Below are 115,343 nucleotides of genomic sequence, written 5' to 3' on the forward strand. Positions count from 1 at the left end.
CCTTCTCGACCGACGGGATGAACTGCCGTGGCACCACCCCGCCGACGATCTTGTCCACGAACTCGAAGCCCTCACCCGAGGGGAGCGGCTCCACCTCGATGTGGCAGATGCCGTACTGGCCGTGCCCGCCGCTCTGCTTGACGTGCCGGCCGAGGCCGCCGGCCTTCCCGCCGAACGTCTCGCGCAGCGGGACGCGCAGGTCGACCCGTTCGACCTCGACGCCGTAGCGGGTCTTCAGCCGGTCGATCAGCACGTCGGCGTGGGCCTCGCCCATGCACCACAGCACCAGCTGGCGCGTCTCGGCGTTGTTCTCCAGCCGCAGCGTCGGGTCCTCGGCGACGAGCCGGGCCAGCGACTGGCTGAGCTTGTCCTCGTCGGCCTTGGACCTCGCCCGGATCGCCACCGGCAGCAGCGGGTCCGGCATCGACCAGGGCGCCATCACCATCGGCGAGCCGGGGTCGGACAGCGTGTCGCCCGTCTCGGCGCGGCTGAGCCTCGCCACCGCGCAGATGTCGCCCGCCATGCAGGACGACACGACCCGCTGCGTCTTGCCCAGGGGGGAGGTGAGCGCGCCGACCCGCTCGTCGACGTCGTGGTCCTCGTGCCCGCGCTCGGCCATGCCGTGCCCGGACACGTGCACCGTGGTGTCCGGGCGCAGCGTCCCGGAGAACACCCGGACCAGCGAGATCCGCCCGACATAGGGGTCGGACGTGGTCTTGACGACCTCGGCCACCAGCGGGCCCTCGGGGTCGCAGGTCAGCTCCTTCGGGGGACCGCCCTTCACCGGCGTGACCGGGGGAATGCCGTGTTCGAGGGGGGACGGGAACGCCTGGGTGATGACCTCCAGCAGCTCCGGCATGCCGATGACCGGGCCGGGGTGGTCGCCGTGCGGTACCGATGTCGCGAGGACAGGGTGGAAGCTGCCGCGCGCGACCGCGGTCTCCAGGTCCTCGATGAGCGCCTTGACGTCGATGTCCTCACCGGACAGGTACCTGTCCATGAGGGTCTCGTCCTCGCTCTCCTGGATGATCCCCTCGATCAGCGACGCGCGCTGCTCGGCGATCTGCTCCAGGTACCGGGGGTCGGGGTCGCATTCGGCGCGCCGGCCGGAGGAGTAGTCGATGCAGCGCTGCGACAGCAGCCCGATCAGGCCCTTCAGCCCGTCCTCGCCGGCGGCCGGGAAGTACAGCGGGGCGACGCCCTCGCCGAAGACCTCCTGGCAGGCCATGACCACGTCGTCGTAGTCGCCGCGCTGCTGGTCGATCTTGGTGATGACGACCGCGCGGGGCATCCGCACCGCCGCGCACTCCTCCCACAGCATGCGGGTGAGGCCGTCGATGCCGTCCACCGCCGAGATCACGAACAGCGCCGCGTCGGCGGCGCGGAGCCCGGCCCGCAGGTCGCCGACGAAGTCGGCGTAGCCGGGAGTGTCGATGAGATTGACCTTGACGTCCCCGTGCGTGAACGGTGCGAGCGCGAGGTTCACCGAGCGCTGCTGGCGCACCTCGACCTCGTCGAAGTCGCTGACCGTGGTGCCGTCCTCGACCCTGCCCGGCCGCTGCAGCGTGCCGGTCGCGGTGAGCAGCGCCTCGACGAGCGTGGTCTTGCCGGCGCCCGAATGGCCGACCAGCGCGACATTGCGCACCTTGTCGCACCCGCCGGCCTCCGGTGCCCTGCCGGGGCCTCCCGGGTGGCCTCCCTTGTCCGCCATGCCTACCTCCTCGGACGGGTCTCCGCGCGGAGGCCCGCGTGCGGCTGAGGCCCGGCCCGGCGGGCCCGGCCCTGACGTCCGAGTGCGGCGTCCGACCTCGTCCATGCGTGCGTGACCGACGTCACACCCGTATCACCACCCTTTCCCGTGATGGCCGGGATCACAAGGGGTGAACGGCAATCAACCGTGGTCTGTCCGGGCCGTGGGACTCCCAAACCCCGCCCGGGGCACGTCTCCGCCGGGTCCGCACTACGATGGGCGCGCCGCGGCGGCCCGCCCGGTCACCGGCGAAAGGGGCCCCGCACCCGTAGACCACGAGAACGGACGGCGATGCTCAACAGAATCAGGCCCGCGCTGGGGCGCGTCCTCACCCCCGTCGGACAGGCGGTCGCGCGGACCGGGATCTCGCCCAACGCCATCACCGTCATCGGCACGGTGGGCGTCGCCGCGGGCGCGCTCGCCCTGTTCCCGCGCGGGGAGTTCTTCTGGGGGACGGTGGTCATCACCGCGTTCGTGCTGTTCGACATGCTGGACGGCGCGGTCGCCCGGGTCACCGGGAAGATCTCCAAGTTCGGCGCGTTCCTGGACTCCACCATGGACCGGGTCGCCGACGCCGCGATCTTCGCCGGGCTGATGATCGGTCTTTACCGGGACGGGCAGGAGCCGCTCGCCGCGGTCGCGCTGTACTGCCTCGTCTCCGGCGTCGTGGTGTCCTACGCCAAGGCCCGCGCCGAAGGGCTCGGCTATACCTGCAACGTGGGCATCGCCGAGCGCGCGGAGCGCCTCATCGTCGCCCTGGTCGCCGCCGGGCTCGACGGCCTCGGCGTCCCCTACATCCTGACCGTCGCCCTGTGGGCGCTCGCCGCGCTCAGCACGGTCACCGTCGGGCAGCGGTTCGCCGCGGTCTACGTCCAGGCCAAGGACGGCGCGGACCCCGCGACCGGGCACGGAACGCGGAGCAACGCCGGGAACGGGGCCCAGAGGACACCGGAGCCGCGATCGTGACCACGCCGCGCCGCGGAGACGACGGCGCGTCCCTCCGCGATGAGGTGACCGGCGCCGTCTACGCCCTGGGCTGGACGGTCGTCCGCAAGATGCCGGAGAGCATGGCGCGGCTGGTCTTCGCCGCGCTCGCCGACCGCACCTGGCACCAGCACGGCCCCGGTGTGCGGCAGCTGGAGAAGAACCTGTGCCGCGTCCTCGGCAAGGACGCGGTCGACGACGAGGTCCGCATCCTCAGCAAGAAGGTGCTGCGCTCCTACCTGCGCTACTGGCTGGAGGTGTTCCGGCTGCCCGAGTACGACCGGGCGCGGATCCTCGGCCGGATGCGGATCACCGGCGAGAAGAAGATCTTCACCAACCTCGACTCCGGGCGCGGCGTCATCCTCGCGCTGCCGCACATGGGCAACTATGAGCACGCCGGCGCATGGCTCGTGCACTGCGGCTACCCGTTCACCACCGTCGCCGAGCGGCTCAAGCCCGAGTCGCTGTTCGACCGGTTCGTCGAGTTCCGCGAGAGCCTCGGCATGGAGGTCCTCCCGCACCGCGGCGCCGCCGCGTACGGGCGGCTGGCCCAGCGGCTCCGCGCGGGACGGCCGGTGTGCCTGGTCGTCGACCGCGACCTGACCGAGAACGGCATCGACGTCGAGTTCTTCGGTTCCACCGCCCGGATGCCCGCGGTGTCCGCCGCGCTCGCGATCCAGACCGGCGCCGCCCTCATTCCCGTGACACTCTGGTACGAGGGGGAATACTGGGCGGCGCGCGTCCACGAGGAGATCCCGGTCCCGGACGAGGGCGGCAGACAGGAGAAGATCCAGGCCATGACCCAGGAGCTCGCGCGCGTCTTCGAGGCGGGCATCGCCGCGCACCCGGAGGACTGGCACATGCTGCAGAAGGTCTGGGTGGACGACCTGGCCGGCGGCCGGGAATGAGAGCCGGCCGATGCGGATAGGAATCGTCTGCCCGTACACCTGGAACGTCCCAGGGGGCGTCCAGCAGCACATCGGCGACCTCGCCGAGGCGCTGATCGGGCTCGGCCACGACGTATCGGTGATCACCCCCGCGGACGACGACGCCGAGCTGCCGCCCTACGTGGTGTCGGCCGGCCGCGCCGTCCCCGTCCCCTACAACGGCTCGGTGGCCCGGCTGGCGTTCGGGTTCCTGTCGGCCGGGCGGGTGCGCCGCTGGATCCGCGAGGGCGGGTTCGACGTCCTGCACGTCCACGAGCCCGCCGCGCCCTCGCTCGGCCTGCTCGCGTGCTGGGCGGCGGACGGGCCCATCGTCGGCACCTTCCACGCGTCCTATGAGAAGTCGCGGGCGCTGTCGGTGACCGCGCCGATCCTGCAGAGCGCGCTGGAGAAGATCACCGGCCGGATCGCGGTGTCGGAGGCCGCCCGCACCACGCTCGTCGAGCACCTCGGCGGCGATGCCGTGCTGATCCCCAACGGCGTCGCGACCGAGCGGTACGCGATGGCCGAGCCGCTGCCCGGCTGGCGCGGGCGCGGCGAGTCGGCGTGCGGCGACGGGGGAACGCTCGGCTTCCTCGGCCGGATGGACGAGCCCCGCAAGGGCCTGCAGGTGCTGCTGCGCGCGTTCGAGATCCTCGGCCGCGGCCGGCCCGCGCTGCGGCTGCTGATCGCCGGGCCCGGCGACGCCGACGACGTACTCGCCCGGGTCCCGCCGGAGCTGCGCGACCGCGTCGTCGTCCTCGGCCTGGTCAGCGAGGAGGACAAGATCCGCGCCTACCACTCGGTGGACGTGTTCGTCGCGCCCAACCTCGGCGGCGAGAGCTTCGGCATCGTTCTCGCCGAGGCGATGTCGGCGGGCGCCCCCATTCTGGCCAGCGACATCGAGGCGTTCGACCGGGTCCTGTTCGGCGGTCGGGCCGGGGCGCTGTTCCCCACCGGCGACCATGAGGCGCTCGCGAGGGCGGCCGGCGAACTGCTGGACGACCCGGCGCGGCGCAAGCAGCTGTCGGTGGAGGCCCGCGCCGCGGTCCGCGCCTACGACTGGGCGTCGGTGGCCCGCGACGTGCTGCGGGTCTACGAGACCGTCACGGGCGGCGGCGCCGGCGTCGTCGAGTCCGGCGCCGGGGTCTAGGAGCGCACCGGATGTCCTACGACTGGATCATCGACGTCCTGTTCTGGATCGCCGTCGTCTTCCTGATCGGCGTGTACGTGTCGTGGCGCGCGACCCGGCTGGACCGGCTGCACGTCCGCGTCGAGACGGCCCGCGCGGCGCTGGACGCCGCGCTCGTCCGGCGGGCCGCCGCCGCGCTGGAGCTGGCCGCGTCCCGGCTGCTGGACCCGGCGGCCAGCCTGGTGCTGGCGACCGCCGCGCACGAGGCGCGCACCGCCGACGCCGAGCGCCGCGAGTTCGCCGAGAGCGACCTGTCCCGGGCGCTGCGCGCCGTCGTCGACCAGCCCGGGTTCGTCGGCACCCTCGCCGCCAAGGGCGCGGGCGACGGCTCCGAGGTGCTGGACGAGATGGCCTCCGCCGCCGCGAAGGTCGCCTACGCCCGCCGCTTCTACAACGACGCCGTCTCCCAGGCCCGGATCGCGCGCCGCAAGCTGCTCATCCGTGTCCTGCCGCTCGCCGGGCGCGCCCCGCTGCCGGACTTCTTCGAGATCGACGACGACCCGCCCGCCCGCCGCGAGATTGATCACATTTAGGACGCGGCTCTGTATCGCCGGACCGGCGGGCACGTCCGATCACGTTCGCTACCCTCTGGCAGACCGTCCAAGGGAGGTACATCGTGCGGTCCGCATGGGACACCACCGTCCGGGGCCGGGCGGCCGCGTGGCTCGGCGTCCTCGTCGTCGGGTCCGCCGTCCTGCCCGCCTGCTCGGACTCCGGCGCGAAGAGCGCGCCGCCGCCGAGCGGCACGGGGACGCCGCAGCCCAGTGAGACCCCCGGGCCGGCGACGCACCCGTTCAACGGCGGGACGAAGGGGCTGGACAATCCCGTCCTCGCGGTCAAGATCGAGAACACCCGGCCGGCGCTGCCGCAGAGCGGGGTGAAGTCCGCCGACATCGTCTATGTCGAGCAGGTCGAGGGCGGCGAGACCCGGCTGATGGCGATCTACTCGTCCCGGCTGCCGAAGCGGGTCGGGCCGGTCCGCAGCGCCCGCATCTCCGACCTGCACATCCTGCCGCAGTTCGGCCGCCCCGCCTTCGCGTTCTCCGGCGTCCAGAGCAAGATGAAGAAGTACATCCGCAAGGCGCCGCTGTACGACATCTCCCAGGAGAACGCGGGCGGTGCCTACGTCAGGTCCGGCGCCAGGCACATTCCCTACAACCTGTACGCCGACCCGAAGAACCTGCTCAAGCGGGCGCCGAAGGCCGCGAAGCCGCGCGACATCGGCTTCCGCTTCGGGGACGCCCCGGACGGCGGCACGCCCACCAGGTCCTTCACCGCCCGATGGCCGGCCGCGACCATGGGCTTCACCTGGTCGGCGAAGGAGAAGCGGTGGCTCGCCAGCTGGGGCGGGCGTCCCGACCTCGCCGCCGAGGGCGGGCGGCTCGGCGGGCGGACGGTCGTCGTCCAGTACGCCAAGACCACCCGCTCGAAGTTCCACGACTTCCTCGGCAGTTACACGCCGCTGATCCACACCACCGGAACCGGGCGGGCGCTCGTCCTGCGCGACGGGAAGTCCTACAAGGCCAGGTGGTCGCGGCCGTCCGAGGACAAGGGGACCGCCTTCACCACCGCCGACGGCAAGCCGATGACCTTCGCGCCGGGGCAGGTCTGGGTCCTGCTCGTCAACGACGGCAAGCCCTACACGCCCTGAGCGGCGCGTGCCGGACGAGCCGCAGGCGGCCACTTCGGCGGACCGGCGGTCACTCCGTAAGCGGCGGAGGCCGCGCGTTGACACTCTGCCGGGTCCAGAGGGCGCCCGAACAGGCAATATCATGGAAACGACTCTGTCGTCCGTCCACGTGAGGAATGCCCGTGTCCACTTCCACTCCCGCCACCGACAACCCTGCGCCGGAGACCGGGACCGCCCGTGTCAAGCGCGGCATGGCGGAGATGCTCAAGGGCGGCGTGATCATGGACGTCGTCACGCCCGAGCAGGCGAAGATCGCCGAAGACGCGGGCGCGGTCGCCGTCATGGCACTGGAGCGGGTGCCCGCCGACATCCGCGTCGAGGGCGGCATCTCCCGGATGAGCGACCCCGACATGATCGACGGGATCATCAACGCGGTCTCCATCCCGGTCATGGCCAAGGCCCGCATCGGCCACTTCGTCGAGGCGCAGGTGCTGCAGGCCCTCGGCGTCGACTACATCGACGAGTCCGAGGTGCTCACCCCGGCCGACTACGAGAACCACATCGACAAGTGGGCGTTCACCGTCCCGTTCGTGTGCGGCGCCACCAGCCTCGGCGAGGCGCTGCGCCGCATCACCGAGGGCGCGGCGATGATCCGCTCCAAGGGCGAGGCCGGCACCGGGGACGTGTCCAACGCCACCACCCACATGCGCAAGATCCGGCAGGAGATCCGCCGGCTCCAGTCGCTGCCCGAGGACGAGCTGTACGTCGCGGCCAAGGACCTGCAGGCCCCCTACGAGCTGGTCAAGGAGGTCGCGCAGGCCGGCAGGCTGCCCGTCGTGCTGTTCACCGCCGGCGGCATCGCCACCCCCGCCGACGCCGCCATGATGATGCAGCTCGGCGCCGAGGGCGTCTTCGTCGGCTCCGGCATCTTCAAGTCCGGCAACCCGGCCCAGCGCGCCGAGGCCATCGTGAAGGCCACCACCTTCCACGACGACCCCGACGTGATCGCCAAGGTGTCCCGCGGGCTCGGCGAGGCCATGGTCGGCATCAACGCCGCCTCCCTCGGCGAGGACCAGAAGTTCGCGGGCCGCGGCTGGTGAGCCGATCCGGGCCCCGGGCTCCACATGGCGCCCTGGCAGGGTTAACCTGGCGGCGCGGCCGGTGAACAAGGCGGTTCCCGAGGGGCTGGGGGCATCCCCCCAGAATGAGGCGATACCCGTGGGCGGTCCCCTTGGGCTGTGCCCGGCCGCGGGAGGGGAGAGCATGGCTTGGTCGGTCGCGCTGGCGTGCGCGAGCGCGGGTGAACCCACCGAGGTGTTCCGGCCGGGCCTGGTGCCCGATCCGGACGCCGCCGCGGCGATCGCGCGCGGCCTCTACCCCGCCGACACCCTGACCGAGACCGGGGACACGGTCCTGGACTTCGCGCTCTGGCCGTACGAGGACGAGTTGTTCGTCGGGGCGTTCGAGCGGGCGCTGCTGCTGTGCGACCGGCGGCTGTTCTGCCTGGACGACGACGCGCGCCGGATCGCCGACACCGCCGCGGCCGCGCTGCCGGACTCGCACTGCGGCGTGCTCGTCCTGCACACCGTGATCCGCGGCTGCTGGTTCCGCTGGTACGAGTCGGGCAGGCTGCTCCGCGACGTGTTCGTCACGGCCGAGGACGGCGTCGTCGTCGACCAGGGCGAGCGGCTGCCCGCCGAGCGGCCGTTCTGGCGCGCCATCGACGCGGGCGCGCCGGACGTCCCGCTGCCGTTCGACCCGGAGGAGTTCGGGCTCGCGCTCGCCGAGGCGCACATGTTCGGCCGCGGTATCGCCGACCGCGGCGAGGACGGCTTCCTGCCGCTGGAGCTTCCCCTCCGCCGCTTCAAACACGCCTGACCCGCCCGGGGACGGCACGGGGCGGCCCGGGAAGGTCGGCCACGTCGTGCGGCGTTGTAAGGACCGTCTAGGGTGGAGACGGCTCCCCGGATCCCCGGAAGGCGCATCCCTGGAAGGTTCCCACGTGACCACTGTGCCGACGATCGGTGTCCTTGCTCTGCAGGGCGACGTGCGTGAGCACGTCCGCGCCTTGGAGGCCGCGGGCGCGCGCACCCTGGCCGTGCGCCGTCCCGACGAGCTGGAACGCGTCGACGGGCTCGTCCTGCCCGGCGGGGAGTCCACCACGATGTGGCGGCTGGCGCGCTCCTTCGAGCTTCTCGATCCGCTGCGCAAGCGGATCGAGGCCGGCCTGCCCGCCTACGGCTCCTGCGCGGGCATGATCATGCTGGCGGACCGGATCCGGGGCGGCGTCGCGGGCCAGGAGACCGTCGGCGGGATCGACATGACCGTGCGGCGCAACGCGTTCGGCCGGCAGGTCGACTCCTTCGAGGCCGCGATCTCGCTGACCGATATGGGCGACACCCCGTATCACGCCGTTTTCATCCGCGCCCCCTGGGTGGAGTCCGTCGGCGACGCCGTCGAGATCCTCGGGCGCGCCGAGAGCGGCCCGAACGCCGGTAGGATCGTCGCCGTTCGTCAGGGACGTCTCATGGCGACCTCGTTCCATCCGGAGTTGACAGGCGATTTCCGCGTGCACCACTACTTCGCCGATCTGGTGCGCCGGACGACAGAGGAGGAGTGACAGATGTCCGGCCATTCCAAGTGGGCGACGACCAAGCACAAGAAGGCGGCCCTCGACGCCAAGCGGGGCAAGCTCTTCGCGAAGCTGATCAAGAACATCGAGGTGGCGGCCCGCACCGGCGGCGGCGACCCCGAAGCCAACCCCACCCTCTACGACGCCATCTACAAGGCGAAGAAGAACTCCGTCCCCAACGACAACATCGAGCGCGCCCGCAAGCGCGGCGCCGGTGAGGAGGCCGGGGGCGCCGACTGGCAGACCATCACCTACGAGGGCTACGCCCCCGGTGGTGTCGCCGTCCTCATCGAGTGCCTCACCGACAACCGCAACCGGGCCGCCTCGGAGGTCCGTGTCGCCCTCACCCGCAACGGCGGCTCTCTCGCCGACCCGGGCTCGGTCTCCTACATGTTCAACCGCAAGGGCGTCGTGATCGTCCCCAAGGCGGGCACCAGCGAGGACGACCTGATGATGGCCGTCCTGGACGCCGGCGCCGAGGAGGTCAACGACCTCGACGGCGACAACTTCGAGGTCGTCAGCGAGGCCGGCGACCTGGTCGCGGTCCGCACCGCCCTGGTGGACGCCGGAATCGACTACGAGTCGGCCGAGAGCAAGTTCCTGCCGAGCGTCACCGTCCCCCTGGACGAGGAGAACGCCAAAAAGGTCTTCCGCCTCCTGGACGCCCTGGAGGACTCCGACGACGTCCAGGAGGTCTACGCGAACTTCGATGTGCCTGACGAGGTCATGGCCGCCATCGACGCCTGAGCCGCCGCCGTCGCGTTGTCACCGCCGTGTCCCTCCGGGGCGCGGCGGTGTTCGTGTCACCGGCATGGAATACGGTCCTGACCATGGAGATCCGCGCGCTGGCACCCGAAGAGGCCGACACCGTCCGCGACATCCGGAGCCGTGCGTTCGGCCCGCTGCCGGACGAGCAGTGGCGGCGGCGCATCCAGATCGCCGGGTCGTCGTTCGACGCCGGGCGGCAGTTCGCCGGATTCGAGGACGGGGAGATCGTCGCCACGGGGGCGCTGCACGAGATGACGCAGTGGTGGCACGGGCGGGCCGTGTCCCTCGCGGGCGTCAGCGCGATCACGGTCGCGCCGGAGGAGCGCGGCCGGGGGCTCGGCCGCCGGCTGATGACCGACCTGCTGGAGCGGTGCGCCGCGTTCGGGCACCCGCTCGCCATGCTCTATCCCGCCACGACGCGGCTCTACCGTTCGCTCGGCTGGGAGCACGCGGGCGCACAGCACCACGTCGAGATCTCCGCCGAGGCGCTGCGCACCGTCGCGGCCGAGCGGGTCCCCGTCCGCAGGGCCGGGCCGCAGGACGCCGCCGAGGTCGCCGCCGTCATCGGCCGCGCGCACGCCTCCGGCCTCGACTGCGGGCCGGTCGGCTGGACGGAGCCGAGGTGGCGCGCGGTCCTCGCCGACCGCGACTACTACGTTCACCTGGCGGAGGACGGATTCCTCTCCTACCGGTGGGCGGACGGCAACAACGCCCTGGAGGTCACCCGGCTCGTCGCGTCCTCGGAGGCCACGCTGAGGGCGCTGTGGGCCATCGTCGGGTCCGGGTCCTCGGTCGCCGAGACCGTCCGGGCGTGCGTGTCGCCCATGGACCCGGTGCTGTGGATGCTCCGCGAGCGCGAACACGAGAATGTCGAGCGGCGCCAGTGGATGCTGCGGGTGGTGGACGCGCCCGCGGCGATCGCGGCGCGCGGCTACCCCGAGGGCGTGTCCGCCGGGGTGGCGCTGACGATCGACGATCCGCAGCGTCCCTCGAACTCGGGCCACTGGCGGCTGGAGATCGAGAACGGAGAGGGGCGGCTGGAGCCGTCCGCCGGGACCCCGGACGCCGTCCGCCTCGGGCCGCACGGCCTGGCCGCCCTCTACGCGGGCGTCCCCGTGCCCACGCTGCGCCGCTCCGGCCTCCTCCAGGGCGGGGACGCCGGCGCCCTGCCGGCCGCCTTCGCGGCGACACCGTTTTCGCTGGATTACTTCTAGAGGCCCCGATTACTTCCAGAGACACGGGGCCGCGCCCTCCACGCGGCGGCCCCGGATTGGTAGCGTTGACGGCCGAACAGATGATCGAAGGAGTGGCCGTGCGGGTGATGGGGGTGGACCCCGGGCTCACCCGGTGCGGGGTGGGAGTCGTCGAGGGCGCCCCCGGCAAGCGGCTCCACCTGGTGCACGTGTCGGTCGTGCGGACCGGCGCCGACGAGGACCACGCCCTGCGCCTGATGGGCATCGAGGCGGGCGTCGAGGCGCTGATGGACGAGTTCCGCCCGGACGCCGTCGCCGTCGAGCGCGTGTTCTCCCAGCACAACGTCCGCACCGTGATGGGGACCGCGCAGGCCGCCGGCATCGCGATGCTGGCGGCGGCCCGCCGCGGGCTGCCCGTCGCGCTGCACACCCCGAGCGAGGCCAAGGCGGCCGTCACCGGGAACGGACGCGCCGACAAGGCGCAGGTGACCCGGATGGTGACCCGGCTGCTGTCCCTGGAGACGGCCCCCAGCCCGGCGGACGCGGCCGACGCGCTCGCGCTGGCCATCTGCCACGTGTGGCGCGGGGGAGCGCAGCAGCGGCTCGCACAGGCGCAGCGGTCGCGCATCGAGGAGGCGGCCCGCGCCGAACGCGCGCGGCTCGCCGCCCGCAACAGAGGAGGAAGCAGCCAATGATCGCCTTCGTCAGCGGCCGGGTGGCCGCCGCCGGGCCGGACGGGGCGGTGATCGACGTGCACGGTGTCGGCCTCGCGGTGCAGTGCACGCCCGCCACCCTCGCCGGGCTGCGGGTCGGCGAGCAGGCGCACGTGCCGACCTCCCTCATCGTCCGCGAGGACTCCCTCACCCTGTTCGGGTTCGCCGACGACGACGAGCGCACGGTGTTCGAGCTGCTGCAGACCGCGAGCGGCATCGGGCCCCGGCTCGCACTGGCGATGCTGGCGGTCCACACGCCCGATGCACTGCGCCGCGCGGTGGCCGCCGAGGACGTCACCGCGCTCACCAGGGTCCCCGGCATCGGCAAGAAGGGCGCCCAGCGCATCGTCCTGGAGCTCAGGGACCGCCTCGGCGGCCCGATCGGCGACGGCGCCGGCGAGGTGCGCACGCCCGCCCGCGCCGAGGCGTGGCGGGAACAGGTGCAGATGGGCCTGATCAACCTCGGCTGGTCGGCCAAGGACGCCGACGCCGCCGTGGACGCCGTCGCCGCCGACCTCGACGGCGCCGAGACGCCCCCGGTCGCCGTCCTGCTGAAGTCCGCGCTCAAGAAACTCAGCAAATAATGAGCGGCGGCAACGGCGGCGATGAATTCGAGCGGCTCGTCTCGGCGGCTGCCGACGGGGCCGAGGAGCAGCGGATCGAGGCCGCGCTGCGGCCGAAGAAGCTGGACGACTTCGTCGGCCAGGAACGCGTGCGCGAGCAGCTCTCGCTGGTGCTGCACAGCGCGCTGCGGCGCGGCCGGACGCCCGACCACGTGCTGCTGTCGGGCGGGCCGGGCCTCGGCAAGACCACCCTCGCGATGATCATCGCGGCGGAGCTGGGGCAGCCGCTGCGGATCTCCTCCGGGCCCGCGATCGAGCGGGCGGGCGACCTCGCGGCGGTGCTGTCGACGCTCGCCGAGGGCGAGGTGCTGTTCCTGGACGAGATCCACCGCCTCGCGCGTCCCGCCGAGGAGATGCTCTACATGGCGATGGAGGACTTCCGCGTCGACGTCGTGGTGGGCAAGGGGCCGGGCGCGACCGCGATCCCGCTGGACATCGCGCCGTTCACCCTGGTCGGGGCGACCACCCGGGCGGGCATGCTGCCCGGCCCGCTGCGCGACCGGTTCGGTTTCGTCGCGCACATGGACTTCTACGAGCCCGCCGAACTGGAGGTCATCGTCCGGCGGTCGGCGCGGCTGCTGGACGTGGAGATCGCCGACGACGCCGCCGCCGAGGTCGCCCGGCGCTCCCGCGGCACGCCCCGCATCGCCAACCGGCTGCTGCGCCGCGTCCGCGACTACGCCGAGGTCCGCGCCGACGGGATCATCACGCAGGAATCGGCGCGGGCCGCCCTCGCGTTGTACGAGGTGGACGAACGGGGACTGGACCGGCTCGACCGATCCGTCCTGGAGTCGCTGATGCGCAAGTTCGGCGGCGGGCCCGTGGGCCTGTCCACCCTCGCCGTGTCGGTGGGGGAGGAGCCGGAGACCGTGGAGGTCGTCGCCGAGCCGTTCCTCGTCCGGCAGGGACTGCTGGCGCGGACGCCGCGCGGACGCGTCGCCACCGCCGCCGCGTGGGCGCACCTGGGGCTGCCTCAGCCGCCCACGGCGCCGATGGCGGGCACCCTGTTCGACGTGGACGAGGACGCCGCCCCGCCCGAATAGTGATCATCTGATAACGGGTTGGGAACTTCCCGGCGTCGCCGATCGTCGCGTCGTTGCCGGGGTCTCGCGTACTCTCTAGACTCCGGGACTTGGTTCACCGTCTCCAGCCGGCGGTCCCCGTGGACGTGACCGATCCGGTCACAGGCTGGTAATCGACATCGGAAGGATGCCCCGGTAATGGGCAGCGACATGATTCTTGCGGCGAGTTCAGGCGGTAGCGGGCCGTTCAACCTGCTCCTGCTGCTCGCCGTTCCTCTGGTCTTCTACTTCCTGCTCATCCGGCCGCAGAGCAAGCGCCGCAAAGAGCAGATGCAGATGCAGAACGACCTCCAGCCCGGTGTCCGCGTGGTGACGACCAGCGGTATCCGCGCCACCGTCGTGGAGGTCGACGACGACGGCGTTCTCCTGGAGATCGCCGACGGTGTCGAGGTGCGCTTCGTCAAGCAGGCCGTCATGCAGATCCTCAAGGACTCCGACTCCGAGGACCTCGACGAGGACCCCGGTGAGGGAGACGAGGACGGCACCGTCGACCTCACCAAGGACGGCTCCGAGGTCGACCTGTCCAAGGACGGCGACACCGAGGACGGCACGGAGACGAAGGACACCGCGGTGGACGAGGACGGGGGGCCCGCGTCCAAGCCGGAGGAGAAGACGAAGGTCAAGGCGGCGGACAAGCCGTCCGCATGACCTTCTGACACTCCCACGGCGCTGACCAAAGACGGGAAGTTAAGACGACAGTGGCTTCGCCCAACTACGCTCCCAAACCCGGGCGCACGCTCCTCGCACTGTTCGCGACGCTGGTCGTCCTCGCCGGCCTGGCGGTCTGGCAGGGCCAGACGACGCCCAAGCTCGGCCTGGACCTGGCCGGCGGGACGACCGTGACGCTCACGGCCAAGACCGCGAACGGCAAGAACCCTCCGCCCGAGCAGATGAACCAGGCCGTCAAGATCATGACCCAGCGGGTCAACGGCCTGGGGGTGTCCGACGCGGAGGTCGCCAAGCAGGGCAGCAACAACATCGTGGTGAACGTCCCGGGCGAGGGGCAGGGGCGCGTCGTCAACCTCATCGGGACCACGGCGAAGCTGCAGTTCCGCCAGGTGTTCGCGGCGGCGGACGGCAAGCCCAAGGGGGCCGTGCCGAACCCGATCCCCTCCATCAAGGACAAGGGCAAGAAGGACAAGGGCAAGAGCCCGTCGCCGTCGCCGTCCCCGTCCGGGTCGTCGGCGTCCCCGTCCGGGAGCGCCTCGCCGTCCACGTCGTCCACCCCGCGTGGCCGGGCCCTGTCGGGGGCGCTGACCGCCCCGACGCCGAAGCCGCCCGCCTCGGGGGACCCGCAGCCGCAGCCGACGCCGTCGTCGCCGCTGACGGTGCCGTCCGGGCAGCCGACGCCACCCGCGCAGGGCTACCCGGGCGTGACCGACAAGGCCGTCATCCAGCAGTTCGAGTCGCTCGACTGCTACAAGGGGGACCGGCACACCCCCGGTGCGAACGACCCGAACCGCAAGTTCGTCGCCGCCTGCGACCAGAACGAGGAGAACGGCCAGGTCTCCAAGTACATCCTCGGGCCCGTCCGGGTGCTCGGCGAGAACGTCGACGCGGCCACCGCGATGCCGCCGAACCCGCAGCAGGGCGAGCCCAGCTGGTCGGTGTCGCTGAAGTTCGACGGCAAGGGCGCCCGCCAGTTCGGCGAGATCACCACCGACGCCTCCCGCGCCTACCAGCAGGACCCCAACTCCCCGCAGGCGCAGGTCGCGATCGTCCTGGACGGGCAGGTCGTCTCGGCGCCCGGCATCCGGGAGGGCGCGATCACCGGCGGCACCGCCAGGATCGACGGGCCGCCCGAGAGCTTCACCCAGCAGTACGCCACCGACCTCGCCAACGTGCTCAAGTACGGGGCGCTGCCGCTGGAGTTCAAGCAGAGCTCCATCGACGAGGTGTCGTCCACGCTGGGCTCCGACCAGCTGGCCGGCGGCCTGACCGCCGGGGCGATCGGCCTCGGGCTGGTGGTCCTCTACTGCCTGTTCTACTACCGGGGCCTCGGCCTGGTGGCGGTGTCCAGCCTGGTCGTGGCGTCCGCCATCACCTACCTCGCGGTGGTGATCCTCGGTGAGGGGATGGGCTTCCGGCTCTCGCTGCCGCACATCATCGGCCTGATCGTCTCGATCGGCATCACCGCCGACTCGTTCATCGTCTACTTCGAGCGCCTGCGGGACGAGCTGAGAGCCGGCCGCAAGCTGCGCTCGTCGGTCGAGAACGCCTGGAAGCGGGCGCGGCGCACCATTCTCGTCGCCGACGCCGTCACCTTCCTGGCCGCGCTCGTGCTGTACTTCCTCGCGGTCGGCGGCGTCGCCGGGTTCGCGTTCGCGATGGGCCTCACGACGCTCATCGACATCGTGGTGGTGTTCTTCTTCACCAAGCCGATGGTCGCGCTGCTGTCGCGCACCAAGTTCTTCGGCCGCGGCCATCCGATGTCCGGGCTCGATCCAAGGCGGCTGCACCGCGCGGCGAGCAAGCCGTCCGCCACCACCGCCCCGTCGACCAGCCAGGAGGCCTGACCATGGGACTGCGCACGGTCACCTCGCGGATCTACCGGGGCGAGATCAGCGCCGACATCGTCGGCCGCCCGAAGATCTGGTACACGATCTCCGGGCTGCTGCTGGTGCTGTCGATCGCCGGCCTGCTCGTCCAGGGCCTGAACTTCGGCGTGGAGTTCAAGGGCGGTTCCGTCTTCACCTTCAAGGCGCCCAGCGCCTCGATCGAGCAGGTGCGCACCGCCGTCACCGGCGGCGGCGCCCACCAGGCGATCGTGCAGAAGGCGGGCGGCGACTGGCGGGTGACGACCGAGAGCATGTCGTCCTCGCACGTCACCGAGGTCAAGTCGAACATCGCCCAGGAACTGAAGGTCCCGGCGGGCAAGGTCAGCACCCAGGTCGTCGGCGCCTCGTGGGGCGGCGAGATCCAGAAGAAGGCCTGGCAGGCGCTGGCCGTCTTCATGATCCTGATCATCGGCTACCTGTCGGTGGCGTTCGAGTGGCGGATGGCCATGGCGGCGGTGGTCGCGCTGGTCCACGACCTCGTCATCACGGCGGGCGTCTACGCCTGGTCCGGCTTCGAGGTCACCCCGGCGACGCTGCTCGGCTTCCTGACCATCCTCGGATACTCGCTGTACGACGCGGTCGTCGTCTTCGACATGATCAAGGAGGTCACCAAACCGCTCGGCCCGACCTCCAAGACCACCTACAGCGAGGCCGCGAACCAGGCGCTCAGCAGCACGCTGGTCCGGTCGCTGAACACCTCGCTGGTCGCGATCCTGCCGGTCGGCGCGATCCTGTTCATCGGCACCACGCTGTTCGGCGCCGGGACGCTGAAGGACCTGTCGCTCGCCCTGTTCGTCGGCATGATCGTCGGGACGTACTCCTCGATCTGCGTGGCGACGCCGCTGCTCGTCCAGTTGAAGGAGCGCGAGCCGAAGTACCGGCAGATCCGGGAGAACATCGCCCGGCGGGAGCAGAGCGCGAAGCGGCAGACCAAGGCGCCCAAGGTCAAGGCCGGCGCGGGCGCGTCCGGCAAGCCCCCGGCCGACGACGGCGACGATGACGGCGAGGGCGCCCCGGCCACCGGTGAGCCCGCCGCCGACATCAGGAGCACCGTCACGGTGCGCAAGGTCGTGCAGACCGGGTCGCGCCAGCAGCCCAAGCGCGGGACGCGGCAGCAGCGGCGCGGCAATTAGGCGGGGGATCGTCGACCGTGGACCTCGGCAAGCTGATCCAGGAACGGATCCGCGACATCCCCGACTACCCCAAGCCCGGCGTGATGTTCAAGGACATCACGCCGCTGCTGGCCGACCATGTCGCGTTCGCCGGCGTGGTCGACTCGATCGTCAACCACCACGGCCGCGGCACCATCGACAAGATCGTCGGTATCGAGGCCCGCGGGTTCATCCTCGCCGCGCCCGTCGCCTACCACTTCGGCGCCGGCTTCGTCCCGGTGCGCAAGAAGGGGAAGCTGCCCGCGGCGACGCGCGAGGAGACCTATGACCTCGAATACGGGAACGAGACGATCGAGATCCATTCCGACGCTCTCGAAGCCGGCGAGCGCGTGCTGATCGTCGACGACGTCCTGGCCACCGGGGGCACGGCCAGGGCGGCCGCCGAACTCGTGCGGCGATGCGGCGGCGACGTCGTCGGGCTGTCGGTCCTCCTCGAACTGTCCTTCCTGCACGGACGCGACAAACTGGGGAATCTGGACGTCCATTCACTGGTTACGGTCTAGTGCGAAATGGGCGCCGGATACACTGGCGCCATCAGGGTCCGGTGGGAACGGGCGCGACCCGCGCGGCGTGCACGACGGGCCCGAACGGACTAGGGAGGCTGGGTGCCCGGTGAGGTGGTATCGACCGGCGCGGTGAACGACGCCGCGGCGCCCCAGGCCGGGAAACATCCGGTGCGGGAGACCGCGGGAGAGCGGGCCGTGCAGGCGGCCGGGGCGTCCACCGTGCCACCGCACCGCGCCGAACGGCGCGATCCGCCGCCCGCGCCGCCCGCCGAAGACCCGCCGCCGAAGGACCCCGCCGCCCGCGACCCCCGAGCCGAGACTCCCCCCGCCGAGCGCACCGGCCCCCCGGAGGACGCCGATGACGCGTCCGAGACCGACGCCCCGTCCAGGCCCACGCCGGCCACGATTCCACCGTCTGCCGCCCGGGTGCGCCGTAGGCTCGCCAGACTGGGCGCCCAGCGCGGCCCCGCTATGAACCCGGTACTGGAACCACTGATCAAGACGGTCCGCAACACGCACCCGAAGGCGGACCTGCGGCTCATCGAGCGCGCCTACGACGTCGCCGCGCACCACCACCGCGACCAGAAGCGCAAGAGCGGCGACCCGTACATCACGCACCCCCTCGCGGTCGCGACCATCCTCGCCGAACTCGGCATGAACACCGAGACGCTCTGCGCGGCGCTGCTGCACGACACCGTCGAGGACACCCCGTACACGCTCGACCAGCTGCGCGCCGAGTTCGGGGACGAGATCGCCGCCCTCGTCGACGGCGTCACCAAGCTCGACAAGGTCAAGTACGGGGAGGCCGCGGAGGCCGAGACCGTCCGCAAGATGGTCGTGGCGATGTCCCGCGACATCCGCGTCCTGGTGATCAAGCTCGGTGACCGGCTGCACAACATGCGCACGCTGCGCTACATGCCGCGGCACAAGCAGGAGAAGAAGGCCCGCGAGACCCTGGAGGTGTTCGCGCCGCTCGCGCACCGCCTCGGGATGAACACGCTGAAGTGGGAGCTGGAGGACCTCGCGTTCGCCACCCTGTACCCCAAGCGGTTCGACGAGATCGCCCGCCTGGTGTCCGAACGCGCCCCGCGCCGCGACGTCTACCTCCAGGAAGTGATCGAGAAGGTCTCCACGGACCTGCGCGAGGCCCGGATCAAGGCCACCGTCACCGGCCGGCCGAAGCACTACTACTCGATCTACCAGAAGATGATCGCGCGGGACGTCGGCTTCGACGACATCTACGACCTGGTCGGCATCCGGGTCCTCGTCGACAGCGTCCGCGACTGCTACGCCGCCCTCGGTTCGATCCACGCGCGATGGAATCCGGTCCCCGGCCGGTTCAAGGACTACATCGCGATGCCGAAGTTCAACATGTACCAGTCGCTGCACACGACGGTGATCGGCCCGGAGGGCAAGCCCGTCGAGTTGCAGATCCGCACCTGGGGCATGCACCGCCGCGCCGAGTACGGCGTCGCCGCGCACTGGAAGTACAAGGAGGAGACGGTCGGCGGCCGCAAGGCCGGCGACATGCAGTGGCTCCGCCAGCTTCTCGACTGGCAGAAGGAGACCGCCGACCCGGCCGAGTTCCTGGAGTCGCTCCGCTTCGACCTGTCGGTCTCCGAGGTGTTCGTGTTCACCCCGAAGGGCGACGTGATCGCGCTGCCGCAGGGCGCGACCCCCGTCGACTTCGCGTACGCGATCCACACCGAGGTCGGGCACCGATGTATCGGCGCCCGCGTCAACGGCCGTCTCGTCCCCCTCGAATCGACCCTCGACAACGGCGACACCGTCGAGGTGTTCACCTCCAAGTCGCCGGACGCGGGCCCGAGCCGCGACTGGCTCGGTTTCGTCAAGAGCGCCCGCGCCCGCAACAAGATCAAGCACTGGTTCTCCAAGGAGCGCCGCGACACCGCGATCGAGGCCGGCAAGGACGCCATCGCCCGCGCGATGCGCAAGCAGAACATGCCGCTGCAGCGGATGATGTCCGGTGAGGCCCTGCTCGCCCTCGCCCGCGACATGCGCTACCCGGACGTGTCGTCCCTGTACGCCGCCGTCGGCGAGAGCCACGTCTCCGCCCAGCACGTCGTCCAGCGTCTCGTGGACGCCCTCGGCGGCGTGGAGAGCGCCGAGGAGGACCTCGCCGAGATCGCCCTCCCGACGCGCCGCAAGCGGAGCCGCCCGGCCGGCGATCCCGGTGTCGTCGTCGCCGACGAGCCGGACGTGTGGGTCCGGCTGTCGCGCTGCTGCACCCCGGTCCCCGGCGACGACATCGTCGGGTTCGTCACCCGCGGTCACGGCGTCTCCGTCCACCGCGCCGACTGCGCCAACGTCGCCAGCCTGAGGTCGCAGCCCGACCGGCTCATCGACGTCAAATGGTCCCCGGGTGAAGACTCGGTCTTCCTCGTCGCCATCCAGGTCGAGGCCCTCGACCGCCCCCGCCTGCTGTCGGACGTGACCCGGGTCCTGTCCGACCAGCACGTCAACATCCTGTCGGCCTCGGTCACCACCACCCGGGACCGTGTCGCCGTCAGCCGCTTCACCTTCGAGATGGGCGACCCGAAACACCTGGGCCACGTCCTGAAGGCCGTCCGCTCCATCGACGGCGTCTACGACGTCTACCGGGTGACCAGCGGCGCCGCCCGCTGAGAACGCCCCAGCCCACCGCCTGAGCCCGAACGTGCGGAGGGGGCAGCCGCCACCCGGCGGCTGCCCCCTCCGCACGTCGGAAGTGCCAGGTCAGGAGGCGGCGGTCTCGTCCTCCGGGATGACGTCCACGCCGGCTTCCGCGCGCTGTTCGGGGGTGATCGGGGTCGGGGCGGCGGTCAGGGGGTCGTGGCCGGACGCGGCCTTCGGGAAGGCGATCACGTCGCGGATCGAGTCCTGGCGGGCCAGGAGCATGACCACGCGGTCCCAGCCGAAGGCGATGCCGCCGTGGGGCGGCGGGCCGAACTTGAACGCCTCCAGCAGGAAGCCGAACTTCGACTCGGCCTCCTGCTTGGAGAGGCCGAGGACGTCGAAGACGCGCTGCTGCATCTCGGCGCGGTGGATACGGATGGAGCCGCCGCCGATCTCGTTGCCGTTCAGGACGAGGTCGTAGGCGTCCGCGAGCGCGCTGCCCGGGTCCTCGTGGAAGGTGTCGGCGTACTCCGGCTTCGGGGCGGTGAACGGGTGGTGGACGGACGTCCAGCCGATCTGCTCGCCCTTGTCGTCCTCGACGGGCTCGAAGATGGGGGCGTCGACGATCCAGACGAACTTCCAGGCGGTCTCGTCGATCAGGCCGCGGCGGCGGCCGATCTCCAGGCGGGCGGCGCCGAGAAGCTCCTGGGTGGCGTGCCGCTTGCCGGCGCCGAAGAAGACCGCGTCGCCGGGGGCCGCGCCGGTCTCGGCGGCCAGGCCGTCCTTCTCGGCGTCGGAGAGGTTCTTGGCGACCGGGCCGCCGAGCGTGCCGTCCTCCTGGACGAGCACGTAGGCGAGGCCGCGGGCACCGCGGGCCTTCGCCCAGTCCTGCCAGCCGTCCAGCTCCCTGCGGGTCTGGGACGCGCCGCCCGGCATGACGACCGCGCCGACGTACGGGGCCTGGAACACGCGGAACGGCGTGCCGGCGAAGTACTCGGTCATGTCGGTCAGTTCCAGGCCGAAGCGCAGGTCGGGCTTGTCGGAGCCGTACCGGGCCATCGCGTCGGCGTAGGTGATGTGGGGGATCGGGCGGGGGATCTCGTGGCCGACGATGTCCCTCCAGAGGCGCGCCACGAGGTCCTCGCCGACCTTCAGGACGTCGTCCTGGTCGGCGAACGACATCTCGATGTCGATCTGGGTGAACTCGGGCTGCCGGTCGGCGCGGAAGTCCTCGTCGCGGTAGCAGCGGGCGATCTGGTAGTAGCGCTCCAGCCCGCCGACCATCAGGAGCTGCTTGAACAGCTGGGGCGACTGCGGCAGCGCGTACCAGTGGCCGGGCTTGAGCCGGACCGGGACGAGGAAGTCGCGGGCGCCCTCGGGCGTCGACCGGGTGAGGGTGGGCGTCTCGACGTTGACGAAGCCGTGCTCGCGCATCACCTCGTGCGTCAGGAACGCGGCCTCCGAGCGGATCTTCATGGCGCGGGCGACGGCGTCGCGGCGCAGGTCGAGGTACCGGTACTTGAGCCGGATCTCCTCGTGGACGTTGACGTCGCCCTCGATGGGGAACGGCAGCGGCGCGGCGTCCGACAGCACCTCGATGTCGGACGCGGCGACCTCGATGTCACCGGTGGGCAGGTCCGGGTTCTCGTTGCCCGCGGGACGGACGCGGACCTCGCCGACGATCTTGACGCAGAACTCCGAGCGCAGGTCGTGCGCGGCGTCCTCCTCGCGGAAGACGACCTGGGCGGTGCCGGACGCGTCGCGCAGGTCGATGAACGTGACACCGCCGTGGTCGCGGCGCCGGCCGACCCAGCCGGCCAGCGTGACCTGCTGCCCGGCGTGCTCCTTGCGGAGCGTCCCCGCCTCGTGGGTCCGGATCATTTCGAAAGCCTTTCCTTCAACGTCGTGGTGAGCTCGGTGAGCGGGACGGCGGTCTGCTCGCCCTCGGCCAGGTCCTTGACCTGGGCGACGCCGTCCGCGATATCTCGCTCCCCGAGGATCACGGCGTAGCGGGCGCCCGAGCGGTCGGCGTCCTTCATGGCGCCCTTCAGCCGTTTGCCGCCGAACGCCATGTCGGCGGCGATCCCGGCGCGGCGCAGCTCGTCGACGAGCGCGAACATGCGGCGTTCGGCGGTGTCGCCGAGCGCGACGCCGAACGCCTCGCAGCGCGGCTTGGCCGCGAACGCCGCGCCCCCGCCCTCCCGGGACTCGGCCTCAAGCGCCAGGATCGTGCGGTCCAGGCCGAGCCCGAACCCGATGCCGGGCAGCGGTGGGCCGCCGATGTCCTCCGACAGGCCGTCGTAGCGTCCGCCGCCGCCGATGCCGGACTGGGCGCCGAGCAGCGGGTGGTCGAACTCGTAGGTCGTGCGCGTGTAGTAGTCCAGGCCGCGGACGAGGGTGGGGGTGTCCTCCCAGGCGATGCCGAGGTCGGCGAGCAGCCCCCGGACCCGGTCGTGGTGGGCCTTGCAGGCCGGGCACAGGTGGTCGGCCATCAGCGGCGCGCCGGTGAGCTGCTCGCGCACCTTGGGACGCTTGTCGTCCAGCACCCGCAGCGGGTTGATCTCGACGCGGGCACGGGTGTCCTCGTCCAGGTCCAGGCCGCGCAGGAACTCCTGCAGCAGGGCCCGGTAGCCGGGACGGCACTCCTTGCAGCCGAGCGAGTTCAGCAGCAGCCGCACCCGCGTCAGCCCCAGGGACCGGTACCAGTTCGACGCGATCGCGATGGTCTCGGCGTCGACCTGCGGGTCCTCGCTGCCGATCGCCTCCAGGTCGAGCTGGTAGAACTGCCGGTAGCGGCCCTGCTGCGGACGCTCGGCGCGGAACGCGGCCCCCGTCGTCCACACCTTCACCGGCAGCGCGCCCTTGTGCAGGTTGTTCTCCAGGACGGACCGCAGCACCGACGCGGTGAACTCGGGACGCAGCGTCAGCGACCTGCCGCCCCGGTCCTCGAAGGTGTACATCTCCTTGGTCACCACGTCGGTGGACTCGCCGACGCCGCGCCGGAACAGGTTGGTGTCCTCGAAGACGGCCAGTTCCAGGTAGCCGTAGCCGGCCAGCCGCGCCTGCTCGGCGAACGCCTCCCGGATCGCGTAGAAGAGGTCCGCGCGCGGCGGGACGTATTCACTGACCCCCTTGGGGGCCCGGAAACTCGAACTCATGGTCTCTTAGGCTCAGAATCCCTTGTTGGGTCCGTCCGCCGGAGTCAACTCCGCGAGGAACGGGTTCGTCGCCCGCTCACGGCCGATTGTGGTCTGCTCGCCGTGGCCGGGGAGGACGGCCGTGTCGTCGGGCATGGTCAGGCACACCCGGGACAGGCTGGCGAGGATCTCCTCATACGATCCGCCCGGCAGGTCGGTACGCCCGATCGACCCCGCGAACAGCAGGTCGCCGGTGAACATCACGTCCGGGATCTGCGGGGTGCGCGGTGTCCGGAACGTCACCGACCCGGGCGTATGGCCCGGCGCGTGGTCGACGGTGAAGGTCAGCCCGGCCAGCTCCAGCGCCGCCCCGTCCGCGAGCTCCCGCACGTCGTCCGGCTCGGCCAGCTCCAGGCCGCCGAACAGCTGCTGCCCGGCGCCCAGGGACAGGCCCTTCGCCGGGTCGGTCAGCAGGTCGCGGTCGTCCGGGTGGATGTAGGCGGGGACGTCTTTGGCGCCGCACACCGGGGCCACCGACCAGACATGGTCGATATGACCGTGCGTCAGCAGCACCGCGACCGGCTTCAGCCGGTGCTCGCGCAGCAACTCCTCGATTCCGGCCTCGGCGTCCTGGCCGGGATCGATGATCACGCACTCCTCACCCGCGGCGGGCGCCACGACGTAGCAGTTCGCGGCGAATGATCCGGCGGGGAACCCGGCGACGAGCACGGTCGTCCTTTCCTGGAACCAACTCGGTGGGCGTGTCCGAGGGTACCGGCGCGGCCATGGCCACCGCGAACGAGATGGGCCGCGCCGTGTCGCGTCGCACCCGTCCCACCGCCGCGGGGAGCGCTTCCGGACGCGAAGGCGCGTTCACACCCGGGTACCGCTACTATGCGCTGCACGTTCACCTGATCACAGCGGAGGGGCGGGGCAGTGGCGGGGAAGGACCGCAAGAAGCATCTCGCGCGGCAACGCTACGAGCGCCAGCAGCAGCGGCGGGCGCAGGAGGCGGCGAAGGCGCGCCGGGTCAAGATCATCGGCTCGGTCGCCGCGGTTGCGGTCATCGCCGCCGGTGCCGCGGCGTTCATGGTGCTCAAGGAGGACAAGTCCGCGGCGGCCGGCCCGCAGTGCGTCTACAAGACGGACACGGACAGCGGCGAGGTCAAGGACGTCGGCACCCCGCCGGGCAAGCCCGCCCGCCCTGGCATCGTCCAGGCCACGGTCAAGACGAACCAAGGCGACGTGGAGATGCAGCTGTACGGCGACAAGGCGCCCTGCACGGTCAACTCCTTCGTGTTCCTGGCGCAGAAGAACTTCTATGACAAGAGCGAGTGCCACCGGCTGACGAGCGGCGGCCTCAACGTCCTGCAGTGCGGCGACCCGTCGGCGTCCGGCAGCGGCGGGCCCGGCTACGGGTACGCCAACGAGAACACCAGCGGCGCGACCTACACCGAGGGCACGCTCGCGATGGCGCACACGCAGGCGCCGGACTCCAACGGCAGCCAGTTCTTCATGGTCTACAAGGACTCGCAGCTCCAGCCGGACTACACCGTGTTCGGAAAGATCACGAAGGGGCTGGACGTGCTCAAGAAAATCGCCGAGGGTGGTTCGGACCCCAAGAGCGACGGAAAGCCCAAGAAGAAGGTCGAAATCCAGGACGTCACGATCGCCGGGAAATAGGCGAACGGGGTACTAAGGTGTGGAGGGTCCGGAAGGCGTGAGCCGTCCGGACCCGCGATTCAGGAGGCAAGGGTGTCCAGCGCGACCGATCCCTGGGGCCGGGTGGACGAGGACGGCACCGTCTATGTCAGGACGGCGGACGGCGAGCGGGTCGTCGGGTCCTGGCAGGCAGGCGCGCCCGAAGAGGCCCTGGCCTACTTCAAGCGCAAGTACGACGCGCTCGTCACCGAGATCGGCCTGCTCGAACAGCGGATCCGCACCACCGATCTGCAGCCCGCCCAGGCGCAGCACAGCATCGAGCGGCTCCGCGAGGCCGTCGCCGGCGCGCACGCCGTCGGCGACCTCGACGCGCTCGGCCGGCGCCTGGACGTTCTCACCGAGCAGGTCGGGCGGCGCCGCGAGGAGGTCAAGGCCCAGCGCGAGCAGCACCGCCACGAGGCCCGCGAGGTCAAGGAGCGGATCGTCGCCGAGGCCGAGCGCATCGCGGCCGAGGAGACGCACTGGAAGAACGGCGGGGAGCGGCTGCGGCAGCTGGTCGAGGAGTGGAAGGCCGCCGACCGCATCGACCGGCCCGCCGAGACCGCGCTGTGGAAGCGGCTGTCGGCCGCCCGCAACGCCTTCACCAAGCGTCGCAAGGCCTACTTCGCCACGCTCGACGACCAGCGCGAGGAGGCCCGCCGGGAGAAGGGGCGCCTGGTCGCCGAGGCCGAGGCGATGTCCGGCTCCACCGACTGGGGCGAGACGGCCGCCGCCTACCGCGACCTGATGCGCCGCTGGAAGATGGCCGGACGCGCCTCCCGGGACGTAGAAGACGACCTGTGGGCCCGCTTCAAGGGCGCCCAGGACACCTTCTTCCAGGCCCGCAGTGCCGCGTTCGCCGAGCGTGACGCCGAGTTCCGCGGGAACGCCGAGGAGAAGGAGAAGATCCTCGCCGAGGCGGAGCGGCTGCTGCCCGTGCGGGACGTCCGGCAGGCGCGGCAGGCGCTGCGCGCGGTCCAGGAGCGCTGGGAGGCCGCCGGCATGGTCCCGCGCGACCAGCGTGACCGTCTGGAGGGCCGGCTCCGCAAGATCGAGGACGCCGTCCGCGCCGCGGAGGAGAACGAGTGGCGCCGCACCAACCCCGAGGCCCGCGCCCGCGCCGAGGCTACGGTCGGCCAGTTGCGCAGCTCCATCGAGCAGTTGGAGAAGCGCCTCGGCAAGGCCCGCGAGGCCGGCCGGGAGAAGGACGTCAAGGAGGCCGAGGAGGCCCTCAACGCCCGTCGCGCGTGGCTGGAGGAGGCCGAGCGCACCCTCGCCGAATTCTCGTAGGCCGCCGGGGGCTCGTCCCACGCCCGCGGCCGGTGGCTCAGGCCGGCGGGACGGTGCGGCCCAGGAAGGCCAGGAGGCGTGTCTGCTCGTCGGCTCCCGGGGACGCCGTGAGCTGCGGGGCCAGGTGCCCGGCGGCGCGCAGGGGAGCGGCGACCATCTGGGCCGTCGCGAACGCGTGGTGGACGAGGTCGGGGTCCAGGCGGGACGGCTGGCCCGTCGCGCGCGCCAGGTCCCAGGCGTGCACCAGCGGTTCCAGGATGTAGCCGCCCAGGAAGTCGCCCAGCGGGAGCTCGCCGAGCCCCCCGAACGGGACGGGGCGTAGCAGCGCCTCCGGGGTGAGGGCCGCCGCGCACTCCTTGCGGGCCGCCCGCCAGCTCATCAGGACGTCGCCCTGGACGAACCGGGCCGGGTCCCGGTTGACGTCCGGCGGGGGTTCCCCGGTGGCCAGCGACCGGATCAGGGACTGCCCGCCGGTCACGTGACCTGCGACGTCCCGTGCGGTCCACCCCTCGCAGGGCGACGGCGCGTCCCACGCGTCGTGCGGGACGCCGGCGACCAGGCCCTCGAAGAGGTCGAGGGTCCGGTGGTAGCCGCTGAGGTTGTGCGCCATGGTGGTCAGTGACCCGCGATCCGGCCGCCATGTCAAGCGATATCCGCAAGGTGATCCATCAGGGTTCCCGGACGTCCGGGAGCACCCGCGCCGCGAGATAGTGTCGGAGCGTGACCAGCAGGGCGGAATCGGGCGAGCCGGAGGGCCTTTTCGACGCGCCGGAGCAGGGCCGTGCCGTACCGGAGCCCGCGCCCCCGGCCACGTCCGGCGCGCCCGTCGCGGCCGGGAGGGGCGGCGCGGAGCAGCCGCTCGCCGTCCGGATGCGTCCCCGCGCGCTGGACGAGGTCGTCGGGCAGGGCCATCTGCTCGGCCCCGGCACCCCGATCCGGCAGCTCGTCGACCGGGACGTGCCGATGTCGCTCGTCCTGTGGGGGCCGCCGGGCACGGGCAAGACCACCCTCGCCACCGTCGTGAGCCATGTCACGTCCCGCCGGTTCGTGGAGATCTCCGCGGTCAGCGACGGCGTCAAGCGGGTCCGCGCCGAGATCGGCCTGGCCCGCCGCGAGCTGGGCATGACCGGACGGCAGACCGTCCTGTTCGTCGACGAGGTCCACCGCTTCAACAAGGCCCAGCAGGACGCCCTGCTCCCCGCGGTGGAGAACCGGTGGGTGTCGTTCATCGGCGCGACGACCGAGAATCCGTTCTTCTCCGTCATCAGCCCGCTGCTGTCCCGCTCCCTGCTGCTGACGCTGGAGCCGCTCGGCGCGGACGACCTGCGCGAGGTGATCCGCCGGGCGCTCACCGAGGAACGCGGCCTGAACGGGGCGGTGACCCTCGACCCCGCCGCCGAGGACCACCTCGTCCGGCTCGCCGGCGGCGACGCCCGCCGCACCCTCACCTACCTGGAGGCCGCCTCCCTCGTCGTCGACGGCGGCGGCGTGATCGACGTCGGCGTCCTGGAGAGGGCCGTCGACCGGGCCGCCGTCCGCTACGACCGCGAGGGCGACCAGCATTACGACGTCGTCAGCGCGTTCATCAAGAGCATCCGCGGCAGCGACGTCGACGCGGCGCTGCACTACCTCGCCCGCATGATCGAGGCGGGGGAGGACCCGCGGTTCATCGCCCGGCGGCTGATCGTGCACGCCAGCGAGGACGTCGGGATGGCCGACCCGACCGCGCTGCAGACCGCGGTCGCGGCGGCGCAGGCGGTGGAGTTCGTCGGCCTGCCCGAGGCCAGGATCAACCTCGCCCAGGCGGTGATCCATCTCTCCCTCGCGCCCAAGTCCAACGCGGTCATCACGGCCGTGGACGGCGCGCTCGGCGACGTCCGCAAGGGCCTCGCCGGCCCCGTCCCCGGGCACCTGCGCGACTCCCACTACAAGGGCGCCGCGAAGGTCGGGCACGGGCAGGGCTACAAGTACGCCCACGACCATCCCGGCGGGGTGGTCCGGCAGCGGTACGCGCCCGACTCCGTGGACGGACGGGAGTACTATCGCCCGACCAGGCATGGCGCCGAGGCGCGGTTCACCGAGGTCCTCGCCCGGATCAGGTCCGTCCTGCGCGGCACCCCGGGGGAGGCGCGGGAACGGTAATGATCGATCTTGCCTGGCCGGTGCGACCGGCACACGGCCCGGCGGACCGGTAAGGTCTGTCAGGCCATGCCCGGCCCCGAGCCGAACTCTCGCGAACGGAAAGCCCTGATGCTTACTGGTGGACAGCTGGCAGGCCTCATCGTGGCCGTGTTCTGGGCGGTGCTCGTCTCGTTCATCGCGCTGACCCTGCTGAAGCTCTCCCGGCTGCTCGCCGAGGCGGGCAGGGTCGTGCGCGAGATCGGCGACCAGGCCGCCCCCCTGCTGGACGACATGACCGACACGGTGAAACGCGCCAACGAGCAGCTCGGCCGCACCGACGTCATCACCAAGCAGGTCGCCGGCGTCACCCAGAACGTCTCGGCCGTCACCACCGTCATGACGTCGGTGGTCGGCGGCCCGCTGGTGAAGGCCGCCGCCTTCTCCTACGGCGTCCGCAGGGCCCTCGGCAGCCGGGACGGCGACGGGCGCTCCCCGTCCGGCCGGCCGCAGCTTCAGGCCCGCTCCTCGGGGAAGGGACGCGGATGAGGCGGCTGTTCTGGCTCTCCGTCGGCGCCGGCGCCGGCGTCTACGTCACGCACCGTGTCAAGCGGCGCGTGGAGCGGGTCGCCCGCAGCCTGTCCCCCGAGGGGGTCACGGTGCGCGCGGTGGCGGCGGGGAAGGGCACCGGGGAGCGGTTGAGGCTCTTCGCCTCCGACGTCCGTACCGAGATGCGGGCCCGCGAGGAGGAACTGCGCGAGGCCGTCCGCATGGACCAGGCCCCGCCGGACGCCGAGGTTCCCGGATACCGGGGCTCCCCGCCCCGCCGGGTGCTCAAGGCGCGATACACGATCATCGACGACGACAAGGATGGCCACTGATCATGGAGTCGGCAGAGGTCGCACGCCGCTTCCTGAAGTTCTTCGAGGAGCGCGGGCACACGGTGGTGCCCTCGGCCAGCCTGGTCGCCGAGGACCCGACCCTGCTGCTGGTCAACGCCGGCATGGTCCCGTTCAAGCCGTACTTCCTCGGCCAGCGCACGCCGCCCTCGCCGCGGATGACCAGCGCGCAGAAGTGCGTGCGGACGCCCGACATCGAGGAGGTCGGCAAGACCACCCGGCATGCCACGTTCTTCCAGATGCTGGGCAACTTCTCCATCGGCGACTACTTCAAGGAGCAGGCGATCCCGTTCGCCTGGGAGCTGCTGACCGCCTCCCGCGCGGACGGCGGCTTCGGCTTCCCCGAGGACAAGCTGTGGGTCACCGTCTTCCACGACGACGACGAGGCCCAGAACATCTGGCACCACAAGGTGGGCGTCCCCCTCGACCGCATCCAGCGGCGCGGCATGGAGGACAACTTCTGGTCGATGGGCGTCCCCGGCCCGTGCGGGCCCTGCTCGGAGATCTACTACGACCGCGGCCCCGAGTACGGCCGCGAGGGCGGCCCGGTCGCCGACGAGGACCGCTACCTGGAGGTGTGGAACCTCGTCTTCATGCAGTACGAGCGGGGACCGGGGGAGAGCAAGACCGACTTCCCGATCCTCGGCGACCTGCCCGCCAAGAACATCGACACCGGCATGGGCCTGGAGCGCATGGCGGCGATCCTGCAGGGCGTCGACAACATCTACGAGACCGACACCCTGTGGCGGGTCCTCGACCGCGCCGCCGGGCTGACCGGCGCCAAGTACGGCCGCGACCACCGTGCGGACGTGTCGCTGCGCGTCGTCGCCGACCACGTCCGCAGCGGGACGATGATGGTCGCGGACGGCATCCGCCCCGGCAACGAGGGCCGCGGCTACGTGCTGCGCCGCATCCTGCGCCGCTCCATCCGCAACCTGCGCCTGCTCGGTGGCCAGGACGCCGGGCTCATGCACGAGCTGACCGCCGTCGCGATCAGCGCGATGGGCGAGCAGTACCCCGAGCTGGTGCGCACGGCGGCGAACATCCACACGGTCATCGACGCCGAGGAGGACTCCTTCCTGCAGACGCTCCGCACCGGCACCGCGATCTTCGACACGGCCGTGGCGGAGACCAGGCGGTCCGGCGGCGCGACACTGCCGGGCGAGCAGGCGTTCAAGCTGCACGACACCTACGGCTTCCCGATCGATCTCACCCTGGAGATGGCGTCCGAGCAGGGCCTGCGGGTGGACGAGGACGGCTTCCGCCGGCTCATGCAGGAGCAGCGGGACCGCGCGAAGAGGGACGCCCGCGACAAGAAGACCGGCAACCTCGACGTCTCCGTCCTGGACGAGCTGCTCACCGGCGCCGGCGGCAAGGTCGACTTCACCGGCTACGGCAGCCTGGCCGGTGACGCCCGCCTCGTCGGGCTGCTGGTCGGCGGTGCCAATGTGCCCGCCGCCGGCGAGGGCACCGATGTGGAGGTCGTCCTCGACCGCACCCCGTTCTACGCCGAGGGCGGCGGCCAGCTCGCCGACCACGGCGTGATCCGGCTCGGCAACGGCGCCGTCATCGAGGTGACGGACGTGCAGGCGCCCCTCGCCGGCCTCGTCGTGCACCGCGGGCGCGTCCGCAGCGGCGAGGCGCAGGCGGGCGACACCGCCTACGCCGAGGTCGACGTGGAGCGGCGCCGGGCGATCTCCCGCTCGCACACCGCGACCCACATGGTGCACGCCGGGTTCCGCCGCGCGCTCGGCGAGTCCGCCGCGCAGGCCGGTTCGGAGAACTCGCCCGGCCGGTTCCGGTTCGACTTCACCGCCTCCGGCGCCGTCCCCCCGAGCGTGCTGCGCGATGTCGAGGACGAGGTGAACGAGGTGCTGGTCGGCGACCTGGACGTCCGGGCGTTCCACACCTCGATCGACGAGGCCCGCGCGATGGGCGCGCTCGCGCTGTTCGGTGAGAAGTACGGCGATGAGGTCCGGGTGGTCGAGGTCGGCGACTACTCCCGCGAGCTGTGCGGCGGCACCCATGTCGCCCGCTCCGGGCAGCTCGGCCTGATCAAGGTGCTGGGCGAGTCGTCGATCGGCGCCGGCGTCCGCCGCGTCGAGGCGCTCGTCGGCATCGACGCGTTCCGCTTCCTGGCCCGGGAGAGCGTGCTCGTCGCGCAGCTCGCCGAGCAGATGAAGGCGCGCAAGGAGGAGCTGCCCGAGCGCGTCTCCGGCATCGTCACCCGGCTCCGGGACGCGGAGAAGGAACTGGAGAAGCTCCGCTCCCAGCAGGTCCTCGCGATCGCCGGATCGCTCGCCGACGGCGCGAAGGACGTGGGCGGCATCGCGTTCGTCGGGCACCGCGCCCCGGACGGCACCGGCGCCGACGACCTGCGCAAGCTCGCCGTCGACGTCCGCGGCCGGCTCCAGGCCCGGCCCGCCGTCGTGATGGTGACCGGTGTGCCGAAGGACCGTCCCGTCGTGGTCGTCGCCGTCACCCCGGGCGCCCGCGAGCGCGGCCTCAAGGCGGGCGCGCTCGTCGGCCTCGCCGCCAAGGCCCTCGGTGGAGGCGGCGGCGGCAAGGACGACCTGGCGCAGGGCGGCGGCGCGAACCCGGCGGCGATCGGCGACGCCCTCGCCGCCGTTGAACGAGCAGTAGGGGCCGCGTGAGCCCGGCGGGACGGGGGCAAGCACCGGGGCGGGCGATATGAGGAACGGCGTCCGGCTCGGGGTCGATGTGGGGAGCGTGCGCGTGGGGGTCGCCAAGTGCGACCCCGGCGGCATCCTCGCCTCCCCCCTGGAGACCGTGAAAAGCGGCAAGGGGGACATCGACCGGCTGGTGGAACTGGCCGCCGAGCACGAGGCGATCGAGGTCGTCGTCGGACTGCCAACGTCGCTGTCGGGCCGGGAGGGCCCGGCGGCGCAGGCGGCGCGCAAGTTCGCGGCCAGGCTCGCGGACCGTCTTCCTCCGGAGACGGTCCGACTGCACGACGAGCGGCTCACCACCGTCACCGCCGAGAGCGGGCTGCGGGCCGGGGGAGTCCATGGTCGGGCCAGGCGCAAGGTCGTCGATCAGGCCGCCGCGGCGGTCCTGCTCCAGGCGGCCCTCGACGCGGAACGGTTGACTGGGCGTCCCCCAGGAGAGATCGTCCGGGGGAGTTCATGAACGATTTGGACCTCTTCCCAGATCCGTACGGCGACGGGCGGCTGCCGGAGGAGCGGCTCGGCCGGCGTGACCAGCGGCGCGTCCGCAAACGGCAGAAGCGCCGCAAACGCAGCGGCCGGGCCGCGGCCCTGTTCGCGATGGCGTTCCTGGTGGCGGTGTTCGGCACGGGCGGCGTCCTCGGCTACGCGTGGCTCGACAACCAGTGGCACCCTCCGGACTACACGGGCCAGGGCTCCGGCAAGGTCACGATCCAGATCAAGGAGGGCGCCAGCGGCCTGGTCATCGGCGCGACGCTGGAACGGCATCGGGTGGTCAAGAGCGCCCGCGCGTTCGTGAAGACCTACAACAAGGAGACGCGCGCCTCCAGCGTCCAGCCGGGCTTCTACCAGATGCGGCTGAGGATGTCGTCGGCCGCGGCGATGGCGCTGCTGCTGGACCCGAAGTCGCGGGCCGGGAACCAGATCACGATCCCGGAGGGCCGGCGGGCCGTCGAGGTCTTCGAACTGCTGGCGAAGAAGACCGGGATCTCGGTCAAGGAGTTCCAGGCGGCGGCGAAACGGCCGCGGAACCTCGGGCTGCCGCCGTACGCGAAGGGCAAGGTGGAGGGCTACCTCCACCCGGGCCGCTACGACCTGGACCCGAACGGCTCGGCGGAGCAGATCCTCAAGCAGATGATCGAGCGGTTCAACCGGGAGGCCGCCTCGGTCGACCTGGTCGGCAAGGCGCGCAAGGCGCACATGAACCCGGCGACGGTGATCACGCTCGCCAGCCTCGTCCAGGCGGAGGGCGGCAAGCCCAGCGACCTGCCGAAGATCTCCCGGGTGATCTACAACCGGGTGGAGCGCGGCATGCCGCTGCAGTTCGACACGACGGTCCTGTACGCGCTCAACAGGCGCACGCTGACCGTGACGAACGAGGACCTCAAGGTCGACTCGCCGTACAACACCTACACGCACAAGGGGCTGCCGCCGGGGCCGATCAGCAACCCCGGACCGGACGCGATCGAGGCGGCGATCGCCCCCGAGGACGGGACGTGGCTGTACTTCATCGCCACCGACCCGACGAACAAGGTCACCAAGTTCGCGACGACGGAGCAGGAACGGCAGGCGATCGAGAAGGAGTTCCGGGAGTGGCAGCGCAAGCACCCGGGCCAGTGACGGGGGACCCGCCCGTCCGGCGCGCCGCGGTGCTGGGGTCGCCGATCGCGCATTCGCTGTCGCCGGTGCTGCACCGCGCGGCGTACGCCGCGATGGGCCTGGACACCTGGTCCTACGAGGCGATCGAGTGCGGCGAGGACGGCCTCGCCGCACTCCTCGCCGGTCTCGGCCCCGAATGGGCGGGCCTGTCGCTGACCATGCCGCTCAAGCGGGTCGCGCTGGGTCTGGTCGACTCGGTGTCCGACCTGGCAGTGCGGGTCGGCGGCGCGAACACGATCGTCCTGCGGGACGGGCGGCGGCACGGCGACAACACCGACGTGCACGGCATCGAGACGGCGCTGACGGAGGCGGGCGTCAAGGCGCCGCCGTCGGTGCTGGTGCTCGGCGGCGGGGCCACGGCGGCGTCCGCGCTGGCCGCGCTCGCCCGGCTCGGCGCCGCCGAAGCGGTGCTCGCGGTCCGGACACCCGAGCGCGCCGCCGGGGCCGCCGAGGTGGGGGAGCGGTTCGGGCTCACCGTCCGGGTCGTGCCGCTGGACCGGGTGCCCGCGCACCTTCCGGCCGAGCTGGTGGTGTCGACGCTGCCGGGACGGGTGGCCGACGCGTTCGCCGAACCGGTCGCCGCGTCGGGCGCGGCCCTGTTCGACGTGGTGTACGCGCCGTGGCCCACGGCGCTCGCGGCGGCGGTGCGGCGGGCCGGCGGGACGGTCGTGGGCGGTTTCCCGATGCTGCTGCACCAGGCCGTCCGGCAGGTGACGCTGATGACGGGCCGCGCGGACGTGCCGGTGGAGGCGATGCGCGCCGCCGGGGAGGCGGAGCTGGCGCGCCGCGCCTGACCGCCCCGGCCGGTCAGGGCGGCGCCGGCGGCGGGCCGCGCGGGGTGCGGCGGCGCTTCACCGACTCGTCGACGCCGGCGAGGACGATGGGCAGGATCACGCTCAGCCAGAAGTCCTTCCAGCCCCACATGCCCGCCGTGACGCCCAGCGCGCTGGCGCCGCACACGAGGCTCAGCAGGAACGCCGCCCAGTGCCGCCGCGTAAAGCCCACCGGGTCGATGACGCGGCGGTGCGGCAGGAGGTCGGCCAGGGGGCGTTCCCGGGCGTGGGACCGCTGCACGACGGTCGCGTCCGGCAGCCAGTGCAGGACGTCGGCGTTCCCGGCGAGCGGGAGGCGGCTGAGCGCGACGAGCGTCTCCAGCCGCCACCACAGCGTCCACAGCGAGGTGCGTCCGCTGCCGGGGTGGCCGTTCCAGCGCGGGTCGGCGACCTCGCCGCGCACCAGCGTCCGGAACGCGCGCGCGACGACCGGGCCGTGCGGGCCGCGCGGGTCGCGCAGCAGCGCGGTCAGCGCGATCGGCAGCCCGTAGTGCCAGAGCGCGAGCCGCCACACCGGGTCCGGCCCCTGCGGGTCCGCGCCGCGGTGCGGGGAGACACGGTGCGGGGAGACGTCGTAGGTCTCGATCCACGTGTGGTCGTCGTCGGGGTCGAGGTGCTCCAGCAGCCAGTCGTAGGCGTCCAGCAGCCGTTCGGTTCTCAGGCCGGGACGGGCCTCCGCCAGCGTGACCAGCGCGAACGCCGTGTGGGTGACGGTGGGCCCGGCCGCGGGGGTCGGCCCCCAGCCGGGACGGTGCGCGGTCCGGTCGGCGGTCAGCCACTCCACGCCCCGGTCGACCGCCGGGTCGTAGGGGTTGAGCTGGCTGAGCGCGCGGAGCGCCAGGCACGTCGGCCATACGCGGGACGGGCAGCCGTGCAGCGAGCCCCATCCGCCGTCGGTGTTCTGGTTGCGCAGCAGCCACCGGTAGGCGCGCCTGAGGTCGGGCGCGTCGTCGCGCAGGTCGCAGCGGGCGCGGGCGAGGAACCGCGCGATCCAGCCGGTCGCCTCCACCACCGGCATGCCGAGGCTGGTCTTGGTGGCCCAGCCGCCGTCCCGCAGCGGGTCGCCGGAGCGGGTCTGCCGCGCGGCGAGGAAGGCCAGGCCCTCGTCGAAGTACTCGAAGGAACGTCCGGCCTCCGCGAACGCCATCAGCCCGAGCGCCGTCGCGGTGGTGCCGGGCTCCGGCCGGGCCAGCTCGTGGTACCAGCCGCCGCCGGAGCCGCGCGCGGGCGTGTAGGTGTCGCGCAGGACGTCCAGCGACTCGTTCAGCCGCGTTTCGAGCACGGCCATGTCGATGACGGGGACGTCGGCGCCGCGGGGCCGGTGCCTTCCGGGCAGGGCGGCGGGACGGTCGGCGCCGGGGGCCGGTGCGGGGAGGGGAGGAGTCTGGTGCACGGTATCGCCTTCTGCTCCAGTTGTTCCCGTCCGGCCAGGCTTTGTACCCCGCGGGTTCCATGTCTGTGTCATGGCCGGACGGACCGCCGGGGCCGTGCGCCGGGCACGCTGGAAGGAGCCTGGAGAGGCATGGTCCCCCGTTCCGTGGTGCTGGAGGAGGCGTGGCCGAGCCGACGGCGTGGAGCGCGCCGGGTCATGAGTGCGTCCTGTGCCCGCCCCTGCGGTTCCGGTTCAACGGCATGGCCGATCTCCCCGGTGAGTCCGGTGTGATCGCCCGCGACCGTGACTTCCTGCTCATCCCGGACGTGGCACCGCTCGCCGAGGGACACGTCCTGCTGGTCACCCAGGAGCATCGCCAGTGCGCGGGAGAGTTCGGCCGGAAGATGTGGGAACGCGCGCTCCGGTGGCGCGACCGCGTCGCCCACCTCTACCGCGTCGCCTACGGGAGCGGTGAACTGCTGCTGTTCGAGCACGGACCGGCGACCTCGCAGGGCGGCGGCGCCTGCATCGACCACATGCACTGGCATCTCCTGCCCGGCACACCGGGCGTGCGCGCGGTGGTGGAGGCGCGCGGGCGCCCCGGAGCGCCCGCCGACCTCGTCGCCCTCCGGGCCTGCTTCCGCGCCGGCCGCTCTTATCTCCTGATCGAGGAGAACGAGGTCATGACCGTCCACCCGGGGGACGGCGTCGAGAGCCAGTTCCTGCGCTGGGCCGTGACGGCCGCCGGGCCGGATGTGACATGGCGCTGGCAGGAGACGTTCGGCCTGCCCGCCGGCAAGCGGCGCTTCCTGCGCACGCTCACCGCGCTGCGCGCGGCGCTGACCGCCCCGCCGGCCGGGGATCAGCCTCCCGACAGCCACCAGTAGAGTTCGCACGCGGCCAGCCGGTCCCCGAACCCGGCGCGCCGCACACCGTCCGCGTAGCCGGTGGAGTACTCCATGAGCAGGCACCCGCGCCGGTAGGCGAGGACGCGCTCCAGGGCCGTCGCGCCGAACCGCAGCAGCCACAGCGGACGGCCCGGCACGGCGCGGTCCAGCACCGGCGGCAGGCGGCGCACTTCGCCCCCGTCCGCCGGCGCCGGGTGCCCGAGGAGGCGCGCCAGCGTGGGCGCCTCGGCGAAGACCAGGTCCGCGCAGGCCAGCGCCGGCAGCACCGCGGACGCCGGGAGCCGCGCGTCGATGTCGTGCGGGACGAGGTCGAACGCGATCCGCGTCCCCGCCGCACGGGCGATGCGCGCCGCCTCCCGCAGCGCCTCCCGCGAGACCGGGGACAGCACCGAGTACCCGTCCATGACGAGCACGTCCGCGGCCCCGATCCCGGCCGCCTCCGCCCGGACCTCCGCCGCGGTGAGCCGCCGCCCCGGCGGCTCGTCCTGGACGACCAGGAGCCGGACGCCCGGCCCGTTCCCGCACGGACGGTCGCGCAGCATCACCGAGACGCCGTTCGGCACGCCCGCCTCGACGCGCAGCCGGCCGTCCGCGCCGATCCGCCGCAGTTCCCGGCGGATCACCGGCGTGTAGTCGTCCTCGCCGATCTTCGCCAGCACGCTCACCCGGCCGAAGTAGCGGGCCGCGTACCGGGCCAGGTTGACCGCCGTCCCCGCGACCACGGCCCGCGCCGGGGCGTAGGTGAGGCGGTCGGCGCCCAGTTCGGCGAACCGGATGTCCGGCAGGGACGCGCGGACCTCCACCCCGGCGTCCCCGATGACGAACAGCGAGAAACGGCGCTCGGCCACGCCGTCAAGACCCGGCCACTCGGCCGGCGAACGCGACGGGCCCATACGCGGCGATCAGACGGCGGGCGGCAGGAACGCCCGCATCACCGGACGCAGGCTCGGGATGAGTTCGTACCGGTCGATCTCGTCCAGCGGCACCCAGGCGCAGCCGTCCAGATGGTCGCTCGTGTCCTGGTTCTCCAGGGTGGCGTCCAGCGTCACCGGCCGGCAGTGGCGCGCCGCCGCGACGACGCGTATCCGCCCGCCCTGCGGTCTGCGGCGGTCGGGCATGAACCACTGCCACAGATGGAACGGCGGCCCCGGATCGATCTTGAGGCCGACCTCCTCCCAGACCTCCCGGCGGATGTGGTCGTCGAGGTCCAGGTCGGTGTCCGGCTCCAGCCGCCCGCCGGGCACCTCCCAGCGGCCCGGATGGAACGGGTCGGACGCGGACTTGCGGACCAGCAGCAGCCGTCCGGCGGACACGATGAACGCCTTCTGCGCGAACTGCAGGCCGATCGTCGACAAGGCGGTGAGGGGGCCGGCGGCGCCGGCCTCGACCGAGGGCATCGCGGGAACAACCTCCCTGGTGCCGGGCCCACCGGGCCGTCTGCGCTCTACCGTAACAATCCCGTGCCCGCGTGCCGAGACGCCGGACGGGCCAGAAGAGCGTCACCGTCCCGGTCCCGGGAATGGGGGGCCGCCCGAGGCTGTTGACACAGGTGGCGTACCTCACGAAGGCGGCCGCGTCCACCGCGGGCCACGGTTTCGCGGTGGCGCGGCGGGTCCCGCCGGGTGGTATTCTTGGTGGCCGACCGGCCCTGTGCGCGCGATCCGAGTGGTGGCGTGTGCCGGGCGCTCAAGCGGAGGCCACCTCCCACCTGACCGGCTGGAAGGCCGGTGGGTTTCGGTCCGGCGAACGGGCTTGAACGTCCGTCTCGCCGTCGTCCCCGGACGGGTGTCCGTCCAGGGAGACCGAAGGTGGCCCCGTACGTGAGTCGTGCGGGGCTTTTCTCGTGGAAGCCTCGGGGTACGACCGGTCCAACGAACTTGAGAACGGCCCCAAGGAGGTCCCATCAGCGCCGAACCGCGTATCAACGACCGCATTCGCGTGCCCGAGGTCCGGCTCGTCGGCCCGAACGGCGAACAGGTGGGCATCGTGCCCATCGCCAAGGCCCTTGAACTCGCACGTGAGGCGGACCTCGACCTCGTCGAGGTGGCGCCCACCGCGCGTCCGCCCGTCGCGAAGCTCATGGACTACGGCAAGTTCAAGTACGAGTCCGCGATGAAGGCGCGTGAGGCGCGGAAGAACCAGGCGCACACGGTCATCAAGGAGATCAAGCTCCGCCCGAAGATCGATCCGCACGACTACGAGACCAAGAAGGGTCACGTGGTGCGGTTCCTGAAGGCCGGGGACAAGGTGAAGGTCACGATCATGTTCCGTGGTCGTGAGCAGTCCCGTCCCGAGCTGGGGTACCGGCTGCTGCAGCGGCTCGCCGACGACGTCGAGGAGCTCGGCTTCGTCGAGTCGCGGCCCAAGCAGGACGGCCGGAACATGATCATGGTGATCGGTCCGCACAAGAAGAAGGTGGCCCGCGGGCAGGAGACCGAGACCGCCTGACGGCCGCCCGGGATCGGCCTCGCGGCGGCCCCGACTCCGCGACCTCGCGGCTGAGCGGGGTCGCGGCGCACGTACATTGAAGCCTGACCTGGCGCGTCCACGGGAGCCGTGTGATGCGCCGATCAGGCGCGCCCCCGTGCGGACCGCGCGGGGGCCGGAATGAGGGAGACGACGGCGACCATGCCGAAGACCAAGACCCACAGCGGTGCCAAGAAGCGCTTCAAGCTGACCGGCTCCGGCAAGGTGATGCGCCGCCGCGCCAACAAGAACCACCTGCTCGAGCACAAGCCGACCAAGCGGACGCGCCGGCTGTCCGGCCCGGCCGTGGTGGCCGACGCCGATGCCAAGAACATCAAGAAGCTGCTGCGCAAGTAGCACTCGACCAGGTACATCAGCGACCGGCCGAGGCCCGTGCGGCCCGGCCCCCACGAAGGAGTTCAGCACGTGGCACGCGTGAAGAGGGGCGTCAACGCCGCCAAGAAGCGCCGGGTCGTCCTGGAGCGGTCGAGCGGCTACCGCGGGCAGCGTTCCCGCCTGTACCGCAAGGCCAAGGAGCAGCAGCTCCACTCGATGACCTACGCCTTCCGGGACCGCAAGGACCGCAAGGGCCAGTTCCGCCGGCTGTGGATCCAGCGGATCAACGCCGCGGCCCGCGCCAACGGCATCACCTACAACCGGTTCATCCAGGGTCTGAAGGCCGCGGAGGTCGAGGTCGACCGCCGCATGCTCGCCGAGCTGGCCGTGAACGACGCCGCGGCGTTCGCCACGCTCGTCAAGGTGGCCAAGGACGCGCTCCCGACCGAGGGTTCGGAGGCGGCCTGAGCCGGGCGACCGGCATACGGGCGATCACAGCGACATGGCGGGCCGCGAGCTGACCTCTCTCCGATCACCACGGGTGAAGGCCGCTCGGCGGCTCGCCAAACGCGCCTTCCGGCGCCGCGAGAACCGGTTCCTCGCCGAGGGGCCGCAGGCGGTGCGGGAGGCGCTGCAGATCCCCGGCGGGCTCGCCGAGCTGTTCACCACCGCCGAGGCGGAGACCCGCCATCCCGAGCTGGTGCTCGCCGCCGAGCGCGCGGGCGCACCGGTGCTGCGCGTCAGCGGCGAGGTCATGGCGGAGCTGGCGCAGACCGTCACCCCGCAGGGGCTGCTGGCGGTGTGCGAGTTCGTCGACGTCCCGCTCGCCAAGGCGCTGGAGACCGGTCCCCGGCTGGTGACCGTGCTCGCGCACGTCCGCGACCCCGGGAACGCGGGCACCGTGCTGCGCACCGCCGACGCCGCCGGCTCGGAGGCGGTCGTGTTCACCGACGCGTCCGTCGACCCCTACAACGGCAAATGCGTGCGCGCTTCGGCGGGCAGCCTGTTCCACCTGCCGGTCGTCACCGGCCCGCGGTTCGATGCGCTGATCCCCGAGCTGAAGGGCGCGGGCCTCACCGTGCTCGCCGCCGACGGCGCGGGTGACCGCACCCTCGACGAGGCGATCGACGGGGGACTGCTCGCGCGGCCCACCGCCTGGGTGTTCGGGAACGAGGCGTGGGGTCTGCCCGACGAGATACTCCGGCACGTGGACGAGGTCGTGCGCGTGCCCATCTACGGACGCGCCGAGAGCCTGAACCTGGCGACGGCCGCGGCCGTATGCCTGTACGCCTCGGCGCGTGCCCAGCGCGGGACGTGACGGCGGGGCCCGGTAAGCCGATCGTCCGCGCTGGTAAGGCCGCCCTCCGGGGGGCGGCAGCCCGTCCGGAAGGCTACAGATGCCTTTCCGCCGGGCGGTTTCCGGGTCCCGCAAGGTGCCCGACTCCGGCTAGAGTCTCTTTTCGACAGGCCGCGTTCCCGTCGGTGTTCTGGAGGCCGCTGTGGGCGGAGAGGAGTCCCCTCTCATGGCCGCGCGCGTACCCGAGCGAGGGTTCGGGCCTGGCCCTGAGCGGGGCGCGGCGGACGACCTGCCCGACGGGCTGCTGGTCGCCGACCGGAACGCCCGCGTGGTGGTGTTCAACGCCGCCGCCTCGCGGATCACCGGGATCGCCGCCGCGTCCGCCGTCGGCCGCGACTTCCGCGACGTCCTGCTGCTGCACGATGCCGAGGGCCGCGACTGGTGGAAGTGCCTGGCCCCCTATGACGGCCTGAACACCCGCACCCGCCACCCCGAGCGCGCGCTGTTCCTTCCCGGCGGCACCGAGGTGCTGGTGACCGCCGCCTACCGGCGCGATGACCGGGGCCGGGTAGAACGGTTCACGGTGTGCCTGCGCGACGCCGTGCACCGCGCCCGCCAGGAACGCGACCGCGCCGACCTCGTCTCCACCGTCGCCCATGAGCTGCGCTCCCCGCTGACCAGCGTGAAGGGCTTCACCGCGACGCTGCTGGCCAAGTGGCACCGCTTCAACGACGACCAGAAGCGCGTCATGCTGGAGACCGTCAACGCCGACGCCGACCGCGTCACCCGGCTGATCACCGAGCTGCTGGACGTGTCCCGCATCGAGGCGGGCCGGCTGGAGATGCACCGCCAGGTCGTCGACCTGCCCGAGGAGGTCCGCAAGGTCATCGCGGGCCGGGTCGCGGCCGGCGATCCCGAGGACCGGTTCCACTTCGAGGCGCGCGGTGAACTGCCCGAGATGTGGCTCGATCCCGACAAGATGGACCAGATCCTCGGTAACCTCCTGGAAAACGCGGTGCGGCACGGGGCGGGTACTGTCACCATTGTGGTGGAGCCGGACGCGCATAAGGAGGGAGCGGCCGTGTCGGTGCGCGACGAGGGCGAGGGCATTCCGCCCGAGGCCGTCCAGCGCGTCTTCCGGCAGTTCTGGCGCGGCCCCGGCGGCAACCGCCGCGGCGGCACCGGCCTCGGGCTCTACATCGTCAAGGGCCTGGTCGAGGCGCACGGCGGCATGATCACCGTGCGGCGGGCACCCGGTGGCGGCGCCGAGTTCCGATTTACCGTGCCCGCAGGGGCCCCCGACCACGCCGGCTGAGCGCGCCGCACGCCGCCGGCACGGCACGGTCACCGGGCCCCTGGACGGGCCAGCGCGTCACGCGCACGCTTTCCGGATTCCCACCGCCCGCGCACTAGACTGCGGGCGTCCCACGCCGACCGGAGTCGATCACACCACCATGTCTGCACCCAACAAGTCCTATGACCCCGTCGAGGTGTCCGCGCTGCAGCCCGAGGAGCTGGAGCGGGCTCGTGGCGAGGCGCTCGCGGCGATCGCCGCGGCCGCCGACCTCGACACGCTGAAGCAGGTCCGCCTGGCGCACGCCGGAGACCGCTCCCCGCTGGCCCTCGCCAACCGGGAGATCGGCGCGCTGCCGCCTGCGGCCCGCGCCGACGCCGGCAAGCGCATCGGCGCCGCCCGCGGCGCCGTCTCCAAGGCGCTGAAGGAGCGCCAGGCCGAACTGGAGGAGGAACGCGACCGGCGCGTCCTCGTGGAGGAGACGGTCGACGTCACCCTCCCGTGGGACCGGGCGCCGCGCGGCGCCCGCCACCCGCTGACCACGATGCAGGAGCGGATGGCCGACGTCTTCGTCTCCCTGGGCTTCGAGATCGCCGAGGGTCCCGAGGTCGAGGCGGAGTGGTTCAACTTCGACGCGCTCAACTTCAAGCCCGACCACCCGGCCCGCACGATGCAGGACACGTTCTTCGTCGGATCGGAGGAGACCGGCCTGGTGATGCGCACGCACACCTCGCCGGTGCAGATCCGGGCGCTGCTGTCGCACGAGCCGCCCGTCTACGTGGTGGTCCCGGGCCGGACGTTCCGCACCGACGAGCTGGACGCCACGCACAGCCCCGTCTTCCACCAGCTGGAGGGCCTCGCGATCGACGAGGGACTGACGATGGCCGACCTGCGCGGCGGCATCGACGCGTTCGTCACCGGCATGTTCGGCGAGGGGCTGAAGACGCGGTTCCGGCCGTCGTACTTCCCGTTCACCGAGCCGTCCGCCGAGGTGGACATGCAGTGCTTCGTGTGCCGGGGCGCGTCCGCCGAGCCGGGCGCCGACCCGTGCCGGACCTGCAGCTCGGAGGGCTGGATCGAACTGGGCGGCTGCGGCATGGTCAACCCGCGGGTGCTGGTGGCCTGCGGCGTCGACCCCGGCCGCTACAGCGGCTGGGCGTTCGGGCTGGGCGTCGAGCGGACGCTGATGTTCCGGCACGGCGTGGAGGACATGTACGACATGGTGGAGGGCGACGTCCGGTTCACCCTCCCGTTCGGGATGGAGATCTGATGCGGGCCCCGCTTTCCTGGCTGCGCGAGTACGTCGAGCTGCCGGCCGGTGTCACGGGCCGCGCGCTGGCCGAAAGGCTGATCGCGGCGGGCCTGGAGGTCGAGACCGTCGAGCGGGCCGGCGCCGACCTCGCCGGCCCGCTCGTCGTCGGCGAGGTCCTGGCGATCGAGGAGCTGACCGGCTTCAAGAAGCCGATCCGCTACTGCCAGGTGAACGTCGGCGACGCCAACGGCACCGGCGAGCCGCAGAACATCGTGTGCGGCGCCACCAATTTCGCGGTCGGTGACCGCGTCGTCGTCATCCTGCCCGGCGGCGTGCTGCCCGGCGGTTTCCAGATCGGTGCCCGCAAGACCTACGGTCATCTGTCCGAGGGCATGATCTGCTCGGTCCGCGAGCTCGGCATCGGCGAGGATCACGACGGCATCCTCGTCCTGCCGCCGGACACGGCGGTCGGCGCGGACGCGATCGAGCTGCTCGGGCTGCGCGACGACGTCCTCGACATCGCCGTCACGCCCGACCGCGGCTACGCCCTGTCGATCCGCGGCATCGCCCGCGAGGCCGCCACCGCGTACGGGGTGCCGTTCAAGGACCCGGCGGACGTGGAACTGCCCCCAGAGGACGGGGCGAGCGGAGCGTATCCGGCGAGCATCGGGGATCCGACCGCGTGCGACCGGTTCGTCCTGCGGGAGGTGCGCGGTTTCGACCCGGACGCGAGGACCCCGCTGTGGATGCAGGTCCGCCTGCACCGCGCCGGGATGCGCCCGGTGTCGCTCGCCGTGGACATCACCAACTACCTGATGCTCGAACTCGGCCAGCCGCTGCACGCGTTCGACCGGGGCAGGCTCACCGGCCCGATCGTGGTGCGGCGTGCCGCGCCGGGCGAGAAGCTGGAGACGCTCGACCACGTCAAGCGGACCCTCGACCCCGAGGACATCCTCATCACCGACGAGTCGGGGCCGATCTCCATGGCCGGCACGATGGGCGGCCTCGCCACCGAGATCGGCGAGCGCTCGTCCGACATGGTCATCGAGGCCGCGCACTTCGACGCCATCGGCACCGCCCGGATGAGCCGCAGGCACCGGCTGCACAGCGAGGCGTCCTACCGGTTCGAGCGGGGCGTCGACCGCGAACTGCCGCTCCACGCCTCCTACCGGGCGGCTCAGATGCTCGCCGGGCTGGGCGGCGCGGAGATCGTGCCGGGCGTCACCCATGCCGAGGCGCCGGCCGGGCGGGTCACGGTCACGATGCCCGCCGATCACCCCGACCGGGTCGCGGGCGTCACCTACGGGCGGGACGCGGTCGTCCGCCGCCTGGAGCAGGTCGGCTGCACGGTGACCGGCGACGGCCTCCTGACGGTGGCGCCGCCGTCCTGGCGTCCGGACCTGACCGACCCGAACGACCTCGCCGAAGAGGTGATCCGCCTCGAAGGGTACGAGGACATCCCGGCACGGGCCCCGCGCCCGGTCGCCGGCAGGGGCCTGACCCCGCGGCAGCGGCTGCGCCGCCGCATCGGCCGCGTCCTCGCCGGCGCCGGCTACGTCGAGGCGCTCGCGTTCCCGTTCGTCGCCGAGAAGGACCTGGACGGCCTTCAGCTTCCCGCCGACGACGAACGCCGCCGGACGCTGCGCCTGGCGAACCCGATGTCGGAGCAGGAGCCGCTGCTGCGCACCACGCTGCTGCCGGGCCTGCTCAAGGTCCTCGCGCTGAACGTGGGACGCGGCTTCGGCGACGTCGCCCTGTTCGAGGTGGGCGTGGTGTTCCGTCCGCGTCCGGACGGGCCGGCCGTCGCGCCGCGCCTGCCCGTGGACCGCGGTCCGACGGCCGAGGAGATCGCCTCGCTGGAGGCCGCGCTGCCCGACCAGCCGCACCGGGTGGCGGTCGTGCTGTCCGGCGACCGCGAGCCGTCGGGCTGGTGGGGCGAGGGACGCCCGGCGCTGTGGGCGGACGCGATCGAGGCCGCCCGCACGGTGGCCCGCGAGGTCGGCGTCGAGCTGACGGTCAAGGCCGACCAGCACGCCCCGTGGCACCCGGGCCGGTGCGCCGCGCTCTACGTGGGCGACACCCTGGTCGGTCACGCCGGCGAGCTGCACCCGCGCGTCACCAAGGCGTACGGGCTGCCGGCCCGGTCGTGCGCGATGGAGCTGGAGCTGCGCCGCCTCGGCGACCCGGTCCCGGTCCGCGCGCCGCACGTGTCGTCCTACCCGGTCGCCACCCAGGACGTCGCGCTGATCGTCGACTCCGCGGTGCCCGCCGCCGAGGTGGAGGCGGCGCTGCGCGACGGCGCGGGCGACCTGCTGGAGGCGATCCGGCTGTTCGACGTCTACACCGGCGAGCAGGCGGGGGAGGGCCGCAAGTCCCTGGCCTACTCGCTGCGCTTCCGCGCCCCGGACCGCACCCTGACCGCCGAGGAGGCGTCGCAGGCCCGTGACGCCGCCGTCACGGCGGCGTCCGACCGCACGGGAGCCGTCCTGCGCGGCGCCTGACGAACACCGCGGCGCCTGACGAACACCGACGTGCCCCGGACCCGTGACGGGTCCGGGGCACGTCCCCGTCTCACCCCGCGTAGCCGAGGGTCCCGTCGCGGCGCCCCACGGCGACCAGCCGGTCCATCGACAGCGCCGCCACCGCGTACCAGCCCGCCCCGACCAGCGCCTCGGTCCCGAGCAGGCTCATGATGTGGCCGGTGGACGCGCCGCCGAGGATGCCGCGCACCGCCTCCAGCCCGTGCACGACGGGAAGCGCCTGCGCCGCGACCCGCAGCGGCCCGGGCCAGACCCCGACCGGGACGTTCACACCTCCGAACGTCATGATGATTCCGTAGGCGAAGTTCAGCACCAGCCATTCGACGCCCCGCAGCCGCAAGGCGACACCCGCCAGCGCGCAGCCGTACCCGTAGCTGCTGACGAGGATGAGCACGATGACCGGCATCGCGTATCCGGCCCGCGGCCACGGCAGCGGCACGCCCAGCAGCGGCGGCAGGACGAGCCACGCGACCGATGCGCTGGTCAGCCCGGTCACCGTCCACTGCAGCCCGCGCCCCAGGTACACCGGCAGGTGCCCGGAGGGGGCGATGGCCAGCAGCGGCAGCGTCCCCGTGCGCCGCTCACCGGCCAGCGAGATCACCACGATCGTGGACTCCAGGCAGGCCAGCACCACGATGTTGCCGACCAGCACGTACCGCATGGTGGCCTCGTCGCCGACGTAGCGGCCCAGCAGGGCGTAGAAGGTGGCCTGGCAGAGCAGCCGCATCAGCCACCCGAACGTCCACGTCCGCCAGGTGTAGACGGCGCCCATCTCGGCGAACCCGAGGATCAGCGACTCCCGGACGATCCTGAGCACGTGCCTCATGCGAACCCCACCGTCCCCTCCCGGCGCGCCCGGTTCACATAGCGCCGCGTCAGCCACAGCCCCGCCGCCATCGCCGCCGCGCCCAGCCCCAGGATCGCCGCGACCGACCAGGGCCAGCCGCGGGCGTCTCCGCGCACCGAGCCGCGCAGCAGTTCCGCGCTCCACGACAGGAACACCACGCGGCTGAGGGGATGCAGCCAGCCGGGCAGCACCGTGACCGGGACGAGGATCCCGCCGAGGATGTAGAACGGGTAGCCGAGGGAGTTCTGGAGGACGTCCCGCGCCCGCGACACCACGAGCACCGCCGACAGCAGCGTCGCGGTCCCGACCGTGGCCAGGCAGGTGACCGCCACCGCGAGCGCGAACAGCGCGGGGTCGGCGACCGCCAGGACCCGGCCGAACCCGAGGGCCGCCACCAGCCACGACTCCGCGAACGCCGCCGCGCCGACCAGCACCACCATCGCGACCCGGCCGGCCACCACCGGGCCGAGCGGGACGGGCGTCGCGATCATCGGGGAGAACCGCCCGGCCCAGCGGTCCTCGGGGACGATGCGCCCGGCGTAGTCGAGCGCGGCGACCCAGAGCCCGATCAGCCCCGGCGCCAGGACGGCGTTCGCCACGACGTCCGGGCGGTGCGCCGTCACGGTCAACGCCAGCATCGTCGTGGTCTGCATGGGCGCGATGAGCAGGATGAGCGTGTGCTCGGGATCGCGCCGCGACAGCGCGAGCTGCAGCAGGACCGCATGCCACATCACCCGGAGCATGCTCATACGCGCATCCCGCGGTCGCCGACCGTGCGCAGGTAGACCTCTTCGAGGGTCGGTTCGCCGCGCCGGGCGGTGAGCACGTCGCGCTCCAGCAGCCAGGCGAGGACGCGGCGGGTCCCGTCCCGGCCGGCCGTGTGGACGCGCCAGCCGGTCCCGTCCCGCCGCTCGACGTCGCTCACGTCGGGCAGCAGGGCCAGGGCCTCGGTGAGGGCCGGGTCGGAGTGGGTGAAGTCGACGCACTCGCGGTCACCGAGGAACCGCCCGACCCGCGCGGGGTCCCCGGTCAGCAGCATCCGGCCGCGGTCGATCAGCGTCACCCGGTCGCACAGCGCCGCCGCCTCGTCCATGTCGTGGGTGGCGAGCAGGAACGTGCGGCCCTCCGCGCGCAGTTCGAGGACGAGCCGCCGGAAGGCCCCGGCCGCGACCGGGTCGAGCCCGGACGTCGGCTCGTCCAGGAACAGCACGCGCGGCTCGTGCAGCAGCCCGCGCGCCAGGTGCAGCCGCTGCCGCATCCCGCGCGAGAACGTCTCCACCCGGTCGTCCGCCCGGCCGGCGAGCCCGACCCGCTCCAGCAGCGCGTCGGCGCGCCTGCGGGCGCTCCGGGTGTCGAGCTTGTGGAGCGCACCCCAGAACCGCAGGTTGCGGCGGGCGGTCAGCCGGTCGTAGAGGCCCCGGTCGCCGCCGAGGACGAGCCCCACCAGCGATCGGACGGCACGCGTGTCGGCCACGACGTCGTGGCCGAGGACCCGCGCCGTCCCGGCCGACGGCAGCAGCACGGTGGAGAGGATCTGGACGAGGGTGGTCTTGCCCGCCCCGTTCGGCCCGAGCAGCCCGTGGATCTCGTTCTGCCCGATGGTCATGGTCAGGTCGTCGAGAGCGACGACGGGGTCCCGGTGCCTGCGCGAGTAGGTGCGGCGCAGCCCGGAGGTGTGCACGGCGGCTTCCATGTCCTCGACCGTCGCCCTAAGACGTGTGCCCGGACCATAAGCCCGCGCCTCAGATCGCCCGCCGGGCGGCTAAGCCAGGCCGCGGTCGCGGGCGGTGGCGGCGGCCTCGGCGCGGGAGGAGGCACCGAGTTTGGCGAGGATGTTGGAGATGTGGACGCTGGCGGTCTTGGGGGAGATGACCAGTTCCTCGGCGATCTCCCGGTTGGTGCGTCCGCGTGCCAGCAGGCGGATCACCTCCGATTCGCGGGCGGTCAGCGGCCCCCCGGACGGTCCGGCGAGGCCGGCGCGGCGGGCGCGTTCGCGGACGCGGCGGGCCAGGGGCGCGGCGCCGAGGCGGGCGGCGATCCCGGCGCCGCGGTCGAGACGGGCGGCGGCGGACGCGCGGTCTCCGGCCGCCAGGTCGGCGCAGGCCGCGTCGAAGAGCGCCCCCGCGAGCGGGTACGGCCGGTCCAGTTCCTCCCAGGTTCGGATCACGGTGTCCCAGGCGGCGGGGCCGCCGGTCAGGGCGGTCACGGCGGCCTTGTGCGCCGCCGCCACGGGCGTCGCGGCGGGCAGCCGCGCCGCGAGCTCCGCGATCTCGGGGAGGCGCGGGCCGCCGGCGTGAGCGGCGGTCTCCAGCAGCGGCCACAGATGGCAGGGCTGGACGGTCAGGCGGGGATGGCGCAGGACGGCGTCCACGGCGGCGCGGGCCGCCGGGCGGTCCTCCTCCGCCAGCCGCCACTCGATGATCATCTGGGCGAGCGGCAGCGCGGTCTGCGGGAACCCGCCGTCGAGGGGGACGGTGAGCGCCTCCGGATCGGGCCGCGGGCCGGTGCCCCTGGCCGCCAGCAGGGCGATCCGCCAGATCATCAGCTGGAGGCGGAAGGCGGGCCCGTGGTGGCGGTCGAGCCGCCGCGCGAGTGTCCCGGCGGCCTCGTCCCAGCGGCCGAGCAGGTACAGCGCCTCGACCTGGTTGACGGCCGGCGCGAGTCCCGCGCTGTGCGTGAGCCCGGCGTTCTCCGCGATGGTGAGCGCCTCGGCGGCGAGGGACAGCGCCTCGGCGGCGCGGCCCGTGTTCAGCGCGCAGTGGGCCAGCTGGTTGATCGTCCGGGCGAGGTCCCACGGGGGGAGGCCGTCGTGCCTGAGCCGCCGCAGCGCCGTCAGGTCGCCGTCACCGTCCGATGCCGCCGCGGCCGCCACGATCGACTCCAGGGTTCCGGTCGGCAGGCCGAGGGCGCGGGCCAGGCCGAGCCCCTCCCGGGCGCGCCGTTCCCCCTCGTCCATCTCGCCGTAGACCAGCAGCCGGGCGCTCATCACGGCGAGCACCCGGACGCGGGCCGGGATGGGCGCGGCGGCGAGCCGCTCGGCCTCCCGGAGGTCGTCCAGTTCGTCATCCCGGCCCTGGAACCCGCGCAACGACGCGCGGAGGATCAGCAGCAGGGCCGCCCGGCCGGGGTCGCGGCCGCGGTCCGTCTCGTCCAGGGCCCGCTGGACGAGGGGCAGCCCGTGCCGTGGGTCGCCGGCCGCCTCGGCGGCCTCCGCGGCGGCCTGCAGGACCCGGGGCCGGGACAGGCCGGTCAGGGATGCGGCGTCCGGTACCCGGTCCCACAGGTCCAGGACGCGTTCCAGCATGGCCAGCGTCTCGGCGTAGGCGGTGGCCGTGCGCCGTTCCCAGGCGGCCCGCCACGCGGCGGCCAGCGCGTGGGCATGGTCGCCGCAGCCCCGCCAGTGAACGGCCAGTGCGCTCGCCGGCGCGTCGCTGAGGTCCGGGACGCGTTCGATCGTCTCGGCGTACCGGCGGTGAAGGGCGGCGCGTTCGCCCGGCAGGAGGTCCTCGTGGACGGCCTCGCGGATGAGCGCGTGCCGGAACGCGTATCCGTCGCCGTCCGCGACCAGCAGGCCGTGGTCGGCGGCCGGGCGCAGCGCCTCGCTCAGCCGGGGATCGGGCAGGCCGGTCACCGCCGCCAGCAGGCCGTGCCCCACCCGGTCGCCGGAGGCGCTCGCGGCGCGCAGGGCCGCGCGGGTCCGCTCGGGGAGCCGGTGGACGCGGGCGAGCAGCAGATCGCGCAGGGACCCGGGAACCGTCTCGCCGGGGCCGGTGACCAGCGCCTCCACGAACAGCGGATTGCCGGCGGCTCGCGCGTGGGCGTCCCGCACCAGGTCCGGGTCGGCGTGGCCGAGGATGCCGCGCACCTGGTCGCCGACCTCGGCCGGGGTGAGGGGCGGCAGGTCCAGCCGGGTCACGTGGGGGAGGCGGGCCAGCTCCGCGAACAGCGGCCGGGTGCCGGGCTCCTCGGGACGGAAGGTGACCACCGGCAGCACGGGACCGCGCGGCGGGTTGCGGAACAGGAAGGACAGCAGGTCGCGCGTGGAACGGTCGGCCCAGTGCGCGTCCTCCACCACCACGGTGACCGGCTCGCTTCCGGCGAGCCGTTCGAGCAGCGTCAGGACGTGCTCGAACAGCCGCAGCCGCCCGGTGCCGTCGTCGGGCGGCGGCGCGGCGGCGGTCAGCGCGGGCATCAGGCGGGCCAGTTCCGGCAGGGCCGCCGCCGACATCAGCGAGGTGACCGTGTCCCGGCCGGCCTGGCGGAGGACGGCGCTGAACGGCGCGTACGGGAGGCCGGCGGCGCCGAGGTCGAGACAGCAGCCGGTCAGTGCGCGCAGGTCGCGCGTGAACTCGGTGACCAGGCGGGTCTTGCCGCCGCCCGCCTCACCCCCGACCAGGACGGCGGCGGCCTCACCCGCGGACGCCCGCGCGTGGGCGGCGCGTAACCCGGCCAGTTCGGCGGCGCGCCCGGCGAACACGGGGCTGACGTTTCCCACCCGATCAAGGATGCCGGTTCTTATCGCTACTTGTGTTGCGATAAGAGGTCGGATAGTCTCGATGCCGTCACATTGCCGCCCGGCAGGGGAGTCCATTGAGGATCTGAGGTCCGACACCGCGCGTACGGCCGTCCTCGGCCCGCGCACGTGACCTCAGAGCGGACCCTCGTCCCGCCGGGCTTTCTCATGCCCGTCGGCGCGTCGCGCGACCCGCGGTGTCTCCATGCAGCCCGAACCGCTCGAAACCCATGGAGGCCACCCGTATGTCTTTCGCCATCGTGTGCTCGGACCTGTCATTCGCCTGGGCGGACGGCACCGTCGTCCTGGACGGGCTGGACGCCGCGTTCGGCACCGGCCGAACCGGCCTGATCGGCGTCAACGGCTCCGGCAAATCCACCCTGCTGAAGATCATCGCCGGGGAGCTGCGGCCCGCGTCGGGAACCGTCAGCGTCGACGGGGAGATCGGCCACCTGCCCCAGAACCTCGTCCTCGCCGGCGCCCCCACCGTCGCGGACCTGCTCGGCATCGGCGAGACCCGCGCCGCGTTGCACGCCATCGAGCGCGGCGAGGCCACCGAGGAGAACTTCACCGCCGTCGGGGACGGCTGGGACGTCGAGGAACGCGCCCGCGCCGAACTCGACCGGCTCGGCCTCGGCCACCTCGACCTGGACCGGACCGTCCCGACACTGTCGGGCGGCGAGGCCGTGATGGTCGGGCTCGCGGCGCAGTTCCTCGCGCGTCCGGGCGTCCTGCTCCTGGACGAGCCCACCAACAACCTCGACCTGGACGCCCGGCGCCGCCTGTACGACGCGGTCGCGTCCTGGACGGGCGTGCTCGTCGTCGTCAGCCACGACCGCGAGCTGCTCGACCGCGTGGATGAGATCGCCGACCTGCGCGACGGTGCGATCCGGACGTTCGGCGGCAACCTGTCCGCCTATGAGGACCTGCTCGCCGTCGAGAGGGAGGCGGCGGAAAGGGCGGTCCGGGTCGCCGAGACCGACCTGCGCCGCCAGAAACGCGAGCTGGAGGAGGCCCACGTCAAACTCGCCCGGCGCAAGCGCTACGGCGACAAGATGTTCGAGAACAAGCGCGAACCGAAGATCATCATGCAGGAGCGCAAGCGGCAGGCGCAGGTCGCGGCCGGCAAGCACCGCCTCATGCACGAGGAGCGGCTCGCCGATGCCCGCGGCCGGCTCACCGAGGCGGAGGAGGCGGTCCGCGAGGACACCGCGATCCGGATCAAGCTGCCCGCCACCCGCGTCCCGGCCGGCCGCACGGTCGTGACCGTGACCGGCCTGACCGCGCCCGAACCGGAGACCGGCACGCTCACCGAACTGATCGTCCGGGGGCCGGAGCGGCTCGCGCTGGTCGGCCCGAACGGCTCGGGCAAGACGACGTTCCTGCGGATGCTCACCGGTGAACGCGTCCCGGAGGGGACGGAGGTCACCATGGGGGTCGACGCGGTCCGCTACCTGCCGCAGCGGCTCGACGTCCTCGACGAGGACGCCAGCGTCCTCGACAACGTCCGGGCGCAGGCGCCGACGACCCCGGTCAACGACATCAGGGCCGGGCTCGCCCGGTTCCTGTTCCGGGGGGCGCGGGCCGGGCAGCGCGCCGGGACGCTGTCGGGCGGTGAGCGGTTCCGCGCGGTGCTGGCGTCGCTGCTGCTCGCCGAGCCCGCCCCGAAGCTGCTGCTCCTGGACGAGCCGACGAACAACCTCGACATGGCCGGCGCCGCGCAGCTCGCGCAGGCCCTCGCCGCCTACGAGGGCGCGCTGATCGTGGTCAGCCACGACCCGCCGTTCCTGCGCACGCTCGGCATCACCCGCTGGCTCCGCATGGACCGCGCTTCCGGCCTGAGCGAAACAGAGCCGATGTAATGGCAAAAATCAGGTGAACTTGCCCTATGACCGCTGTTACCGTTGCGTTCGCATTCGAGGGGGAGTGAACGGGATGCCGACGAAGCTCAATCAGATCATCGCGGTCGAGAAGGGCGTGAAGAGCAAGGCCGTCCAGGATCTGACCGCGGCGCAGCGGTCCGTGCAGAAGGCTCCGCTGCTGTCCGGCATCTCGCGGACCTACCAGCCGAAGGACGAGGACGGCGAGCAGCTGCCGGCGGAGTCGACCCGCGTCCAGGTCACGGTGGACTCCGTGCTGCGGGACGTGACGCGCTCCTTCACCCGGCTGCTCGACGTGACCGCCACCAAGGACTGGGCGAACTGCGTCGCCCGCGCCGATGTGACCGTGGACGGGACCACGCTGGTGCGCGACGTGCCGGTCACCTACCTGCTGTTCCTGGAGAAGCAGCTCTACGAGCTGCACGCCTTCGTCCGGAAGCTGCCGATCCTGGACGCGGCCGAGACGTGGACGCTCGACCCGTCCACCGACGGGTGGCGGACGGAGCCGGTCCGCACGGTGAAGACCAAGAAGGTCCCGCGCAACCACGTCAAGGCGGAGGCGACCGAGAAGCACCCCGCCCAGGTCGAGGTCTACTACGAGGACGTCGCCGTGGGCCACTGGACGACGGTGAAGTTCTCCGGGGCGCTGCCGGCCCGGCGGGTCAACGAACTGCTGGAGCGCATCGAGAAGCTGCGCGACGCCGTGAGGTTCGCGCGGGAGGAGGCCAACGGCGCCGAGGTGACCGACCAGCGCGTCGGCGACGCCGTGTTCGGCTACATCCTCGGCTGAGCCGGGCCCGCTGCGGGCCCGGCCGTCCGCCGACAACTCAATAGGATCCCCCCGCCGCCGCGCGGGGGGTGCGCGAGGAGCGCAAGCTGAAGCTGAAGCCGAAGCTGATCAGGGCGAGCGTTCAGTGCGGGTTCGAATCCCGCCCCCGGCACCCGCGCCGGGGTGGCCCAACAGGTAGAGGCAGCCGCCCGCTCAACCTCAGATTCTCGCTCCAGAATCAGTATTCACCGCCGATCGCCGGATCACGCGGACGTGGACGACAACCCTTGGGATGCCGGTTCGAATCCGGCTCGCTCCGCTCGTGGGGCGATGGCGTAACGGCAACGCACAAGGGCCTCAGCGTGATCCGCGTCCACCTGATGCCGGCGTGCGAAGTGGGCGGTAACCACAGGGGCCCGGGGGATGGCAAAACCCCCGGGCCCCGCTCCTGCGCGGATCAGGTGAGGACGCGCTTGGTGAAGGTGCGGGTCGCGGCCCAGGTGAGCAGGATCGTCCCGCCGACGATGGCCAGCAGGAACGCCCATGCCGGCATGTGCGGGATGGCCGGGGTCAGCGCGCTCCGCAGCCCCTCGCTGATGTACACCAGCGGGTTGAGCAGGCTGAGGATCTGCAGCCACCGGATGTGGTCCAGCGCCGACCACGGGTAGTACACGCAGCCGAGCATGGTCATCGGCAGCAGCACCATCGCGAACATGACCTGGACCTTCTGCGGGTTCAGCAGCGTGCCGAGCAGCAGGCCGCCCGCGGCCGACATCAGCGCCCCCGCGACCATCACCAGGATCAGGATCGGCCAGTCGTCCACGTGCACCTTGGGCGCCTGGCCCTCGGCGTGGATGAGCAGCACCGCGGGGAAGACCAGCAGCCCGCCGATCAGCCCCTGCGTCGCCGCGGCGATGATCTTCTGGACGGCCAGCAGCGGGACCGGCACCGGCGCCAGCGCCCGGTCGGTGATCGACTTCTGCCAGGTCAGCTCCATCATCAGCGGGAAGATCACCGCCATCATCGCCTGCATGATGATGGACGACCCGACCAGTCCCGGCACGAGGATGGTGGAGAACGTCGGCCCGCCGGGTCCGCCCGCCGTCGCGCCGCCGCCCAGCTTGGGCAGGACGTAGGCGAACACGAACACGAACATCACCGGCTGCACCAGCACCCGGATGAACGTCGACAGGAAGTTCTTGCGCATGACGCGCGCCTCGCGCGCCATCATCGCGGCGAACGTGCGCGGGATCGTCGCCCGCGCCGGCGGCGGCGGGGCCAGGACGGCGGTGCTCATCGGATTCCTCGATTCTGGCCACGAATCGTGGCGGGAGCGACGTGGTCAGTGGCGTCCGGGGAACTCGGCCCGGGCGGGGTGAAGCCCTTCGTTTCGGCGGGAGGCGAGGTCAATCGCGGTACTCCCTTCCGGTGAGGGAGAGGAAGACGGTCTCCAGGCTGGGACGCAGCTGGCTGGCGTCGGTGACGCCGACGCCGGCGGTGGATCCGAGGTCGACGAGCTCGCCGAGGATGCCGTCCGGCTCGGTGGCGAACACGCGGACCTGGCCGTCGTTGACCTCGACCTTGCTGATGCCGTCCCGGTCGCCGAGCCTCTTGATCTCCTGCGGGGCGGCGGCGTCGTAGCTGACGGTGATGACGGTGTCGGCGCCCGCGCTGGACTTGAGCTGGTCCACGGTGCCGCTGGCGAGGATCCTGCCGTGGTCGACGACCGCCACCCGGTCGCACAGCGCCTCCGCCTCCTCCATGTAGTGGGTGGTGAGGACGATCGTCTGCCCGCTCGCCTGGAGGCCGCGCAGCACCTCCCACAGGTTGGCGCGGGTCTGCGGGTCCAGGCCGGCGGTCGGCTCGTCCAGGAACAGCACCTCGGGCCCGTGCATGAGCGCCCGGCAGATCATGACGCGCTTGGCCTGCCCGCCGGAGATCTCGAACGGGCTGCCGCCGCGCTGCTCGGTGAGCCCGAACAGCTCCAGCAGCTCGGCGGCGCGCCTGCGGGCGTCCCGCGCGCCGAGCCCGAAGTAGCGGCCGCGGAACTCCAGGTTCTCGGCGACGGTGAGGTCGCTGTCCAGGCTGTTGTTCTGCGACACGACGCCGATGCGCCGCTTGATCTCCACGGCGTCCTTCACCACGTCGAGGCCGCACACCTGCGCGCTGCCGCCGGTCGGGACGACCAGCGTGGTGAGCATGCCGATGGTGGTGGACTTGCCCGCGCCGTTCGGCCCGAGCAGCCCGAAGAACTCGCCGCGCGGGACGTCCAGGTCGATGCCCTGCACGGCGGGCACCGCGGGACGCGGCCCGGACGCGGGATAGGTCTTCTTCAGGTCGACCGTGCGAACGGCGGCCCCCGGGGGTTCGGTCATGCGCTGTCTTCCTCCGCTTCCTCATCGTGGGAGTAGTTCTCGAACTGCGTGATCAGGTTGAGCAGGAACCTGCGGACGGCCGGCTCGTCGCCCTCGTCCACGACGTCGTAGAGCCGGCTCAGGTCCCGGCCGATCGGCCGGGACTTCTCGGCGAGCAGTTGCCGGCCGGAGTCGGTGATGCGCAGCATCACACCGCGCCGGTCCCGGTAGGAGCGCTCGCGGCGCACGTGCCCGTTGCGCTCCAGCGTGTCGACGACCGAGGTGATCGTGGCGGGGGTGACGAGCAGCCGCTTGGCGACCTCGCCGGGACGCAGCCCGTCCTCGACGATGAGCAGGCGCAGCAGGAAGAACCCGGCCGGGCTGATGCCGTGTCTCTCGATGATCCGCCACACGATCGGGCCGGACAGTCGTGTCGCCAGGCCGAACAGGCGGCCGATCGGCCACTCCTCCCTGGGGCCCCATGCCGCCAGATCACCGAAACCGAGGTTCTCCATGCGGGTGATGTTAGGGGCCAGATGCTTAGCCCGCAAATCTTTTGAGGGCTAATTACTCGCTGGATCATGATGTCAATGTAGGTTGACAGATGCGCCATGTCAACACAAGTTGACAGGCGAAGGTGATGGCCGGTGTTGCATAGGAATCCAGCCTCATGCATACTCTTGCCTATTGCTTCCGAAGGGCTGAGTGGTACATGGGAATCCGGACGGCGGTCGCCGGCGCCAGCGGGTACGCGGGCGGCGAGCTGCTGCGCATCCTCGCGGGACATCCAGAGTTCGAGATCGGCGCGCTGACCGCGGGCTCCAACGCGGGCACCCCGCTGGAGGCGCACCAGCCCCACCTGCGATCCCTGGCCGGGCGCGTCCTGGCCGAGACCACCCCCGAAACCCTGGCCGGGCACGACGTGGTGTTCCTGGCGCTGCCGCACGGCCGGTCCGGGCCACTCGCCGAGCGGCTCGGCGAGGACGTGCTGGTCATCGACTGCGGCGCCGACCACAGGCTCACCGACGCGGCCGCCTGGGAGGCCTTCTACGGGACGCCTCACGCGGGCACCTGGCCCTACGGCCTGCCCGAGCTGCCCGGCCGGCGGGACGCGCTGCGCGGCGCCGAGCGGGTCGCCGTCCCCGGCTGCTACCCCACCGCCGTGTCGCTCGCGCTGTTCCCGGCGTTCGCCGCGGGGCTCGCCGAACCCGACGTCGTCGTGGTCGCCGCGTCCGGCACCTCGGGCGCGGGACGGGCACTCAAACCGCACCTGCTCGGCAGCGAGGTCATGGGCTCGGTCAGCGCCTACGCCGCCGGCGGGACGCATAGGCATACGCCCGAGATGATCCAGAACCTGAGCGCGGTCGCGGGGGAGCCGGTCACCGTCTCCTTCACCCCGACGCTCGCGCCGATGAGCCGCGGCATCCTCGCCACCTGCACGGCCAAGGCCCGCCCCGGCGTCACCGCCGCGACGCTGCGCGCCGCTTACGAGACGGCCTACGCGGGCGAACCGTTCCTCGGGCTGCTCCCCGAAGGGCGGTGGCCCGCCACGTCCATGACGCTCGGCGCGAACACCGTGCTCGTCCAGGTCGCCCTGGACGAGGCGGCCGGCCGCCTCGTCGCGGTCGCCGCCGTCGACAACCTCGCCAAGGGCACCGCGGGCGGCGCGGTCCAGAGCGCCAACATCGCCCTCGGCCTCCCGGAAGAACTCGGGCTGACCACGATCGGAGTGTCCCCTTGAGCGTCACCGCCCCCCGGGGTTTCCGCGCAGCCGGTGTCGTCGCCGGGCTGAAGGAGAGCGGGAACCGCGACCTGGCCCTGGTCGTCAACGACGGGCCGTCCCGCGCGGCGGCCGGCGTCTTCACCCGCAACCGCGTGAAGGCCGCGCCCGTCCTGTGGTCGGAGCAGGTCCTCAAGGGCGGCCGCGTCCGCGCGGTCGTGCTGAACGCGGGCGGCGCCAACGCCTGCACCGGCGCCCCCGGCTTCCAGGACGCCCACGCCACCGCGGAGAAGGTCGCCGGCCTGCTGGACGACTCGGCCGGTGAGATCGCGGTCTGCTCCACCGGGCTGATCGGCGAGCGGCTCCCCATGGACCTGCTGCTGCCCGGCGTCGGCAAGGCCGCCGCCGAGCTGTCGCGCGGGGACGGCGGGCTCGCCGCCGCCGACGCGATCCGCACCACCGACACCGTCGCCAAGATCTCCTTCCGGCAGGGCGCCGGCGGTTACATGATCGGCGCGATGGCGAAGGGGGCCGGCATGCTCGCCCCGTCCCTGGCGACCATGCTCTGCGTCATCACCACCGACGCCGACCTGCCCGCCGGGGTCCTCGACCGGGCGCTGCGCGCGGCCACCGGCGTCACCCTCGACCGGCTCGACTCCGACGGCTGCATGTCCACCAACGACACCGTCCTGCTGATGGCGTCCGGCGCCGCCGGGACCGTCCCGGACGAGGAGGAGTTCACCGCGCTGCTCACCGAGGTGTGCGCCGACCTCACCCGGCAGCTGCTCGTGGACGCCGAGGGCGCGTCCAAGGCCATCGCGATCGAGGTCGTCGGCGCCGCCTCGGTGGACGACGCCGTCACCGCCGGACGCTCCATCGCCCGCAACAACCTGCTCAAATGCGCCATCCACGGCGAGGACCCGAACTGGGGCCGGGTGCTGTCGGCGGTCGGCACCACCGACGCGGCCTTCGAGCCGGACGCCCTCAACGTCGCGATCAACGGCGTGTGGGTGTGCCGCAACGGCGCGTCCGGCGACGACCGCGACAAGGTCGACCTGCGCCCCCGCGACGTGACGATCACCGTGGACCTGTCGGCCGGCCCGCACAGCGCCACCGTCTGGACGACCGACCTCACGGCCGACTACGTCCACGAGAACTCGGCGTATTCGACATGAGCGCGATCACCAGCGGCGCGGAGATCCGCGGCAACCGCGCCGGCGTGCTGTCCAAGGCCGAGACGCTGATCAAGGCGCTGCCGTGGCTGGAGCGGTTCCACGGCAAGACCGTCGTGGTCAAGTACGGCGGGCACGCGATGACCGACGAGGGGCTGCGGCACTCGTTCGCCGAGGACATCGTGTTCCTGCGCTACGCCGGACTGAAGCCGGTGGTCGTGCACGGCGGCGGCCCGCAGATCAACGCGGCGCTCGCCCGCAACGGCATCGACTCGACGTTCACCGCCGGGCTGCGCGTCACCACGCCGGAGGCCATGGAGGTCGTCCGGATGGTGCTGACCGGCCAGGTGCAGCGCGACGTCGTCGGCCTCATCAACCGGCACGGCCCGTTCGCGCTCGGCATGTCCGGCGAGGACGCGAACCTGTTCACCGCCGAGCGCAAGCACGCGATCGTGGACGGCGAGCCGGTCGACATCGGCCAGGTCGGCGAGATCGTCGAGGTGCAGGTCGGCGCCGTCCGGGCACTGCTGGACGACGGCCGCGTCCCGGTCATCTCCAGCGTCGCGCGCGGCGACGACGGCGAGGTCTACAACGTCAACGCCGACACCGCCGCCGCGGCGCTGGCCGTCGCGCTGGACGCGGCGAAGCTGGTCGTCCTCACCGACGTGGAGGGCCTGTACGCGAACTGGCCCGGCAGCGACGACGTGATCGACCGGCTCACCACCGACGAACTGGCCGCCCTGCTGCCGAGCCTGTCGGCCGGGATGGTGCCGAAGATGGAGGCCTGCCTGGCCGCCGTGCGCGGCGGCGTCCCGCGGGCCCACGTGCTGGACGGGCGCGTCCCGCACTCGCTGCTGCTGGAGATCTTCACCGACGAAGGGATCGGAACGATGGTGCTGCCCAGCCCCGTGGGCGGGCCCCTGGGGGAGGAGGGGGCATGAGCGGCGAGGAGCTGCGGAAGCGGTTCGAAACCGCGTTCATGCCGAACTACGGCGTCCCCCCGGTGGTGCTGGCGCGCGGCGAGGGCTGCCGGGTCTGGGACGCCGGCGGCCGCGAGTACCTCGACCTCATCGCCGGGATCGCGGTCAGCTCCCTCGGGCACGGGCACCCGGCCCTCGTCGAGGCCGTGTCGGCGCAGGTCGCGACACTGGCGCACACCTCCAACCTGTTCCTGCACGAGCCCGAGGTGCTGCTCGCCGAGCGGCTGCGGGAACTGCTCGGCGGCGACGGCAGGGTGTTCTTCGCCAACAGCGGCACCGAGGCCAACGAGTGCGCGCTGAAGCTCGCCATCAAGTACGGCGGGCAGAACGGGCGGACGTACTTCGTCGCGGCGGAGAACGGCTTCCACGGCCGGACCATGGGCGCGCTGTCCCTGACCGGCAAGGCGTCGATCCGGGAGCCGTTCGGGCCGTTCGCCCTCGACGTCCGGTTCGTCCCCTACGGTGACGCCGCCGCGCTGGAGGCCGCTGTAGACGAGAATTGTGCGGCGGTGTTCCTGGAGCCCGCGCAGGGCGAGGCCGGGGTCGTCCCGCCGCCGGAGGGGTACTTCACCGCCGCCCGCGAGATCTGCGACGCGACGGGCGCGCTGTTCGTCGCCGACGAGATCCAGTCCGCGATCGGGCGGACCGGGACGTGGTTCGCGTTCCAGCACGAGAACGCCAAGCCGGACATCCTCTCCCTCGCGAAGGGGCTCGGCGGGGGCCTGCCGATCGGCGCGTGCATCGCGTTCGGCCCGCACGGCGACCTGTTCGCGAAGGGCGACCACGGCAGCACGTTCGGCGGCAACCCGGTCAGCGCCGCCGCCGCCCTCGCCGTCCTCGACACCATCGAGGCGGACGGGCTCCTCGCCAACGCCGCCGCGGTGGGGGAGATCCTGGCCGAGGGCCTGGACGGCATCGACCATCCGCTGCTCGCCGGCGTGCGGGGCCGCGGGCTGTGGCGCGCCGCCGTCCTCACCGGCCCGCACGCGGCCGCCGTGGAGACAGCCGCCCGCGCCGCCGGCTTCCTCGTCAACGCGCTGCAGCCGGACGCGCTGCGGATCGCGCCGCCGCTCGTCCTCACCGCCGAGCAGGCGCGGTCGTTCACCGGCGCGTTCCCCGCGATCCTCGACGCCGCCCAGAACGGACGGGAGGGATGATGGCCAGGCACTTCCTCCGGGACGACGACCTGACCCCCGCCGAGCAGGCCGAGGTGCTCGACCTCGCCGCGAAGGTGAAGCAGGACCGGTTCGCCCACCGCCCGCTCGACGGCCCGCGGTCGGTCGCCGTGCTGTTCGACAAGCCGTCCACCCGGACCCGCGTGTCCTTCACCATCGGCATCGCCGAACTGGGCGGCAACCCCCTCGTCATGGACGCGGGAACGAGCCAGCTCGGCCGCGGCGAGACCATCGCCGACACCGCCCGCGTCCTCGAACGGCAGGTCAGCGCCATCGTGTGGCGGACGTCCGGGCAGGAGCGCATCGAGGAGATGGCCGCGGGCACCACCGTCCCCGTCGTCAACGCCCTCACCGACGAGTTCCACCCCTGCCAGATCCTCGCCGACCTGCAGACCGTCCGGGAGGCCAAGGGCGACCTCGCCGGCGTCACCCTCGCCTACTTCGGCGACGGCGCCAACAACATGGCCCACTCCTACCTGCTCGGCTGCGCCACCGCCGGGATGCACGTCCGGATAGGCGCCTCCGCATCCCTCCCGCCCGCCCCCGCCGTCGTGGCCCGCGCCACCGAGATCGCCGCCGCGACCGGCGGGTCCGTGACCGTCACCGACGACGCCGCGCAGGCCGCCGCCGGAGCCGACGTCCTCGCCACCGACACATGGGTGTCGATGGGCCAGGACGGCAAGGACACCTCGCTCTACGAGCCGTACGCGGTGGACGAGAAGCTGCTCGCCCTCGCCGACCCGGCCGCGATCGTCCTGCACTGCCTGCCCGCCTATCGCGGCAAGGAGATCGCCGCGTCCGTCCTGGACGGCCCCCAGAGCCGGGTATGGGACGAGGCAGAGAACCGGCTGCACGCGCAGAAGGCGCTGCTCGCCTGGCTTCTGGAGCGCTCCCGGTGACGACCCCCCTGACCAAGGCCGCCCGGCACGCCCGGGTGATCGAGCTGCTGACCCGGCATCCCGTCCACTCGCAGGGCGAGCTCGCCAAGCTCCTCGGCGACGAGGGCGTCGAGGTCACCCAGGCCACGCTGTCGCGCGACCTGGTCGAGATCGGCGCGGTGAAGCTGCGCGCCGACGACGGCAGCCTGATCTACGCCGTCCCCGGAGAGGGCGGCGAGCGGATCCGGCGGGCCCGCACCGGCGCCGCCGAGACCTTCACCGGACGGCTCTCCCGGCTCGCCGCGGAGCTGCTCGTCTCGGCCGAGGCGTCGGCCAACCTGGTCATGGTGCGGACCCCCCCGGGGGCCGCCCAGTACCTGGCCTCGGCGATCGACCACGCCGAGTGGCCGACGATCCTCGGCACCGTCGCGGGCGACGACTCGATCCTCGTCATCGCGCGCGACCCGAACGGCGGGGAGGACGTCGCGCAGGCCCTGCTCAAGCTGACCGGCGGGCGCGAACGACGAAGCTAGGGCCGCGTGCGGCCCCGTCCCAGCCTTCCGAATCCGAACACTTCGCACAGGAGAGACCAGACATGAGCGAGCGCGTCGTACTCGCATACTCCGGGGGCCTGGACACCTCCGTCGCCATCCCTTACCTCGCCGAGCAGACCGGCGGGGAGGTCATCGCCGTCGCCCTCGACGTCGGCCAGGGCGGCGAGGACCTCGACACCATCCGCAAGCGGGCCCTCGCCTGCGGCGCCGCCGAGGCCGTCGTCGTGGACGCCAAGGAGGAGTTCGCCGCGGACTTCTGCGTCCCCGCCATGCAGGCCAACGCCCTCTACATGGACCGCTACCCGCTGGTGTCGGCGCTGTCCCGCCCGCTGATCGTCAAGCACCTCGCCGCGGCCGCCAAGGAGTTCGGCGGCACCACCGTCTCGCACGGCTGCACCGGCAAGGGCAACGACCAGGTCCGCTTCGAGGCCGGCCTGTCCGCCCTCAACCCCGACCTGAAGGTCATCGCGCCCGCCCGCGACTTCGCCTGGACGCGGGACAAGGCGATCGCGTTCGCCGAGGACAAGGGCCTGCCCATCGACGTGTCGGCCAAGTCGCCGTACTCCATCGACCAGAACCTGTGGGGGCGGGCCGTCGAGACCGGGTTCCTGGAGGACATCTGGAACGGGCCCACCGAGGACGTCTACGACTACACCGCCGACCCCGCCCAGCCGCGTGAGGCCGACGAGGTCGTCATCACGTTCGCGTCCGGCGTCCCCGTCGCCCTGGACGGCCGCCCGCTCACCCCGTACCAGGTCATCGCCGAGCTGAACCGGCGCGCCGGCGCCCAGGGCGTCGGACGCATCGACATGGTCGAGGACCGGCTCGTCGGCATCAAGAGCCGCGAGATCTACGAGGCCCCGGCCGCGATCGCGCTCATCACCGCGCACATGGAACTGGAGAACGTCACCGTCGAACGCGACCTCGCCCGCTTCAAGCGGTCCGTCGACCAGCGGTGGGGCGAGCTGGTCTACGACGGCCTGTGGTTCTCGCCGCTGAAGGACTCCCTGGACGCGTTCATCGCCGATGCGCAGAAGCACGTGTCCGGCGACGTGCGGCTGACCCTGCACGGCGGCCGCGCCGTCGTCACCGGGCGGCGCAGCAAGGCGTCCCTCTACAGCTACGACCTCGCCACCTACGACACCGGCGACACCTTCGACCAGAGCCTCGCCAAGGGCTTCGTCGAGCTGTGGAGCCTGCCCAGCAAGATCGCCGCCAAGCGCGACCGGGAAGCCTGACGGGTCGCCCCGCAGGGTACGGCGGTTTCGCCGTACCCTGTGGCGGGACGCCTGTGTCACCGCGCGGGGACGCCGTGCACACGGCGCCCCCGCGCGTGGCGCCACGGCGCGGAAATGACAACGTTCAGCGGTGGGAAGAGGATCTACGTGACGAAGGCACCGACGCGGCTGTGGGGCGGCCGGTTCGAAGGCGGCCCGTCGGACGCGCTCGCGCGGCTCTCGGTGAGCGTCCAGTTCGACTGGCGGCTCGCCCCCTACGACCTGATGGGCTCGCGCGCACACGCCCGCGTCCTCAACCGGGCGGGGCTGCTCACCGGCGACGAGCTGGAACGCATGCTCGGTGCCCTGGACGACCTGGAGGAGGCCTGCCGGTCCGGCGAGTTCCGTCCCACGGTCGCCGACGAGGACGTCCACACCGCGCTGGAGCGCGGCCTGCTGGAGCGGCTCGGCGCCCTCGGCGGCAAGCTGCGCGCCGGCCGCAGCCGCAACGACCAGGTCGCCACCGACCTGCGCCTCTACCTGCGCGACCACGCCCGCCAGATCGTGTCCCGGCTGGTCGAGCTGGAGACCGCGCTGATCGCGCAGGCCGAGCACAACCTCGGCGTCGCCGCGCCCGGCATGACGCACCTGCAGCACGCCCAGCCGGTGCTGTTCTCCCACCAGCTCCTCGCGCACGTCCAGCCGCTGACCCGCGACATCGCGCGGCTGCGCGACTGGGACAGGCGCGCCGCGGTCTCGCCGCTCGGCTCCGGCGCCCTCGCCGGCTCGTCCCTGCCGCTGGACCCGCAGGCGACCGCCGCCGAACTGGGCTTCGACGCCGCCGCGCCCAACTCCATGGACGCCGTCGCCGACCGCGACTTCGTCGCCGAGTTCCTCTTCGCCGCCGCGCTCGCCGGCGTGCACCTGTCGCGCCTCGGCGAGGAGATCTGCCTGTGGGCGTCGCAGGAGTTCCGCTGGATCGAGATGGACGACACCTACGCCACCGGGTCGTCGATCATGCCGCAGAAGAAGAACCCGGACGTCGCGGAGCTGGCGCGCGGCAAGGCGGGCCGGCTCATCGGCCACCTCGTCGGCCTGCTCACCACGCTCAAGGGGCTGCCGCTCACCTACAACCGTGACCTGCAGGAGGACAAGGAGGGGGCGTTCGACGCGGTCGAGACGCTGCTGCTCGTCCTGCCCGCCATGTCCGGGCTCGTCGCCACGATGCGGATCAACACCGAACGCCTGGAGGCCTCGGCTCCCGACGGCTTCGCGCTCGCCACCGACCTCGCCGAACTGCTCGTCCGGCGCGGCGTGGCGTTCCGGGACGCGCACGAGGTCGTCGGCCACCTGGTCGTCTGGTGCCAGGTCAACGACAAGGACTTCGGCGACCTCACCGACGACGAACTCGCCAAGGTGTCGCCGCACCTGACGCCCGACGTCCGCGAGGTGCTGAACGTCCAGGGCGCCCTGGCGTCGCGGAAGGCGTACGGGGGGACGGCGCCCGACCGCGTCCGCGAGCAGATCGGCGCGCTGCGCACCCTGGTCGACGAGCACGCCGCCTGGGCCGCGGGATCGGACAACTGACGTCGTGGGGGAGCCCCCCGAGGCCGCCCGGCCGGCGAACCGTCCCGAAGACGATGGTGAGGCGATGTACGAAGCGCTGCTGCCGCGCGAGTTCTTCGACCGTCCGGTGGACGAGGTCGCGCCGTCGCTGCTCGGGCATGTGATCGCGCACCGCACCGCGGAAGGCGAAGTGGCCGCGCGGCTCACCGAGGTGGAGGCGTACGCGGGGCCCCTGGACCCCGCGTCCCACGCCTACCGGGGACGCACGCAGCGCAACGCGGTGATGTTCGGCCCGCCCGGGCACGTCTACGTGTACTTCACCTACGGCATGCACTTCTGCATGAACCTCGTGTGCGGGCCGGAGGGGACGTCCATGGCGGTGCTGCTCCGCGCCGGCGAGATCATCACGGGCGAGGACATCGCCCGCGCCCGCCGGCCCCGCTCGACGGTCCGCGACCTGGCCCGCGGCCCGGCCCGGCTCTGCCAGGCCCTCGGCGTCACCCGCGAGCAGAACGGCCTGGACGTGTGCTCCCCGGGCGGGGAGATGACCGTGCTCGAAGGCGAGGCCGCGGACCCCGCGCTGATCCGCAGCGGACCGCGGACCGGAGTGAACGGCGCCAAGGAGATCCCCTGGCGGTTCTGGATCGACGGCGACCCGACCGTCTCCCCGTACCGCCCGCACGTCCCGAGGCAGCGCAAGAAGATCCCCGCCGACGACTGACCCCGGCGGGCGTCCCCGGGACGGCGGAGGCGGCGAATGATCGCGGCGTGATCCATGGCCGCGGCTGGATCTTCGCTGGATACGGACCCATCGTCCGTCCGAGGTTCGGATCATCCGTGCAGGGGCCCGCCGCCGAGGCCGTGGACCGGGAAGTCGGCGGCGCCCGGGACACGTTCACCTCCGGACAAGAGCTCTTCGTTCCTGCGCACCACGGCACAGGCCGCCGTTGAATATCGTTGGCGTGACATACGCCCGCCGATGCCGTCTGGTGGGCATACGGAAAGCAAGCCGGAGACGAGGGAGACCGTGACCGACATCCTGGATGATCTCGCGTGGCGCGGCCTGATCGCGCAGTCCACCGACCTGGACGAACTGCGGGCCTTGCTCGCCGCGGGACCGGTCACGCTCTATTGCGGCTTCGACCCGACGGCGCCGTCGCTGCACCTCGGAAACCTGATCCAGATCCTCACGCTGCGCCGCTTCCAGCAGGCGGGCCACCGGCCCATCGGGCTGGTCGGCGGCGCCACCGGCCTCATCGGTGACCCGAGCGGCAAGAGCGCCGAACGCGTCCTGAACTCGGAGGCGACGGTCGCCGAATGGGTCGAGCGGGTCCGCGGCCAGGTGTCGAAGTTCCTCGACTTCCACGAGGGACCGACCGGTGCGACGATGGTCAGCAACCTGGAGTGGACCGGCCCCATGTCGGCGATCGAGTTCCTGCGCGACATCGGTAAGCACTTCCCGGTGAACCGGATGCTCGCCCGCGAGACGGTCAAGGCCCGGCTCGACACCACGGGCATGAGCTACACCGAGTTCAGCTATGTCCTGCTCCAGTCGATGGACTACCTGGAGCTGTACCGGCGGTACGGGTGCCGGCTGCAGACGGGAGGCAGCGACCAGTGGGGCAACCTCACCGCGGGCGTCGACCTGATCCGCCGCGTCGAGGGCGGCAGCGCGCACGCGCTGACCACGCCGCTCCTCACCAAGGCGGACGGATCGAAGTTCGGCAAGACCGCGGGAGGCGAGACCTACTGGCTCGACCCTGAGCTGACCTCGCCGTATGCGTTCTACCAGTTCTGGTTCAACGCGGACGACCGGGACGTGGAGGGGTTCCTCAAGTTCTTCAGCTTCCGGCCCCGCAAGGAGATCGAGGATCTGGTGAAGCAGGGCGCCGACCGTCCTGCCGCACGCATTCCGCAACGGGCGCTCGCCGAGGAGATGACCACTCTCGTCCACGGCGCGGACGAGACGGAACGCGTCGTGGCCGCCTCCCGTGCCCTGTTCGGGCAGGGCTCCCTGGAGGACCTGGACGAGCGCACGCTGAAGGCCGCGCTCGCCGAGGTGCCCCGTGCGGAGGTGCCTTCCGGGGAACTGCCGGCCGTGGTGGACCTCCTGGCGGCGTCCGGCCTCTGCAAGAGCAAGTCAGAGGCACGCCGTGCGATCACCCAGGGAGGCGCTTACCTCAACAACGCCAAGGTCGAGTCGGAGGCCGCCGTGCCGGCGGCGACCGACCTGCTCCACGGCCGCTTCCTCGTCCTGCGACGCGGCAAGCGGAACGTGGGGGGCGTCGAGGTGACCACGTCCTGAGCCGACCCATGACCGCCCGCCCGGACCTGTACCGGGCGGGCGGTTGCCATGTTGGGGACGAACTTCGGTAGATACACGTCACAGTGCGGTTACGAGGGCCCGTCCTGGGTATGTTCAAAGGTCCGAAAACAGCATCTGACCAGCGCCTTCACGTTCCCAGAGGCCGATTTGACGCTTCTGACGGCCGGATCTAATGTTCTACTCGCCCCACGGGGGAGCGGGACGCCGGACAGGCGGCCGGCCTCGGGGGATCCTCTGCAGACCGTCTCGGTGGAATCATGTCTCCATCGAACGGGACGTACGAGGCCGAACTGCCCCAGAGTTGGACAAACGGGGCGGATCGGGTAGGCTTGAAGGGTTGCCCCGGAGCCGGGGTCCGCGGGAGCGGGGTTCGGCGCGGTGGGTGTCCGTTTCTTGAGAACTCAACAGCGTGTTAAAAGCCAGTGCCTTTATCGGCTCGGCCTTTTTGGCCGGGTCGCCCCGTGGCCATCCCCCATTTGTGGGGGTGGTGGGGATTTCTTTGAGGCAATACACGGCCCCCTTGGGGGGTTGTGTGTGCTGGGATTTTCTTCAAGGTTTGGCCTGCCGGGGTTTGTTCCCCGGTGTGGTCGTTGGACCTTAATGGAGAGTTTGATCCTGGCTCAGGACGAACGCTGGCGGCGTGCTTAACACATGCAAGTCGAGCGGAAAGGCCCCTTCGGGGGTACTCGAGCGGCGAACGGGTGAGTAACACGTGAGCAACCTGCCCCTGACTCTGGGATAAGCCCGGGAAACTGGGTCTAATACCGGATATGACCACTCCGGGCATCTGGTGGTGGTGGAAAGTTTTTCGGTTGGGGATGGGCTCGCGGCCTATCAGCTTGTTGGTGGGGTGATGGCCTACCAAGGCGACGACGGGTAACCGGCCTGAGAGGGCGACCGGTCACACTGGGACTGAGACACGGCCCAGACTCCTACGGGAGGCAGCAGTGGGGAATATTGCGCAATGGGCGGAAGCCTGACGCAGCGACGCCGCGTGGGGGATGACGGCCTTCGGGTTGTAAACCTCTTTCAGCAGGGACGAAGCTAACGTGACGGTACCTGCAGAAGAAGCGCCGGCTAACTACGTGCCAGCAGCCGCGGTAATACGTAGGGCGCAAGCGTTGTCCGGAATTATTGGGCGTAAAGAGCTCGTAGGCGGTTTGTTGCGTCCGTCGTGAAAGCCCACGGCTTAACCGTGGGTCTGCGGTGGATACGGGCAGACTAGAGGCAGGTAGGGGAGAACGGAATTCCCGGTGTAGCGGTGAAATGCGCAGATATCGGGAGGAACACCGGTGGCGAAGGCGGTTCTCTGGGCCTGTACTGACGCTGAGGAGCGAAAGCGTGGGGAGCGAACAGGATTAGATACCCTGGTAGTCCACGCCGTAAACGTTGGGCGCTAGGTGTGGGGTCCTTCCACGGATTCCGCGCCGCAGCTAACGCATTAAGCGCCCCGCCTGGGGAGTACGGCCGCAAGGCTAAAACTCAAAGGAATTGACGGGGGCCCGCACAAGCGGCGGAGCATGTTGCTTAATTCGACGCAACGCGAAGAACCTTACCAAGGCTTGACATTGCCGGAAAACCATCAGAGATGGTGGGTCCTTTTTGGGCCGGTGACAGGTGGTGCATGGCTGTCGTCAGCTCGTGTCGTGAGATGTTGGGTTAAGTCCCGCAACGAGCGCAACCCTCGTTCCATGTTGCCAGCACGTAATGGTGGGGACTCATGGGAGACCGCCGGGGTCAACTCGGAGGAAGGTGGGGATGACGTCAAGTCATCATGCCCCTTATGTCTTGGGCTGCAAACATGCTACAATGGCCGGTACAGAGGGCTGCGATACCGTGAGGTGGAGCGAATCCCTTAAAGCCGGTCTCAGTTCGGATCGAAGTCTGCAACTCGACTTCGTGAAGTCGGAGTCGCTAGTAATCGCAGATCAGCAACGCTGCGGTGAATACGTTCCCGGGCCTTGTACACACCGCCCGTCACGTCACGAAAGTCGGCAACACCCGAAGCCCGTGGCCCAACCACCTTGTGTGGGGGGAGCGGTCGAAGGTGGGGCCGGCGATTGGGACGAAGTCGTAACAAGGTAGCCGTACCGGAAGGTGCGGCTGGATCACCTCCTTTCTAAGGAGCACAACTGGCTCAGGCGACCTCTTTAGGGGTGTCTGGGTCGGTGGCCGCCGTTGACGGCGCACGTCCGTCAGGTGGCTGCTCATAGATGTGGAGCACTGGCTATTCAGCTCACCACTGGTGTGAGCCGGCAAGTACCGTCCCGGGTGACCGGGGAGTGGGAACGGCGGTTTCGGGCCGGTGGTGGGCTGGGCACGCTGTTGGGTCCTGAGGGAACGGGCGTAAGCCCGGTGGCCTCGGACTGCGGGACCAGACACCGCACCTTTCCGTGATGGGGGGTGGGGTTCTGGTGGGCCCGGTTGTTTTTTGAGAACTGCACAGTGGACGCGAGCATCTCTGGCGAGAACGCGGTCTTTGGATCGTGTTCTTGTCTGCGATTTGTTTTGATCGTTTCGTGTGTTCAAGTTTTTAAGGGCATACGGTGGATGCCTTGGCATCAGGAGCCGATGAAGGACGTGGGAGCCTGCGATATGCCTCGGGGAGTCGGCAACCAGACTTTGATCCGGGGATTTCCGAATGGGGAAACCTGGCACCCGTCATGGGGTGTCGCCGCCTGCTGAATGTATAGGCAGGTTGGTGGGAACGCGGGGAAGTGAAACATCTCAGTACCCGCAGGAAGAGAAAACAATAGTGATTCCGTGAGTAGTGGTGAGCGAAAGCGGAGGAGCCTAAACCGTGCGCGTGTGATAGCCGGCAGGTGTTGCGTGTGCGGGGTTGTGGGACCGCCTTGATCTAGCTGCCGCTGGGTCGGAGAGTTACAAAATGTTATGATAGCCGAACGGTATGGGATGGCCGGCCGTAGACGGTGAGAGCCCGGTAGGTGAAATCATGACGTCTCTTGGGTGTGTTCCCGAGTAGCACGGGGCCCGTGAAATCCCGTGTGAATCTGCCACGACCACGTGGTAAGGCTGAATACTTCCTGATGACCGATAGCGGACCAGTACCGTGAGGGAAAGGTGAAAAGTGCCCCGGTGAGGGGTCGTGAAATAGTACCTGAAACCGTGTGCCTACAAGCCGTCAGAGCGTCCTCACTGCCTTCGGGTGGTGTTCGTGATGGCGTGCCTTTTGAAGAATGAGCCTGCGAGTTATGGTGTGTGGCGAGGTTAACCGGTGGCGGGTAGCCGTAGCGAAAGCGAGTCTGAATAGGGCGTTTTCAGTCGCATGCTGTAGACCCGAAGCGGGGTGATCTAGCCATGGGCAGGGTGAAGCGCCGGTAAGACGGTGTGGAGGCCCGAACCCACCAGGGTTGAAAACCTGGGGGATGACCTGTGGTTAGGGGTGAAAGGCCAATCAAACTCCGTGATAGCTGGTTCTCCCCGAAATGCATTTAGGTGCAGCGTCGCGTGTTTCTTGCCGGAGGTAGAGCTACTGGATGGCTGATGGGCCCTACAAGGTTACTGACGTCAGCCAAACTCCGAATGCCGGTAAGTGAGAGCGTGGCAGTGAGACTGCGGGGGATAAGCTTCGTAGTCGAGAGGGAAACAGCCCAGATCATCGGCTAAGGCCCCTAAGCGTGTGCTAAGTGGGAAAGGATGTGGAGTTGCCGTGACAACCAGGAGGTTGGCTTAGAAGCAGCCATCCTTGAAAGAGTGCGTAATAGCTCACTGGTCAAGTGATTCCGCGCCGACAATGTAGCGGGGCTCAAGCACACCGCCGAAGCCGTGGCATTGACATGTGATGTGTTGATGGGTAGGGGAGCGTCCTGCAGCCGGTGAAGCCGCCGAGTGATCGAGTGGTGGAGGCTGTGGGAGTGAGAATGCAGGCATGAGTAGCGAGTCACACGTGAGAAACGTGTGCGCCGAATGACCAAGGGTTCCTGGGGCAGGCTAATCCGCCCAGGGTAAGTCGGGACCTAAGGCGAGGCCGACAGGCGTAGTCGATGGACAACGGGTTGATATTCCCGTACCCGCTGGTATGCGCCAACGCTGAACCCTCTGATGCTAAGACCCCGAATCCCGGGTTGAGCCTTCGGGCTCGGTTCGGTGCTAGCGGTCGGCCCGAGGGGGTAGTAGGTGAGTGATGGGGTGACGCAGGAGGGTAGCTCAGCCCAGGCGATGGTTGTCCTGGGGTAAGCATGTAGCCCGGTGTGCAGGTAAATCCGTGCACCGTCAAGGGTGAGATGTGATGCCGAGCCGTTTTAGGTGAAGTGAGTGATCCCATGCTGTCGAGAAAAGCCTCTAGCGAGTGTATCGGCGGCCCGTACCCTAAACCGACTCAGGTGGTCAGGTAGAGAATACCGAGGCGATCGGGTGAACTGTGGTTAAGGAACTCGGCAAATTGCCCCCGTAACTTTGGGAGAAGGGGGACCACGCCCGGTGAACGCCCTTGCGGTGGGAGCTGGGTGGGGTCGCAGAGGCCAGGGGGAAGCGACTGTTTACTAAAAACACAGGTCCGTGCGAAGTCGTAAGACGCGGTATACGGACTGACGCCTGCCCGGTGCCGGAACGTTAAGAGGACCGGTTAGATCCTTCGGGGTCGAAGCTGAGAATCTAAGCGCCGGTAAACGGCGGTGGTAACTATAACCATCCTAAGGTAGCGAAATTCCTTGTCGGGTAAGTTCCGACCTGCACGAATGGCGTAACGACTTCCCCGCTGTCTCAACCACAGGCCCGGCGAAATTGCAGTACGAGTAAAGATGCTCGTTTCGCGCAGCAGGACGGAAAGACCCCGGGACCTTCACTATAGCTTGGCATTGGCGCTTGGAGCGTCTTGTGTAGGATAGGTGGGAGACTGTGAAGCCGGCACGCCAGTGCCGGTGGAGTCGCTGGTGAAATACCACTCTGGTCGTTTTGAGCGTCTAACCCGCACCCGTGGATCCGGGTGGGGGACAGTGCCTGGTGGGTAGTTTAACTGGGGCGGTTGCCTCCTAAAGTGTAACGGAGGCGCCCAAAGGTTCCCTCAGCCTGGTTGGCAATCAGGTGGCGAGTGCAAGGGCACAAGGGAGCTTGACTGTGAGACGGACGTGTCGAGCAGGTGCGAAAGCAGGGCCTAGTGATCCGGCACCTACGTGTGGAAGTGGTGTCGCTCAACGGCTAAAAGGTACCCCGGGGATAACAGGCTGATCTTCCCCAAGAGTCCATATCGACGGGATGGTTTGGCACCTCGATGTCGGCTCGTCGCATCCTGGGGCTGGAGTAGGTCCCAAGGGTTGGGCTGTTCGCCCATTAAAGCGGCACGCGAGCTGGGTTTAGAACGTCGCGAGACAGTTCGGTCCCTATCCGCTGCGCGCGTAGGAGAATTGTGAGGGTCTGTCCCTAGTACGAGAGGACCGGGACGGACGGACCTCTGGTGTGCCAGTTGTCCCGCCAGGGGCACGGCTGGTTGGCTACGTTCGGTCGGGATAACCGCTGAAAGCATCTAAGCGGGAAGCCTTCCTCAAGATGAGTTCTCCCACCCCCGTTGTGGGGTGTAAGGCCCCCGGTAGACGACCGGGTTGATAGGCCGGAGATGGAAGCGCGGTGACGTGTGGAGTCGACCGGTACTAATAGGCCGAGTGGCTTGAACACATGATCCGTTCAAACCAAATCGCCGCATGTGTTGCGTGTAGTTGTTCGCGTCCCTGTGTGGTTCCCGGAAAACAACCGGGTACCCGTAGTGTCATAAGTGGATACCGAGCCTGACGCTCGGACGAGTCTTCCCGCATCCCCCGTTTGGTGGGGTGTTGGGGGTTGGTCGTTCGGTGGTTTTGGCGAAGGGGAAACACCCGGTCCCATCCCGAACCCGGAAGTTAAGCCCTTCAGCGCCGATGGTACTGCATGGGAGACCGTGTGGGAGAGTAGGACACCGCCGGACTCATATTGTGGAGGGGCCCCGCCGTTACCGGCGGGGCCCTTCTCATTTCCCGGCCGGAGATTTCCGCGGGCTCAGGACGACCTTGCCGCGGTTGGCGCGTGCTTCGAGGATGAGGTGGGCATCGGCCGCCTCTTCCAGAGGGAGCACGGCGTGAATTGCCGGTCGCAGGCGACCTGCGATGTGCAGCTCCCAAAGTTCACGTTGATGCCGGTCGTAGACGTCGCGGCGGCGGCCGGCGAGATGCGCCATTGCGAAACCGATGACCGCCCTGCTGTGCATCCGCAGTTCGTTGGTGTCCACCTGGCCGCCGACGGCGTTGAAGCAGACCAGCCGCCCGAAGGGCGCCAAGGCGCGCAGGCTCGCCGCCTGTACATCGCCGCCCACCCCGTCCAGAACGACGTCCACGGGGTCGCCCCAGTCCTCCCGCTCGTAGGTGATGACGTGATCGGCCCCCAGCGAACGCACGAATTCGGCCTTGTCGGCGCTGCCCACCGCGGCGGTCACACGTCCCGCGCCGAGGGCCACGGACAATTGGACCGCCAGGTGGCCGACGCCTCCGGCGGCGGAGGTGACCAGCACGCTGTCGCCCTTGCCGAACCCGCCCGCACGCAGCGCTCCAAGGGCCACCTGTCCGCTGCGTGTCAGGAGCAAGGCCGCCAGGTCGTCGACCTCATCGGGCACGGGCGCCATGAACGGTGCCGGGACCGCCGCGAACTCTGCGTACGCCCCGGCCAACGCGGGGCCGGCGGCGCGCTGCCCGATCCGCCATCCGGTGACGCCCGGGCCGATCGCCGCGACCCGTCCCGCGATCTCACCGCCGGGTGTGCGGGGGAGCGGCGCGCCACCGTCCCCGGGGACGTCGCGCGTGAGCCGGATGACCGGCAGGGTCACTCCGATGACGTCGACCTCGATGAGCAGTTCGCCCGCTCCCGGCTCGGGGCGGGGTACCCGCTCGACCCGCAGCACCTCGGGACCCCCGTACTGGTGAAACCGCACCGTGCGCACACTGACTGCCTTTCTTGTCGATGACGGTGACGATGGCCGGGCCCTCGCACATGCGCGACCCGGATCAGGGCGTCACGGTGTGTTCCGGATCAGCATGGTCCCCCTTCCGGACCTCAACGTCGTTGAAGTTCAACGCTGTTGAAGTCTGCGCCATACTGGTGTCCGCGTCAACCGGATAAAGAGGAGCGGCGATGCGCCTGACCCGTGAACGCGTGATCGACGGTGGTCTCGGCCTGCTCGATGAGGTGGGGCTGGACAAGCTGACGATGCGGGGGCTCGCGAAGGCACTCGGCGTCCAGAACGGCGCCACATACTGGCACTTCTCCAGCAAGGGGGAGCTGTTGGAGGCCATGGCCGACGCCATGCTCGCCAGGGTGACGGCCGGTGTGGACCCGGCCCTGCCTTGGGACGAGCGGATCGTCATGGCGGCGCACCGTCTGCGCCGCGCCCTGCTGTCCAGACGCGACGGTGCCCGCTTGTTCGCCGGGGTGTTCTTCCCCCTGCCCAACGCCCTGGCCTATGGCGAGACCATGATCGGAATTCTGCGGGAGGCGGGTCTCGGCCTGCGGGACGCGGTCTGGGCGGTGGACACCCTCACCTACTATGTCGTCGGCCACGCGGGAGAGGAGCAGCTCGCGGCGGGGCCCGCCGGCGGGGACGAGGCGGTCGCGCGGCTTTCGGCGGCGCTGGACCCGAGTCGTCACCCGAACATGGCCGCCGCGTCCGGCGACCTGGCGGCGCCCCATCCGGAGGAGCACTTCGGATTCGGGCTGGAGCTGATCATGGCCGGGGTTCGTGCCCGCCTGGCCGCGTCGGGTCCGCCGTCCTGATCTGCGTCTCCGCGGCGTTGTGCGCCACGACGGAGGCGAGTCCGGGGGTGTCCCGGCGGACACGGACGCGCGGAGGCGGCTCCGCTGGTGTCGATGCGCGGAACCGCCTCCGGTGACAGCGGATCAGGCCCGGCGAGCCTGCCTGATAAGGAGCCTGAGGCACAGCGCGGCCGCCCATGTCCAGATCACCGCCCCGCCGGCGAGCATCAGCCGGAAGTCGCCGGCGGGGACGGCCGCGAAGGAGAGGGCGAAGGAGGCGACGGGGGCCGCGGTGCTGTAGATCATCCAGCCGGTGTCGCCCTGGCGGGCGAAGCGGCGGGCGAACACCAGACAGGCCGCGCTGAGGGCGAGGCTCATGCCGACGGGCGCGAGGTTGTGCAGCATGCCATGCCAGCTGGGCTCGGCCGGCCCGGCCGGAGTCCCGGACGGGAAGCCTTCGGCGGGATCGGTGGGGAACACTCCGGCCCAGATCAGGCTCGTGCCGTAGAGGGCGATGAGCGCCGTTCCCCAGGTGCGGCCGGGCGAACCCGGGTCGAGGACGTGCCGCAGCCCGATGACGGACGCCAGCACCAGGGCGCCGGCGAGGAGGAAGTTCACCGTCTGGATCCAGCCGTGCGGGCCGAGCGCGAGCATGCTCAGCGGGTGGCGGGCGGCGTCGTAGCCGTCGCGGCCGAGGGCCTGGCCGAGGATCGTCAGCACGAACAGCGGTCCGGCGGCGGCTCCGCCGAGGAGCAGGGCGCGGGTGGAGCGGGTGGGACCCTGCGCGGTGCGGGGCCGGGGTGCGGCGGTCGGCGTGGGGCGCATGACAGCTCCCGTGGGATGGGACGGTCCGGGGTGGAGCGCCCCGGACCGCGGGGGTGGGAAGGGGTCAGGCGTACAGGGGTTCGCCGGTCTCCAGGAGGGTCTTCAGGTCGCTGAGGATGAGACTCCAGCCGCCGCCCGCCTCGGGCGTCTCGCCGGAGATCTGCGCGTCCGTCGCGGGTGCGCCGGTGACGTCGTGGGTGACGGTGAGCGCGCAGACGCCGTCGCCGCCGTCCTCGATCTCGTAGGTGAGGCGGGTGAAGTCCTCCCCGAGGAACAGGGGCCGCCAGGTCTGGACGAGCCGCCGCGGCGGGTCCGCCTCGATGACCTCGCCGTCGATGATGACATCGGGGGCGCCGCCCGCCTTCATCTCCTCGCTCGCCAGGCCGCGGCAGGTGCCGCCGGGCCGCAGGTCGTACTCGATGGGCGCGCGGTAGCCGTACCTGACCGCCCACTCGGGCTTGGTGATGGCGTCCCAGATGGCCTGCGGGGTGGCCTTGATGTGGACGCGGAAGACACGGACGGTGCGGGGCTCGGCGGGGGCCTCGGTCATCGTTTGCTCCAGTTCCGTTTTCAGATCGGTGAGGGCCGCGACGGGCCGCTCGGTGTACTTGCCGATCCACCGGTCGTGGATCAGCCGGATCGGCACGGGGTTGAGGAAGTGGAGTTTCTCCCGGCCGGAGCGGCGCGTGACCACCAGCCCGGCCTCCTCCAGAACCCGCAGATGCTTGGCGACCCCGAACCGGGTCATCTCGACCTCGGAGTCCAGTTCGCCGAGCGTCCGCCCGTCCCGGGTGAACAGCAGGTCGAGCAGGAACCGCCGGGTCGGGTCGCCCAGCGCCTTGAACGCCAGATCGTCGTCGTCCACACCTCGAAAATAGGTGACCAAAAGGTCACATGTCAACCGTGGCGGAGGAACGCTGTCCCATCCGGGTCGTCGTCTCATCGCCGGCGGCGGCGACCCCTGTGGCGGGTGGCCGTCCGGGCGGTGTGCCGGAAGAAGCCGGGTGTCAGCGGCCGAGGGCCTGGTCGAGGGTGGCGGCCCACTGGTTCAGGAGGCGGGCGCGGCGGGCCGAGTCGTCGGTGAGGAGGTCGGCCAGCCCGAGCCCGCGGACCAGGTCGAGGGTCGCCTGGACGGTCTCGCGGACGCCGGGGACGCCCTCGTCCGCCCCGAGGGCCTCGACGGTGAGGCGGTGCGCCTCGCGTCCCACGCGGGCTTCGAGCGGGAGGACCTGCGCGCGGAGCTGGTCGTCGGAACTGGCCGCGACCCAGAGTTGCAGCGCTGCGCGGAACAGCGGGCTCGTGTACATCTCGCCGAGCAGGGTCACGACGTCCCGGGTGGAGGGACGGTGGTCGGCGAGGGCGTCCAGGCGCTCGCGCATCTGGGCCATCCGCACCTCGGACCCGTACTCGACCGCCGCCGTCACCAGCTCCTCCCGCGTCCTGAAGTGGTGCTGGGCGGCGCCCCGGGAGACGCCGGCGCGCTCGGCGACCACCGCGACGGTCGTGCCCGCCCAGCCGACGGAGGCGAGGCAGCCGATGGCGGCCTCCAGGAGGCGGCGGCGGGTGGCGCGGCTGCGGTCCTGCTGCGGTTCGCGGGGGAGTGCCTGGGCGGTCATGGGTTCCTTGGCTCGGGTGGATCTCCAGTCAACCAAATGATCGCGGCAAGAAACAATCATGCGCGATTGATTTTTTTCGTCCGGACTGGCAGGGTTCACCCATGAGCCAACCGTTGCGGGTCGGTAACGCCTCGGGTTTCTACGGCGACCGCTTCTCCGCGGTGCGGGAGATGCTGGAGGGCGGGCCGCTGGACGTCCTCACCGGCGACTACCTCGCCGAGCTCACGATGCTGATCCTGGGCCGCGGCAGGATGAAGGACCCGGACGCGGGGTACGCCGCCACGTTCCTGCGGCAGATGGAGGAGTCCCTCGGGCTCGCGGTGGAGCGCGGCACGACGATCGTCACCAACGCCGGCGGGCTCAATCCGCGCGGGCTGGCGGAGCGGCTGCGGGAACTGGCGTCCCGGCTGGGGCTCGATGTCCGCGTCGCCCATGTGGAGGGCGACGACCTGCTGGCCCGGGCCGATGCGCTCGGTCTCGCCGGCTCGCGTCACGGGCCGCCGCTCACCGCCAACGCCTACCTGGGCGGCTGGGGGATCGCCGAGTGCCTGCGGGCCGGAGCCGACGTGGTGGTGACCGGCCGGGTCACCGACGCCTCGCTAGTGGCGGGACCGGCTGCCGCGCACTTCGGCTGGGCGCGGGACGACTGGGACGCGCTGGCGGGCGCGACCGTCGCCGGGCACGTCCTGGAGTGCGGGACGCAGGCCACGGGCGGCAACTACGCGTTCTTTGAAGAAATCTACAACGTAAAGGCGCCGGGCTTTCCCATCGCCGAGATCCACGCCGACGGCTCCAGCGTGATCACCAAGCACGACGGGACGGGCGGCGCCGTGACCACCGGGACCGTCACGGCACAGCTCCTGTACGAGATCGGCGGGCCGTCCTACGCGGGGCCGGACGTGACGACGCGCTTCGACACGATCGAGCTGGCGCAGGACGGGCCGGACCGGGTGCGGATCAGCGGTGTCCGGGGGACTCCGCCGCCCCCGGCCACGAAGGTCTGCCTGAACCACCTCGGCGGTCACCGGAACGAGATGACGTTCGTGCTCACCGGGCTGGGCATCGAGGCCAAGGCGGAGGGGGTCAAGACCCAGATGGAGGCCGCCTTCGGCGGTGCCCCGCCGTCCCGTCTGGAGTGGACGCTCATCGGCTCCGCCGCCCCCGACCCGGCCACGCAGGGCGAGGCGACCGTCCTGCTCCGCTGCGCCGCCCTCGATCCCGACCCGAACAAGGTCGGCCGCACCTTCAGCAACGCGGCGGTGGAACTGGCCCTCGCCGGATATCCGGGCTTCACGATGACGTCCCCGCCGGGGAAGGGAAGCCCGTACGGGGTCTACACGCCCGCCTTCGTGCCGAACGAGGTGGTCGAGCACGTCGCCGTCACCTCCGAGGGCACCCGCGTCTCCATCCCGCCGGCGCCCGTCACGGCGGCGCAACCCGCCGGCCGCGGAGCGGCCGCCGGCGCGGGGGAGGCCGCACCGGGAACTGGGGAGAACCCGCTCCCGGACGCGCGGGGACCGGTGGTCCGGGCGCCCCTCGGACGGGTTGCCGGGGCCCGGAGCGGAGACAAGGGCGGGGACGCCAACATCGGCGTCTGGGCGCGGACCGATGCCCAATGGGCCTGGCTGGAGCCCTTCCTCACCACTGAGCGGTTCCGGGAACTGCTGCCCGAGACCCGGGACCATCCCGTCCAGCGGCATGTCCTGCCCAACCTCCGCGCGGTCAACTTCGTCGTCGTAGGGCTGCTGCAGGAGGGCGTTTCGGCCTCGACCCGGTTCGACCCGCAGGGCAAGGCGCTCGGGGAGTGGCTGCGGTCCCGCCTCGTCGACATTCCGGAGGCAGTTCTTTGACCCTCAAGAGCACGCTGGACACGCGGAGCCCGGAGTACGCGGAGCGCCGCGCGGCCATGCTGGAGAAGCTGGCGGCCCTGGACGCCGAGCACGCCAAGGCGCTGGAAGGGGGCGGGGAGAAATACCTCGCCCGGCACCGCAAGCGCGGGAAGATGCTGGCCAGGGAGCGCATCGAGCTGCTGCTCGACCCGGACTCGCCGTTCCTTGAGCTGAGCCCGCTGGCCGCGTGGGGCAGCGACTTCCCCGTCGGCGCGAGCGTCGTCACCGGGATCGGGGTCGTCGAGGGCGTCGAATGCATGATCGTGGCGAACGATCCGACGGTGCGCGGCGGGTCCAGCAACCCCTGGACGGTGAAGAAGAGCTTCCGGGCGTCCGACATCGCGCTGGAGAACCGGCTGCCGGTCATCAACCTGGTCGAGTCGGGCGGCGCGGACCTGCCGACGCAGAAGGAGATCTTCATCCCCGGCGGGCGGATGTTCCGGGACCTCACCCGGCTGTCCGCGGCGGGCATCCCGACGATCGCGCTCGTGTTCGGCAACTCCACGGCGGGCGGCGCCTACATCCCCGGCATGTGCGACTACGTGGTCATGGTCAAGGAGCGCGCGAAGGTGTTCCTCGGCGGGCCGCCGCTGGTGAAGATGGCGACGGGGGAGGAGGCGGACGACGAGGAACTCGGCGGCGCGGAAATGCACGCCCGCACCTCCGGCCTCGCCGACTACATGGCCGTGGACGAGGCGGACGCGCTCCGCCTCGGACGCCAGATCGTCAAGAACCTCAACCACCGCAAGCCCGGCCCGCCGCCCGGCCCGGTCGAGGAGCCCCGCTACGACCCGGAAGAGCTGGCCGGGATCGTGCCCGACGACCTGAAAGTCCCGTTCGACCCCCGCGAGGTCATCGCCAGGATCGCCGACGGGTCGCGGTTCGAGGAGTTCAAACCGCTCTACGGGACGAGCCTCGTCACCGGCTGGACGCGCGTCCACGGCTACCCGATCGGGGTGCTGGCGAACGCGCAGGGCGTCCTGTTCAGCGAGGAGGCGCAGAAGGCGGCGCAGTTCATCCAGCTCGCCAACCAGAGCGACACCCCGCTGCTGTTCCTGCACAACACGACCGGCTACATGGTCGGCAAGGAGTACGAGCAGGCCGGCATCATCAAGCACGGCGCCCTGATGATCAACGCGGTGGCCAACAGCAAGGTCCCGCACATCTCGATCGTGATGGGCGCCTCCTATGGGGCGGGCAACTACGGCATGTGCGGCCGGGCCTACGATCCCCGGTTCCTGTTCAGCTGGCCCAGCGCGAAGTCGGCGGTGATGGGCCCGCAGCAGCTCGCGGGCGTCCTGTCGATCGTGGCGCGGCAGGCGGCGCAGGCGCGCGGGCAGGCCTACGACGAGGAGCAGGACCGTGCGATGCGGGAGATGGTCGAGACGCAGATCGAGGCCGAGTCGCTGCCGTTCTTCCTGTCGGGACGGCTCTACGACGACGGGGTGATCGACCCGCGCGACACCCGTACCGTCCTCGGCCTGTGCCTGTCCGTCGTCCACAACGCGCCCGTGCGCGGAGCCGACGGCTTCGGCGTCTTCCGGATGTGAGCGATAAATGATCAACAGAGTGCTGGTCGCCAACCGGGGCGAGATCGCCCGCCGCGTCCTGCGGGCCTGCCGGGACCTCGGCATCGGGACGGTCGCCGTCCATTCCGACCCCGACGCGGACGCGCCGCACGTCCGGGAGGCGGACGTCGCCGGGCGGCTTCCCGGAGCGTCCCCCGCCGAGACGTACCTGGCGGCCGGGCGGCTCCTCGCGGTCGCCGCGAGCGCCGGGGCCGACGCCGTCCATCCCGGCTACGGGTTCCTGTCGGAGAACGCCGGCTTCGCGCGGGCCGTCCTCGACGCGGGCCTGACCTGGATCGGCCCGCCGCCGGACGCGATCGCCGCCATGGGCTCCAAGATCGAGGCGAAGAAGCTGATGGCCGCCGCCGACGTCCCCGTGCTGCCCGAGCTCGACCCGGCCCGGGTGGCGGACGCCGATTTCCCGCTGCTGGTCAAGGCGTCCGCGGGCGGCGGCGGGCGCGGCATGCGGATCGTCCGGGCCCCCGGCGAACTCGACGACGCCGTCGCGGGGGCGCGCCGCGAGGCCGAGTCGGCGTTCGGCGACCCGGCCGTGTTCTGCGAGCCCCTGCTGGAGGACGCGCGGCACATCGAGGTGCAGATCCTCGCCGACGCGCACGGCACCGTCTGGACGCTCGGCGAACGCGAGTGCTCCATCCAGCGCCGCCACCAGAAGATCATCGAGGAGGCGCCGTCCCCCGCCGTCGGCCCGGACCTGCGCGCCCGGCTGTGCGAGGCGGCGGCGAACGCGGCCCGCGCCATCGGCTACACCGGCGCCGGCACCGTCGAGTTCATGCTCGCGCGGGACGGCCGCTTCTACTTCCTGGAGGTCAACACCCGCCTCCAGGTCGAGCACCCCGTCACCGAATGCGTCTACGGGGTGGACCTCGTCCGGCTGCAGATCGAGATCGCCGAAGGCGCACGGCTCCCCGCCGCCCCGCCCGAACCCCGCGGCCATGCCATCGAGGTCCGCCTCTACGCCGAGGACCCCGCGCACGACTGGCGGCCCGCCAGCGGCACCCTGCACACCTTCGAGGTGCCGGACGTGGACGCCGAGTTCGCCGTCCCGGCCGGGCACGGGCTGCGGCTCGACAGCGGCGTGCAGAGCGGTGACGACGTCGGCGTCCACTACGACCCGATGCTCGCCAAGGTGATCGCGTGGGCGCCGACCCGCGCCGCCGCCGCCCGCAGGCTCGCGGCGGGGCTGCGCGGCGCCCGCATCCACGGCCTCAGCACCAACCGGGACCTGCTCGTCCGGATCCTGGAGGAACCCGGTTTCCTGGACGGCGACACCGACACCGGCTACCTCGACCGCACCGGCCTGGACACCCTGGCGAAGCCGCTGGCGGGCGAAGCGGCGGTGCGGGTGTCCGCGCTGGCCGCCGCGCTCGCGCTGGCCGCCGCGAACCGGTCCGCCGCCCCGGTGCTCGGCGGGCTGCCGTCCGGGTGGCGCAACGTCCGGTCCCAGCCGCAGCGCAGGACGTTCGAAGGCCCGCACGGGACGGTCGACGTCGACTACCACCTGCACGGGGGCGTCCTGACCTCCGGGCTCTGCCCCGGCACGTCGCTGATCGCCGCCACGCCGGACCGGGTCGTCCTCGGCCACGACGGCCTCCGCGAGACCTTCACCGTGGCCACGGCCGGGGACGCTGTTCACGTCGACTCCCGCCTCGGCCCGGTGACGCTCACGGCCGTCCCGCGCTTCGCCGACCCGAGCGGCCGGATCGCCCCCGGCTCCCTCCTCGCCCCCATGCCCGGGACCGTCGTCCGCGTCGAGACCGAACCGGGCGCGGACGTCGCCGAAGGGCAGACCCTCGTCGTCCTGGAGGCGATGAAGATGGAGCACCGCATCGCCGCGCCGTCCGCCGGGACGGTCACGGAACTGAACGTCGCCGCGGGACAGCAGGTCGAGTCCGGTGCCGTCCTCGCCGTCATCGAAGGGAAATCCGCATGAGCTTCGTCGAGACCGAGGAACGGCGGGCGCTGCGCGCGGCCGTCGCCGAACTGGGCGCCGCGTACGGGTCCTCGTACTACGTGGAGAAGGCCAAGGCCGGGCAGAAGACCGGCGAACTGTGGGCCGAGACGGGACGGCTCGGCTACCTCGGCGTCAACGTGCCGGAGGAGTACGGCGGCGGAGGCGGCGGCATCGGCGACCTCGCCGCCGTGTGCGAGGAACTGGCCGCCGCGGGCTGCCCGCTGCTGCTCATGGTCGTGTCCCCGGCGATCTGCGCGACGATCATCGCCCGGTCCGGCACCGAGGACCAGAAGAAGCACTGGCTGCCCCGTTTCGCCGACGGCTCGGTCAAGATGGCGTTCGCGATCACCGAGCCCGACGCCGGCTCCAACTCCCATCGCATCACCACCACCGCGCGCCGAGATGGCGCGGGCTGGGTGCTGAACGGGCAGAAGACGTTCATCTCCGGAGTGGACGAGTCGGACGCCGTCCTGTTCGTCTCCCGCACCCAGGACCAGAAGGGCAACCTGCGGCCGTCGCTGTTCATCGTCCCGACCGGCACGCCCGGCTTCACCCACACCCCCATCGACATGGAGATCGTGTCGCCGGAGAAGCAGTTCATCTGCCATCTCGACGACGTCCGGCTCCCGTACGACGCGCTCGTCGGCGACGAGGACGGCGGGCTGCTGCAGTTGTTCGCCGGCCTGAATCCCGAGCGGATCATGGCGTCCGCGATGGGCGCCGGCATCGGCCGCCTCGCCCTCGGCAAGGCCACCGCCTACGCCAGGGACCGGCAGGTGTTCAAGACGCCCATCGGCGCGCACCAGGGCCTCGCGCACCCGCTCGCCGCCGCGAAGATCGAACTGGAGCTGGCGCGGCTGATGGCGCAGAAGGCCGCCTGGCTGTACGACGAGGGCGACGACATGGGCGCGGGCGAGGCCGCGAACATGGCCAAGTACGCCACCGCCGAGGCCGCGATCCACTGCGTCGACCAGGCCATCCAGACCCACGGCGGCAACGGCCTCACCACCGAGTACGGCGTCGGGATGCTCGCCGGTGTGGTCCGGCTGATGCGCATCGCCCCGGTCAGCCGCGAGATGATCCTCAACTTCGTCGCGCAGCACTCCCTGGGCCTGCCCAAGTCCTATTGAGGTCATTTCCGGCGGCGGGGACGGTGCGCGCCCTACACTCCTGACAGCTCAGCGCTCCCGATCAACCCCAACGCGAACTCGAAGGACGTCCGTGTACGGCCCTCCGCCAGTCCCCCCGCCAGTCCCGCCGCCCGTTCCACCGCCGTTTCCCTCGCCCGCGTTCCCCCCGCCCGCCGCCGTGCCGCCACAGGCCGCCGCGGCACCGCGCCGCCGCCGTCTCATGGCCTGGGGACTGGACACCGCCCTTCTCGTCGGTGCCGCCCTCCTCCTCGCCATGATGACGTGGGGACGGCTCAACGGGCTCCTGGGCGATGGCCTGTGGGGTGACGCGCTGTCCGCGGCGGGAGGGCTGCTGCTGACCGGCGGTGACGTCCAGAAGGCCGCCGAGGACTTCGGCATGGGCCTCTGGCAGGACGTCGTCGGCGCGGTCGAGCAGGCGCTGCTGCTCCTCGTGCTGGTCGAGTTCCTGCATCAGTTCGCCGGGCTGGCCTGGACCGGCAGAACCCTCGGCAAGGCCGTCCTGGACCTCCGCCTCGACAACACGGCGGCGACCAAGTCCCGCGCGTTCCGCCGTTCCCTGGCGACCACGGCGGGCGGTACCGGCCTGTACTGCACCGCCTGGATACTCCTCCTGCACGGTCTGTTCTTCTTCGCGGTCCTGACATGGCTGGCGGCCGTCGCGGTCTTCCTGGCCAACAGCGCCCCGGCGCTGGTGGGGCCCCGCCGCACCCTCGCGGACCTCGTGGCGGGCACGACCCTGGTCCGCGCGGGCGGCTACCGCCGGGCCGCGCAGGCCGCCCGGCAGGGCGCCGCCGTCGTCTGGGACGGCACGCAGGCGGCGGGCCAGGTGGCCGGCCAGGCCGCGGGCCAGGCCGTCCGCGACAACGCCGCCCGGCTCGCCCAGGCCGAACGCGTGCAGCGCGCGCTCCAGTCGGACCGCACCCGGCAGGTGCAGGACATGGGCAGGCGGTTCGGCGGGCGCCTGAAGAACGCCTACGGCGAACGCCGGGCGGCCCGCGAACGGCCCGCGATCCCGCCGGAACCCGAACCGCCGGCCATCCCGCCGCCCGCGCCGCACTACGACCCCTACGCCCGGCCGGATCCGTACGGGGCCGGCCACGCGGACCCGCAGTGGTACGCGCCGCGCGAGGGGGAGCGGTAGCGGTCTGGACGGCGGCGGGCGTCAGGCCGGCAGGCGCATCCGGCGGATCGCCAGCCGCTCGATGCGCGCCTCGTCGATCTCGTGGCCGAGACCCGGCTGGGTGAGCGGGACGCCCACGACCCCGCCGGAGGAGCGGACGGGCGGCGTCACGAACACCGGCCCGCCCGCCGGGTCGGACACATCGCTCGGCAGTGTGCAGCCGGGCAGGCTGGCGAGCGCGACGGCGGCGGCCTGCCCGATCCCGAACGCGCCGCACCCGCTGCACCACACGTCCCACCCCGCCGCGTACGCCAGATCGTGGGCGCTGCGGGCCGCGGTCAGCCCGCCGAGCCGGTCGAGCCGCAGATGCAGGGCCCGGCCCGCGTTCAGGGACAGGGCCGCGTCGAGGGTCTCCAGGTCGCCGACGGCCGGGGCGACGGCCGTGCCCACCCGCCGCTGGAGCCGGGCGTGCGCGGCCAGGTCGCCGGCGGGGAACGGGCGCTCGATCGCGGCGAGGCCGTAGCCGCCCAGAGCCTCCAGCACCGCCAGATGCTCGGGCGACTCGGTGTAGGCGTGCCCCGCGTCCGCGATGAGCGCCAGCGCCGGGTACGCCTGCCTGATCGCGCGGACGGGCTCGATGTCCCAGCCGGGGCGGATGTCCAGCGTGACGCGGGTGTGGCCCGCCCCGACGGCCCTGTTGACACGGGCCGTCACCGTGTCCAGCACCGGTTCCGGGGAGATCCGCGCGCCCGTCACGATGGACGTGCGGGTGCCGCCGAGCGCGTGCGCGAGCGGCAGCCCCCGCGTCCGGCACCACAGGTCCCAGCAGGCCGTGTCGACCGCGGCGGCGGCCTCGTTCGCGCCGAGGTCGGCGGCGGCGGACACGTCCTCCGGACGCTCCCAGTCGAGCCCGATGAGCGCCGGGCCCATCCGCTTCTCGATGTCCGCCCAGGCCGCGCCCGGATGCGCGGCCCCGGCCGGGACGGCCATCTCGCCCCAGCCGACCGCGTCGCCGCCGGTGAGGCGGACGAGGACGCTCTCCGGCCGCCGTCCGCGCGGCATCGCCACATGGAAGGCGTCGCAGCCTTGGATCACAGGCACCCGCACCCGCCCTTTCGCAGAGGTCGTCTCCCTCTATGATCCACCTGGCCGGACGCCGCTCGTCACGGGCAGCTGGCCTCCAGCGACACCGGTTTGGTGTCGGGCTTGGGTGAGGCGGTGCCGTCCGGCGAGTTCGGGGACGGGCTCCTGGACGCCTTCGGGGACGCGCCGGCGCTCGGCGCCGTGCTCGCCGGGCGCGGATCGTTGTTGACCGCGTCGGACGCCAGCTTGCGGATCAGCTTGAAGTCGGGGTTCCCGGTGTAGATCAGCGGCGGCACGAACTGCAGGCTCCGGATCTGCGCCCCGTCCTTGACCTTGTTCGACAGCTTCATCAGCGCGGGCAGCAGTTCCTGCGGGATGTCGGTCGACAGCGTCCGCTTGGCGGCCGCGGCGAGCTTGTCGAAGCTGGTGAGGACGGTCTGCGGGTCGGCCTGCTCGGCGATCGCGCGCATCAGGCACTTCTGCCGGCTCATCCGGACGTAGTCGCTGCTGTTGGTGCGCGACCGCCCGTACCAGAGGGCCTCCTTGCCGTTCAGCTTCCGGTCGCCGGGCTGCAGGACCGAGCCCTCCAGCCCGTACGGGATCGGCTCGGTGACCTTGATCTTGACGCCGCCCATCGCGTCGACGATGTCGGCGAACCCGAACATGTCGACGAGGATGTAGTAGTCGACGCGCAGCCCGAGGACGCCGGCGATGGTGGCCTTCAGCAGTTCGGGGCCGCGGTGGTTCTTCGGGACGCCCGGCACCACGTCCGGGTGCTGCTCGGCGTACTCGTACACCTCGTTCAGCAGGCCCGGGTTCAGCGGGCCGTCGCCGGTGAAGCCGTAGGGGAACCGGTCGCGGGCCGGGCCGGGCGGCATCGGGAAGTGCTCCAGGTTGCGCGGCAGGCTCAGCAGCACCGTGTTGCCGGTCTTGGTGTCCACGCTGGCCAGCGTCATGCTGTCGGTGCGCACGCCGGTGCGGTCGGCGGCGGCGTCCCCGCCGAGCAGCAGGATGTTGACGCGGGCCTGCCCGTTGAACGGGTCCTCGGTGTCGACGCGCTTGCCGTTCTGGCTGCCGGTGCGGAAGATGCTGGTCAGCGCGTCCCGGTAGACGTAGGTGCTGTGCGCCGACCACGCCACCGGCACCGCGACGCCGAAGCACATCACCGCGACGGACGCGGCGCCGAGCGTCTTGGCGCTGAGCGCCATCTGCGGCGGCCGCAGGTGCTGGTAGGAGCGGATCACGACGAGGATCCAGAGCACGCCCAGCGCGACCAGCGCGGCGGACAGGCGCTGCAGCACGTCCGGCTGGACGGCGAGATGCAGCAGGTCCGAGCGGTACACCGTCGCGGCGCCCGCCGCGACCGCGGTGAGCGCCGCGTACAGGGCGAGGAGCAGCCCGCCGGCGATCCGGCGGCCGGTGACGAAGTGGGCGATGCCCCAGACCAGGGCGGACGCGAGGGTCAGTGCGAGCGCGCGAGGAAGACCCCGCGCCCCGCCGGAGGAACCGTCCTCGTCCTTCTCCCGCGTATGCCGACTTCGCGTCCGACCCATGTACGCTCCGATTCCCACCCACGGTGTTTTAAGCCCCCGGCTCACATTATGGACGCGCTGAACCGGGCAAAGGTTGCGTGGGAGTCGACCGCATGCGAGCGGGTGTTGCCACTGAGGCAACTGGTGTTCAGGATAGGCAATCCGGCCGGTTTTGGGGAACCGACGCGATCATCACGGGATCGTGATCTTTACCAGCTGGTGGACAGCGGCATGCCCTCGGCGAACCCCGAGGGGTTCTGGATGCCGACCGTCACCCGCTCGTGGAACTCCTCCAGCGTCCGCGCGCCCGCGTAGGTGCACGAGCTGCGCAGCCCCGCCACGATCTGGTCGATCAGATCCTCGACGCCGGGACGCCGCGGGTCCAGGAACATCCGGGAGGTGGAGATGCCCTCCTCGAACAGGGCCTTGCGGGCACGGTCGAACGGGGAGTCCTCGGCGGTGCGCAGCCGCACCGCCCGCGCCGACGCCATCCCGAAGCTCTCCTTGTAGAGCCGGCCGTCGGCGGCCCGCTGCAGGTCGCCGGGCGACTCGTAGGTGCCGGCGAACCACGACCCGACCATCACGTTCGCGGCGCCGGCCGCGAGCGCCAGGGCCACATCGCGCGGATGCCGGACCCCGCCGTCGGCCCACACGTGCCGGCCGAGCCGGCGCGCCTCCGCGGCGCACTCCAGCACGGCGGAGAACTGCGGGCGGCCCACCCCCGTCATCATCCGGGTCGTGCACATCGCGCCGGGGCCCACGCCGACCTTGACGATGTCGGCGCCCGCCTCGATCAGCTCCCGGGTGCCCTCGGCGGTCACCACGTTGCCCGCCACGACCGGGACGGGCGGGTCCAGGCTGCGGACGGCGGCGAGCGCGCTCATCATCTTGTCCTGGTGGCCGTGCGCGGTATCGACGACGAGCAGGTCGGCGCCCGCGTCCAGCAGTGCCTTGGCCTTGCCCGCGGTGTCCCCGTTCACGCCGACCGCCGCGGCGATCCGCAGCCGTCCCGCGTCGTCCACGGCGGGCTGGTAGAGGGTGGCGCGCAGCGCGCCGGTCCGGGTCAGGACGCCGGCGAGCCGGCCTTCGGCGTCGACGACGGGGGCGAGGCGGTGCCCGCGCTCGTGCAGCCGGTCGAACGCCTCCCGCGGGTTCACGCCGGCCGGCAGCGTCACCAGGTCGCGGGACATGATGTCGCGCAGCTGGGCGAACCGGTCGACGCCCTGGCAGTCGGCCTCGGTGACCACGCCCACCGGACGGTCGTCCGCGACGACGATCACCGCGTTGTGCGCCCGCTTGGGCAGCAGCGCCAGCGCGTCCCCGGCGGTGCTGGAGGGGTCCAGCCGGATCGCCGTGTCCACCACCAGGTCGCGGCCCTTGACCCAGCCGATCACCTCGGCGACCACGTCGGCCGGGATGTCCTGCGGCAGCACCGCGATCGCGCCGCGCCGGGCGACGGTCTCGGCCATCCGGCGGCCGGACACGGCCGTCATGTTGGCGACCACGAGCGGGATCGTCGTCCCGCTGCCGTCGGAGGTGGACAGGTCGACGTCCAGGCGCGACCCGACCGAGGAGCGGCGGGGAACCATGAAGACGTCGTTGTAGGTGAGGTCGTGAGCGGAACGCTCACCGTTCAGCAGGCGCACGGCTGTACAACACACCAATCGCGGATCTGAGTGGCTGGACCACCGTACATTCTCGGCCATGCCCGGCTATGGTCCGGTCGAGCCCGCCCCGTATCGCCCGGGTCCGTGGCCCGCGAGGCCGTACCCAGGGGTGATGACTCTGTGTCCCCGGGGCGCGACCGGCCGATCCGCGATGCTGATCCGGCCCTCTTCCTGGCATAACGAAAACGAACTCCCCGAGCGTATGGAAAACGATGCAACGTGGGGCTTGGCTCTCTGTAAAGTTACCTCTTGACGTAACTGCGCCCACGATGCACTTTTTTTACATGTATCGCACGCGGACGGCAGACCCGCCGTAAGGGGCGTGACAGCGGAACACCGGGAGAAGCGCATGCAGGCCACGCACGTGAGCCCGGCCGGCCGTGCCCGCTCGCGCCGTGCGCCGCCCCTGCCGCGCCGCGTCCCGCGTAGTGCCCGCCGGAGTGATCATCACCACCCCGCGCGCCCCCCGCCCCGGGCGGGGCTCGCCGTGCGCCCGGCCCGGGTGCGGCAGCGTTGCGCTGCCGTACCGGTTTTCGGGGCGCCGGAAACGTCGCCGGGCCGAACCGGTCGCCGACGCTTCAACGGCCACCGGGCATGGCGAACACAGGCAAGATCAATATTTGACGTCATACCGTCCTGAAATGGAATGATCTTGCAGTTGCTGGCAAAACGATTCATCACATGTCGAGGAGGAGAGCCGTGCTGGATGCGGTCGACGCCGTGCTCGTCCGCGAGCTCCAGCGGGATGGGAGGGCGACGTTCCAGGCGCTCGCCGACCGGGTCGGGCTTTCCCGCACGGCCGTGCGGGCACGGGTACAGCACCTTCTCGAAACGCAGGTCGTCCGGGTGGTCGGCATCGTGCACGCGGCCGTGGTCGGGGCGGAGGCGATCGGGCACGTCTCGGTCACCGTCGACGGCTCCTCCCGGGAGGTGGCCACGGTCATCGCGGAGCGGGCCGCCGTCAGCTTCACCGCGCTGACCGCGGGCCCGTACGACCTGGTCGCGCAGGTGCGCACCCGCGACGATGCCACGCTCGCGGCCGAGGTGGACCTGATCCGGTCCGTCCCCGGCGTGCGCGCGGCGGAGGTGTTCCGGTCGGTGTCCACCGTGCGCGACACGCATGCGGTGGTGCGCGAGCTCGGCGAGGTCAGCCTCGACGACATCGACTGGCGGCTCCTGCACGAGCTGCAGCGCGACGGGCGCGCCCCCTACACCCGGCTCGCGCACGTCATCGGCCTGTCGCAGGCCGCCACCCGGGCCCGGGTGGTCAGGCTCATGCGCACGGGCGTCATCCAGGTCACCGGGCTGGCCGATCCGCTCGCCCTCGGCGCCGCCGAGCTCGGCGGGTTCGGCCTGGTGGTGACCGGCGGGCTGCGGAAGGTCGCCGAGGCGGTCGCCGCCCAGGACGGCATCCGCTACCTGGCGACCGGCTTCGGCCGCTACGACATCGTCGGGCAGGCCGAGGCGGCCTCCCGCGGGGAGCTGGTGGCCGTGCTCGACGCCGTCCGGTCCGTGCCCGGTGCGACGGTCCGGGAGTCCTGGCATCACCTGGACGTGATCAAGGAGTCCTACGCCGTCGAACTCCCCGAGCATCCCTTCAACGGGTTGCTCTGATCGGAACCGCCGCCCCGGCCACGGTGCCCGCCGTGGCCGGGGCGGCGCATGTCCCGCATCCGGGCGGACACCCGGCCCACCCCGCGGACCGGCGGGCTCAGCGCGCGTCGCGGCCCGCCTCCTTGGCGAACGTCAGGAAGTCGCGGGCGGCGGGCGGCAGCCGGCGGTGCGCGTGCACCAGCCCGATCATGCGGACGATCGGCGGCATGAACGACCGGACGGTCACGCCCTCGGTGTCGTCGATCTGGTTGCGGTACCACAGCAGGGAGCCCATGCCGGCGCGGACCCAGCCGAGCCACGCGCTCCGCTCGTCGGACTCCACCGCGGGAACGGGCGTCGCGCCGATGCGGCGCAGGACCGCGTCGATCTCGGCGCGGCGGGCGCCGCCGCGGGCGGGCAGCACGAGCCGCATGCCGTCCAGCGCGGCCGGCGGCACCGGCTCGCGGACCTTCAGCGCGGGCGGCGAGATCAGCACCACCTCGCGCTGCTCGAACGGGTGCGCGGTCATGTCGCCGGGGACGGGCAGATCCGTCAGCGCGAGGTCGGCCCGGCCCGTGCGCAGCGCCGCCGCGACCTGGTCGCGGTCCGCGCAGCGGAGCACCCGGACCCGGACGGCCGGCTGGTGGCGGGCGAAGCGGGGGACGAGCCGGCCGGTCAGCTCCGGCTCCAGCGATGCGGTGACCGCGATGCGCAGTTCTGCGCCGCGCCCGTCGGCCCGGGTGACCGACAGCCCCTCGATCGCCTCGACGGCGCCCAGCGCGATACGGGCCTGCCGGACGACCTGCTCACCGACGTCGGTGAGGGCGACGCCGCGGCCGGACCGGGCGAACAACTCCACGCCGAGTTCGCGCTCCAGTTCGCGGACGGCCCGCGACAGCGCGGGCTGAGCCACGTAGAGAGCCTGGGCCGCCGACGTCATCGTGCCGTGGTCGGCGGTCGCCACGACATAGCGCAGCTGCCGCAGATTCATGTCCCGACCGTATGCCAACGAACCGCTCGGGGCCTGGACATAGCCGGAATCGGTCCGGCGGACATCGGCCCGGAGCCGCTGATCAAGGCCGCAGGTCAGCCCGTGCGCCCGCGGCGTCCCGCCGCCCGGGCGGTCACCGGATCACCAGTGATCGGGGCTGAACGGCTCGTCCTCGGGACGCGCGGACTCCGACAGCAGCCGCAGGTCCGACTCGACCATCATCGTCACCAGGCCCTCGAACGTCACCTCGGGCTCCCAGCCGAGCTGCTCGCGGGCCTTCTTCGGGTCCGCGCACAGCAGGTCGACCTCGGCCGGGCGCGTGTACCTGGGGTCCAGGACGACGTGGTCCTCCCAGTTCAGGCCCGCCGTGCGGAACGCGAACTCCACCAACTCCCGCACCGACTGCGTCTTGCCCGTTCCGATGACGTAGTCCTCGGGGGAGTCCTGCGCCAGCATCATCCGCATCGCGCGGGCGTAGTCGCCGGCATAGCCCCAGTCGCGCCGCGCGTCCAGGTTGCCGAGCCGCAGTTCGGTGGCCAGGCCCAGCTTGATGCGCGCCGCGCCCAGTGACACCTTCCGCGTCACGAACTCGGCGCCCCGGCGCGGCGACTCGTGGTTGAACAGGATGCCGCTGACCGCGAACATCCCGTAGGACTCGCGGTAGTTCTGGGTGATGTAGTGCCCGTAGCTCTTGGCGACCCCGTACGGGCTGCGGGGATGAAACGGGGTCCTCTCGTTCTGCGGCGTCTCCCGGACCATCCCGAACATCTCCGAGGAGGACGCCTGGTAGAAGCGGATCTGCTCGCGGTCCGGCGTGCGGGACGGGCTGATGCCCGACACCACGCGGATCGCCTCCAGCATCCGCAGCACGCCCATGCCGGTGACCTCGGCGGTGAGCTCGGCCTGCTGCCACGACATCGGCACATAGGAGATCGCGCCCAGGTTGTAGACCTCGTCGGGCTGCACCCGCTCCACCGCCGAGATCAGGCTGCCCTGATCCAGCAGGTCCCCGGTGGTGATCTGCACGTCGCCGATGTGCTTGCGCAGCCGCGACACATGGGGGTTCGCCTGCCCCCGCACCAGGCCCCAGACCTCGTATCCCAGCTCAAGCAGATGCTCGGCCAGATACGAGCCGTCCTGTCCGGTGATGCCGGTGATGAGTGCTCGCCTGGACAGCGGATCCTCCATGGCTGAAATAGGTCCGACGCGGGCCCACCACGGGTGGAACCCGCAACGAGCGTGAAATATGAGATTACCGACCGCGCCGCGACAATGACGAGGGAGGGCGCCGTTTGAACCGAATTCCCTTCTGGTTCGCCCGCCGGGCCCCGGCTGTGCCACGGTGAGATCCATCATGAGCTCTCCGGACGTGCCGCCGCTGCGGCTGAACGGGCGCGAGATCGGCCGCCACGCGATCATGGCGGTGGTGAACCGCACGCCCGACTCGTTCTTCGACAGGGGCGCCACCTACGGCTTCGGCGCGGCGCTGGACGCCGTCGGCCGGGCCGTCGCCGCCGGCGCGGACATCGTGGACATCGGCGGCGTGAAGGCCGGGCCCGGTGCGGACGTCGGCGTCGCCGAGGAACTGCGCCGGGTCGTGGACCTCGTCGCCGCCGTGCGGGAGCGGTATCCGGACGTGGTGATCAGCGTCGATACCTGGCGCGCAGAGGTCGGCGAAGCGGTCGCGCGGGCCGGCGCGGACCTGCTGAACGACACCTGGGGCGGGCCCGACCCGCGCCTGGCCGAGGTGGCCGCCGCGCACGGCGTCGGGCTGGTCTGTGCGCACGCGGGCGGTCTCACGCCCCGCACCCGCCCGCACAGGATCGGCTACGACGACGTCGTCGCGGACGTCGTCGCGCATGTCACGGCCGGGGCCGAGCGCGCGGTGTCCCTCGGGGTGCGCCGCGACGCGATCCTCATCGACCCGGCCCACGACTTCGGCAAGAACACCCGCCAGTCACTGGAGATCACCCGGCGGCTCGGTGAGCTGACCGCCACCGGATGGCCGGTCCTGGTCGCGGTCTCCAACAAGGACTTCATCGGCGAGACGCTCGGCCGCCCCGTCGGCGGGCGCGGCGTCGGCACCATGGCCGTCCTCGGCGTGTCCGCGCTGCTCGGCGCCCGCGTCTTCCGCGTCCACGACGTCCCCGCCGCCCGCCGCGCCCTGGACGCCGTCACCGCCCTCGGCGCCTGATCCGGCGGCGCGCCGCGGCCGCCGTCAGTGCGCGGCCTCGCGCTGGCGGGCCCGGTAGGCCGCCACGTGCATGCGGTTGCCGCAGGTGCGGCTGTCGCAGTAGCGGCGGCAGCGGTTGCGGGACAGGTCCACCAGGACGCGTGAGCAGTCCGGCGCCTCGCAGGTGCGCAGCCGGTCCAGCTCGCCGGCCGCGACCACGTACGCCAGCGCCATGCCGCAGTCGGCGGCCAGGTGCTCGCCGAGCGGTGCGCCCGGCGCGAAGAAGTGCACGTGCCAGTCGTAGCCGTCGTGGTCGGTCAGGTGCGGGGTGGGGCGGACCTCGCCGACGATCTCGTTGATCTGCCGGACCGCGGCCGGCACGCCGTCGGCGCGGAACACCGCGTGGAACCGGTCGCGCAGCTCCCTGGCCCGGCCCAGGTCGGCCTCGGCGAGCTCGCCCACGTCGCTGAACCCGTGGCGTTCCACGAACGCGCACAGGTCGGGCAGCCCGCCGAGCCGTTCGGCGCCGGCCGCCGCCGGGCCGGTGTTGATCAGCTCGACGACGATGGCGAGCGCGCGCTCGGTGTCATGAGTGAAGATCACGATGACTCCAGTCTCAGGGGACCGGGGCGGTCGTGCTCCCGGCGCCGTCGCCGGGGCCGGAACGCGGCCCGTGGACTCCACCCTATGCCGAGGACCGCGCATGCCGGCGCCCACCCCGAGCGGATGGGCGGCCGTGCCCGGTGGCCCGATCCGGCCCTCCGGGTGCGGTCAGCGCTCGTAGTGCGGGTCGGCGACGACCGGGTAGTACGCGTCGGTGTGCTGGATGCGCATCGTGACCGCCGTGCCCTCCAGCGCGTAGTCGGCCTTCACCTGGCGGAACATCGAGTCGCTCGCCCACGGGTTGTAGAGCCGGCCCACGGTGGCCCCGTACCGCAGGTGGACGACGTCGTAGCCGCCGGAGGGCATCGACTCCAGCGCCAGGCCGTCGGCCAGCGAGACGGCGAACCGGAACTCCGAGGGGGCGTCGGGGCCGTGGATCACGGTGAGCAGCCGCACCCCGCCCGCCGTCGTCTGCGCGACGATGTCGGTGTCGACGTCCACGCCCACGAAGACCCGCAGGCTGGGACGCAGCACCTGCGCGACCGTATCGGCCGCGGTGGCGTCGATGCCGAGGTGGATCCGCTGCCCGTCCCTGGTGGGCACCCAGACCCCGTCACGGGCCCGCTGGCCCCATGCCACGTCGGGGTTCTCCATCTCCTGGGGCTCGTTCTTGCCCCGCGCGACGAGAATCCTGGAGGCGGCGTTCATCGCCGCGGCAGCCCCGTCCCGTGCATGCCTCATGACGGGCCCCCTCGCCTTCCTTCACACATGCGTGACTTCGCGCTCATCCTGGGTTCACCACGGGCAAGGCGGACCGGACGTTCGCTGTCCTGCCGCTGGTCGATTCGTGACGTTCGCCCCGTGCGTCGTTGGACCTTACACCACGTTATCCGTGCCAGTCGGGCCGGACGCAGAACGTCCGCGCCGCAGGTCCCGGCCGATTCCCGCGCCGGTCACGCGGGCCGTGACGGTGCGCGCCCGGACCTTCACACAGCGAGCCGCGGGCCGTCCGGCGACCGGGCGGCCCGCGGCTCCCCCCACCCCCCGTCAGGCGAGCGCGGGCTCTCCCGTGGTGACGCTCACCGACAGGTCCTCCAGCACCTCGCTCAGCCGATCCAGGGCGCTCGCGATCCACGGCAGGGCCGCCGGCGCCGGCGCGGCCAGGGCCGCGTGGCGCTGCTCGTCGTCCTCCCCGTAGAGCAGGCTCGGCGCGACCCGCATGCGCAGCGCCGACGGGGCGTCTCCGAACGAGCTGCCGGGCAGGACGCCGACCCCGTACCGCTCCAGCAGCAGGTGGGTGAGGTCGGCGGCGGTGCGGACGCCGTGGTTCTCGCTCAGCACGTCCCGCAGCGGCCCGAAGTCGGGGTAGAGGTAGAAGGCCGCTTCCGGACGGGGTACGCGCGCCCCCGCGGCGGCGAACCGGTCGGCGACCGCGCCGGCGACCGCCGCGTGCAGGCGGCGGCTGCGGTCGATGTGCTCGACCAGTTCGGGCGGCTCCGCGAACGCGTAGGCGGCGGCGTGCTGCATCGGCGCCGGGGCGCTGGACCAGATCTCGCTCGCCACCCCGAGCAGGCTGTCATGCAGCGCGCGGCCGAACGGCCCCTCCGGCAGCCGCGCGACGCCCAGCCGCCAGCCGCCCGCCGCGAGGCTCTTGCTCAGCGCGGTCGTCACGACGGTCCGCTCCGGCGCGTACAGGGCCGGGCTCGGCACCGCGCGTTCCGGCGCATGCACCAGGTCGCGGTAGATCTCGTCGGAGATGACGACCAGGTCGTGCTCCCGCGCGACCGCGCACAGCCGCCGGACGGTCGCCTCCGAGGCGACCGTCCCCGTCGGGTTGTCGGGCAGCGTCACCACCACGGCCCGGACGTCGCGGCCCCGTGTGCGGGCCCGCACCACGGCGTCGGCGAGCAGTGCCGGGCTCGGCACGCCGCCCTCGCCGGGCGGGGTGGCGACACGGATCGGCTCCGCGCCCGCCAGCGAGGCCTGCGCCGCGTAGCTCACCCAGCTCGGCGCCGCCACCACGACGTCGCCGCCCAGCGAGGCCAGCAGCGCGAACAGCAGCGGCTTGCTGCCGGGCCCGGCGACGACCGTGGACGGGTCGGTGGGCAGCCCGCGCCGGGCCCAGTACCCGGCCGCGGCGGCGCGCAGCGCGGCCGACCCGGCGACCGGGCCGTAGGCGCCCCGGCCCGCGGCCGATTCCAGCTCGCGGGCCAGGGCGGGATGTATGGGGATCCCGGCCTCCCCGAAGCCGAGGGGGAGCACGCGTTCGCCCTCCCTGCGCTTGCGGGCGATCGCCTCGTTGACCGCGAGCGTCGCCGACAGCGGGACCTGACGGGGCGAGAAGGACAGCGCCCGGACGGATGCGGGTCGATTCTGAAGGGGCTGGTTCTGGGTAGGCATCAATGCTCCAAGGGCATGACGAAATTACGGTGGGTGACCGTTGAATTCCCGTGTGCGACCCGGCCGGGCACAGATCAAATGTTGCCCGCATCGAGCATCATTACAAGCGAGTCTCATCGATGCTGACCATAAGGTGGTCTGATGCTTGAACTGCGCAGGCTGCGACTGCTCACCGAGTTCGCCCGCCGCGGCAGCATCGCCGCGACCGCCTCCGCTCTCGGATACACCCCTTCCGCGGTCTCCCAGCAGCTCGCCACGCTCGAACGGGAGGCCCGCGTCCCGCTGCTGGACCGCACCGCCCGCAGCGCCGAGCTGACCGACGCGGGACGCCGGCTCGCCGAGCGCGCCGAGGAGATCCTCGGCCTGGTCGAGGCGGCCGAGGCGGAGCTGTCGGCGCAGGCCGACGCGCCGTCGGGCCGGATCGTGGTGACCTCGTTCCCGACCGCCGCCGTCGCGCTGGCGCCCGCGCTGGCGCGCAGCCTCGGCGAGCATCCCGGGCTGACGTTCGTGCTGCGGCAGACGGTGCCCGGCGCCGGCATCGGCCAGGTGCAGAGCGGCGAGGTCGACATCGCCCTCATCGACGACTGGACGGGCAAGGTCCCCGACCAGGCGCCCGCCGCGCTGGAGTTCTTCCACCTGCGCCGTGATCCGCTGGTGCTGGTCGTCCCGCATTCGCATCCGCTGTCGGACCCGGACCGGCCCGTCGACCTGCAGCGGCTCCGGGAGGAGCCGTGGATGGCCGCGCCGCCCGGTGAGCCGTCCCGGCAGGCCGTCGAGCGGCTGCTGGACGCCGTCGGCGGTGCCCGCCCGGTGCCCTGGGAGTTCGAGGGGCTGCACACGATCCTCAGCCTGGTCGCGCGGGGCCTCGGCATCACCGCGGTGCCCGCGCTGGCGCTGGCCGCCGGCGACCGGGGGGTGGCGGTGCGGCGCATCCCCGAGTGCACGCTGGCCCGCGAGGTGTACGCCGTCACCCGGGCCGCGAGCGTGCGCAGGCCGTCGGTGGCGGTGGCGCTGCGCGCCATCTACGCCGCCGCGCGGGACGTCCAGACGATCCCGCCGGAGGGCTGATCCGGATAAAGGTTGACCCGAAAAGAGGGCCAACCCTGGATGAGAACAGCGCCGATCCGCGTTTAAAGTCGTAGTAAGGCCGTTCCACCGGTTCGACTCCGGCCGCATCCCGGCCGCATCCGGCCGCGACCCGCACTTCAGGGGTCCCGTCGCCGAACCAAGGAGGGAACGGGCGCACGGGCCCTGATCGTCCCAAAACGGACGGACGCGTGCGGATCATCACGTACCGTGGGGCGAACCGTGAGCACATCCGAGTCCATGAACATCGATCGGGGAGCACAGCGCTCGATGGAACGACCGGCGACAAAATCCGCAGAACCCCCCGGGGAGGTTCCCGCGTCCGAGGCCCCATCCGAGGCCCCGGGTGGTCTGACCCGGGCGCCGAGGGACGGCCACGCAGGGGCCGGCGGGCACCACCTGTTCGAACTGCCGCGGGTGACCGCGCTGCTCATGCACGCGTTCCCGCGCTTTGTGGAGGGCGTCATCGCGCCCGTGGTGGTGTTCTACACCGCGCTCATGCTGCTCGGCCTGAACGGCGCGCTCATCGCCGCCGTCGTCTGGGTGTACGGCGGCATCGTCTACCGGTATGTGCGCGGCCATCCGGTGTCGGGGATGCTGCTGCTGGCCGCGGTCGGTGTGACCGTCCGCGCGGGGCTGGCGGCCGCCACGCACAGCGCGGTCATCTACTTCCTGCAGCCGACGCTCGGCACGCTCGCCGTCAGCATGGCCTTCCTCGCCTCGGTCCCGCTCGGCAAGCCCCTCGCGATGAAGCTCGCCAAGGACATGGCGCCGATCCCCGACGCGTTCTACAAGCACGCCAGGGTCCACCAGTTCTTCCTGCGGATCTCGCTGCTGTGGTCGGCGGTCCTGCTGGTGAACGTGGGGGTCAGCCTCTGGATGCTGTTCAACGAGTCGCTCAGCATGTACCTGTGGATCCGCACCGGCGTCGTCGCCGGGCTGGGGGCGATCGGCATCGCCCTCTCGGTCTGGGGCTTCAAGCGTGTCGTGCATCACATCAACCGCGAGCCCGTCCCGTCCGGGGCCGCCGCCTGAGCAGCGGTTCCCCAACGAACGCCCCGAACTTCCCCAAGGTTCGGGGCGTCTCCATGTGTAGCTACATTCATTCGACGGGTTTGGGGGAGTTCGTGGCGACTAATGGGCGGCTGGCGCTGGTGCTGACCGGCGGCACGGGCGTGGTGGCGATGCTCGTGACCGGCTGCGGGGTCGGCGGCGCGGGCAAGCTGGCCTCGGGCGGGTCGGACACCGCGGTGACGATCACCCCGGCCAACGGGACCGCCCAGGTCAAGCCGGACGGCACCATCGAGGTGAAGACCTCGGGCGGCAAGCTGCAGAACGTCACCGTCCAGGGCGGGGGCGCGACCATCACCGGCGAGTTCGGCGACGGGCGCAAGACATGGCGCTCCACCCGCACCCTGACCCCCGGCACGTCCTACACCGTGACCGCGCAGGCCCGCGACGGCGGCAAGACCCGCACGGCGACCAGCGCGTTCACCACGCTCAAGCCGACCGGGACACTGTCGATCACGGATGTGACCCCGAACGTCACGGGCGAGAAGGTCGGCATCGGGATGCCGATCTTCGTCCGGTTCAACCGCCCGGTCACCGACAAGGCCGCCGTGGAGCGGACGCTGCGCGTCACGCCGGACAAGCCCGTCGAGGGCGCCTGGCGCTGGCTGGCGCCCGACCAGGTCGTCTACCGGACGAAGACCTACTGGCAGCCGCACCAGACGGTGCGCTTCCACGCCGCGCTGGCCGGGGCGAACGCGGGCGGCGGCGTGTACGGGGCCAAGGACGCCCAGGCGACGATCAGCATCGGCGCCGCGCAGATCACCACCGGCGACATCGGCGGGCACCACATGACGGTGACGCGGGACGGCAAGAAGCTGCGCACGATCCCGTTCAGCGCCGGCAACGGGCAGACGCGGGAGTTCACCACCACCAGCGGCGTCCACCTGCTGATGGAGAAGGGCAACCCCGTCACGATGACGTCCCCGGGCCGCCAGGAGGGCGACGCCGGCTACTACAAGACGGTCGTCAACTACGCGGTCCGCTTCTCCAACAGCGGCGAGTACGTGCACTCAGCGCCCTGGTCGGTCGGATCGCAGGGGTCGGCGAACGTCAGCCACGGCTGCCTGAACGTCAGCCCCGCCAACGCGAAGTGGTTCTACGACGTCGTGCAGCGCGGCGACGTCATCAAGCTCACCGGCAGCGACCGCGAGGTCGAGTGGGACAACGGCTGGAGCTTCTGGCAGATGTCGTTCGACAAGTGGCGCGAGGGCAGCGCCCTCCGCTGAACCTTCCGCTCGAGCCCACCGCCGGGCCCTGCCGCCGGGTCCCGCGGAGGTCCGTCATCGCGTCCGGGGCCGGAGGCCGGCTCCGGATCACCCGCCGTGCAACGCTTTGATCTCGGACCCCCGCCGAAACGCCCGGACGTGGCATGATCTCGATTTTTTGTCGCTAATGTCTCCCTGATAGACGGCGGGGTAGTGGAGGTTCGAGGTGCAGCGGAGGTTTTCCGCAGGGGTCCGGGCCGGCGCGGGGATGGCGGGGGTTGTACTCCTCCTCACGACGGCCTGCAGCGGGGGCGAGAAGGACGCCGGTGTCACCGTGGGCGAGAAGGGCGACGCGAGCGTCCCGCAGGTGACGATCAATCCGGGTGACGGCAACACCAAGGCCGCGCCGGAGAGCGGCGTCGTCGTGACGGCCGCGGGCGGCACCCTGGAACAGGTGTCCGTCACGCTCAAGGGCAAGCCGGTGTCGGGCGAGATGGCCGCCGACAAGGCCAGCTGGAGGTCGCGCACGCTGCGCCCCGGCGCCAAGTACCAGGTCACCGCGGTCGCCAAGAGCCCCAAGGGCAAGTCGACGACGGTCAACGCGACGTTCGCCACGGCGAAGGCGGCGAACACGCTGCAGATCGTCGACATCACCCCGAGCAGTAACGAGAAGGTCGGCGTCGGCATGCCGATCCAGGTCGTCTTCAACCGCGCGGTCGCCGACAAGAAGGCCGTGGAGAAGGCCCTGGAGGTCAAGTCCACCAAGCCCGCCACCGGCGCCTGGTTCTGGATGAACGACACCACCGTGATCTTCCGCACGAAGAACGGGGAGTACTGGCAGCCCAACCAGCAGGTCGCGTTCCGGGCGAAGCTGGCCGGCGTCAAGTCGGGCAAGCAGACCTACGGCGTGTCGGACTTCACGCGCAGGTTCCGCATCGGTGACTCGCACATCGTGCACGTCAGCACCAAGACCCACAAGGCCGTCGTCATGAAGAACGGCAAGAAGGTCCGCAGCTGGCCGATCAGCGCCGGCCGCGGTGGACGCGTGGTCAACGGCGTCGACACCTTCCTCACCACCAGCGGCATCCACCTGACCATGGGCAAGGAGAATCCGGCGATCATGACGTCGGAGTGGATGGGCGTCGACCCCAAGGACAAGAAGAACGGCGGCTACAAGGAGGAGATCCCGTTCGCGGTGCGGATCTCCAACAGCGGCGAGTACGTCCACGCCATGGCCGGCACCGTGTGGGCGCAGGGCCGCCAGAACGTCAGCCACGGCTGCGTCAACTCCCCGCCCAGCCAGGCCCGCTGGTTCTACAACTTCTCCTACCGCGGCGACCCGGTGATCATCACCGGGAGCAAGCGGAAGCTCGACTGGAACAACGGCTGGAGCTACTACGAGATGCCGTGGAGCCGGTGGGTCAAGGGCAGCGCCCTCGACCGGACCGTGACCACCGGATGACGTTGCCGGGACCCGCGCGCGGGAAATGGCCGGACGAGGCCGTCTGCGATCGGGGACCCGGTGAGCGAGTCAGCACGTCCACTGCGCCTGCGGCGCCGCGTCCGGCGCAGGGCACACCGTGTCCTGCGCCGTTCGGCGCTCTGGGGGCTGCGCCCGCTGCGCCTGCGGCGTCGCGTCCCGCCGCCCGGTGACCGGCTCCGCGTCCGCGTCCTGCTGCAGAGCGCGCACGGCGCGGGCGGCACGATCCGCACGGTGCTCAACCTGTGCGGGTACCTGGCCCGTGATCACGACGTCGAGATCGTCAGCGTGGTGCGCAACACCAGGAAGCCGTTCTTCCCGCTCCCCGCGGGCGTCACGGTCACCTACGCCGATGACCGCTTCGCCCCCAAGGGCAGGGCGGCCCGCCTGCTGGAGCGGCTGCCGAGCCTCCTGATACCGGCGGACGAGGCGTCGTTCCGCCACGTGACCCTCTTGACGGACGTCCGGCTCCTGCGCGCGGTGTACCGCCCGCCGGTGGACGTTCTCATCGGGACCCGGCCGTCCCTCGTGCTGCTGGCCGCGGAACTCGGCCCGCGCGGCGTCGCCACGATCGGGCAGGACCACATGAATCTGGGCTCCTACCAGCCTCCCCTGCGGCGGCAGGTCCTCCGCGCGTACCGGCGGCTCACCGTCCTCGCCACGCTCACCGAGGCCGCCCGCGCCGACTACGCGGCGGCGCTCGCCGGGACCGGCGTCCGCATCGTGCGGATCCCGAACGCCGCGCCGCCGCTCCCCGCGGTCCCGTCCCGCCGCGAGCACAAGGTCATCCTGGCCGCCGGGCGGCTCGTCCGTACCAAGGGCTTCGACCTGCTGCTGCGCGCCTTCGTGCCGCTCGCCGCCGAGCATCCCGACTGGACGCTGCGCATCTTCGGGTCCGGGGCGCGGCGGGACCGGCTGCAGGCGATGATCGCCGAACTCGGCCTCACCGGACGGGCCGAGCTGCGGCCGAAGACCCCCGACCTGCCGGCCGAGATGGCGCGCGCGTCGATCTACGTCCTGTCGTCGCGCCGCGAGGGCATGCCGATGGTCGTGATCGAGGCGATGGGCATGGGCCTGCCGGTCGTTTCGTTCGACTGCCCGCACGGCCCCGCCGAGCTGATCACCTCCGGTGCGGACGGGCTGCTCGTCCCCGCCGAGGACGTGGACGCCCTCACCGCGGCGCTCCGCAAGCTGATCACCGACCCGGAGCTGCGGGCCCGGCTCGGCGACCGGGCGCTGCGGTCCGTGCGCTCCCACGACATGGAGCACATCGGCCCCCGCTGGTCGCGTCTCATCACGTCGGCCAGTGCCGGGCGGTGATGCCCGCCGTCACGGCGGCCCTGTTTCCGGTCCCGGCGGGGCAGTGGGAATACTGGCGGTGTGAGTGAGGAGTCTCGTTCGGGGGCGGAGCACGCGCGGCTCGTCCTGCCGGAGCTGAAGCTGGACGATCTGCTGACCGAGCTGCAGACCCGGCTGGAGGCGGCCCGGTCGACGCGTGACCGCGTGCACGCGCTGCTGGAGGCCGTCGTCACGATCGGCGGCGACCTGGAACTGGCGACGGTGCTGCGGCGGCTCGTCGAGGCCGCCACCACCCTGGTCGACGCCCGTTACGGCGCCCTCGGCGTCGTCGGTGACGGGGGGGAGCATCTGATCCGGTTCGTCACGACCGGGATGAGCGACGAGGAGATCAAGGCGATCGGGCACTGGCCGCGCGGCGAAGGCATCCTCGGCCTGCTGATCCGCGAGCCGCATTCCCTGCGGCTGGCGGACCTGACCGAGCATCCCGACTCCGCCGGGTTCCCGCCGAACCATCCGCCGATGCGGTCGTTCCTGGGCGTGCCGATCCGGGTGCGGGACGAGGTGTTCGGCAACCTCTACCTGACCGAGAAGGCCGGCGGCGGCGAGTTCGACGAGGAGGACGAGGTCGTCGTGACCGCCCTGGCCACGGCCGCGGGCGTGGCGATCGAGAACGCCAGGCTGTACGAGGAGACGCGGCGCCGGGAGCGGTGGCTGGAGGCGTCCGCGGAGATCTCCACCGCGCTGCTGTCGGGCACCGACCCGCACGAGGTCATCGACCTGGTCGCGCGTCGGGCCCGGGAGATCGCCGACGCGAGGCTGAGCAGCGTGACGCTGGTGGACGAGGCGGGCGGCGACGCCGTGCTGGAGGCGGCCGACGGCGTGGGCGCCCCCCGCCTGCGGGGCATGCGCATCCCGATGGAGCGCTCGGTGTCGGGGAGGGTGTTCGCCGAGGGCGCGCCGCTGCGGCTGGCGGACGGCTCGGCGGCGGTGCAGGGGGCCGGTGCGCCGCCGGGGCTGCCCGTCGGGCCGCTGCTGGTGGTTCCGCTCGGCACCGGCACGTCCGCGCGCGGCGCGATCACGGTCATCAACCCGCCCGGCGGCGCGGTGTTCTCGGAGGAGACGCAGCGGCTGCTGGAGGCGTTCGCGGGGCAGGCGGCGGTGGCGCTGGAGCTGGCCGACCGCCGCCGCGACACCGAGCGGCTGGTGCTGCTGGAGGACCGCGACCGGATCGCCAAGGACCTGCACGACACGGTGATCCAGCGGCTGTTCGCGACCGCGATGGGGCTGATGGCCGCGATCAAGATCGCCCAGCGGCCGGAGGTGGCGACCCGGGTGCAGCGGGCGGTGGACGACCTGGACGACACCATCCGGCAGATCCGCTCGACGATCTTCGCGCTGCAGGCGCCGCCGGACGAGGAGTCGCTGCGCAGCCGGGTGCGCGTTCTCGTCGACGCCGCCGCCGAGCGGCTGGGGTTCGCGCCGTCCGTGCGGCTCGCCGGGCTCCTGGACACGGCGGTCGACGACCGGATCGGCGAGCAGCTTCTCGCCGTCGTCCGGGAGGCGCTGTCGAACGTCGCCCGGCACGCCCGCGCCACCGAGGCGTCCGTGCGCATCGAGGTCGGCGACGACCTGACCCTGCGGGTCGAGGACGACGGCGCCGGCATCCCCGAGGGCGCCGCCGGCGGCGGCCTGCGCGACATGCGCGAGCGCGCCGAGAACCTCGGCGGGTCGCTGTCCACCCGCGCCCGTCCCGGCGGCGGCACCATCCTCGTCTGGCGCGTCCCGCTCAAGGACGTCGGGGATGAAAGCGGGGAGAAGGAGGGCGGGGAAACGCCGTCCGATCAGGCGCGTTCGAGCATGCCGCGGATGTAGGCGGCCTGCCCCGCGTGCTCCAGGTCGTCGGAGATCACGCTGATCAGCCGCACGGCGAGCGTGACCGGCGGGTCCCACGCGCGGTCCACGATCCGGTCCAGGTCGGCGTCGGTCAGCCCGGACACGTACTCCACGGTCCGGTCGTGCACGGCGTCGTGGTACCCCGTCAGCAGGTCCGCCGACTCGACCCTGACCGCCCCGACCTCGTCGGAGGTGTGCCCGTACCCGGTGTCGGACGCGTCCAGCGGCAGCGCGAACCGGCCGGCCCAGCCGTCCCGCGTCCACAGCTGCGGGGTGCCGGCCACGTCCGCGACGTGGTCGTCCTGGACGCGGGTCAGGTGCCAGACGAGCCATGCGATCGAGTTGGCGCCGGTGGCGGGACGGTGGGCGAGCTGAGCAGCGGTGAGCCCGTCCGCGGCCCCGTGGACCGCCTCCCGGATCCGGCCGAAGGCGTCGGCGAGCAGTTGCGCACTGGTCATTGGGAGGACGCTACCCCGATCGGGCCGGATCTCTCGGCCCGGCCGCGGCGGATTCGGCGGCCGGGCCCGGCACGGGGAAGGGCGCGGGGGAGGGCAGGCGGGCGGTCACGGTGAGGCCGCCGCCCGGTCGCGGCGCCGCCGTCACCGTGCCGCCGTGGGCGGTCGCGGTCGCCCGGACGATCGACAGGCCCAGCCCGGAGCCGCGGTCGGACCGCACCCGGTCGTTGCCGAGCCGCCGGAACGGCTCGAAGAGCGTCTCGATCTCGTAGCCGGGGACGACCGGCCCGGTGTTGGTGACGACGACCTCCGCCCATCCGTCCCGGCCACGGGTGGTGACCGACAGCTCACCGCCGTCGTGGTTGTGCCGGACCGCGTTCTCCACGAGGTTCTGCACGAGCCGCTCGATGAGCACGGGATCACCGGACGTGGGCGCCGGGCCGAGCCGCCGGCCGGTGGTCACGCCGTGCGCCCGTGCCTCGGGCGCCGCCTGGTCGAGGACGTGCCCGGCCACGTCCGCGAGGTCGAACGGCGCGGCGTCCACCACGGCGTTCTCGGTGCCGGCGAGGGTGAGCAGCCCGTCGATGAGGCGCTCGTGCCGGGCGTTGACCACCAGGAGCGACTCGCCGAGCCGCTTGACGTCGCCCGTGGCGTCCGGGCGGCGCACCGCCACATCGACGAGCGTCCGGTTGATCGCGAGCGGGGTGCGCAGCTCGTGCGAGGCGTTCGCGACGAACCGCCGCTGGCCGTCGAACGCCCTCGCCAGCCGGCCCAGCATGGCGTCGAAGGTGTCGGCCAGCTCCTTGATGTCGTCGCGGGGTCCCTCGTAGCCGATCCGCTCGGTGAGGTCGTGGCCGCGCGCCACCCGCCGCGCCGTCTCGGTGATCGCGTGGACCGGCCGCAGCGCCCGGTCGGCGAGCAGCCAGCCGAAGCCGAGCCCCGCCGCGCCGACCAGGCCGAGCGCGATGCCGCCCTGCGTCAGCAGCGCGCTGAGCGTCTCCCGCTGGTAGTCCTTGCGTCCCGCGACCAGCACCTTCTGGAGGGCGGCTTCGGGGGGTTCGCCGGTGAGCGAGCCGGACGGCGGCAAGCCGGAGACGCTCTTGGTCTCGAAGATCTGGTTCTCGGGCGGTCGCTGGCGCAGGTTGTTCTGCACCAGCAGGTACGTCAGGCCCAGCAGGACGATCCCGGCGCAGAGGAACAGGCCGGTGTAGAGCATCGTGAGCCGCATCCGGATCGTCGGCCGCAGCCGCTCGGTGAACCTCGTCATGGAATCCGGTACCCCGCTCCCGGGACGGTTTCGATGACCGGGGGATCACCGAGTTTGCGGCGCAGCTTCATCAGCGTCACCCGGACGGTGTTGGTGAACGGGTCGGTGTGCTCGTCCCACACCTTCTCCAGCAGCCACTCGGCGGACACGATCGTCCCGTCCGCGCGCAGCAGCTCGGCCAGCAGCCCGAACTCCTTGCGGGCCAGGTGCACGTACCGGCCGTCCCGGTACACCTCCCGGCGGGACGGGTCGAGCCGGATGCCGGCGCGCTCCAGCGTCGGCGGCGCCGCCGGGCGGGCGCGCCGGCCGAGCGCCTGGATCCGCGCGACCAGCTCCTCGAACGCGAACGGCTTGGTCAGGTAGTCGTCGGCGCCGATCCGCAGCCCGTCCACCCGGGCCGGGACGGTGACGGCGGCGGTGAGCATCAGCACCCGCACGAGCGCCCCGGACTCCACGACCGCGCGGCACACGTCGTCGCCGTGCACGACGGGCAGGTCCCGGTCCAGCACGAGCACGTCGTAGTCGTTCACGCCGAGGCGTTCGAGCGCGGCGTCCCCGTCGTAGACCACGTCCACGGCGAGGGCCTCGGCCCGCAGCCCCTCGGCGATCGAATCGGCGAGCATCCGCTCGTCCTCGGCGATCAGTACCCGCACCTCTGCCGTCCCGTCTCCGCGAATGCGTGGTCTCTGCGGATCGGCGCCCCCCGGCGCCGTCCCGCCGTCCCAGCTTGGAGGAGCGGGCGTAACGCCGGCATAACCCGATCCGGTTACGCCCGGGTTACCCGCCGCGGGCTGGACTTGCGGTCGCCGCCGGCGGACCGCCCGGCGGAGACGACAGGGAGACCGACCGATGCGACGACAGACGTTCGCGGTGCTGGCGCTCGTCCCGGCCCTCGCCCTCGGGGCGCAGGGCTGCGGGGGCGACGGCAAGGGCGCCAAGGCCGCCGGCACCGCCAAGGCCGCGGATGACCATGAGAAGATGCGCCGGTTCGCCCAGTGCATGCGCGACAACGGCGTGGACATGCAGGACCCGCAGGACGGCAAGCTCACGATCCGGGCGTCCGGCAAGCCGGGCGAGGGCGGCGGTCCCGGCGGCGACGACAAGGTCGAGGCCGCGCAGAAGAAGTGCCGGCATCTGATGCCGAACGGCGGCAAGCCGCCCAAGCCGAACCCCGAGCAGATCGCGCAGATGCGCGGGCTCTCCAAGTGCATGCGCGATCACGGAATCACCGAATTCCCCGACCCCGACCCCAACGGCGGCATCAAGATACAGGCCGGGAAGGGCACCGGGCTGGACCCGGAGAGCCCGAAGTTCAAGGACGCGCAGAAGGCGTGCGCCAAGTTCGAGCCGGACGCCCCCTCCACGACCACGGGCAGGGACTAGTGACCAGGACGCGCACACTCGTCCTGGGCGCCGCCGGGGTGGCCGTCGCGGGCGGCGCGGGTCTCGCCGCCGCCGGGCTCGGCGGCGGCGGCGGCGCCCCGGCCGCCGCGCACGGTGCGCTGCCGCCCGCGACGGCGGCGATCGAGCGGACCACGCTGGTCGAGACGCAGGAGGCGGACGGCACGCTCGGCTACGGCGGCACCCGCACCGTCTCCGCCGCCGGGCGCGGCACGGTCACCTGGCTGCCCGGCGCCGGATCGGTGATCCCCAGGGGACGGCCGGTGTACCGGGTCGACAACAAGCCGGTGCCGCTGCTGTACGGCAGGCTGCCGATCTACCGGACGCTCGCGGCGGGGACGGAGGGCACCGACGTCCTCCAGCTCGAACGGAACCTCCAGGCCCTCGGCTACACCGGGTTCACCGTCGACAAGACCTACAACGCCGCCACCGCCGCGGCCGTGAAGCGCTGGCAGGACGCCCTCGGCGTCGAGGAGACGGGCACGGTCCGGCCGGGGGCGGCCGTCGTCGCGTCCGGCCGGATCCGGGTGGCCGAGCGCAAGGCGAGCGTCGGCGACCGCCTCGGCGGCCCCGTCCTCACCTGCACCGGGACGACCCGCGTCGTGACCGTCGACCTGAACGTGCAGTACCAGCGGCTCGCGAAGAAGGGGGCCGCGGTGGAGATCGAGCTGCCGTCCGGCGACACCGTCAAGGGACGGATCACCTCGGTCGGGAAGGTCGCCAAGCAGGGCAAGGAAGACCAGCCGTCCACCATCGAGGTCGAGATCGCGATCGGTTCGCAGCACAGGCTCGGCTCCTACGACAAGGCGCCCGTCGAGGTGAGCCTGACCGCGAACCGGCACAACGGCGTCCTCGCCGTCCCGGTGGGCGCGCTGCTCGCCCAGGGCGACGGCGGGTACGCCGTCCAGGTCGTCCAGGACGGGCGGGTCCGCACGGTGCCGGTGGAGACCGGCGTGTTCACCGGGGGCCGGGTCGAGATCTCCGGATCCGGCCTGGCGGAGGGCATGAAGGTGGGGGTGCCCTCATGACACCGGTCGTGGAGTTGCGGGAGGTCACCAAGACCTACCCGGGCGGCGTCACCGCGCTGGACGGGGTGTCGCTGACCATCGTGGAGGGCGAGCTGGTCGCGATCGTGGGGCCGTCGGGGTCCGGGAAGTCGACGATGCTGCACCTGCTCGGCACGCTCGACCGGCCGAGCGCCGGCACCGTCCTCGTCGAGGGCACGGACGTGTCGCGGCTGCCGGACCGGCGACTGTCGGCGCTGCGCGCCCGCCGGATCGGTTTCGTGTTCCAGCAGTTCCACCTCGCCGCCGGCGTCAGCGCGCTGGACAACGTCGCGGACGGGCTCCTGTACGGGGGCGTGCCGCTCGCGCAGCGGCGCCGCAGGGCCCGGCACGCGCTGGAGCGCGTCGGGCTCGGGCACCGGCTCGGGCACCGGCCGCACCAGCTGTCCGGCGGGGAGCGGCAGCGCGTCGCGATCGCCCGCGCGGTCGTCGGGGAACCCGCGCTGCTGCTGGCGGACGAGCCGACCGGCGCGCTGGACTCGGCGTCCGGCGCGGGCGTCCTGGACCTGCTGCGGGAGCTGTCGGCCGGCGGCACGACCGTCGCGCTGATCACGCACGACCGGGACATCGCCGCGCTGCTGCCCCGCCAGGTGGGGATGCGCGACGGCCGGATCGTCCACGACGACGCACGGGTGGAGGCGGCACGATGACGAATCCGCGCGGGGACGCGCCGTCCCGGCTCGGGCCGGGGGACGTGCTGCGCGTCGGGGCCGCCGGGCTGCGGTCCCGGCCGATGCGGGTGTTCCTGTCCGCGCTCGGCATCGCGATCGGCATCGCCGCGATGATCGGCGTGGTCGGCATCTCGACGTCGAGCCGTGCCCAGCTCCAGGCCACCCTCGACAGGCTCGGCACCAACCTGCTCACGGTCGGGCCCGGCCGCGACCTGTTCGGCGCCGATGCGAAGCTCCCGGAGGAGTCGGTCGGCATGGTGGGGCGGATGCCGGACGTCGAGTCGGCGTCCGCGACGGCGGCTCTGGAGGACGCCCACGTCTACCGCAACGACCACATCCCGGAGGGGGAGAGCGGCGGGATCAGCGTCCTTGCGGCCCGGCTCGACCTGCCGAAGACCATCGGCCTCACCATGGCCACCGGCAGGTGGCTCAACGCCGGCACCGCCAGGTACCCGGCCGTGGTGCTCGGCTCGGAGACGGCCGCGCGCCTCGGCGTGGCGACGCCGAACGTCCAGGTGTGGCTCGGCTCGCAGTGGTTCACGGTCGTCGGCGTCCTGGCCCCGAACCAGCTCGCCCCCGAACTGGACTCCGCGGCGCTCGTCGGCTGGGACGCCGCCGTGAGCCGCCTCGGCTTCGACGGCCACCCCACCACCGTCTACACGCGCGCCCGCGAGGACGCGGTGGAGAAGGTGCGGGATCTGCTGGCCGCCACCGCCAGCCCGCAGGCGCCGAACGAGGTCCAGGTCAGCCGCCCGTCCGACGCGCTGGCGGCGCGGGACGCCACCGACAGGGCGTTCACCGGCCTGCTCCTCGGCCTCGGCGGCGTCGCGCTGCTGGTCGGCGGGGTGGGCGTCGCCAACACGATGGTGATCTCGGTCCTGGAACGCCGCGCCGAGATCGGCCTGCGCCGCTCCCTCGGCGCGACCCGCGGCCAGATCAGGATGCAGTTCCTCACCGAGTCGCAGCTCCTCGCCGCGCTCGGCGGCGTCGGCGGGGTGGCCATCGGCATCGTCGTCACCGCCGTGTTCGCCGTGACGCAGGGCTGGCCGACCGTCGTCCCGGTCTGGGCGATGGCGGGCGGGATACTCGCCACCCTCCTCATCGGCGGCATCGCGGGCCTGTACCCGGCCCTGCGGGCCGCGCGCCTCCCCCCGACCGAGGCGCTCGCCACGCCGTGACGTCCCTCGCCTGGACCCGCCGGGGGCGGCTCACCGGCCGGTCAGTACCGGCCGGACGGCGCGCAGGCGGCGGGTCCAGGTGGTGAGCGTGGGATGCCGGTACGGCGCGGTGGCGTCGTAGAGCCAGCCCTGGTGGCTGCGCCCGGGGACCTCCAGCCGGACGAGCGGCACGTAGGAGTCGGCGCGGATGCCCTCGTACCCGTGGCGGACGATGGAGTGGTAGATGTCCTCGGACACGATCAGCACCAGCGGCGCGCGGGTGCGGCGCAGCGCGCTCTTCGCCTGCGGCGAGTCGAGCAGCCGGCAGGCGATGTCGAGCGCCTCGCCGAAATTGCCGTGGCCGTCGTTGTGCACCTCTCCGGCATGCACGACGACGCGAATGCGAATTCGCCGGTCACCGCCGGACGCGATCGACTGCGCGGCGTTGTATTCGGCGAGCAGCGCGGACAGGATCGGTACCGCCGGGTGCAGCAGCAGCGTTTTCGGGACCTCATCGAAAGGCTGTACGAGAACCAGCGCGCCATCGCCCCGGTCGACATACTCCTCCCGGTATCTCTCCCCGATTCCGGCCCGGTTGAACGCCTCCTCCAGCAGCCGGTAGAGGGTGCGCCTCAGCTCGGCCTTGACCGGGTCGGTGCGCGCCGTCGAGCCCTCGATGTCCACCGCCAGGATCGCCCGGTACCGCGGCCGGATCCGGGCGCGGTCCACCGCCGGAAGCCGGGGCCCGGACGCGTCCACGAGCACGGGACGCCCGGTCCTCGGCCCTGCGGTCCGCACGGCCGTCTCATGGTTCATTCCCCGCGCCCCTTTCTCGCCTGCCCCATGGTCCCGCAGGAAATGATCCTGACATTACCCCTCTTGTCCGGCAACCCAGGCGAGCCCAGCCGGGAGACCGGGTTTTCCCGGTGAATGTGAATTCCTTTCATCAGGTGTTGAATGGGCGCTGAGCAGTCCCCGGCCGACGGCCGGCCCCGCGTCAAGGGATGCGCGTCCCGAATGCTCCCGGCCTCGCGGGGACTCCGGCCCCACAAGATCGGGACGGAAAGGCCGGAACGGCGCGTGCGTCGATCGGATAACGCCGCCGGGAACGTCCGCCCGGATCCGGGAGACTGCGGGGTGCGCCCGCTCACCGGGAGACCGGCCCGGCGCCGCGTCCGGGAAAGCACGGACCGGCGCTCCGTGGGTTTCCGGTGGCAGGGCATGCCCCGAGGTCCGAGCATGGAGAGGATGGTCGTGGTGATTTCCGCACCGCGGCGGCGCAGGTCGCCACCGTGGTTCGGCGCGGAGACGAGGCGCGCCCTCCTCGCCGGACTGGTGGTCGCGGGGCTGGCCCTGCTCGCCGGCTGGCCGTACTGGCGGCACCATCCGGCCGCCGCCGCGACCACGCTGGTCAGCTGCACCGCCATCGCGGTGGCGGGCGTGCTGCTCGGCACCGGCGCGCGGACCCGCCGCACCGGGCTGCTGTTCGTGGCCGCGTCGGCCTGCTGGGCGGTCAACTGGGCGGCCAGCTGGGACGCGACCATCGGGCCGATCCTGTCGCCGTACGCGCAGGCCGACTTCTACCTCGCGATCGCCGTCGGCGTCCTGCTCTACCCGGGCGGCCGGCTGGAGTACCTCGCCGACCGGGTCTGGACGGTCCTGGCGTGCGTGATCCTCTGCTGCTGCCCGACGGCGCTGTGGGTCACCTCCGAGCCCGAGTGGGCGGCGTTCCGCGGTGAGTCGGTGTGGTGGCCCGCGCCGTTCCCCGACCGGGAGGTCTTCCGGGTCGTCCTGTGGGCGTCCGCCGTGCTGTACGTGCTCCTCGCCCTGTCGTACGCCGTCGTGCTGATACTGCGGCTGCCGAGGATGAGCCGGATGCGGCGCATGCTCACCCTCCCGGTGGCGGTCGTCCTCGCGTTCGTGGGGATCTCGGCCGCGCTCACCCAGCGGCCGATCATGGAGGACTCGATCCCGCTGGACGACCTGCTCGGCGTCTACGTGGTGCAGGGCGCGATGGCCGCCCTCCTGCCGCTCACCCTGCTCGCGTCCGCGCTGCGGATCCGCATCGGCGAGCTGACCGTCGCCGGCCGGATGCTGCGGCTGACCGCGCCGGTGTCGGTCGAACGGGTCCGGGACGCGCTGCGGGACGTCCTGCGCGACCCGACGCTGGAGCTGTGGTTCTGGGCGCCGACGGAGCAGACCTACGTCGACACCACCGGACGCCCCGTCGCCCTCGGCCCGGACGACGGCCTGGACGCCGACCCGAAAGAGAACGGCGTTTACGGCGGCGTCCATGACGGCGGTCACGACGAGGGGGGCCGCTGGCGGCGCCGGGTGCGCGGCGCCGCCGGGGATCCGCTCGCCGTCGTGGAACTCGGCGGCGCGCTCCGCGATCACGGCTCCCTGGTCGAGGCCGCGCTCGCCGCGGGCGGCCGGGCGCTGGAGACCGCGCGGCTGCAGGCCAGCGTGCACGCCGGCCTCGAACAGGTCCGGTCCGCCTACCGGCGGCTCGTCCGCGCCGAGGCCGTGGAGCGCGAGCGCCTCGCCCGCGACCTGCACGACGGCGCGCAGCAGCGGCTGCTCGCGCTCGGCGCGATGCTCGGGACGCTGGAGGCCGTCACCGGCGACCCCGCGGTGAAGGAGCATGCCCGCGTCTGCCGCGCCGAACTGGTCGAGGCGCTGGCCGAGTTGCGCTCGCTCGCCCGCGAGGTGCAGCCCGCGCTGCTCGTCCAGGACGGCCTGGGCCCGGCGCTGGAGGTCGTCGCCGAGCGCGTCGGCATCCGCGTCAAGCTCGATGTCACCCCGCGGCGGTTCTCCCGCGAGATCGAGTCCACGCTTTACTCGGTGCTTTGCGAGACGCTGTCGTACGCTGTCGACCGCGCGCGTGCGACCCAGGTGGACGTCCGGGTCGGCCACGAGGACGGTCGGCTGGCCGTGGAGGTGACCTGTGACGGCACGGGTTCCCGCGATCCCGCCACCGATCTCGCCGGGCTGTCCGGCCGCGTCGGGGCCCTGCGCGGCCAGATGGAAATCGGCGGCGGCCCCGGCGCGGGCACGACGGTAAGGATGGACCTGCCATGCGAGTAGCCGTGGCGGAGGACAGCGGGATCTTCCGGCAGGCGCTGGTCACCCTGCTCACCACGGTCGGCATCGAGGTGGTGGCGTCCGCCGGGTCCGGGGAGGAACTGCTCGCCCGGGTCACCGGCGACCCGCCCGACGTCGCGATCGTCGACCTGCACATGCCGCCGACGTTCACCAACGAGGGGGTCGTGGCCGCGCGGCGGCTGCTGGAGCGCCA

The 115,343-nt window shown here is 71.9% G+C and carries 98 protein-coding genes and 3 rRNA genes (2 of these 101 only partly in view); 70 read left to right on the forward strand and 31 right to left on the reverse strand.

Features of this window, described 5'->3' with window-relative positions; genetic code table 11:
- Positions 1–1,711: the 5' portion of an elongation factor G-like protein EF-G2 gene (locus ACQP1N_RS15235; protein WP_433232007.1), read on the reverse strand. Its footprint begins 455 nt before the window's first position; 1,711 of the gene's 2,166 nt are visible here — the first part of the coding sequence; the start codon lies at positions 1,709–1,711; its stop codon lies beyond the left edge, outside the window.
- Positions 1,712–2,041: 330 nt separating this feature from the next.
- Here ACQP1N_RS15235 and pgsA point away from each other — a divergent pair, with 330 nt between their 5' ends.
- From pgsA to ACQP1N_RS15325, 18 genes are all read left to right on the forward strand, one after another.
- Positions 2,042–2,716, forward strand: coding sequence for a phosphatidylinositol phosphate synthase (gene pgsA, locus ACQP1N_RS15240; protein WP_067793805.1), 675 nt, complete (start codon positions 2,042–2,044; stop codon positions 2,714–2,716).
- Positions 2,713–3,642, forward strand: a complete 930-nt coding sequence (locus ACQP1N_RS15245; RefSeq protein WP_084262457.1) for a phosphatidylinositol mannoside acyltransferase — start codon at positions 2,713–2,715, stop codon at positions 3,640–3,642. Before pgsA ends, ACQP1N_RS15245 begins: the two co-directional genes overlap by 4 nt.
- A 10-nt stretch (positions 3,643–3,652) precedes the next feature.
- Entirely contained in the window at positions 3,653–4,810 is a 1,158-nt protein-coding gene (locus ACQP1N_RS15250; protein ID WP_067793806.1) for a glycosyltransferase family 4 protein, read from the forward strand.
- A gap of 11 nt (positions 4,811–4,821) precedes the next feature.
- On the forward strand, positions 4,822–5,382 hold the full coding sequence (locus tag ACQP1N_RS15255; protein ID WP_067793807.1) for a hypothetical protein: 561 nt from the start codon (positions 4,822–4,824) through the stop codon (positions 5,380–5,382).
- 83 nt (positions 5,383–5,465) lie between these two features.
- Positions 5,466–6,500 carry a DUF3048 domain-containing protein gene (locus ACQP1N_RS15260; protein ID WP_067793808.1) on the forward strand — a complete coding sequence of 345 codons (1,035 nt, stop codon included), beginning with the start codon at positions 5,466–5,468 and terminating at the stop codon, positions 6,498–6,500.
- Positions 6,501–6,655: 155 nt separating this feature from the next.
- Positions 6,656–7,579 carry a pyridoxal 5'-phosphate synthase lyase subunit PdxS gene (gene pdxS, locus ACQP1N_RS15265; RefSeq protein ID WP_067793809.1) on the forward strand — a complete coding sequence of 308 codons (924 nt, stop codon included), beginning with the start codon at positions 6,656–6,658 and terminating at the stop codon, positions 7,577–7,579.
- Positions 7,580–7,742: 163 nt separating this feature from the next.
- Positions 7,743–8,357: a DUF6928 family protein gene (locus tag ACQP1N_RS15270; protein WP_067793810.1), complete on the forward strand. Its 615-nt coding sequence runs from the start codon at positions 7,743–7,745 to the stop codon at positions 8,355–8,357.
- 124 nt (positions 8,358–8,481) lie between these two features.
- The gene (gene pdxT, locus ACQP1N_RS15275; RefSeq protein ID WP_067793811.1) at positions 8,482–9,099 is read left to right on the forward strand and encodes a pyridoxal 5'-phosphate synthase glutaminase subunit PdxT; all 618 of its coding nucleotides are present in this window, start codon (positions 8,482–8,484) and stop codon (positions 9,097–9,099) included.
- Between the two features lie 3 nt (positions 9,100–9,102).
- The gene (locus tag ACQP1N_RS15280) at positions 9,103–9,858 is read left to right on the forward strand and encodes a YebC/PmpR family DNA-binding transcriptional regulator (RefSeq protein ID WP_067793812.1); all 756 of its coding nucleotides are present in this window, start codon (positions 9,103–9,105) and stop codon (positions 9,856–9,858) included.
- 83 nt (positions 9,859–9,941) lie between these two features.
- Positions 9,942–11,093, forward strand: a complete 1,152-nt coding sequence (locus ACQP1N_RS15285; protein WP_433232014.1) for a GNAT family N-acetyltransferase — start codon at positions 9,942–9,944, stop codon at positions 11,091–11,093.
- Positions 11,094–11,191: 98 nt separating this feature from the next.
- A complete protein-coding gene (ruvC, locus tag ACQP1N_RS15290) occupies positions 11,192–11,767 on the forward strand; it encodes a crossover junction endodeoxyribonuclease RuvC (protein WP_067793852.1) in 576 nt (191 codons plus the stop codon).
- Entirely contained in the window at positions 11,764–12,369 is a 606-nt protein-coding gene (gene ruvA / locus ACQP1N_RS15295; protein WP_433232017.1) for a Holliday junction branch migration protein RuvA, read from the forward strand. The genes ruvC and ruvA overlap by 4 nt, the downstream gene beginning before the upstream one ends.
- Positions 12,369–13,451, forward strand: coding sequence for a Holliday junction branch migration DNA helicase RuvB (gene ruvB, locus ACQP1N_RS15300; protein ID WP_433232020.1), 1,083 nt, complete (start codon positions 12,369–12,371; stop codon positions 13,449–13,451). Before ruvA ends, ruvB begins: the two co-directional genes overlap by 1 nt.
- A 177-nt stretch (positions 13,452–13,628) precedes the next feature.
- On the forward strand, positions 13,629–14,138 hold the full coding sequence (gene yajC, locus ACQP1N_RS15305; RefSeq protein WP_084262458.1) for a preprotein translocase subunit YajC: 510 nt from the start codon (positions 13,629–13,631) through the stop codon (positions 14,136–14,138).
- A gap of 50 nt (positions 14,139–14,188) precedes the next feature.
- The gene (gene secD / locus ACQP1N_RS15310) at positions 14,189–16,006 is read left to right on the forward strand and encodes a protein translocase subunit SecD (RefSeq protein WP_084262459.1); all 1,818 of its coding nucleotides are present in this window, start codon (positions 14,189–14,191) and stop codon (positions 16,004–16,006) included.
- A 2-nt stretch (positions 16,007–16,008) separates the two neighbouring features.
- Entirely contained in the window at positions 16,009–17,181 is a 1,173-nt protein-coding gene (gene secF / locus ACQP1N_RS15315; RefSeq protein ID WP_067793816.1) for a protein translocase subunit SecF, read from the forward strand.
- Between the two features lie 17 nt (positions 17,182–17,198).
- Entirely contained in the window at positions 17,199–17,723 is a 525-nt protein-coding gene (locus ACQP1N_RS15320; protein WP_067793817.1) for an adenine phosphoribosyltransferase, read from the forward strand.
- Positions 17,724–18,197: 474 nt separating this feature from the next.
- Positions 18,198–20,372 carry a RelA/SpoT family protein gene (locus tag ACQP1N_RS15325; protein ID WP_067793854.1) on the forward strand — a complete coding sequence of 725 codons (2,175 nt, stop codon included), beginning with the start codon at positions 18,198–18,200 and terminating at the stop codon, positions 20,370–20,372.
- Between the two features lie 90 nt (positions 20,373–20,462).
- Here the strand turns inward: ACQP1N_RS15325 and aspS are convergent, their stop codons facing one another.
- The 3 genes from aspS to ACQP1N_RS15340 are packed head-to-tail and all read right to left on the reverse strand — an operon-like array spanning position 20,463 to position 24,208.
- A complete protein-coding gene (gene aspS / locus ACQP1N_RS15330; protein ID WP_067793818.1) occupies positions 20,463–22,223 on the reverse strand; it encodes an aspartate--tRNA ligase in 1,761 nt (586 codons plus the stop codon).
- Positions 22,220–23,500, reverse strand: a complete 1,281-nt coding sequence (gene hisS / locus ACQP1N_RS15335; RefSeq protein WP_433232026.1) for a histidine--tRNA ligase — start codon at positions 23,498–23,500, stop codon at positions 22,220–22,222. The genes aspS and hisS overlap by 4 nt, the downstream gene beginning before the upstream one ends.
- A gap of 12 nt (positions 23,501–23,512) precedes the next feature.
- A complete protein-coding gene (locus ACQP1N_RS15340) occupies positions 23,513–24,208 on the reverse strand; it encodes an MBL fold metallo-hydrolase (RefSeq protein WP_067793820.1) in 696 nt (231 codons plus the stop codon).
- Between the two features lie 207 nt (positions 24,209–24,415).
- Here ACQP1N_RS15340 and ACQP1N_RS15345 point away from each other — a divergent pair, with 207 nt between their 5' ends.
- Entirely contained in the window at positions 24,416–25,162 is a 747-nt protein-coding gene (locus tag ACQP1N_RS15345) for a peptidylprolyl isomerase (protein WP_067793821.1), read from the forward strand.
- A 72-nt stretch (positions 25,163–25,234) separates the two neighbouring features.
- Entirely contained in the window at positions 25,235–26,470 is a 1,236-nt protein-coding gene (locus ACQP1N_RS15350) for a DUF349 domain-containing protein (RefSeq protein ID WP_084262461.1), read from the forward strand.
- Positions 26,471–26,507: 37 nt separating this feature from the next.
- On the opposite strand, the gene ACQP1N_RS15355 is transcribed toward ACQP1N_RS15350, so the two are convergent.
- Entirely contained in the window at positions 26,508–27,080 is a 573-nt protein-coding gene (locus ACQP1N_RS15355; protein WP_067793823.1) for a TIGR03086 family metal-binding protein, read from the reverse strand.
- Positions 27,081–27,340: 260 nt separating this feature from the next.
- Between ACQP1N_RS15355 and ACQP1N_RS15360 the strand changes: the two genes are divergently transcribed.
- The 7 genes from ACQP1N_RS15360 (at position 27,341) to ACQP1N_RS15390 (ending at position 34,627) form a co-directional block, all read left to right on the forward strand.
- Positions 27,341–28,612, forward strand: coding sequence for a replication-associated recombination protein A (locus ACQP1N_RS15360; RefSeq protein ID WP_242608740.1), 1,272 nt, complete (start codon positions 27,341–27,343; stop codon positions 28,610–28,612).
- A 108-nt stretch (positions 28,613–28,720) separates the two neighbouring features.
- Entirely contained in the window at positions 28,721–29,137 is a 417-nt protein-coding gene (locus ACQP1N_RS15365) for a DUF948 domain-containing protein (protein WP_067793825.1), read from the forward strand.
- A complete protein-coding gene (locus ACQP1N_RS15370) occupies positions 29,134–29,469 on the forward strand; it encodes a DUF6167 family protein (RefSeq protein WP_067793826.1) in 336 nt (111 codons plus the stop codon). Before ACQP1N_RS15365 ends, ACQP1N_RS15370 begins: the two co-directional genes overlap by 4 nt.
- 2 nt (positions 29,470–29,471) lie before the next feature.
- Positions 29,472–32,141 (forward strand): alanine--tRNA ligase, encoded by a 2,670-nt coding sequence (gene alaS, locus ACQP1N_RS15375; protein WP_067793827.1) that lies wholly within the window; start codon positions 29,472–29,474, stop codon positions 32,139–32,141.
- 37 nt (positions 32,142–32,178) lie between these two features.
- Positions 32,179–32,637, forward strand: coding sequence for a Holliday junction resolvase RuvX (gene ruvX / locus ACQP1N_RS15380; protein WP_067793828.1), 459 nt, complete (start codon positions 32,179–32,181; stop codon positions 32,635–32,637).
- Complete coding sequence (gene mltG / locus ACQP1N_RS15385) at positions 32,634–33,794, forward strand: endolytic transglycosylase MltG (protein ID WP_067793829.1); 1,161 nt, start codon at positions 32,634–32,636, stop codon at positions 33,792–33,794. Before ruvX ends, mltG begins: the two co-directional genes overlap by 4 nt.
- On the forward strand, positions 33,767–34,627 hold the full coding sequence (locus ACQP1N_RS15390) for a shikimate dehydrogenase (RefSeq protein WP_242608736.1): 861 nt from the start codon (positions 33,767–33,769) through the stop codon (positions 34,625–34,627). The genes mltG and ACQP1N_RS15390 overlap by 28 nt, the downstream gene beginning before the upstream one ends.
- A gap of 13 nt (positions 34,628–34,640) precedes the next feature.
- Here the strand turns inward: ACQP1N_RS15390 and ACQP1N_RS15395 are convergent, their stop codons facing one another.
- Positions 34,641–36,059 (reverse strand): prenyltransferase/squalene oxidase repeat-containing protein, encoded by a 1,419-nt coding sequence (locus ACQP1N_RS15395; RefSeq protein ID WP_067793831.1) that lies wholly within the window; start codon positions 36,057–36,059, stop codon positions 34,641–34,643.
- Positions 36,060–36,220: 161 nt separating this feature from the next.
- Here ACQP1N_RS15395 and ACQP1N_RS15400 point away from each other — a divergent pair, with 161 nt between their 5' ends.
- A complete protein-coding gene (locus tag ACQP1N_RS15400; protein WP_433232034.1) occupies positions 36,221–36,925 on the forward strand; it encodes an HIT family protein in 705 nt (234 codons plus the stop codon).
- On the opposite strand, the gene ACQP1N_RS15405 is transcribed toward ACQP1N_RS15400, so the two are convergent.
- Together ACQP1N_RS15405 and ACQP1N_RS15410 are read right to left on the reverse strand one after the other, a co-directional pair.
- Complete coding sequence (locus ACQP1N_RS15405; RefSeq protein WP_067793833.1) at positions 36,901–37,794, reverse strand: PfkB family carbohydrate kinase; 894 nt, start codon at positions 37,792–37,794, stop codon at positions 36,901–36,903. The two genes, ACQP1N_RS15400 and ACQP1N_RS15405, sit on opposite strands and share 25 nt — an antisense overlap.
- Positions 37,795–37,848: 54 nt before the next feature.
- Positions 37,849–38,343, reverse strand: a complete 495-nt coding sequence (locus ACQP1N_RS15410) for an NUDIX domain-containing protein (protein WP_067793834.1) — start codon at positions 38,341–38,343, stop codon at positions 37,849–37,851.
- Between the two features lie 541 nt (positions 38,344–38,884).
- Between ACQP1N_RS15410 and infC the strand changes: the two genes are divergently transcribed.
- The 7 genes from infC (at position 38,885) to pheT (ending at position 46,092) form a co-directional block, all read left to right on the forward strand.
- Positions 38,885–39,394, forward strand: a complete 510-nt coding sequence (infC, locus tag ACQP1N_RS15415) for a translation initiation factor IF-3 (protein ID WP_067793835.1) — start codon at positions 38,885–38,887, stop codon at positions 39,392–39,394.
- A gap of 180 nt (positions 39,395–39,574) precedes the next feature.
- Positions 39,575–39,769: a 50S ribosomal protein L35 gene (gene rpmI, locus ACQP1N_RS15420; protein WP_067468638.1), complete on the forward strand. Its 195-nt coding sequence runs from the start codon at positions 39,575–39,577 to the stop codon at positions 39,767–39,769.
- Positions 39,770–39,838: 69 nt separating this feature from the next.
- Positions 39,839–40,216, forward strand: a complete 378-nt coding sequence (gene rplT, locus ACQP1N_RS15425) for a 50S ribosomal protein L20 (protein WP_067793836.1) — start codon at positions 39,839–39,841, stop codon at positions 40,214–40,216.
- A gap of 34 nt (positions 40,217–40,250) precedes the next feature.
- A complete protein-coding gene (locus ACQP1N_RS15430) occupies positions 40,251–41,066 on the forward strand; it encodes a TrmH family RNA methyltransferase (RefSeq protein ID WP_067793837.1) in 816 nt (271 codons plus the stop codon).
- 205 nt (positions 41,067–41,271) lie between these two features.
- A complete protein-coding gene (locus tag ACQP1N_RS15435; protein ID WP_067793838.1) occupies positions 41,272–42,360 on the forward strand; it encodes a sensor histidine kinase in 1,089 nt (362 codons plus the stop codon).
- A gap of 139 nt (positions 42,361–42,499) precedes the next feature.
- Complete coding sequence (pheS, locus tag ACQP1N_RS15440) at positions 42,500–43,609, forward strand: phenylalanine--tRNA ligase subunit alpha (protein WP_067793839.1); 1,110 nt, start codon at positions 42,500–42,502, stop codon at positions 43,607–43,609.
- Positions 43,609–46,092, forward strand: coding sequence for a phenylalanine--tRNA ligase subunit beta (gene pheT, locus ACQP1N_RS15445; RefSeq protein WP_067793840.1), 2,484 nt, complete (start codon positions 43,609–43,611; stop codon positions 46,090–46,092). Before pheS ends, pheT begins: the two co-directional genes overlap by 1 nt.
- A gap of 70 nt (positions 46,093–46,162) precedes the next feature.
- On the opposite strand, the gene ACQP1N_RS15450 is transcribed toward pheT, so the two are convergent.
- From ACQP1N_RS15450 to ACQP1N_RS15465, 4 genes are all read right to left on the reverse strand, one after another.
- Positions 46,163–46,957 (reverse strand): ABC transporter permease, encoded by a 795-nt coding sequence (locus ACQP1N_RS15450; RefSeq protein WP_131732530.1) that lies wholly within the window; start codon positions 46,955–46,957, stop codon positions 46,163–46,165.
- On the reverse strand, positions 46,954–47,727 hold the full coding sequence (locus tag ACQP1N_RS15455; RefSeq protein ID WP_433232040.1) for an ABC transporter permease: 774 nt from the start codon (positions 47,725–47,727) through the stop codon (positions 46,954–46,956). Before ACQP1N_RS15455 ends, ACQP1N_RS15450 begins: the two co-directional genes overlap by 4 nt.
- The gene (locus ACQP1N_RS15460; protein WP_433232042.1) at positions 47,724–48,671 is read right to left on the reverse strand and encodes an ABC transporter ATP-binding protein; all 948 of its coding nucleotides are present in this window, start codon (positions 48,669–48,671) and stop codon (positions 47,724–47,726) included. The genes ACQP1N_RS15455 and ACQP1N_RS15460 overlap by 4 nt, the downstream gene beginning before the upstream one ends.
- 69 nt (positions 48,672–48,740) lie before the next feature.
- Positions 48,741–51,473: an ATP-binding protein gene (locus ACQP1N_RS15465; RefSeq protein ID WP_433232044.1), complete on the reverse strand. Its 2,733-nt coding sequence runs from the start codon at positions 51,471–51,473 to the stop codon at positions 48,741–48,743.
- Positions 51,474–51,736: 263 nt separating this feature from the next.
- Between ACQP1N_RS15465 and ACQP1N_RS15470 the strand changes: the two genes are divergently transcribed.
- Positions 51,737–53,353, forward strand: a complete 1,617-nt coding sequence (locus ACQP1N_RS15470) for an ABC-F family ATP-binding cassette domain-containing protein (protein ID WP_067806528.1) — start codon at positions 51,737–51,739, stop codon at positions 53,351–53,353.
- Positions 53,354–53,426: 73 nt separating this feature from the next.
- The gene (locus tag ACQP1N_RS15475; protein ID WP_067806531.1) at positions 53,427–54,161 is read left to right on the forward strand and encodes a hypothetical protein; all 735 of its coding nucleotides are present in this window, start codon (positions 53,427–53,429) and stop codon (positions 54,159–54,161) included.
- A gap of 436 nt (positions 54,162–54,597) precedes the next feature.
- Here ACQP1N_RS15475 and ACQP1N_RS15480 read toward each other — a convergent pair whose 3' ends face one another.
- From ACQP1N_RS15480 to ACQP1N_RS15490, 3 genes are all read right to left on the reverse strand, one after another.
- Positions 54,598–55,437 carry an ABC transporter permease gene (locus ACQP1N_RS15480; RefSeq protein ID WP_067806533.1) on the reverse strand — a complete coding sequence of 280 codons (840 nt, stop codon included), beginning with the start codon at positions 55,435–55,437 and terminating at the stop codon, positions 54,598–54,600.
- Between the two features lie 109 nt (positions 55,438–55,546).
- A complete protein-coding gene (locus tag ACQP1N_RS15485; RefSeq protein WP_067806534.1) occupies positions 55,547–56,515 on the reverse strand; it encodes an ABC transporter ATP-binding protein in 969 nt (322 codons plus the stop codon).
- Entirely contained in the window at positions 56,512–57,009 is a 498-nt protein-coding gene (locus ACQP1N_RS15490) for a MarR family winged helix-turn-helix transcriptional regulator (RefSeq protein WP_067806536.1), read from the reverse strand. Before ACQP1N_RS15490 ends, ACQP1N_RS15485 begins: the two co-directional genes overlap by 4 nt.
- Positions 57,010–57,206: 197 nt before the next feature.
- Here ACQP1N_RS15490 and argC point away from each other — a divergent pair, with 197 nt between their 5' ends.
- From argC to rrf, 13 genes are all read left to right on the forward strand, one after another.
- A complete protein-coding gene (gene argC / locus ACQP1N_RS15495) occupies positions 57,207–58,235 on the forward strand; it encodes an N-acetyl-gamma-glutamyl-phosphate reductase (RefSeq protein ID WP_067806538.1) in 1,029 nt (342 codons plus the stop codon).
- On the forward strand, positions 58,232–59,389 hold the full coding sequence (argJ, locus tag ACQP1N_RS15500; RefSeq protein ID WP_067806540.1) for a bifunctional glutamate N-acetyltransferase/amino-acid acetyltransferase ArgJ: 1,158 nt from the start codon (positions 58,232–58,234) through the stop codon (positions 59,387–59,389). Before argC ends, argJ begins: the two co-directional genes overlap by 4 nt.
- On the forward strand, positions 59,386–60,327 hold the full coding sequence (argB, locus tag ACQP1N_RS15505; protein ID WP_067806542.1) for an acetylglutamate kinase: 942 nt from the start codon (positions 59,386–59,388) through the stop codon (positions 60,325–60,327). The genes argJ and argB overlap by 4 nt, the downstream gene beginning before the upstream one ends.
- Entirely contained in the window at positions 60,324–61,523 is a 1,200-nt protein-coding gene (locus ACQP1N_RS15510) for an acetylornithine transaminase (protein WP_067806544.1), read from the forward strand. Before argB ends, ACQP1N_RS15510 begins: the two co-directional genes overlap by 4 nt.
- Entirely contained in the window at positions 61,523–62,440 is a 918-nt protein-coding gene (gene argF / locus ACQP1N_RS15515; protein WP_433232049.1) for an ornithine carbamoyltransferase, read from the forward strand. Before ACQP1N_RS15510 ends, argF begins: the two co-directional genes overlap by 1 nt.
- Positions 62,437–62,952 (forward strand): arginine repressor, encoded by a 516-nt coding sequence (locus ACQP1N_RS15520; protein WP_067807668.1) that lies wholly within the window; start codon positions 62,437–62,439, stop codon positions 62,950–62,952. Before argF ends, ACQP1N_RS15520 begins: the two co-directional genes overlap by 4 nt.
- Positions 62,953–63,014: 62 nt before the next feature.
- A complete protein-coding gene (locus tag ACQP1N_RS15525) occupies positions 63,015–64,211 on the forward strand; it encodes an argininosuccinate synthase (RefSeq protein WP_067807671.1) in 1,197 nt (398 codons plus the stop codon).
- A gap of 147 nt (positions 64,212–64,358) precedes the next feature.
- Complete coding sequence (gene argH, locus ACQP1N_RS15530) at positions 64,359–65,777, forward strand: argininosuccinate lyase (RefSeq protein WP_084263507.1); 1,419 nt, start codon at positions 64,359–64,361, stop codon at positions 65,775–65,777.
- 4 nt (positions 65,778–65,781) lie between these two features.
- A complete protein-coding gene (locus ACQP1N_RS15535; RefSeq protein ID WP_433232054.1) occupies positions 65,782–66,477 on the forward strand; it encodes a DNA-3-methyladenine glycosylase in 696 nt (231 codons plus the stop codon).
- Positions 66,478–66,783: 306 nt separating this feature from the next.
- Positions 66,784–68,061: a tyrosine--tRNA ligase gene (gene tyrS, locus ACQP1N_RS15540; protein WP_433232057.1), complete on the forward strand. Its 1,278-nt coding sequence runs from the start codon at positions 66,784–66,786 to the stop codon at positions 68,059–68,061.
- A 618-nt stretch (positions 68,062–68,679) separates the two neighbouring features.
- Positions 68,680–70,201, forward strand: a 16S ribosomal RNA gene (locus ACQP1N_RS15545).
- A gap of 404 nt (positions 70,202–70,605) precedes the next feature.
- Positions 70,606–73,713: ribosomal RNA gene (locus tag ACQP1N_RS15550) — 23S ribosomal RNA — on the forward strand.
- 169 nt (positions 73,714–73,882) lie between these two features.
- A 5S ribosomal RNA gene (gene rrf / locus ACQP1N_RS15555) occupies positions 73,883–73,999 on the forward strand.
- The 16S, 23S and 5S rRNA genes sit together here, the layout of an rRNA operon.
- A 42-nt stretch (positions 74,000–74,041) precedes the next feature.
- Here the strand turns inward: rrf and ACQP1N_RS15560 are convergent.
- Positions 74,042–74,995: a quinone oxidoreductase family protein gene (locus ACQP1N_RS15560; RefSeq protein ID WP_433232059.1), complete on the reverse strand. Its 954-nt coding sequence runs from the start codon at positions 74,993–74,995 to the stop codon at positions 74,042–74,044.
- A gap of 200 nt (positions 74,996–75,195) precedes the next feature.
- Here ACQP1N_RS15560 and ACQP1N_RS15565 point away from each other — a divergent pair, with 200 nt between their 5' ends.
- Entirely contained in the window at positions 75,196–75,834 is a 639-nt protein-coding gene (locus tag ACQP1N_RS15565; protein ID WP_067808146.1) for a TetR/AcrR family transcriptional regulator C-terminal domain-containing protein, read from the forward strand.
- Between the two features lie 123 nt (positions 75,835–75,957).
- Here ACQP1N_RS15565 and ACQP1N_RS15570 read toward each other — a convergent pair whose 3' ends face one another.
- The 3 genes from ACQP1N_RS15570 to ACQP1N_RS15580 form a co-directional block, all read right to left on the reverse strand.
- Positions 75,958–76,638 (reverse strand): DUF998 domain-containing protein, encoded by a 681-nt coding sequence (locus ACQP1N_RS15570; protein ID WP_433232063.1) that lies wholly within the window; start codon positions 76,636–76,638, stop codon positions 75,958–75,960.
- Between the two features lie 64 nt (positions 76,639–76,702).
- Positions 76,703–77,503: an ArsR/SmtB family transcription factor gene (locus ACQP1N_RS15575; protein ID WP_433232065.1), complete on the reverse strand. Its 801-nt coding sequence runs from the start codon at positions 77,501–77,503 to the stop codon at positions 76,703–76,705.
- A 142-nt stretch (positions 77,504–77,645) separates the two neighbouring features.
- Positions 77,646–78,254, reverse strand: a complete 609-nt coding sequence (locus tag ACQP1N_RS15580) for a TetR/AcrR family transcriptional regulator (protein WP_067802978.1) — start codon at positions 78,252–78,254, stop codon at positions 77,646–77,648.
- A 101-nt stretch (positions 78,255–78,355) separates the two neighbouring features.
- Between ACQP1N_RS15580 and ACQP1N_RS15585 the strand changes: the two genes are divergently transcribed.
- The 5 genes from ACQP1N_RS15585 (at position 78,356) to ACQP1N_RS15605 (ending at position 85,975) form a co-directional block, all read left to right on the forward strand.
- Positions 78,356–80,104, forward strand: a complete 1,749-nt coding sequence (locus ACQP1N_RS15585) for an acyclic terpene utilization AtuA family protein (protein ID WP_433232068.1) — start codon at positions 78,356–78,358, stop codon at positions 80,102–80,104.
- Positions 80,105–80,160: 56 nt separating this feature from the next.
- Positions 80,161–81,693 carry an acyl-CoA carboxylase subunit beta gene (locus ACQP1N_RS15590; protein ID WP_433232720.1) on the forward strand — a complete coding sequence of 511 codons (1,533 nt, stop codon included), beginning with the start codon at positions 80,161–80,163 and terminating at the stop codon, positions 81,691–81,693.
- 7 nt (positions 81,694–81,700) lie between these two features.
- Entirely contained in the window at positions 81,701–83,662 is a 1,962-nt protein-coding gene (locus tag ACQP1N_RS15595) for an acetyl/propionyl/methylcrotonyl-CoA carboxylase subunit alpha (RefSeq protein WP_433232070.1), read from the forward strand.
- Positions 83,659–84,813 carry an acyl-CoA dehydrogenase family protein gene (locus tag ACQP1N_RS15600; RefSeq protein ID WP_433232073.1) on the forward strand — a complete coding sequence of 385 codons (1,155 nt, stop codon included), beginning with the start codon at positions 83,659–83,661 and terminating at the stop codon, positions 84,811–84,813. Before ACQP1N_RS15595 ends, ACQP1N_RS15600 begins: the two co-directional genes overlap by 4 nt.
- Before the next feature lie 220 nt (positions 84,814–85,033).
- Positions 85,034–85,975, forward strand: a complete 942-nt coding sequence (locus ACQP1N_RS15605; protein WP_433232075.1) for a hypothetical protein — start codon at positions 85,034–85,036, stop codon at positions 85,973–85,975.
- Positions 85,976–85,996: 21 nt separating this feature from the next.
- Here ACQP1N_RS15605 and ACQP1N_RS15610 read toward each other — a convergent pair whose 3' ends face one another.
- The 3 genes from ACQP1N_RS15610 to ACQP1N_RS15620 all read right to left on the reverse strand — a co-directional run bounded on the left by ACQP1N_RS15610 (position 85,997) and on the right by ACQP1N_RS15620 (position 90,158).
- The gene (locus ACQP1N_RS15610; RefSeq protein WP_067803030.1) at positions 85,997–87,055 is read right to left on the reverse strand and encodes an enolase C-terminal domain-like protein; all 1,059 of its coding nucleotides are present in this window, start codon (positions 87,053–87,055) and stop codon (positions 85,997–85,999) included.
- 62 nt (positions 87,056–87,117) lie between these two features.
- Positions 87,118–88,590 carry an LCP family protein gene (locus ACQP1N_RS15615; protein WP_433232078.1) on the reverse strand — a complete coding sequence of 491 codons (1,473 nt, stop codon included), beginning with the start codon at positions 88,588–88,590 and terminating at the stop codon, positions 87,118–87,120.
- A gap of 188 nt (positions 88,591–88,778) precedes the next feature.
- A complete protein-coding gene (locus ACQP1N_RS15620; RefSeq protein WP_433232723.1) occupies positions 88,779–90,158 on the reverse strand; it encodes a GuaB1 family IMP dehydrogenase-related protein in 1,380 nt (459 codons plus the stop codon).
- Positions 90,159–90,935: 777 nt separating this feature from the next.
- Here ACQP1N_RS15620 and ACQP1N_RS15625 point away from each other — a divergent pair.
- Entirely contained in the window at positions 90,936–91,850 is a 915-nt protein-coding gene (locus tag ACQP1N_RS15625) for an Lrp/AsnC family transcriptional regulator (protein ID WP_067803003.1), read from the forward strand.
- Positions 91,851–91,947: 97 nt separating this feature from the next.
- Here the strand turns inward: ACQP1N_RS15625 and ACQP1N_RS15630 are convergent, their stop codons facing one another.
- Complete coding sequence (locus tag ACQP1N_RS15630) at positions 91,948–92,820, reverse strand: LysR family transcriptional regulator (protein ID WP_067803011.1); 873 nt, start codon at positions 92,818–92,820, stop codon at positions 91,948–91,950.
- A gap of 141 nt (positions 92,821–92,961) precedes the next feature.
- Positions 92,962–93,996, reverse strand: coding sequence for a GDP-mannose 4,6-dehydratase (gmd, locus tag ACQP1N_RS15635; protein ID WP_067803033.1), 1,035 nt, complete (start codon positions 93,994–93,996; stop codon positions 92,962–92,964).
- Between the two features lie 178 nt (positions 93,997–94,174).
- On the opposite strand from gmd, the gene folP reads away from it, so the two are divergent.
- On the forward strand, positions 94,175–95,014 hold the full coding sequence (gene folP, locus ACQP1N_RS15640; RefSeq protein ID WP_433232081.1) for a dihydropteroate synthase: 840 nt from the start codon (positions 94,175–94,177) through the stop codon (positions 95,012–95,014).
- A 24-nt stretch (positions 95,015–95,038) separates the two neighbouring features.
- Here folP and ACQP1N_RS15645 read toward each other — a convergent pair whose 3' ends face one another.
- The 3 genes from ACQP1N_RS15645 to ACQP1N_RS15655 form a co-directional block, all read right to left on the reverse strand.
- Positions 95,039–95,596, reverse strand: coding sequence for a CGNR zinc finger domain-containing protein (locus tag ACQP1N_RS15645; protein WP_067803015.1), 558 nt, complete (start codon positions 95,594–95,596; stop codon positions 95,039–95,041).
- 168 nt (positions 95,597–95,764) lie between these two features.
- Complete coding sequence (locus ACQP1N_RS15650; RefSeq protein WP_067803018.1) at positions 95,765–96,337, reverse strand: hypothetical protein; 573 nt, start codon at positions 96,335–96,337, stop codon at positions 95,765–95,767.
- A gap of 306 nt (positions 96,338–96,643) precedes the next feature.
- Positions 96,644–97,996, reverse strand: a complete 1,353-nt coding sequence (locus tag ACQP1N_RS15655) for a pyridoxal phosphate-dependent aminotransferase (RefSeq protein ID WP_084263241.1) — start codon at positions 97,994–97,996, stop codon at positions 96,644–96,646.
- A gap of 141 nt (positions 97,997–98,137) precedes the next feature.
- Here ACQP1N_RS15655 and ACQP1N_RS15660 point away from each other — a divergent pair, with 141 nt between their 5' ends.
- The 6 genes from ACQP1N_RS15660 (at position 98,138) to ACQP1N_RS15685 (ending at position 106,009) form a co-directional block, all read left to right on the forward strand.
- Entirely contained in the window at positions 98,138–99,064 is a 927-nt protein-coding gene (locus ACQP1N_RS15660; protein ID WP_067803021.1) for a LysR family transcriptional regulator, read from the forward strand.
- 435 nt (positions 99,065–99,499) lie between these two features.
- A complete protein-coding gene (locus ACQP1N_RS15665) occupies positions 99,500–100,117 on the forward strand; it encodes a VC0807 family protein (protein WP_242608963.1) in 618 nt (205 codons plus the stop codon).
- A 92-nt stretch (positions 100,118–100,209) separates the two neighbouring features.
- A complete protein-coding gene (locus tag ACQP1N_RS15670; RefSeq protein ID WP_433232086.1) occupies positions 100,210–101,379 on the forward strand; it encodes an Ig-like domain-containing protein in 1,170 nt (389 codons plus the stop codon).
- 247 nt (positions 101,380–101,626) lie between these two features.
- Complete coding sequence (locus ACQP1N_RS15675; protein ID WP_433232088.1) at positions 101,627–102,820, forward strand: Ig-like domain-containing protein; 1,194 nt, start codon at positions 101,627–101,629, stop codon at positions 102,818–102,820.
- Between the two features lie 60 nt (positions 102,821–102,880).
- Positions 102,881–104,158, forward strand: coding sequence for a glycosyltransferase family 4 protein (locus ACQP1N_RS15680; RefSeq protein ID WP_433232091.1), 1,278 nt, complete (start codon positions 102,881–102,883; stop codon positions 104,156–104,158).
- A 60-nt stretch (positions 104,159–104,218) separates the two neighbouring features.
- Positions 104,219–106,009 (forward strand): GAF domain-containing sensor histidine kinase, encoded by a 1,791-nt coding sequence (locus tag ACQP1N_RS15685; RefSeq protein ID WP_131732873.1) that lies wholly within the window; start codon positions 104,219–104,221, stop codon positions 106,007–106,009.
- Here ACQP1N_RS15685 and ACQP1N_RS15690 read toward each other — a convergent pair.
- From ACQP1N_RS15690 to ACQP1N_RS15700, 3 genes are read right to left on the reverse strand one after another with little or no spacing between them, the layout of a single operon-like run.
- Positions 105,979–106,488, reverse strand: a complete 510-nt coding sequence (locus tag ACQP1N_RS15690) for a mycothiol transferase (protein ID WP_433232095.1) — start codon at positions 106,486–106,488, stop codon at positions 105,979–105,981. The genes ACQP1N_RS15685 and ACQP1N_RS15690 overlap by 31 nt on opposite strands.
- A gap of 10 nt (positions 106,489–106,498) precedes the next feature.
- Entirely contained in the window at positions 106,499–107,752 is a 1,254-nt protein-coding gene (locus ACQP1N_RS15695; protein WP_433232098.1) for a sensor histidine kinase, read from the reverse strand.
- Positions 107,749–108,405, reverse strand: a complete 657-nt coding sequence (locus ACQP1N_RS15700) for a response regulator transcription factor (RefSeq protein WP_067808029.1) — start codon at positions 108,403–108,405, stop codon at positions 107,749–107,751. The genes ACQP1N_RS15695 and ACQP1N_RS15700 overlap by 4 nt, the downstream gene beginning before the upstream one ends.
- A 196-nt stretch (positions 108,406–108,601) precedes the next feature.
- On the opposite strand from ACQP1N_RS15700, the gene ACQP1N_RS15705 reads away from it, so the two are divergent.
- Genes ACQP1N_RS15705 through ACQP1N_RS15720 form a run of 4 tightly spaced genes read left to right on the forward strand, consistent with a single transcriptional unit; the run spans position 108,602 to position 112,066 of the window.
- Positions 108,602–109,135 (forward strand): hypothetical protein, encoded by a 534-nt coding sequence (locus tag ACQP1N_RS15705; protein ID WP_067808026.1) that lies wholly within the window; start codon positions 108,602–108,604, stop codon positions 109,133–109,135.
- Positions 109,135–110,181 carry an efflux RND transporter periplasmic adaptor subunit gene (locus ACQP1N_RS15710; RefSeq protein ID WP_433232101.1) on the forward strand — a complete coding sequence of 349 codons (1,047 nt, stop codon included), beginning with the start codon at positions 109,135–109,137 and terminating at the stop codon, positions 110,179–110,181. Before ACQP1N_RS15705 ends, ACQP1N_RS15710 begins: the two co-directional genes overlap by 1 nt.
- Complete coding sequence (locus tag ACQP1N_RS15715; RefSeq protein ID WP_433232103.1) at positions 110,178–110,867, forward strand: ABC transporter ATP-binding protein; 690 nt, start codon at positions 110,178–110,180, stop codon at positions 110,865–110,867. The genes ACQP1N_RS15710 and ACQP1N_RS15715 overlap by 4 nt, the downstream gene beginning before the upstream one ends.
- On the forward strand, positions 110,864–112,066 hold the full coding sequence (locus ACQP1N_RS15720) for an ABC transporter permease (RefSeq protein ID WP_067807289.1): 1,203 nt from the start codon (positions 110,864–110,866) through the stop codon (positions 112,064–112,066). The genes ACQP1N_RS15715 and ACQP1N_RS15720 overlap by 4 nt, the downstream gene beginning before the upstream one ends.
- Positions 112,067–112,096: 30 nt before the next feature.
- Here the strand turns inward: ACQP1N_RS15720 and ACQP1N_RS15725 are convergent, their stop codons facing one another.
- Positions 112,097–112,861 (reverse strand): hypothetical protein, encoded by a 765-nt coding sequence (locus tag ACQP1N_RS15725; RefSeq protein ID WP_433232107.1) that lies wholly within the window; start codon positions 112,859–112,861, stop codon positions 112,097–112,099.
- Positions 112,862–113,293: 432 nt separating this feature from the next.
- Here ACQP1N_RS15725 and ACQP1N_RS15730 point away from each other — a divergent pair, with 432 nt between their 5' ends.
- Positions 113,294–115,132, forward strand: coding sequence for a histidine kinase (locus tag ACQP1N_RS15730; RefSeq protein WP_433232110.1), 1,839 nt, complete (start codon positions 113,294–113,296; stop codon positions 115,130–115,132).
- Positions 115,123–115,343 carry the start of a response regulator transcription factor gene (locus ACQP1N_RS15735; protein ID WP_067807277.1) on the forward strand. The gene runs 454 nt beyond the window's last position, so the window shows 221 of its 675 coding nt (coding positions 1–221); it begins with the start codon at positions 115,123–115,125; the stop codon falls past the right edge of the window. Before ACQP1N_RS15730 ends, ACQP1N_RS15735 begins: the two co-directional genes overlap by 10 nt.

Origin of the sequence: Actinomadura formosensis (assembly GCF_050948385.1) — a bacterium.
Classification (GTDB): domain Bacteria; phylum Actinomycetota; class Actinomycetes; order Streptosporangiales; family Streptosporangiaceae; genus Spirillospora; species Spirillospora formosensis.

What these genes read in the sequence shown, in the direction of transcription:
- ACQP1N_RS15695 (WP_433232098.1), bottom strand. Translation starts at nt 107,752, where the DNA reads ATGACGAGGTTCACCGAGCGGCTGCGGCCGACGATCCGGATGCGGCTC.
- ACQP1N_RS15355 (WP_067793823.1), bottom strand. Translation starts at nt 27,080, where the DNA reads ATGGCGCACAACCTCAGCGGCTACCACCGGACCCTCGACCTCTTCGAG.
- ACQP1N_RS15470 (WP_067806528.1), top strand. Translation starts at nt 51,737, where the DNA reads ATGTCTTTCGCCATCGTGTGCTCGGACCTGTCATTCGCCTGGGCGGAC.
- ACQP1N_RS15485 (WP_067806534.1), bottom strand. Translation starts at nt 56,515, where the DNA reads ATGACCGAACCCCCGGGGGCCGCCGTTCGCACGGTCGACCTGAAGAAG.
- ruvX (WP_067793828.1), top strand. Translation starts at nt 32,179, where the DNA reads ATGAGGAACGGCGTCCGGCTCGGGGTCGATGTGGGGAGCGTGCGCGTG.
- ACQP1N_RS15600 (WP_433232073.1), top strand. Translation starts at nt 83,659, where the DNA reads ATGAGCTTCGTCGAGACCGAGGAACGGCGGGCGCTGCGCGCGGCCGTC.
- ACQP1N_RS15705 (WP_067808026.1), top strand. Translation starts at nt 108,602, where the DNA reads ATGCGACGACAGACGTTCGCGGTGCTGGCGCTCGTCCCGGCCCTCGCC.
- secF (WP_067793816.1), top strand. Translation starts at nt 16,009, where the DNA reads ATGGGACTGCGCACGGTCACCTCGCGGATCTACCGGGGCGAGATCAGC.
- mltG (WP_067793829.1), top strand. Translation starts at nt 32,634, where the DNA reads ATGAACGATTTGGACCTCTTCCCAGATCCGTACGGCGACGGGCGGCTG.
- argF (WP_433232049.1), top strand. Translation starts at nt 61,523, where the DNA reads ATGGCCAGGCACTTCCTCCGGGACGACGACCTGACCCCCGCCGAGCAG.
- yajC (WP_084262458.1), top strand. Translation starts at nt 13,629, where the DNA reads ATGGGCAGCGACATGATTCTTGCGGCGAGTTCAGGCGGTAGCGGGCCG.
- ACQP1N_RS15480 (WP_067806533.1), bottom strand. Translation starts at nt 55,437, where the DNA reads ATGAGCACCGCCGTCCTGGCCCCGCCGCCGCCGGCGCGGGCGACGATC.
- rpmI (WP_067468638.1), top strand. Translation starts at nt 39,575, where the DNA reads ATGCCGAAGACCAAGACCCACAGCGGTGCCAAGAAGCGCTTCAAGCTG.
- pdxS (WP_067793809.1), top strand. Translation starts at nt 6,656, where the DNA reads ATGCCCGTGTCCACTTCCACTCCCGCCACCGACAACCCTGCGCCGGAG.
- pheT (WP_067793840.1), top strand. Translation starts at nt 43,609, where the DNA reads ATGCGGGCCCCGCTTTCCTGGCTGCGCGAGTACGTCGAGCTGCCGGCC.
- ACQP1N_RS15730 (WP_433232110.1), top strand. Translation starts at nt 113,294, where the DNA reads ATGGTCGTGGTGATTTCCGCACCGCGGCGGCGCAGGTCGCCACCGTGG.
- argB (WP_067806542.1), top strand. Translation starts at nt 59,386, where the DNA reads ATGAGCGCGATCACCAGCGGCGCGGAGATCCGCGGCAACCGCGCCGGC.
- ACQP1N_RS15595 (WP_433232070.1), top strand. Translation starts at nt 81,701, where the DNA reads ATGATCAACAGAGTGCTGGTCGCCAACCGGGGCGAGATCGCCCGCCGC.
- ruvA (WP_433232017.1), top strand. Translation starts at nt 11,764, where the DNA reads ATGATCGCCTTCGTCAGCGGCCGGGTGGCCGCCGCCGGGCCGGACGGG.
- ACQP1N_RS15615 (WP_433232078.1), bottom strand. Translation starts at nt 88,590, where the DNA reads ATGGGTCGGACGCGAAGTCGGCATACGCGGGAGAAGGACGAGGACGGT.
- ACQP1N_RS15460 (WP_433232042.1), bottom strand. Translation starts at nt 48,671, where the DNA reads ATGGAAGCCGCCGTGCACACCTCCGGGCTGCGCCGCACCTACTCGCGC.
- alaS (WP_067793827.1), top strand. Translation starts at nt 29,472, where the DNA reads ATGGAGTCGGCAGAGGTCGCACGCCGCTTCCTGAAGTTCTTCGAGGAG.
- ACQP1N_RS15630 (WP_067803011.1), bottom strand. Translation starts at nt 92,820, where the DNA reads ATGAATCTGCGGCAGCTGCGCTATGTCGTGGCGACCGCCGACCACGGC.
- ACQP1N_RS15435 (WP_067793838.1), top strand. Translation starts at nt 41,272, where the DNA reads ATGGCCGCGCGCGTACCCGAGCGAGGGTTCGGGCCTGGCCCTGAGCGG.
- ACQP1N_RS15475 (WP_067806531.1), top strand. Translation starts at nt 53,427, where the DNA reads ATGCCGACGAAGCTCAATCAGATCATCGCGGTCGAGAAGGGCGTGAAG.
- ACQP1N_RS15715 (WP_433232103.1), top strand. Translation starts at nt 110,178, where the DNA reads ATGACACCGGTCGTGGAGTTGCGGGAGGTCACCAAGACCTACCCGGGC.
- ACQP1N_RS15605 (WP_433232075.1), top strand. Translation starts at nt 85,034, where the DNA reads ATGGCCTGGGGACTGGACACCGCCCTTCTCGTCGGTGCCGCCCTCCTC.
- ACQP1N_RS15325 (WP_067793854.1), top strand. Translation starts at nt 18,198, where the DNA reads ATGAACCCGGTACTGGAACCACTGATCAAGACGGTCCGCAACACGCAC.
- ACQP1N_RS15675 (WP_433232088.1), top strand. Translation starts at nt 101,627, where the DNA reads ATGGCGGGGGTTGTACTCCTCCTCACGACGGCCTGCAGCGGGGGCGAG.
- ACQP1N_RS15365 (WP_067793825.1), top strand. Translation starts at nt 28,721, where the DNA reads ATGCTTACTGGTGGACAGCTGGCAGGCCTCATCGTGGCCGTGTTCTGG.
- ACQP1N_RS15430 (WP_067793837.1), top strand. Translation starts at nt 40,251, where the DNA reads ATGGCGGGCCGCGAGCTGACCTCTCTCCGATCACCACGGGTGAAGGCC.
- ACQP1N_RS15525 (WP_067807671.1), top strand. Translation starts at nt 63,015, where the DNA reads ATGAGCGAGCGCGTCGTACTCGCATACTCCGGGGGCCTGGACACCTCC.
- ACQP1N_RS15285 (WP_433232014.1), top strand. Translation starts at nt 9,942, where the DNA reads ATGGAGATCCGCGCGCTGGCACCCGAAGAGGCCGACACCGTCCGCGAC.
- ACQP1N_RS15620 (WP_433232723.1), bottom strand. Translation starts at nt 90,158, where the DNA reads ATGGTTCCCCGCCGCTCCTCGGTCGGGTCGCGCCTGGACGTCGACCTG.
- argC (WP_067806538.1), top strand. Translation starts at nt 57,207, where the DNA reads ATGGGAATCCGGACGGCGGTCGCCGGCGCCAGCGGGTACGCGGGCGGC.
- ACQP1N_RS15690 (WP_433232095.1), bottom strand. Translation starts at nt 106,488, where the DNA reads ATGACCAGTGCGCAACTGCTCGCCGACGCCTTCGGCCGGATCCGGGAG.
- ACQP1N_RS15250 (WP_067793806.1), top strand. Translation starts at nt 3,653, where the DNA reads ATGCGGATAGGAATCGTCTGCCCGTACACCTGGAACGTCCCAGGGGGC.
- ACQP1N_RS15360 (WP_242608740.1), top strand. Translation starts at nt 27,341, where the DNA reads ATGCGTCCCCGCGCGCTGGACGAGGTCGTCGGGCAGGGCCATCTGCTC.
- ACQP1N_RS15580 (WP_067802978.1), bottom strand. Translation starts at nt 78,254, where the DNA reads ATGACCGCCCAGGCACTCCCCCGCGAACCGCAGCAGGACCGCAGCCGC.
- ACQP1N_RS15590 (WP_433232720.1), top strand. Translation starts at nt 80,161, where the DNA reads ATGCTGGAGAAGCTGGCGGCCCTGGACGCCGAGCACGCCAAGGCGCTG.
- ruvB (WP_433232020.1), top strand. Translation starts at nt 12,369, where the DNA reads ATGAGCGGCGGCAACGGCGGCGATGAATTCGAGCGGCTCGTCTCGGCG.
- ACQP1N_RS15410 (WP_067793834.1), bottom strand. Translation starts at nt 38,343, where the DNA reads ATGCCCTCGGTCGAGGCCGGCGCCGCCGGCCCCCTCACCGCCTTGTCG.
- ACQP1N_RS15270 (WP_067793810.1), top strand. Translation starts at nt 7,743, where the DNA reads ATGGCTTGGTCGGTCGCGCTGGCGTGCGCGAGCGCGGGTGAACCCACC.
- aspS (WP_067793818.1), bottom strand. Translation starts at nt 22,223, where the DNA reads ATGATCCGGACCCACGAGGCGGGGACGCTCCGCAAGGAGCACGCCGGG.
- ACQP1N_RS15655 (WP_084263241.1), bottom strand. Translation starts at nt 97,996, where the DNA reads ATGCCTACCCAGAACCAGCCCCTTCAGAATCGACCCGCATCCGTCCGG.
- ACQP1N_RS15725 (WP_433232107.1), bottom strand. Translation starts at nt 112,861, where the DNA reads ATGAACCATGAGACGGCCGTGCGGACCGCAGGGCCGAGGACCGGGCGT.
- ACQP1N_RS15660 (WP_067803021.1), top strand. Translation starts at nt 98,138, where the DNA reads ATGCTTGAACTGCGCAGGCTGCGACTGCTCACCGAGTTCGCCCGCCGC.
- ACQP1N_RS15510 (WP_067806544.1), top strand. Translation starts at nt 60,324, where the DNA reads ATGAGCGGCGAGGAGCTGCGGAAGCGGTTCGAAACCGCGTTCATGCCG.
- hisS (WP_433232026.1), bottom strand. Translation starts at nt 23,500, where the DNA reads ATGAGTTCGAGTTTCCGGGCCCCCAAGGGGGTCAGTGAATACGTCCCG.
- ACQP1N_RS15455 (WP_433232040.1), bottom strand. Translation starts at nt 47,727, where the DNA reads ATGAGCATGCTCCGGGTGATGTGGCATGCGGTCCTGCTGCAGCTCGCG.
- pheS (WP_067793839.1), top strand. Translation starts at nt 42,500, where the DNA reads ATGTCTGCACCCAACAAGTCCTATGACCCCGTCGAGGTGTCCGCGCTG.
- pgsA (WP_067793805.1), top strand. Translation starts at nt 2,042, where the DNA reads ATGCTCAACAGAATCAGGCCCGCGCTGGGGCGCGTCCTCACCCCCGTC.
- ACQP1N_RS15565 (WP_067808146.1), top strand. Translation starts at nt 75,196, where the DNA reads ATGCGCCTGACCCGTGAACGCGTGATCGACGGTGGTCTCGGCCTGCTC.
- ACQP1N_RS15490 (WP_067806536.1), bottom strand. Translation starts at nt 57,009, where the DNA reads ATGGAGAACCTCGGTTTCGGTGATCTGGCGGCATGGGGCCCCAGGGAG.
- folP (WP_433232081.1), top strand. Translation starts at nt 94,175, where the DNA reads ATGAGCTCTCCGGACGTGCCGCCGCTGCGGCTGAACGGGCGCGAGATC.
- ACQP1N_RS15720 (WP_067807289.1), top strand. Translation starts at nt 110,864, where the DNA reads ATGACGAATCCGCGCGGGGACGCGCCGTCCCGGCTCGGGCCGGGGGAC.
- ACQP1N_RS15255 (WP_067793807.1), top strand. Translation starts at nt 4,822, where the DNA reads ATGTCCTACGACTGGATCATCGACGTCCTGTTCTGGATCGCCGTCGTC.
- ACQP1N_RS15370 (WP_067793826.1), top strand. Translation starts at nt 29,134, where the DNA reads ATGAGGCGGCTGTTCTGGCTCTCCGTCGGCGCCGGCGCCGGCGTCTAC.
- ACQP1N_RS15450 (WP_131732530.1), bottom strand. Translation starts at nt 46,957, where the DNA reads ATGAGGCACGTGCTCAGGATCGTCCGGGAGTCGCTGATCCTCGGGTTC.
- ACQP1N_RS15570 (WP_433232063.1), bottom strand. Translation starts at nt 76,638, where the DNA reads ATGCGCCCCACGCCGACCGCCGCACCCCGGCCCCGCACCGCGCAGGGT.
- ACQP1N_RS15280 (WP_067793812.1), top strand. Translation starts at nt 9,103, where the DNA reads ATGTCCGGCCATTCCAAGTGGGCGACGACCAAGCACAAGAAGGCGGCC.
- ACQP1N_RS15585 (WP_433232068.1), top strand. Translation starts at nt 78,356, where the DNA reads ATGAGCCAACCGTTGCGGGTCGGTAACGCCTCGGGTTTCTACGGCGAC.
- ACQP1N_RS15650 (WP_067803018.1), bottom strand. Translation starts at nt 96,337, where the DNA reads ATGAGGCATGCACGGGACGGGGCTGCCGCGGCGATGAACGCCGCCTCC.